The sequence below is a fragment of the Marinobacter alkalisoli genome, assembly GCF_045449855.1.
Taxonomy (GTDB): Bacteria; Pseudomonadota; Gammaproteobacteria; order Pseudomonadales; family Oleiphilaceae; genus Marinobacter.
Genome location: NZ_JBJJLC010000028.1, coordinates 1 through 105587, shown reverse-complemented (window position 1 = coordinate 105587; position 105587 = coordinate 1). Strand labels below are relative to the sequence as shown.

General features: G+C 58.1%; 104 protein-coding genes and 1 tRNA gene. 50 read left to right on the top strand and 55 right to left on the bottom strand.

Annotation, left to right across the window (positions count from 1 at the left end):
* Positions 1-92 precede the first annotated feature (92 nt).
* A complete protein-coding gene (gene glcF, locus ACJO5Y_RS12230; protein WP_406987519.1) occupies positions 93-1301 on the top strand; it encodes a glycolate oxidase subunit GlcF in 1209 nt (402 codons plus the stop codon).
* Between the two features lie 51 nt (positions 1302-1352).
* Positions 1353-1805 (top strand): DUF4124 domain-containing protein, encoded by a 453-nt coding sequence (locus ACJO5Y_RS12225; RefSeq protein WP_406987518.1) that lies wholly within the window; start codon positions 1353-1355, stop codon positions 1803-1805.
* 27 nt (positions 1806-1832) lie between these two features.
* Here the strand turns inward: ACJO5Y_RS12225 and ACJO5Y_RS12220 are convergent, their stop codons facing one another.
* Positions 1833-2804, bottom strand: a complete 972-nt coding sequence (locus tag ACJO5Y_RS12220) for a calcium/sodium antiporter (protein WP_406987516.1) — start codon at positions 2802-2804, stop codon at positions 1833-1835.
* A gap of 91 nt (positions 2805-2895) precedes the next feature.
* The gene (gene rhtB / locus ACJO5Y_RS12215; protein WP_406987514.1) at positions 2896-3516 is read right to left on the bottom strand and encodes a homoserine/homoserine lactone efflux protein; all 621 of its coding nucleotides are present in this window, start codon (positions 3514-3516) and stop codon (positions 2896-2898) included.
* An 87-nt stretch (positions 3517-3603) separates the two neighbouring features.
* Here rhtB and ACJO5Y_RS12210 point away from each other — a divergent pair, with 87 nt between their 5' ends.
* Positions 3604-3759, top strand: coding sequence for a hypothetical protein (locus ACJO5Y_RS12210; protein WP_012136823.1), 156 nt, complete (start codon positions 3604-3606; stop codon positions 3757-3759).
* Between the two features lie 55 nt (positions 3760-3814).
* Positions 3815-5008, top strand: a complete 1194-nt coding sequence (locus tag ACJO5Y_RS12205; protein ID WP_406987513.1) for a multidrug effflux MFS transporter — start codon at positions 3815-3817, stop codon at positions 5006-5008.
* Positions 5009-5066: 58 nt separating this feature from the next.
* On the opposite strand, the gene ACJO5Y_RS12200 is transcribed toward ACJO5Y_RS12205, so the two are convergent.
* A complete protein-coding gene (locus ACJO5Y_RS12200; protein ID WP_406987512.1) occupies positions 5067-5237 on the bottom strand; it encodes a DUF3012 domain-containing protein in 171 nt (56 codons plus the stop codon).
* Positions 5238-5358: 121 nt separating this feature from the next.
* Here ACJO5Y_RS12200 and ACJO5Y_RS12195 point away from each other — a divergent pair, with 121 nt between their 5' ends.
* Positions 5359-6111, top strand: coding sequence for an NYN domain-containing protein (locus tag ACJO5Y_RS12195; RefSeq protein WP_406987511.1), 753 nt, complete (start codon positions 5359-5361; stop codon positions 6109-6111).
* Positions 6112-6166: 55 nt separating this feature from the next.
* Here ACJO5Y_RS12195 and ACJO5Y_RS12190 read toward each other — a convergent pair.
* From ACJO5Y_RS12190 to ACJO5Y_RS12175, 4 genes are all read right to left on the bottom strand, one after another.
* Positions 6167-6242, bottom strand: a tRNA-Phe gene (locus tag ACJO5Y_RS12190).
* Positions 6243-6362: 120 nt separating this feature from the next.
* Complete coding sequence (locus tag ACJO5Y_RS12185) at positions 6363-6635, bottom strand: oxidative damage protection protein (protein WP_012136792.1); 273 nt, start codon at positions 6633-6635, stop codon at positions 6363-6365.
* A gap of 76 nt (positions 6636-6711) precedes the next feature.
* Positions 6712-7776, bottom strand: coding sequence for an A/G-specific adenine glycosylase (mutY, locus tag ACJO5Y_RS12180; RefSeq protein ID WP_406987509.1), 1065 nt, complete (start codon positions 7774-7776; stop codon positions 6712-6714).
* On the bottom strand, positions 7776-9992 hold the full coding sequence (locus ACJO5Y_RS12175; protein WP_406987508.1) for an AsmA family protein: 2217 nt from the start codon (positions 9990-9992) through the stop codon (positions 7776-7778). Before ACJO5Y_RS12175 ends, mutY begins: the two co-directional genes overlap by 1 nt.
* A 196-nt stretch (positions 9993-10188) precedes the next feature.
* On the opposite strand from ACJO5Y_RS12175, the gene ACJO5Y_RS12170 reads away from it, so the two are divergent.
* The 5 genes from ACJO5Y_RS12170 to hisF all read left to right on the top strand — a co-directional run bounded on the left by ACJO5Y_RS12170 (position 10189) and on the right by hisF (position 13556).
* Positions 10189-10650: an SRPBCC family protein gene (locus ACJO5Y_RS12170; RefSeq protein ID WP_406987506.1), complete on the top strand. Its 462-nt coding sequence runs from the start codon at positions 10189-10191 to the stop codon at positions 10648-10650.
* A gap of 113 nt (positions 10651-10763) precedes the next feature.
* Positions 10764-11357 (top strand): imidazoleglycerol-phosphate dehydratase HisB, encoded by a 594-nt coding sequence (gene hisB / locus ACJO5Y_RS12165; protein ID WP_406987504.1) that lies wholly within the window; start codon positions 10764-10766, stop codon positions 11355-11357.
* A gap of 42 nt (positions 11358-11399) precedes the next feature.
* Positions 11400-12041 (top strand): imidazole glycerol phosphate synthase subunit HisH, encoded by a 642-nt coding sequence (gene hisH, locus ACJO5Y_RS12160; RefSeq protein ID WP_406987502.1) that lies wholly within the window; start codon positions 11400-11402, stop codon positions 12039-12041.
* Entirely contained in the window at positions 12035-12772 is a 738-nt protein-coding gene (gene hisA, locus ACJO5Y_RS12155; protein WP_406987501.1) for a 1-(5-phosphoribosyl)-5-[(5-phosphoribosylamino)methylideneamino]imidazole-4-carboxamide isomerase, read from the top strand. Before hisH ends, hisA begins: the two co-directional genes overlap by 7 nt.
* Before the next feature lie 10 nt (positions 12773-12782).
* The gene (gene hisF, locus ACJO5Y_RS12150; RefSeq protein ID WP_406987499.1) at positions 12783-13556 is read left to right on the top strand and encodes an imidazole glycerol phosphate synthase subunit HisF; all 774 of its coding nucleotides are present in this window, start codon (positions 12783-12785) and stop codon (positions 13554-13556) included.
* A gap of 19 nt (positions 13557-13575) precedes the next feature.
* Here the strand turns inward: hisF and ACJO5Y_RS12145 are convergent, their stop codons facing one another.
* The 4 genes from ACJO5Y_RS12145 to gpmM all read right to left on the bottom strand — a co-directional run bounded on the left by ACJO5Y_RS12145 (position 13576) and on the right by gpmM (position 18601).
* On the bottom strand, positions 13576-14403 hold the full coding sequence (locus ACJO5Y_RS12145; protein ID WP_406987497.1) for a divergent polysaccharide deacetylase family protein: 828 nt from the start codon (positions 14401-14403) through the stop codon (positions 13576-13578).
* Entirely contained in the window at positions 14403-15800 is a 1398-nt protein-coding gene (locus ACJO5Y_RS12140; RefSeq protein ID WP_406987496.1) for a S41 family peptidase, read from the bottom strand. Before ACJO5Y_RS12140 ends, ACJO5Y_RS12145 begins: the two co-directional genes overlap by 1 nt.
* A gap of 111 nt (positions 15801-15911) precedes the next feature.
* On the bottom strand, positions 15912-17045 hold the full coding sequence (locus ACJO5Y_RS12135) for a murein hydrolase activator EnvC family protein (protein ID WP_406987495.1): 1134 nt from the start codon (positions 17043-17045) through the stop codon (positions 15912-15914).
* A gap of 8 nt (positions 17046-17053) precedes the next feature.
* The gene (gpmM, locus tag ACJO5Y_RS12130; protein WP_406987494.1) at positions 17054-18601 is read right to left on the bottom strand and encodes a 2,3-bisphosphoglycerate-independent phosphoglycerate mutase; all 1548 of its coding nucleotides are present in this window, start codon (positions 18599-18601) and stop codon (positions 17054-17056) included.
* 143 nt (positions 18602-18744) lie between these two features.
* Here gpmM and ACJO5Y_RS12125 point away from each other — a divergent pair, with 143 nt between their 5' ends.
* Together ACJO5Y_RS12125 and secB are read left to right on the top strand one after the other, a co-directional pair.
* Positions 18745-19161, top strand: coding sequence for a rhodanese-like domain-containing protein (locus ACJO5Y_RS12125; protein WP_406987492.1), 417 nt, complete (start codon positions 18745-18747; stop codon positions 19159-19161).
* A gap of 29 nt (positions 19162-19190) precedes the next feature.
* On the top strand, positions 19191-19691 hold the full coding sequence (gene secB / locus ACJO5Y_RS12120) for a protein-export chaperone SecB (protein WP_406987491.1): 501 nt from the start codon (positions 19191-19193) through the stop codon (positions 19689-19691).
* Between the two features lie 82 nt (positions 19692-19773).
* Here secB and trmL read toward each other — a convergent pair whose 3' ends face one another.
* From trmL to traF, 4 genes are all read right to left on the bottom strand, one after another.
* Positions 19774-20238 carry a tRNA (uridine(34)/cytosine(34)/5-carboxymethylaminomethyluridine(34)-2'-O)-methyltransferase TrmL gene (trmL, locus tag ACJO5Y_RS12115; RefSeq protein WP_406987490.1) on the bottom strand — a complete coding sequence of 155 codons (465 nt, stop codon included), beginning with the start codon at positions 20236-20238 and terminating at the stop codon, positions 19774-19776.
* Between the two features lie 4 nt (positions 20239-20242).
* Positions 20243-21421 (bottom strand): acetyl-CoA C-acetyltransferase, encoded by a 1179-nt coding sequence (locus ACJO5Y_RS12110; RefSeq protein ID WP_406987489.1) that lies wholly within the window; start codon positions 21419-21421, stop codon positions 20243-20245.
* A 123-nt stretch (positions 21422-21544) separates the two neighbouring features.
* Positions 21545-22666, bottom strand: coding sequence for a tRNA nucleotidyltransferase/poly(A) polymerase-related protein (locus tag ACJO5Y_RS12105; RefSeq protein WP_406987488.1), 1122 nt, complete (start codon positions 22664-22666; stop codon positions 21545-21547).
* An 83-nt stretch (positions 22667-22749) separates the two neighbouring features.
* A complete protein-coding gene (gene traF / locus ACJO5Y_RS12100; protein ID WP_406987486.1) occupies positions 22750-24015 on the bottom strand; it encodes a conjugal transfer protein TraF in 1266 nt (421 codons plus the stop codon).
* Positions 24016-24268: 253 nt separating this feature from the next.
* Here traF and ACJO5Y_RS12095 point away from each other — a divergent pair, with 253 nt between their 5' ends.
* Together ACJO5Y_RS12095 and ACJO5Y_RS12090 are read left to right on the top strand one after the other, a co-directional pair.
* Entirely contained in the window at positions 24269-24802 is a 534-nt protein-coding gene (locus ACJO5Y_RS12095; protein ID WP_406987485.1) for an LPP20 family lipoprotein, read from the top strand.
* Between the two features lie 48 nt (positions 24803-24850).
* Positions 24851-26044, top strand: coding sequence for a flagellar assembly protein T N-terminal domain-containing protein (locus ACJO5Y_RS12090; protein WP_406987483.1), 1194 nt, complete (start codon positions 24851-24853; stop codon positions 26042-26044).
* Here the strand turns inward: ACJO5Y_RS12090 and ACJO5Y_RS12085 are convergent, their stop codons facing one another.
* From ACJO5Y_RS12085 to sufB, 7 genes are all read right to left on the bottom strand, one after another.
* A complete protein-coding gene (locus tag ACJO5Y_RS12085) occupies positions 26045-26506 on the bottom strand; it encodes a SufE family protein (protein WP_406987481.1) in 462 nt (153 codons plus the stop codon).
* The gene (gene sufT / locus ACJO5Y_RS12080; RefSeq protein WP_297790940.1) at positions 26507-27049 is read right to left on the bottom strand and encodes a putative Fe-S cluster assembly protein SufT; all 543 of its coding nucleotides are present in this window, start codon (positions 27047-27049) and stop codon (positions 26507-26509) included. It lies immediately after the preceding gene.
* Positions 27050-27089: 40 nt separating this feature from the next.
* Positions 27090-27443 carry a HesB/IscA family protein gene (locus ACJO5Y_RS12075; RefSeq protein WP_406987479.1) on the bottom strand — a complete coding sequence of 118 codons (354 nt, stop codon included), beginning with the start codon at positions 27441-27443 and terminating at the stop codon, positions 27090-27092.
* Between the two features lie 13 nt (positions 27444-27456).
* On the bottom strand, positions 27457-28710 hold the full coding sequence (locus tag ACJO5Y_RS12070; RefSeq protein WP_406987478.1) for a cysteine desulfurase: 1254 nt from the start codon (positions 28708-28710) through the stop codon (positions 27457-27459).
* A 6-nt stretch (positions 28711-28716) separates the two neighbouring features.
* The gene (gene sufD, locus ACJO5Y_RS12065) at positions 28717-30015 is read right to left on the bottom strand and encodes a Fe-S cluster assembly protein SufD (protein ID WP_406987477.1); all 1299 of its coding nucleotides are present in this window, start codon (positions 30013-30015) and stop codon (positions 28717-28719) included.
* Between the two features lie 11 nt (positions 30016-30026).
* Complete coding sequence (gene sufC, locus ACJO5Y_RS12060; RefSeq protein ID WP_406987475.1) at positions 30027-30797, bottom strand: Fe-S cluster assembly ATPase SufC; 771 nt, start codon at positions 30795-30797, stop codon at positions 30027-30029.
* A 63-nt stretch (positions 30798-30860) separates the two neighbouring features.
* On the bottom strand, positions 30861-32309 hold the full coding sequence (gene sufB / locus ACJO5Y_RS12055) for a Fe-S cluster assembly protein SufB (RefSeq protein ID WP_406987474.1): 1449 nt from the start codon (positions 32307-32309) through the stop codon (positions 30861-30863).
* A gap of 458 nt (positions 32310-32767) precedes the next feature.
* Here sufB and ACJO5Y_RS12050 point away from each other — a divergent pair, with 458 nt between their 5' ends.
* Positions 32768-33124, top strand: a complete 357-nt coding sequence (locus ACJO5Y_RS12050) for a helix-turn-helix transcriptional regulator (RefSeq protein WP_406987473.1) — start codon at positions 32768-32770, stop codon at positions 33122-33124.
* On the opposite strand, the gene fabB is transcribed toward ACJO5Y_RS12050, so the two are convergent.
* The 3 genes from fabB to ACJO5Y_RS12035 form a co-directional block, all read right to left on the bottom strand.
* Positions 33111-34322, bottom strand: coding sequence for a beta-ketoacyl-ACP synthase I (fabB, locus tag ACJO5Y_RS12045; protein WP_406987472.1), 1212 nt, complete (start codon positions 34320-34322; stop codon positions 33111-33113). The genes ACJO5Y_RS12050 and fabB overlap by 14 nt on opposite strands.
* A gap of 11 nt (positions 34323-34333) precedes the next feature.
* Positions 34334-34843, bottom strand: coding sequence for a bifunctional 3-hydroxydecanoyl-ACP dehydratase/trans-2-decenoyl-ACP isomerase (fabA, locus tag ACJO5Y_RS12040; RefSeq protein ID WP_297790955.1), 510 nt, complete (start codon positions 34841-34843; stop codon positions 34334-34336).
* 112 nt (positions 34844-34955) lie between these two features.
* Positions 34956-36140, bottom strand: a complete 1185-nt coding sequence (locus ACJO5Y_RS12035; protein WP_406987470.1) for an NnrS family protein — start codon at positions 36138-36140, stop codon at positions 34956-34958.
* A gap of 129 nt (positions 36141-36269) precedes the next feature.
* Here ACJO5Y_RS12035 and ACJO5Y_RS12030 point away from each other — a divergent pair, with 129 nt between their 5' ends.
* The gene (locus ACJO5Y_RS12030; RefSeq protein WP_406987469.1) at positions 36270-36641 is read left to right on the top strand and encodes a SirB2 family protein; all 372 of its coding nucleotides are present in this window, start codon (positions 36270-36272) and stop codon (positions 36639-36641) included.
* 26 nt (positions 36642-36667) lie between these two features.
* Here ACJO5Y_RS12030 and ACJO5Y_RS12025 read toward each other — a convergent pair whose 3' ends face one another.
* The 3 genes from ACJO5Y_RS12025 to trhA form a co-directional block, all read right to left on the bottom strand.
* A complete protein-coding gene (locus ACJO5Y_RS12025; RefSeq protein WP_406987467.1) occupies positions 36668-37498 on the bottom strand; it encodes an ion transporter in 831 nt (276 codons plus the stop codon).
* A gap of 79 nt (positions 37499-37577) precedes the next feature.
* The gene (locus ACJO5Y_RS12020; protein WP_406987465.1) at positions 37578-38033 is read right to left on the bottom strand and encodes an EVE domain-containing protein; all 456 of its coding nucleotides are present in this window, start codon (positions 38031-38033) and stop codon (positions 37578-37580) included.
* A gap of 87 nt (positions 38034-38120) precedes the next feature.
* On the bottom strand, positions 38121-38807 hold the full coding sequence (trhA, locus tag ACJO5Y_RS12015) for a PAQR family membrane homeostasis protein TrhA (protein ID WP_406987463.1): 687 nt from the start codon (positions 38805-38807) through the stop codon (positions 38121-38123).
* A 172-nt stretch (positions 38808-38979) separates the two neighbouring features.
* Between trhA and wrbA the strand changes: the two genes are divergently transcribed.
* A complete protein-coding gene (gene wrbA, locus ACJO5Y_RS12010) occupies positions 38980-39579 on the top strand; it encodes an NAD(P)H:quinone oxidoreductase (protein WP_406987462.1) in 600 nt (199 codons plus the stop codon).
* An 87-nt stretch (positions 39580-39666) separates the two neighbouring features.
* Here wrbA and ACJO5Y_RS12005 read toward each other — a convergent pair whose 3' ends face one another.
* Positions 39667-40374, bottom strand: coding sequence for a Crp/Fnr family transcriptional regulator (locus ACJO5Y_RS12005; RefSeq protein WP_406987461.1), 708 nt, complete (start codon positions 40372-40374; stop codon positions 39667-39669).
* A gap of 174 nt (positions 40375-40548) precedes the next feature.
* Here ACJO5Y_RS12005 and ACJO5Y_RS12000 point away from each other — a divergent pair, with 174 nt between their 5' ends.
* Positions 40549-41469 (top strand): AEC family transporter, encoded by a 921-nt coding sequence (locus tag ACJO5Y_RS12000; protein WP_406987459.1) that lies wholly within the window; start codon positions 40549-40551, stop codon positions 41467-41469.
* Here the strand turns inward: ACJO5Y_RS12000 and ACJO5Y_RS11995 are convergent.
* The 6 genes from ACJO5Y_RS11995 to ACJO5Y_RS11970 form a co-directional block, all read right to left on the bottom strand.
* Positions 41435-42100, bottom strand: coding sequence for a cation diffusion facilitator family transporter (locus ACJO5Y_RS11995; protein WP_406987458.1), 666 nt, complete (start codon positions 42098-42100; stop codon positions 41435-41437). The two genes, ACJO5Y_RS12000 and ACJO5Y_RS11995, sit on opposite strands and share 35 nt — an antisense overlap.
* A 79-nt stretch (positions 42101-42179) precedes the next feature.
* Positions 42180-42644: a Cd(II)/Pb(II)-responsive transcriptional regulator gene (cadR, locus tag ACJO5Y_RS11990; protein ID WP_406987456.1), complete on the bottom strand. Its 465-nt coding sequence runs from the start codon at positions 42642-42644 to the stop codon at positions 42180-42182.
* A gap of 26 nt (positions 42645-42670) precedes the next feature.
* On the bottom strand, positions 42671-43729 hold the full coding sequence (locus ACJO5Y_RS11985; RefSeq protein ID WP_406987455.1) for a TPM domain-containing protein: 1059 nt from the start codon (positions 43727-43729) through the stop codon (positions 42671-42673).
* Positions 43729-44340, bottom strand: a complete 612-nt coding sequence (locus ACJO5Y_RS11980; protein WP_406987453.1) for a LemA family protein — start codon at positions 44338-44340, stop codon at positions 43729-43731. The genes ACJO5Y_RS11985 and ACJO5Y_RS11980 overlap by 1 nt, the downstream gene beginning before the upstream one ends.
* Before the next feature lie 95 nt (positions 44341-44435).
* Entirely contained in the window at positions 44436-45782 is a 1347-nt protein-coding gene (locus tag ACJO5Y_RS11975; protein ID WP_406987452.1) for an ATP-binding protein, read from the bottom strand.
* Positions 45769-46434 (bottom strand): response regulator transcription factor, encoded by a 666-nt coding sequence (locus tag ACJO5Y_RS11970; protein WP_406987450.1) that lies wholly within the window; start codon positions 46432-46434, stop codon positions 45769-45771. Before ACJO5Y_RS11970 ends, ACJO5Y_RS11975 begins: the two co-directional genes overlap by 14 nt.
* 153 nt (positions 46435-46587) lie before the next feature.
* Here ACJO5Y_RS11970 and ACJO5Y_RS11965 point away from each other — a divergent pair, with 153 nt between their 5' ends.
* From ACJO5Y_RS11965 to ACJO5Y_RS11935, 7 genes are all read left to right on the top strand, one after another.
* Positions 46588-47181, top strand: a complete 594-nt coding sequence (locus tag ACJO5Y_RS11965; protein WP_406987449.1) for a cupredoxin domain-containing protein — start codon at positions 46588-46590, stop codon at positions 47179-47181.
* Positions 47178-48917: a copper resistance system multicopper oxidase gene (locus tag ACJO5Y_RS11960; RefSeq protein WP_406987448.1), complete on the top strand. Its 1740-nt coding sequence runs from the start codon at positions 47178-47180 to the stop codon at positions 48915-48917. Before ACJO5Y_RS11965 ends, ACJO5Y_RS11960 begins: the two co-directional genes overlap by 4 nt.
* A complete protein-coding gene (locus ACJO5Y_RS11955; RefSeq protein ID WP_406987447.1) occupies positions 48914-49657 on the top strand; it encodes a copper resistance protein B in 744 nt (247 codons plus the stop codon). The genes ACJO5Y_RS11960 and ACJO5Y_RS11955 overlap by 4 nt, the downstream gene beginning before the upstream one ends.
* A gap of 167 nt (positions 49658-49824) precedes the next feature.
* A complete protein-coding gene (locus ACJO5Y_RS11950) occupies positions 49825-51180 on the top strand; it encodes an APC family permease (RefSeq protein ID WP_406987446.1) in 1356 nt (451 codons plus the stop codon).
* A gap of 27 nt (positions 51181-51207) precedes the next feature.
* A complete protein-coding gene (locus tag ACJO5Y_RS11945; protein ID WP_406987445.1) occupies positions 51208-51435 on the top strand; it encodes a DUF805 domain-containing protein in 228 nt (75 codons plus the stop codon).
* Complete coding sequence (locus ACJO5Y_RS11940) at positions 51428-53797, top strand: heavy metal translocating P-type ATPase (protein WP_406987444.1); 2370 nt, start codon at positions 51428-51430, stop codon at positions 53795-53797. The genes ACJO5Y_RS11945 and ACJO5Y_RS11940 overlap by 8 nt, the downstream gene beginning before the upstream one ends.
* A gap of 148 nt (positions 53798-53945) precedes the next feature.
* Positions 53946-55139, top strand: coding sequence for an MFS transporter (locus ACJO5Y_RS11935; protein WP_406987443.1), 1194 nt, complete (start codon positions 53946-53948; stop codon positions 55137-55139).
* Here ACJO5Y_RS11935 and ACJO5Y_RS11930 read toward each other — a convergent pair.
* Together ACJO5Y_RS11930 and ACJO5Y_RS11925 are read right to left on the bottom strand one after the other, a co-directional pair.
* Positions 55108-55590, bottom strand: coding sequence for a P-loop NTPase (locus tag ACJO5Y_RS11930; RefSeq protein ID WP_406987441.1), 483 nt, complete (start codon positions 55588-55590; stop codon positions 55108-55110). The two genes, ACJO5Y_RS11935 and ACJO5Y_RS11930, sit on opposite strands and share 32 nt — an antisense overlap.
* 13 nt (positions 55591-55603) lie before the next feature.
* Positions 55604-56380 (bottom strand): ferredoxin--NADP reductase, encoded by a 777-nt coding sequence (locus tag ACJO5Y_RS11925; protein WP_406987439.1) that lies wholly within the window; start codon positions 56378-56380, stop codon positions 55604-55606.
* A gap of 177 nt (positions 56381-56557) precedes the next feature.
* Here ACJO5Y_RS11925 and ACJO5Y_RS11920 point away from each other — a divergent pair, with 177 nt between their 5' ends.
* From ACJO5Y_RS11920 to ACJO5Y_RS11885, 8 genes are all read left to right on the top strand, one after another.
* Positions 56558-58246, top strand: coding sequence for an HAD family hydrolase (locus tag ACJO5Y_RS11920; protein ID WP_406987437.1), 1689 nt, complete (start codon positions 56558-56560; stop codon positions 58244-58246).
* Between the two features lie 72 nt (positions 58247-58318).
* Positions 58319-59035 carry a response regulator gene (locus ACJO5Y_RS11915; RefSeq protein WP_406987436.1) on the top strand — a complete coding sequence of 239 codons (717 nt, stop codon included), beginning with the start codon at positions 58319-58321 and terminating at the stop codon, positions 59033-59035.
* A complete protein-coding gene (locus ACJO5Y_RS11910; RefSeq protein WP_406987435.1) occupies positions 59022-60491 on the top strand; it encodes an ATP-binding protein in 1470 nt (489 codons plus the stop codon). Before ACJO5Y_RS11915 ends, ACJO5Y_RS11910 begins: the two co-directional genes overlap by 14 nt.
* Positions 60492-60601: 110 nt before the next feature.
* Entirely contained in the window at positions 60602-62038 is a 1437-nt protein-coding gene (locus ACJO5Y_RS11905; protein ID WP_406987434.1) for a carbohydrate porin, read from the top strand.
* Positions 62039-62078: 40 nt separating this feature from the next.
* On the top strand, positions 62079-63338 hold the full coding sequence (locus tag ACJO5Y_RS11900; protein ID WP_406987432.1) for an ABC transporter substrate-binding protein: 1260 nt from the start codon (positions 62079-62081) through the stop codon (positions 63336-63338).
* A gap of 54 nt (positions 63339-63392) precedes the next feature.
* Positions 63393-64319 carry a carbohydrate ABC transporter permease gene (locus tag ACJO5Y_RS11895; RefSeq protein WP_406987430.1) on the top strand — a complete coding sequence of 309 codons (927 nt, stop codon included), beginning with the start codon at positions 63393-63395 and terminating at the stop codon, positions 64317-64319.
* Complete coding sequence (locus ACJO5Y_RS11890; RefSeq protein WP_406987428.1) at positions 64312-65181, top strand: carbohydrate ABC transporter permease; 870 nt, start codon at positions 64312-64314, stop codon at positions 65179-65181. Before ACJO5Y_RS11895 ends, ACJO5Y_RS11890 begins: the two co-directional genes overlap by 8 nt.
* Before the next feature lie 7 nt (positions 65182-65188).
* A complete protein-coding gene (locus ACJO5Y_RS11885) occupies positions 65189-66304 on the top strand; it encodes an ABC transporter ATP-binding protein (protein ID WP_406987427.1) in 1116 nt (371 codons plus the stop codon).
* Between the two features lie 22 nt (positions 66305-66326).
* Here the strand turns inward: ACJO5Y_RS11885 and ACJO5Y_RS11880 are convergent, their stop codons facing one another.
* Positions 66327-67859, bottom strand: coding sequence for a cryptochrome/photolyase family protein (locus tag ACJO5Y_RS11880; protein WP_406987425.1), 1533 nt, complete (start codon positions 67857-67859; stop codon positions 66327-66329).
* A 343-nt stretch (positions 67860-68202) separates the two neighbouring features.
* Here ACJO5Y_RS11880 and hemN point away from each other — a divergent pair, with 343 nt between their 5' ends.
* From hemN to ACJO5Y_RS11865, 3 genes are all read left to right on the top strand, one after another.
* Positions 68203-69621: an oxygen-independent coproporphyrinogen III oxidase gene (gene hemN, locus ACJO5Y_RS11875; RefSeq protein WP_406987424.1), complete on the top strand. Its 1419-nt coding sequence runs from the start codon at positions 68203-68205 to the stop codon at positions 69619-69621.
* 108 nt (positions 69622-69729) lie between these two features.
* A complete protein-coding gene (locus ACJO5Y_RS11870; protein WP_406987423.1) occupies positions 69730-69936 on the top strand; it encodes a CsbD family protein in 207 nt (68 codons plus the stop codon).
* Positions 69937-70009: 73 nt separating this feature from the next.
* Positions 70010-70156, top strand: a complete 147-nt coding sequence (locus tag ACJO5Y_RS11865) for a lmo0937 family membrane protein (protein ID WP_406987422.1) — start codon at positions 70010-70012, stop codon at positions 70154-70156.
* A gap of 24 nt (positions 70157-70180) precedes the next feature.
* Here ACJO5Y_RS11865 and moaA read toward each other — a convergent pair whose 3' ends face one another.
* Complete coding sequence (gene moaA, locus ACJO5Y_RS11860) at positions 70181-71173, bottom strand: GTP 3',8-cyclase MoaA (RefSeq protein WP_406987420.1); 993 nt, start codon at positions 71171-71173, stop codon at positions 70181-70183.
* A gap of 221 nt (positions 71174-71394) precedes the next feature.
* Between moaA and ACJO5Y_RS11855 the strand changes: the two genes are divergently transcribed.
* A complete protein-coding gene (locus ACJO5Y_RS11855) occupies positions 71395-71763 on the top strand; it encodes a YbaN family protein (RefSeq protein ID WP_406987419.1) in 369 nt (122 codons plus the stop codon).
* A gap of 30 nt (positions 71764-71793) precedes the next feature.
* Positions 71794-72231 (top strand): RrF2 family transcriptional regulator, encoded by a 438-nt coding sequence (locus tag ACJO5Y_RS11850; protein WP_406987418.1) that lies wholly within the window; start codon positions 71794-71796, stop codon positions 72229-72231.
* 1 nt (position 72232) lies between these two features.
* Here ACJO5Y_RS11850 and ACJO5Y_RS11845 read toward each other — a convergent pair whose 3' ends face one another.
* Both ACJO5Y_RS11845 and ACJO5Y_RS11840 read right to left on the bottom strand, forming a co-directional pair.
* The gene (locus tag ACJO5Y_RS11845) at positions 72233-73318 is read right to left on the bottom strand and encodes a fatty acid desaturase family protein (RefSeq protein ID WP_406987417.1); all 1086 of its coding nucleotides are present in this window, start codon (positions 73316-73318) and stop codon (positions 72233-72235) included.
* A gap of 23 nt (positions 73319-73341) precedes the next feature.
* Positions 73342-74445, bottom strand: coding sequence for a ferredoxin reductase (locus ACJO5Y_RS11840; protein ID WP_406987416.1), 1104 nt, complete (start codon positions 74443-74445; stop codon positions 73342-73344).
* A 190-nt stretch (positions 74446-74635) separates the two neighbouring features.
* Here ACJO5Y_RS11840 and ACJO5Y_RS11835 point away from each other — a divergent pair, with 190 nt between their 5' ends.
* Entirely contained in the window at positions 74636-75265 is a 630-nt protein-coding gene (locus ACJO5Y_RS11835; protein ID WP_406987415.1) for a TetR family transcriptional regulator, read from the top strand.
* Positions 75266-75271: 6 nt separating this feature from the next.
* Here the strand turns inward: ACJO5Y_RS11835 and ACJO5Y_RS11830 are convergent, their stop codons facing one another.
* On the bottom strand, positions 75272-76708 hold the full coding sequence (locus ACJO5Y_RS11830) for a WS/DGAT/MGAT family O-acyltransferase (protein WP_406987414.1): 1437 nt from the start codon (positions 76706-76708) through the stop codon (positions 75272-75274).
* Positions 76709-76967: 259 nt separating this feature from the next.
* On the opposite strand from ACJO5Y_RS11830, the gene ACJO5Y_RS11825 reads away from it, so the two are divergent.
* From ACJO5Y_RS11825 to ACJO5Y_RS11795, 7 genes are all read left to right on the top strand, one after another.
* Positions 76968-77855 carry a bile acid:sodium symporter family protein gene (locus tag ACJO5Y_RS11825; RefSeq protein ID WP_406987413.1) on the top strand — a complete coding sequence of 296 codons (888 nt, stop codon included), beginning with the start codon at positions 76968-76970 and terminating at the stop codon, positions 77853-77855.
* A 209-nt stretch (positions 77856-78064) separates the two neighbouring features.
* Positions 78065-78643 carry a hypothetical protein gene (locus ACJO5Y_RS11820; protein ID WP_406987412.1) on the top strand — a complete coding sequence of 193 codons (579 nt, stop codon included), beginning with the start codon at positions 78065-78067 and terminating at the stop codon, positions 78641-78643.
* 201 nt (positions 78644-78844) lie between these two features.
* On the top strand, positions 78845-79969 hold the full coding sequence (locus tag ACJO5Y_RS11815) for a putative solute-binding protein (RefSeq protein ID WP_406987411.1): 1125 nt from the start codon (positions 78845-78847) through the stop codon (positions 79967-79969).
* Positions 79970-79972: 3 nt separating this feature from the next.
* On the top strand, positions 79973-82114 hold the full coding sequence (locus tag ACJO5Y_RS11810; protein ID WP_406987410.1) for a TRAP transporter large permease subunit: 2142 nt from the start codon (positions 79973-79975) through the stop codon (positions 82112-82114).
* A 48-nt stretch (positions 82115-82162) separates the two neighbouring features.
* A complete protein-coding gene (locus ACJO5Y_RS11805; RefSeq protein WP_406987408.1) occupies positions 82163-82543 on the top strand; it encodes a CidA/LrgA family protein in 381 nt (126 codons plus the stop codon).
* The gene (locus tag ACJO5Y_RS11800; protein ID WP_406987406.1) at positions 82536-83273 is read left to right on the top strand and encodes an LrgB family protein; all 738 of its coding nucleotides are present in this window, start codon (positions 82536-82538) and stop codon (positions 83271-83273) included. The genes ACJO5Y_RS11805 and ACJO5Y_RS11800 overlap by 8 nt, the downstream gene beginning before the upstream one ends.
* 1 nt (position 83274) lies before the next feature.
* Positions 83275-85356, top strand: a complete 2082-nt coding sequence (locus ACJO5Y_RS11795; protein ID WP_406987405.1) for a TonB-dependent receptor family protein — start codon at positions 83275-83277, stop codon at positions 85354-85356.
* Between the two features lie 2 nt (positions 85357-85358).
* On the opposite strand, the gene ACJO5Y_RS11790 is transcribed toward ACJO5Y_RS11795, so the two are convergent.
* From ACJO5Y_RS11790 to tmpT, 4 genes are all read right to left on the bottom strand, one after another.
* Complete coding sequence (locus tag ACJO5Y_RS11790) at positions 85359-86918, bottom strand: SpoVR family protein (protein WP_406987404.1); 1560 nt, start codon at positions 86916-86918, stop codon at positions 85359-85361.
* Positions 86915-88210 carry a YeaH/YhbH family protein gene (locus ACJO5Y_RS11785; RefSeq protein WP_406987402.1) on the bottom strand — a complete coding sequence of 432 codons (1296 nt, stop codon included), beginning with the start codon at positions 88208-88210 and terminating at the stop codon, positions 86915-86917. Before ACJO5Y_RS11785 ends, ACJO5Y_RS11790 begins: the two co-directional genes overlap by 4 nt.
* Before the next feature lie 33 nt (positions 88211-88243).
* Positions 88244-90166: a PrkA family serine protein kinase gene (locus ACJO5Y_RS11780; protein ID WP_406987401.1), complete on the bottom strand. Its 1923-nt coding sequence runs from the start codon at positions 90164-90166 to the stop codon at positions 88244-88246.
* Between the two features lie 559 nt (positions 90167-90725).
* Positions 90726-91379, bottom strand: a complete 654-nt coding sequence (gene tmpT, locus ACJO5Y_RS11775) for a thiopurine S-methyltransferase (RefSeq protein ID WP_406987399.1) — start codon at positions 91377-91379, stop codon at positions 90726-90728.
* A gap of 76 nt (positions 91380-91455) precedes the next feature.
* Between tmpT and ACJO5Y_RS11770 the strand changes: the two genes are divergently transcribed.
* The 3 genes from ACJO5Y_RS11770 (at position 91456) to ACJO5Y_RS11760 (ending at position 95189) form a co-directional block, all read left to right on the top strand.
* On the top strand, positions 91456-92388 hold the full coding sequence (locus tag ACJO5Y_RS11770; RefSeq protein ID WP_406987397.1) for a D-2-hydroxyacid dehydrogenase: 933 nt from the start codon (positions 91456-91458) through the stop codon (positions 92386-92388).
* A 150-nt stretch (positions 92389-92538) separates the two neighbouring features.
* Positions 92539-93756 carry a maltose/maltodextrin ABC transporter substrate-binding protein MalE gene (gene malE, locus ACJO5Y_RS11765; RefSeq protein ID WP_406987395.1) on the top strand — a complete coding sequence of 406 codons (1218 nt, stop codon included), beginning with the start codon at positions 92539-92541 and terminating at the stop codon, positions 93754-93756.
* 113 nt (positions 93757-93869) lie between these two features.
* A complete protein-coding gene (locus ACJO5Y_RS11760) occupies positions 93870-95189 on the top strand; it encodes a YihY/virulence factor BrkB family protein (protein ID WP_406987394.1) in 1320 nt (439 codons plus the stop codon).
* 21 nt (positions 95190-95210) lie between these two features.
* Here the strand turns inward: ACJO5Y_RS11760 and ACJO5Y_RS11755 are convergent, their stop codons facing one another.
* The 4 genes from ACJO5Y_RS11755 to ACJO5Y_RS11740 all read right to left on the bottom strand — a co-directional run bounded on the left by ACJO5Y_RS11755 (position 95211) and on the right by ACJO5Y_RS11740 (position 99930).
* Positions 95211-96248 (bottom strand): HDOD domain-containing protein, encoded by a 1038-nt coding sequence (locus ACJO5Y_RS11755; RefSeq protein WP_406987393.1) that lies wholly within the window; start codon positions 96246-96248, stop codon positions 95211-95213.
* A gap of 95 nt (positions 96249-96343) precedes the next feature.
* On the bottom strand, positions 96344-97573 hold the full coding sequence (locus ACJO5Y_RS11750; protein WP_406987391.1) for a DUF445 domain-containing protein: 1230 nt from the start codon (positions 97571-97573) through the stop codon (positions 96344-96346).
* Between the two features lie 270 nt (positions 97574-97843).
* On the bottom strand, positions 97844-98578 hold the full coding sequence (locus tag ACJO5Y_RS11745; protein ID WP_406987390.1) for a 16S rRNA (uracil(1498)-N(3))-methyltransferase: 735 nt from the start codon (positions 98576-98578) through the stop codon (positions 97844-97846).
* A 2-nt stretch (positions 98579-98580) separates the two neighbouring features.
* Positions 98581-99930: an adenosylmethionine--8-amino-7-oxononanoate transaminase gene (locus ACJO5Y_RS11740; RefSeq protein ID WP_406987389.1), complete on the bottom strand. Its 1350-nt coding sequence runs from the start codon at positions 99928-99930 to the stop codon at positions 98581-98583.
* Between the two features lie 248 nt (positions 99931-100178).
* Between ACJO5Y_RS11740 and ACJO5Y_RS11735 the strand changes: the two genes are divergently transcribed.
* Positions 100179-100667, top strand: coding sequence for a DUF2505 domain-containing protein (locus tag ACJO5Y_RS11735; protein ID WP_406987388.1), 489 nt, complete (start codon positions 100179-100181; stop codon positions 100665-100667).
* A gap of 8 nt (positions 100668-100675) precedes the next feature.
* Here ACJO5Y_RS11735 and ACJO5Y_RS11730 read toward each other — a convergent pair whose 3' ends face one another.
* From ACJO5Y_RS11730 to ahcY, 5 genes are all read right to left on the bottom strand, one after another.
* Positions 100676-101422: an amino acid ABC transporter ATP-binding protein gene (locus ACJO5Y_RS11730; protein WP_406987386.1), complete on the bottom strand. Its 747-nt coding sequence runs from the start codon at positions 101420-101422 to the stop codon at positions 100676-100678.
* Positions 101423-101435: 13 nt separating this feature from the next.
* Positions 101436-102107 carry an amino acid ABC transporter permease gene (locus ACJO5Y_RS11725; protein WP_406987385.1) on the bottom strand — a complete coding sequence of 224 codons (672 nt, stop codon included), beginning with the start codon at positions 102105-102107 and terminating at the stop codon, positions 101436-101438.
* Between the two features lie 71 nt (positions 102108-102178).
* The gene (locus tag ACJO5Y_RS11720; RefSeq protein ID WP_406987384.1) at positions 102179-102937 is read right to left on the bottom strand and encodes a transporter substrate-binding domain-containing protein; all 759 of its coding nucleotides are present in this window, start codon (positions 102935-102937) and stop codon (positions 102179-102181) included.
* Between the two features lie 282 nt (positions 102938-103219).
* On the bottom strand, positions 103220-104089 hold the full coding sequence (metF, locus tag ACJO5Y_RS11715) for a methylenetetrahydrofolate reductase [NAD(P)H] (RefSeq protein ID WP_406987382.1): 870 nt from the start codon (positions 104087-104089) through the stop codon (positions 103220-103222).
* A 12-nt stretch (positions 104090-104101) separates the two neighbouring features.
* The gene (gene ahcY / locus ACJO5Y_RS11710; RefSeq protein WP_406987381.1) at positions 104102-105496 is read right to left on the bottom strand and encodes an adenosylhomocysteinase; all 1395 of its coding nucleotides are present in this window, start codon (positions 105494-105496) and stop codon (positions 104102-104104) included.
* Positions 105497-105587 lie beyond the last annotated feature (91 nt).

The window sequence follows — 105587 nt, the reverse complement described above, 5'->3', positions numbered from 1 at the left end:
CGGAGCCCAAGCGCACATGGATGTGCTTGTAGCGTGTTTCAGAAAAGGGGCAGCCACTCACTTGTGCACCGAATTTTGAGAATAGGTAAACCATGCAAACCAATCTAGTACAACAATACGCCAACACCCCGGAAGGACAGGAGGCCGAATCCATCCTGCGGGCCTGTGTCCACTGCGGATTCTGCACGGCAACCTGTCCCACCTACCAGGAACTCAATGACGAGCGCGATGGCCCCCGCGGTCGTATCTACCTCATGAAAATGTTCCTAGAAGGCCAGGAAGTCACCGAAAAATCCCGCGAACACCTGGACCGTTGCCTCACCTGCCGCAGCTGCGAAACCACCTGTCCCTCCGGCGTCCAATACGGCCGCCTGATAGATATCAGCCGCGGCCTGATGGAAGAAGAAATGCCCCGCCCGCCAAAAGACAAGTGGGTACGCTGGGCGCTGGCGCGCGTCATCCCCAACCGCAGACTGTTCGGTTTATTGCTACGCCTTGGCCAATTGTTCCGCCCGGCGTTGCCGGAAAAACTGCGCACCAAAGTACCGCCCAGAAAAGAAGCCAGTCCCTGGCCCGCGGCGAGCCATAGCCGCATCGTGCTGGCACTGGCCGGTTGCGTGCAGCCGTCCGCCACCCCCAACACCAACGCGGCTGCCGCCCGTGTGCTCGACCGCCTCGGTATCACCATGGTGGAAGCGCCGGAAGCCGGCTGCTGTGGCGCGGTGAACTACCACCTTTCCGAGCACGAGAAGGGCCTGGAGCGGATGCGCCAGAATATCGATGCCTGGTGGCCCGCCATCGAAGCCGGCGCCGAAGCCATCATCATGACCGCCTCCGGCTGTGGCGCCATGGTGCAGGACTACGGCCACCTGCTGAAGAATGATCCGGTCTACGCCGCCAAGGCAAAGAAGGTGAGTGAACTGACCATCGACCTGGGCGCGTTCCTGCTTAAACAGGACTTGGATAAGCTCAAAGTGCACCAGAGCCCGGGCAAGGTGGCCTTCCATTGCCCCTGCACCCTGCAACACGCCATGCAACAGAACGGCGTGGTGGAACAGGTGCTGACCAAAGCGGGCGTGAACCTGGCTGCCACCAAAGACAAGCACCTGTGTTGCGGGTCAGCGGGTACCTACTCCGTGCTCCAGCCGGAACTCAGCCAGAAGCTGTTGGGCAACAAACTCAAGGCACTGACCGTCGATAACCCGGACCGCATCGTCACCGCCAATATCGGTTGCCAGATGCACCTGGAAACCAAAGCGGATGTGCCGGTTCAGCACTGGATCGAATTACTGGATCAGTAACGTCTGCTATAGTCCCTGGCTCATTTTTGAAACCACAGGGAGTGGAATCGTATGCCAGGGAGTTTGGCGGCTTTGTTTATTGCCTCGCTATTGACCTCAGTATTCGCGTCGTCCGCGTCAGCAGGCGTTTACACCTGGACTGACGCCGACGGTGTGGTTCACTTTACCGACAAACAACCACCGACCCGCAATCACGAAACCGTCACGCTCAGTGAACCTTCGGTGGTGCCCATGTCCGAGAACATCGAGCAGGGCAGGCGGGTAACGACCATCAACCAACAGGTCAGTCGCAGCCTGGAGCGATCAGACTCGGGCCGGCGTTCTGCCGGTGGCAGCAAGAAAACAGACGCGCGTCACCAGAAAACGTGTGAGGGGTACCGTAAGCGACTGGACCGGATTCAGCAGCATCTCAGGGCCGGTTACAGTAATGACCGGGGCAACCGCCTGCGGCGACAGCGCAGGGAGGTGAGCCAGGCACTGAGCCGCGAATGTCTGTTGCGGTAGGGCCCTTCACTATCGGGTTCGGGCAGGTTACTGCCCGAATGTGGTGGTCACCAGATAGGCGGTATAACCGATAAAGCAGGCCATGAGCAGGATGCCTTCCAATCTGTTGATCCGGCCCGGACCGCGGAAGCCATAGCCAAGCACAAACAGCGCAAAGGTAAGGCCCGCCATCACCGGAAGATCCCGCACCAGAACTTCATCCGCGACCGGCATGGGTGAAATCATGCCGGCTATGCCGACAACCGCGAGGGTGTTGAACAGGTTGGAACCCAGAATGTTGCCCAGAGCCAGATCGTGCTCACCCTTGCGGGCAGCAATAACAGACGATGCCAGTTCGGGTAATGAGGTTCCAACGGCCACAATGGTCAGGCCGATGATCAGATCGCTTACGCCAAAAGCCATGGCCAGATCCACCGCCCCCCATACCAGAATGCGGGAGCTGATGATCAGCAGGATCAGCCCGGCTACCAGCCAGAACACCGCCTTGCGAATGGGCATGGCATGCGCTTTCAGCTCCACGCTCACTTCATCTGCGAGAGGGTCATCCGGTTTCTTCATGCCCGACCAGATGCTCCAGGCAAGCAGCACGGCAAAGGTCAGCAGCAAGCCAACCGCATCCAGCCGGCTGAGGGAGCCATCCAGAATCTGCCACGCTGCCAGGAGCGTCACCAGGATCAGAATGGGCAGTTCCTTTCGCATGACCTGAGAATGCACGGCAATCGGAGAAATCACCGCGGTGATACCCAGAATCAACGCAATATTGGTGATGTTGGAGCCATAGGCGTTACCCAGTGCCAGCCCGGGATTGCCCTGAGAGGCGGCCAGAGCCGAAACCACCATTTCTGGTGCGGATGTACCAAAACCAACCACCACCATCCCGATCAGCAGTGGCGGCATGCCAAAATGGCCGGCGGTGATCGCAGCGCCTTCAACAAACCGGTCCGCGCTCCAGACCAGCAGCGCAAGACCGGCAAAAATGGCAAGTAAGGCAATGAGCACGATGGTGAATTCCTTAATGAGGGATGATGTATTTCACGGCAGGCGCGTGGCCAGTGCAATTACACAGATCTACCTACATCCGGCAGGTAATTCAGCTGCGCTTGAAACTGGCCAAAGCCACCGCTGCAGTCACAAACAGGCCGCCGAACACCCGGTTCATCTGCCGCTGGCGGTAAGGGGTGGTCATAAAACGGAAGAGCTGACTGGCCAGCAGGGCGTAGCCCAGCATTACCAGGCAATCCGCCAGGATAAGCGTCGCGCCCATGGTCACCAGTTGCGGGCCATGGGGCTGACCGGCGACCAGGAATTGAGGAAACAGAGCCACCAGGAAGATCGTAGCTTTCGGGTTGGTCAGGTTGACCAGTGCTGATTGCCAGAAGCGCTTCCTTCCACTCACGACGGGCTGATCCTCCGGCTCGTTCGATACCACCGGCTCCCGCCATTTCTGGATACCCAACCAGATCAGGTAAGCAACCCCCAGCCACTTGATGATCGCCAACGCCCACACCGATGAGGCGACCAACGCGCCGAGCCCGGCGCCAACCAGCACAATCTGGGCGCCATAACCCAGTTGCAGTCCGAGTATGGCCGGCATGGACCGCCTCACGCCATAACGTAGTCCGTTACTCATGGTATTGACCGCGCCGGCACCCGGCGAGACGCTGATCAGTACCGCTGCCACCAAAAAAGTCAGCCAGAGTGTGAGTGACATTCCTTATAGTCCCTTTGCTGAAGTGTTGACGGAAGGTGCTAAACTTGGCACCGCAAACCCATGATAGCGCCAACAGGAGAAATCGCCATGGCCAAGAAACGGGCAAAGCCCACACAACACAGCGCTGTGCAGCGCGAACTGAGAACCCCGAAGTATCACATGCGGGTGGTGGAAGACAAAAGCAAGTACAAGCGCAAGCGTGACAAGGCGGTGAGAATCGAGGATTTCCGCAAAGCTGCCTGACGGGTGGTTTTACGAAAATCCTTGATTCTCCTTCCTGTAGAGCTCTCACTTTTTTATGCCCCAGATTCAGCTGGCGATATTATTGGGAATGACGGTCGCACTGGGACCGTTGGCACTGGACGCCTACCTGCCAGCCTTCCCGGACATATCTGATGGCCTGGGCGCCTCCCACGGACAGATCGGGTTAACCCTCAGTGCCTACGTTGGCGCATTGGGGCTGGCGCAGCTTGTTGGCGGCCCTTTATCTGATCGTTATGGTCGCCAGCAGGTGTTGCTGGGCGGGCTGTCGATATTTGCTGCAGCGGCCTTGATGGTTGCCCATGCAGATACGATCAACCAGATGCTGTTCTGGCGGGTCATCCAGGGTATTGGCGGTGCCTTTTGCGCGGTATCGGTTCCGGCAATTGTCCGGGATCAAAGCCATGGTTCCGAGGCGGCCCGATTGTTCGGGCTTATCGGGTTAATCATGTTTGTGGCTCCCGCGCTCGCTCCTTCCATCGGTTCCGTGCTGCTGGTGATCAGTGATTGGCCGGCGATCTTCTTGATGCTGACGGTATACGCCGTGTTGCTGGCCATCGTCCTGCACTTTGCATTGTTCCGACGCCTGCCGAAGCGGGAGAGGGAGGCTACCCCTGTCTCCACTCTTGTGACCAACTATCTGCTGGTGCTGCGGCACCCGGTGACCATGAGGTTTATTGGTCTGCAGGCGCTTTGCTTCAGCGCCATGCTGGTGTTCATTACCCATGCGTCCTTCATCTACCAGGAGTGGTTCGGGTTATCCAAGGCCATGTTCTCCGGCCTGTTCGCCGCCAACATCGGGGCCATGGCTTGCGTTAATCTGTTGAACCGTCGGCTCCTGAACCGTTTCGAATCCGTCGACATTCTCAGGGTGTCGGTTTTCCTGCAGACCGTCGCAATCATCGCGTTGGTGCTGTCCGCCTGGGCCGCCGCTCCCTATTGGGTTGTCGCCGCATGCATCATCGTTGCTGTGGCCTTCATGGGGGCCATCGTGCCAAACAACATGGCCAACGCCCTGGAGTTCTTCCCGCACTTGGGCGGCACCGCAGCCGCCCTGCTGGGCGCGGCGCAATTCACCATCGCCGGCGCCATCAGCGCGATATCAGCCACGCTCAGCGGCGGTTCGTTACTGCCCATCGTGTTGACCATGGCCGTTTGTGTGGCAGGGGCTGCGGTTCTTGCAGCCGGGGCGCCGGGAGCGGTTCGGCGGGAGCTGGCGTTGTCCCGGTGAGATTCACTGTCGCCCGCAACTGGTTTAACGCCCGCCATCTGCCGGGCGATACAAGGCCTTAACGGAAAATGCAGTGCTTGGCGAAATCGCCAGCTTCGTTCGTCGTCCAGTCTCCCTTCGGCTTCTCCTCCATATCCACGCACCAGGCTTCGCTGCCGACCTCCGGACTACAAGCGGTCAGGATGAATAGAGCAGCGACTGCAGTGACTGCCTTCAAGGCTGTTGTCATGGGAACTCCCCCTGTTGAAAAGGCGGCATTATGGCAATTTCCGAGGTTGGATGGGAGAGGTCTCTCCACTCAAAACGTGTATGCTCAACGTCAGGAATACAGCAACAAAGGAGGGGGGCCGTTGAAAGACCTTGAGCAGCATAAAAAGATTGCCGTACTGATTGATGCAGACAACGCCCAGTTGTCAAAATTGCCGTTGATCATTGAGGAACTGTCCTCTCATGGGCATGTGGTGGTAAAGCGGGCTTATGGCGACTGGTCGGTGGACAGTCTCAAGAACTGGAAGACCGTTCTCAATGAACTGGCCATCCAGCCTATCCAACAGTTCGCCTACACGAAGGGGAAGAACGCCACCGATGCGTCCATGATCATTGATGCCATGGACCTGCTTTATTCCTCCAAGTTTGATGCTTTTGCCCTTGTCTCCAGCGACAGCGACTTCACCAAGCTGGCGTCCCGGCTGAGAGAGTCCGAGATCTATGTATTCGGGGTCGGCGAGAAGAAGACTCCGGTATCGTTCCGCAGTGCCTGTGATGACTTTCTTTTCACGGAAAACCTTGAGTACCCGGAAGAGGTGGTGCCGGATGAGCCGGCCAAAACCGAAAAAGAAACCCCGAAAAAGAAATCCGAAAAGCTCCCTGAGGAAGTGGCACTGCTCAAACGTGCCTGGGAACAAACCCAGGACGATCAGGGGTGGGCGACCTTCTCCGCAGCCGGCTCCTTCCTCAAGCGCACCCGCCCGGATTTCGATCCCAGGACCTATGGAGTCAAGAAGTTTTCTGATTTGTTGGTCGCGAGGTCCGAGTATTTTACGGTTAAAAAGGGGGCTGACGGACAGGGATATCGGGCGTATAAGCCGATAGGTCAGAAGTAAGCGGGTTCCGGAAACAACAAAGCCCGCACAAGGCGGGCTTCGTCAGAATTCTTAATGGTGCCCGGAGGCGGAATCGAACCACCGACACGGGGATTTTCAATCCCCTGCTCTACCGACTGAGCTATCCGGGCGTGTTGCGCTACTGCTGTGCAACGGGGCGCTATTAAACCGGTTTAGCTGTTTTGAGTCAAGGCTGAGGGCTAAAAATTTGCGGATCTTTTGCGGATTGCTCAGCCTTTGATCAATAAGGGTTATTTTTCCGGCGGTACGTAGCCTTCGGCCTTGTCGAAGGGCTCGTTGTTGAAGAAGCGCTCCATCTGGGCCTGCAGGTATTTGCGGGTGTTCGGGTCCATCAGGCTCAGGTGTTTTTCGTTGATCAGCATGGTTTGCTGGTTCTGCCATTCTTCCCAGGCTTTCTTCGAAACGGTTTCCCAGATTTCCTGGCCTTTCTTGCCGGGCATGGGCGGGAAATCCAGTCCTTCCAGTTCTTCCTGGTACTTGCGACAGAAAACGGTGCGGCTCATGTCTGCTCCTGTTGGAATTGGCCGTTTAGATAGCTGCGCAGATGATAACAGATCGGGGGCGGGTCAGTGTGCTAGCTCAGAGCAGGGCGGTCTGCTCCGGGTTGGTCAGCAGCGTGCGTATCGGGGCAGGCAGGCCCAGGGTGAGGGCCTGGTCCCGGTGCAGCCAGCGCTGGTTGTCGTTGTCGGCGATGGTGTTGCTGGCGGTCACGGAAAGCCTCGCAGGCTGGATGTGCAGGTGGTAGTGGCTGAAGGTGTGGCGGAAACCACCGATCAGTTCGGCGTCGCTGCAGTCAAAGCCATACGCCTGCTCACAGGCCTCAGGCAGTTCATCCGGACTGAATGCCGGGTCAAGCTCGGGAAGGCTCCATAATCCGCCCCATATGCCGCTGGGAGGGCGTCTTTCCAGCATGATCCGCCCCTCGTTGTCTTCGAGGATGACCATCCAGGTGGTTTTCTCCGGTTTGGCTTTTTTGGGTTTTGAGCCGGGGTACAGGCTGACTTCGTTATTCCGTTGGGCAAGGCAGCCGCTTTGCAGCGGGCATGACTCACACTTGGGGCGTGAGCGGGTACATACCATGGCGCCCAGATCCATGATGGCCTGGGTGTAGTCCCGTACCCGGGTGTCCGGGGTGTGTTGTTCTGCATGTTCCCATAAAGTGTTGAGCACTCTGGTCTGTCCCGGCCAGCCCGGTACGGCATGGTAGCGTGCGAGCACGCGTTTCACGTTGCCGTCGAGGATGGCTGCCCGTTTGCCAAAGGCCTGGGCCAGGATGGCGGCCGCTGTGGAGCGGCCAATGCCGGTGAGGGATTCCAGTTTCTCCTGGTCTTCCGGGAATTCACCGCCAAAATCGTTCACCACGGTTCTGGCGGCTTTTTGCAGGTTGCGGGCGCGGGCATAATAGCCAAGGCCGGACCAGTGGCTGAGTACATCATCCTCCGGCGACTCGGCAAGAGCCCGCACATCCGGGAACCTTTGCATGAAGGCCTGGAAGTAAGGGATCACGGTGGCGACCTGGGTTTGCTGCAGCATGATTTCCGACACCCAGACCCGATAAGGGGTGCGGTTGTGGTGCCACGGCAGGTCATGCCTGCCGTGTTGGTCGTACCATGCGAGGAGATCCCGGGCGAAACCGCTACTCATTAGTTAAACAGCCCCTTCACCGCGTCCTTGATTTTGTCGCCTTCTTCGCCCAGTTGTTCGTCGATTTTTTCCTGAGCTTTTTCTTTGGCTTTGTCTTTGGCTCTATCGGTTTCTTCCTTGACCTTTGCCCGTGCGGCGTTGGCGGCGATGTCCTTCAGGGTGTCGCGGAAGCGGGAACCGTCAAAGGAGCACAGGCCGGCGGAGTCTTCGGAGTAGTCGCCGCGGCACTCAACGGGGATAACAACGTTTTCAACGTATTCCGTTACACGGCAGGCCTCATCACGGTGGATTTCGCCGACAATCCGCAGACCCAGTTCGTAATCCAGGTCCGTTTGCTTCAGGTCAACTGTGCCGTCGCCTTCCAGGCGCATGCCTGCCAGGGCCGCGACCAGGTCGGTATTGTTGAGGGTGTTGCCATCGATCTTCAGCGTGCCCTTCATATCGTTAAAGGGCGTGGTAGCTCCCCAGTCACTGGTGCCCAGGCTTTCCTGGTTCGCCAGCGCGATTCCCTGGCACGCCATGCGCGTCAGGTTCATTTTACGGAATTCGCCTTCGGCCAGGTTGAATGCGATTTCGCCATTGGCGTTTTCACGCAGTGCCGAGATGCGGTTGCCAGTGGTTTTCACATCCACGGTCAGGTTGGCGCCACCGGAAAGCATGTCGATCTCCGCCAGGTCTGTCAGCAGCGGCAACGTCTGCACATTGTTGACCTTGGAGCCGATGGTCCATTTCGGGTTATCCGTGCGGGCGTCCAGGGTAACGTTGGCGCCGAAGCTGCCGTAGTATAGCTTGCCGCTGAACTCGTCCACTTTCAGTACGCCGTTTTTGGCGGTAATGGACGACTTGATCTCGTTGATGTTGAGGTTGCTGATGATCAGCTCGCCCAGGCCGAGGTCAATGTCCAGCAGCAGGGTGCGCAGGGTTTCCAGTGGCAGAAGATCGCTTTCCTCAGCCGATGCCTGCGCTGTACCTCCTGTCTCCTCGGGGGCATCGCTTTCGTCGGTGGCGGCTTCGCTGCCGTCGTCTTCCGGCGTGGGCGGCAGGTAGCGGTCAGCGTTGATTGCGTCCCCCTGCAGGTTCAGTGCAACGGCGCTGTTGCTCAGGGTGTAGCTGCCACCGCCCGTGAATGTGGTGTCATCCAGGCTGATGGACAGGTCGCTCAGTTCAACCGTGCCGGCCGGGCCGCCGATGCTGGTGGAGAAGGCGACGGCTTCGAGTACTTCGGGATCCTCGGTTTCAATAGCCGGCTGGCCGAGAGCTGCCATCAGGCTCTTGAGGGAGAATTCGTCAATGCTGAGGGTGCCGTTAAGCTGTGGCTTGTCGCCAAAGCCATTGACCGTCAGATCGGTGTTGAGCTTGAGGTCGGCGAGGCTGGCGGTAAAGCCGTTGATGCTGGCGGTTTCGTTTTCGAGGTTGGCCTCGATGGAACCGGCCAGCTCAGCTGTCACCGCTTTGCCACCGAACGGCTCGCCGTTCATGTCGAAAACGGCCTCAAGGTCGGAGATGCCAAACTCGTTGAGGGCTTCGTTCGCGGCGAGACGGGCGCTCAGGCTGCCATCCACCACAAGTTGGGGTTGGTTGGTTTCAACCCGGAAGCTGATGTCCAGGGGAAAGCTGCTGCCCAGTGTGATGTCACTGGCATTCACTGTGAAGTCTTCCAGGGTCACGGACTGGCCGGTGCTCGCATCATTGTAGTGAACCTGGGCGTTGCTGATTTTCACGTTCTCGACATTGAAGTTCAGCGGTTCGCCGCCACCGGCTTCGGTATCTTCCGGGGCTTGCTCGCTTTGCTGTTCTTCGGCCGGTTCCTGGCTTTCACTCGCTTCACCTTCCGGCATGACACGGGTCCAGTTGCCATTGCCGTCCTTATCCACGTTCAGGCGCGCATCCAGACCATCCAGCAGGAAGGTATTCACCCGCGGCGACATGGCAATCAGTGACCAGAAGTCCACCTGTGCCACCAGTTGCTCCATCCGCACGAAGCGTTCGCCCTCAAGGGTGGCTTCCACGCCATTGAGTTCCAGGCCGAGGGGAATGAAAGACCAGCCGATGTCACCCTCCAGGATGAGGTCGAGGTTGGTGTTGTCTTCGGCGGCTTTCTCGATCTGGGGTTTGTAGTCGTTGGGGTCGATCACCATAACAGCGATTGCAACAGCGGCAATGGCCAGAATGATCAGACCGACGATAGCGAAGGCGATATAGCGAACAGCTTTCATAATTCAGGCTTCCTTCCATGTTTATGCGTTCGGGCAGCGCAGGGCGAACAAGCTTAAGGATAACGCAGGGGTAACAAAATAAAAGCGCGGATGTATGACAATACGTTAGTGATAGGCCAAAATAGGCGTCCTGTTTTCTGACAACTTTCTGACAACAACGTTGTGACAACTTTACAAAGATAAAAAGGAGCTGGCTGTGGCTATCACTGTATCGATCGAGCTGAACCGGGAACTGGATCTGCCGGGCAGTTACGATGACGTGTTCGACCTCCTGGCCGACGTACCTCGCTCTGCCAGCCACTTTCCGAAAGTGGACAAGCTGGTGGACCTCGGCGATAACGCCTATCGCTGGGAGATGGAGAAAGTAGGTGTCGACAAGCACGCCATTCAGTCCGTCTATGCCTGTAAATATTCTGCGGACAAAAGCGGCGGCAAGATTACCTGGGAGCCGGTAAAAGGTGAGGGCAACGGCGTGGTTCGTGGTTCGTGGACGATCACCTCCAAAGGGGATGACGTTACCGCCGTCAAATTCCAGACCAACGCGGAACTCACCGTGCCGCTGCCCGGCATGTTGAAGCTGGCCATCAGCCCCGTCATCAAGCATGAGTTCAACAGCTTGGTGGATACTTACATGAATAACCTGAAGAAAGCCTTCTGAGATCCGGATATCAACGCCATTGAAGGTCATGGTAGGACTCGGGGATGCAGAAAAGGTATAATCTGCAAATAATCAGTTTCCGGCATTTTGCCTATTCATAACCTGGAGTCCCCATGGCCGAACGTAAGGCTCGGGTAGAGAGAAATACCCTTGAAACGCAGATCACCGTCGAGATCAACCTGGACGGTACCGGGCAATCTTCCTTTGATACCGGTGTGCCCTTCCTTGAGCACATGATGGATCAGATTGCCCGCCATGGTCTGGTGGATCTGAACATCGTCTCCCAGGGTGACCTGCACATCGATGATCACCACACCGTGGAAGACATCGGCATCACCCTGGGACAGGCCTTCAAACAGGCCGTTGGCGACAAGAAAGGTATTCGTCGTTACGGTCACGCCTATGTGCCGCTGGATGAAGCCCTCTCAAGGGTTGTGATCGACCTGTCTGGCCGTCCTGGCCTGGTGATGGACGTTCCCTACACCCGGGCTGCCGTGGGTGGCTTTGACGTGGACCTGTTCGAGGAGTTCTTCCATGGCTTCGTGAACCACTCCATGGTGAGCCTCCACATCGATAACCTGAAGGGCAAGAATACCCACCACCAGATCGAGACGGTATTCAAGGCCTTCGGTCGCGCCCTGCGCATGGCTATCGAAATGGACGAGCGTATGGCGGGTATTACTCCGTCCACCAAGGGCTCGTTGTAGAAAGGCTCACTGTAACCGGTCATCGAAGGACACCGCATTACCATGAAAACCGTTGCCATTATCGACTACGGCATGGGCAACCTACACTCTGCTAAAAAAGCGGTAGAGCACGTAGCCCCGGACACCACCGTACTGGTTACCGACAACGCCGATCAGATCCGCGAAGCCGACCGGGTGATTTTGCCCGGGGTCGGCGCCATTCGTGACTGCATGGCCGAAATCCGCCGTTTGGGCGTGGACACCCTGGTGCGCGAAGTGTCACAGGACCGCCCGTTCCTGGGCATTTGCGTTGGCATGCAGGCGCTGATGTCCCGCAGCGAGGAAAACGGTGGCGTTGACTGCATCGACCTGTTTCCGTCTGAGGTGCGCTACTTCGGCGACAATCTGACGGAAAACGGAGAGCGTTTGAAAGTGCCGCACATGGGCTGGAACGAGGTCTACCAGACCATCGAACACCCGCTCTGGCACAACATTCCGGATGGTGACCGTTTCTATTTTGTGCACAGCTACTACGCCAAAGCCGAAGGCAACGCCGACATCGCCGGCCGCGGCCATTATGGCGTTGATCTGGCGGCCGCGGTGGCGAAAGACAATATCTTTGCAGCGCAGTTCCACCCGGAGAAAAGCGCCCGGGCGGGGCTGCAGTTACTGAAGAATTTTACTGACTGGACTGGAAAATGCTGATTATCCCCGCCATTGATCTGAAAGACGGCAAATGCGTTCGCCTGCGTCAGGGGCGCATGGACGACTCCACGGTATTCGGTGACGATCCCGTCGACATGGCCACCCGCTGGGTGGAAGCCGGCGCCCGCCGCCTGCACCTGGTCGACCTGAACGGCGCCTTCGCGGGTGAGCCGGTCAACGGCGAAATCGTCCAGGCCATCGCCCGCAAGTACCCGGATCTGCCGATCCAGATTGGCGGCGGCATTCGCTCGGCAGAGACCATCGAGGCATACCTGAAAGCGGGCGTACAGTGGGTCATCATCGGCACCAAAGCCGTGAAAGAGCCGGACTTCGTCACTGAAATGTGCAAGAAATTCCCGGGTCATATCATTGTTGGTCTGGACGCCAAAGACGGCCGCGTCGCGACCGATGGCTGGGCGGAAGTCTCCGAAGTGATGGCTACGGATCTGGCGAAGCGCTTTGCCAACGACGGCGTCGACTCCATTGTCTACACCGACATCAGCCGTGACGGCATGATGCAGGGTGTGAACGTCGAAGCGACGGCGGCTCTGGCCGAAGCTGGCGGTATTCCTGTTATCGCCTCCGGTGGCGTCACCAACATGGATGATCTCAAGCGTCTGGCGACCGTGGCGGACAAGGGCATCCTCGGTGCCATCACCGGGCGCGCCATCTACGAAGGCACGCTGGATGTGGCAGAGGCCCAGGCCTACTGCGACAACCTGAAGGCATAAGGACACATTTATGGGACTGGCCAAACGCATCATTCCCTGCCTGGACGTGGACAAGGGCCGCGTCGTGAAAGGCGTGAACTTTGTTGATATCCGCGACGCGGGTGACCCCGTTGAGGTGGCTCGCAAGTACAACGAGCAGGGTGCGGACGAGATCACCTTCCTGGACATCACCGCCAGTCATGAAAGCCGTGACACCACCTATGAAACCGTGGAACGTATGGCGGCGGAAGTCTTTATCCCACTGACCGTGGGTGGTGGCGTGCGTACCGTCGAAGATATCCGCAAACTGCTGAACGCAGGGGCAGACAAGGTATCCATCAATACTGCCGCCGTGTTCAATCCGGAGTTCGTGCGGGAAGCTGCTGACCGCTTCGGTAGCCAGTGCATTGTGGTAGCGATTGATGCCAAGCGGGTATCGGCCGAGGGCGAAGCGCCGCGCTGGGAAATCTTCACCCACGGCGGCCGCAAACCGACCGGGCTGGATGCAGTGGAATGGGCCCGCAAAATGACCACGCTGGGCGCCGGGGAACTGCTACTGACCAGCATGGATCGGGATGGCACCAAGATTGGCTTTGATCTCGGCCTGACCCGTGCGGTTAGTGATGCGGTATCGGTTCCGGTGATTGCCTCCGGTGGTGTCGGCGAGTTGCAGCATCTGGCGGACGGGGTGACCGAGGGCGGCGCGGATGCAGTGTTGGCGGCCTCAATCTTCCATTTTGGCCAGCACACCATTCCTGAGGCCAAGGCGTTTATGAAGGCTCAGGGGATTGAAGTCAGGGAGTAGGTGGCGCGGCGCCAAACACCTATTCGCTCTTGGCGTACGCAGGCCGGATGGCCTGCTTCTCACCTTCCGCAAACATCGGCCGGTTGTTATTCCGTATGGCCCACAGGCCGCTCACCGTGGCGACTGCGATACCCTGTTCGTCCAGCTTGGGCAGGTTTTTCTCCAGATAGTCCACAGTCACCTTGTGCGGGTGGCCAATGCCGACGGCGCTGCCGTTTTTTCGTGCCCGTTCAATCAACAGCTTGAACTGCCGATCCACGTATTCCTCAGTCTGCTCATGGTCAAGAAAGACATCACGGGTGAGGGTAGGAATGCGATAGGCGTCTGCGACCTTGCCGGCAATCGAGGAGGCAATGGTGCGGCTGTCGACGAAATACACTGGATAGCGGTCCAGCTCCGACATAACCCAGTCCATGGGTTCCAGCTGCTGGGTCAGCAGGCTGCCCATGTGATTGTTGACACCCTTGACGTGAGGGATAGACCGGAGGGCGCGGCGAAGCGTGTTTTTCAGGCTTTGCCGATCCATCTCGGGTGTCAGCCCGCCAGGGCCTAGCCCGAAATTACGGGTATTCGCCATAGGCGCGTGGAGCATGATTTCCTTGTGCCTGAGGTGGGCCAGCTTTGCGAGGGCAACGGTGTGTCGTCGATAGGGCAGGAAGGCCAGTGTCACCGGCTGTTCCAGATTTGCCAGACGCTTGCCTTCGTGGAGGTTATGGCCCATGTCATCAATGATGATGGCAATCGTCGGCGGCACTTGCCCTTGCGGCGCTGGCCCGGGAGTCTCCGCCCGGGCGGTTGTTGCCAGAAGCGTCGCGGCAATCAGTGAAATCAGCAGTCTCAAGGGCATTAATCCGCTTCGTTGATGCTGGTCTTGTTGCCGCGCTTATCCAGAATCCGCAGGCCTTTGAGCAGGTTCAGCGCTGAACGCAACTGGTAATCCCGCTCGGCGGCGGAAGCGTTCTGAAGTTCTTCCTCAGCGCTGTCCTCGCCCTCATCCTGGCCTTCCAGATGGCCGCTCAGGTCTGCTTCGGTAAAGAATGGACGGCCATCGATCTCCTGCAGCTCAGCAGGTTGGACTTCGATGTCCGGCTTGATGCCCTTGGCCTGGATAGAGCGTCCGTCCGGGGTATAGTAGCGGGCCGTTGTCATCTTGATGGCGTGGGTCTCATCCAGGGGAATGACGGTCTGTACGCTGCCCTTACCAAAGGACTGGGTGCCCATCACTACCGCGCGCTCATGGTCCTGAAGTGCGCCGGCGAGGATTTCCGAAGCGGAGGCGGAGCCACCGTTAATCAGTACGACAATGGGGGTGCCCTCCGCCACATCACCGGCTTTGGCGTTAAAGCGCAGGCGCGAGCTCTGGATGCGGCCCTCGGTATAGACAATCAGACCTTCATCAAGCAGGGCATCAGCGGCCTCAACCGCGGACTGCAGAATGCCGCCCGGGTTGTTACGCACGTCGATCACCAGGCCGTCGAGGTCGTGGCCGTATTCTTCTTTCAGGCCGTTCAGGGCATCGATAAACTGGGTGCCAGTATCGGCCTGGAACTGGGTGATGCGGAGATAGCCATAGCCATTATCAATCAGGCGGGATTTGATGCTGGTCACCTTGATGATGTCCCGCTCAACATCAATCTCGATGGGGGCATTTTCCCCTTCACGCATGATGGTCAGCGTGAGGATCGTTCCGGGTTTACCCCGCATCAGCTTGACGGCTTCCTCCAGGGACATGCCTTTCACCGGCTGGTCGCCAAGCTTGATGATCAGGTCGCCTGCCTGTACCCCGGCCTTCTGGGCAGGGGTGTCGTCAATCGGTGCAATCACTTTTACAAAGCCGTCTTCCATGCCCACTTCGATGCCAAGGCCACCGAATTCGCCGGAAGTGCTCTCTTCAAGCTGCTCGTAATCCTTGGGGGCCAGGTAGGTGGAATGCGGGTCGAGGTCGGACAGCATGCCCTTGATGGCACTTTCCAGCAGTTGCCGGTCATCGACTTCCTCAACGTAGGCATCCTTGATGCGGCTGAACACTTCGGTGAACTTGCGAAGGTCATCAAGGGGGAGCTGCTCCTCAGGATCGGGGAGCTGGATCTGCACACGTTCGCCATTCTGCACACCTTCCAGGAGTTCTCCGGTACGGTCATCGGTTTCCTGGGCATGAACAAGGCCGGGAAAGGCAACAAAGCAGGTAATCAGAGTCAGTGCGCGGATCGTTGTGGCGTTATATGTGCTTCTGGCCCGTCTCATTCACTTATCCTGTGTATATTCCGATGGTTGAGCAGTCCCCTGCATACCGGGACAGTATGGCGTCACTGGTCGGGTTTGTCAGCCCTTGGCCTCTATAACCGGGAGCCGCGTCTACTTTGCCAGCCAGCTGCGGGGGTTCACGGGTTTGCCGTTGCGGCGAATTTCGAAATAGAGTGCCGGGTCATCGGTGCCGCCAGTGCGTCCGGCGGCGGCAATGGCCTCACCGGCTTCTACCCAGTCTCCCGGGCTGGTGTAGAGGCTGCTGCTATGGCCGTAGAGCGTCATGTAGCCATCGCCATGATCGACAATGGTCATCAGGCCGAACCCTCGCAGCCAGTTGGCGAACACCACCCGGCCATAGTGTATGGCCTTGATGTCTGCGTTTTCTTCGGTGTTCATCAGTAGCCCGTTACGGCGAAGTTTTCCGTCGGCATAACGGTCCCCGTACCCACTGAATACCTTGCCCCTGGCAGGCCACGGGAGTCTGTTTTGCAAGGAGCCGAAGGGTTCGGATTCGTTGGGGGAGGGGATGTTGGCAATGGCCTCTTCCACTTCACGCAACAGCTTTTCCAGGCGTTCGCGGTCAGAGACCAGTTCTTCGCGCTCGCCTTTTCTGTCAGTGATTTCGGCGTCCAGGGCTGCGAGGGTCTGTTCCCGTCTGGAGCGGGATTGTGTCAGCTTCTCCTGGCGCTCTTCCACGTCCTGTTCCAGTTTCCCCAGGCGAGCCCGTGCCGCTCTGGCTTCCTGCTGGGTTTCCCTCAGCTGGCGCAGGTTCTCGTTGAACACCTCAAGGCGCTGGACGGTGTCCCGGCTGAGATATTCGTAATAGGTCATGGTGCGGGCGATCTTGTCCGGATCAATCTCGTTGAGCAGGACTTTGACGGCGGGGGCATCCCCTTCCATCCAGGCGGCGCGAATCTGTTTTTTCAGGCTTTCACGCTGGCTTTCCAGAGTACGATTGAGGTCCTTTTCTTCTTTCTGCAGTTCCGTCAGCCGTTGTTGCTGCTCTTCCGCCTGGCGGCGCAGCTCCCGCCGCTCCCGGGTCAGGCGGCTGATATCCTGTTCGATACCGGTCAGCTGCCGTTCCAGGGATGAGCGATCTTCTTCAGCCTTCGCCAGCCATTGATCAATGTCGGCAATCTGTTCTTTCAGCTCTTCGATCTGGCCGGGAGTCACTTCCTGATCGGCCAGCGCTGGCAGCGCACTGAATATCAGTGCAGCTGCCAGTAATCGGGGGGAAAACAATCGATCTCTCAATCGATGGTTACCAGGCTGTGCCCGGTCATTTCCGCTGGCTGTTCCAGCCCCATCAGGGCCAGCAGGGAGGGCGCCACGTCGCTCAGGCTGCCGTCATCTTTCAGACTGACCTGGCGCGGGCCTGTGTAGATCAGCGGCACTGGGCCAAGGGTGTGGGCGGTATGAACCTGGCCGGAATTGGGGTCGGTCATTTGCTCGCAGTTGCCATGGTCCGCAGTGATCAGCGCATCGCCGCCCACTTCATCCAGGGCTTCGACAATGCGTTTGACACACTGGTCGATGCACTCCGCGGCCTTGATGGCAGCGTCGAGTTTGCCGGTATGGCCGACCATGTCACCGTTGGCATAGTTGCACACCACCAGGTCGTACTTGCCGCTCTTGATGGCTTCCACCAGCTTGTCCGTGACTTCCGGTGCGCTCATTTCCGGCTGCAGGTCGTAGGTGGCCACTTTCGGAGACGGCACCAGAATACGGTCTTCGCCTTCAAACGGTGTTTCAAGGCCGCCATTGAAGAAGAAGGTGACGTGGGCGTACTTTTCGGTTTCCGAAATGCGCAGCTGGGTCTTGCCCAGGTTGGAAACGTATTCACCCAGGCCGTTGACCAGCTGTTCGGGCGGGTAGGCGCAGGCCGTTTTGATATCGGCGGCGTACTCGGTGAGCATGACGAAATCCGCCAGTTCCGGGTGCTTGCGGCGTTCAAAGCCCTCGAAGTCTTTCTCCACGAAGGTGCGGGTCATTTCCCGGGCGCGGTCGGCACGGAAGTTCATGAACACGACAGTGTCACCGTCATTGATGGTGCCTTCCGGCTCGCCCGCTTCGTGGATGCGGGTCGGTTTGACGAACTCGTCGTTTTCGCCACGCTCGTAGGCCTGCTCCAGTGCGGAGACGGGGTCCACTGCCGTGAACTCGGAATCGCCCAGAGTCATCAGGTTGTAGGCGGCTTCCACCCGATCCCAGCGGTTGTCGCGGTCCATGGCGTAGTAGCGGCCAACAATCGAAGCCACCCGGCCAACACCGAGGCTTTTCAGTTTGGCGGCGGCTTTTTCGAGGGATGGTTTGGCGCTGCGCGGCGGCATGTCGCGGCCATCCAGGAAGGCGTGGATATAGACTTCTTTTGCGCCCCGGGCCTTCGCCAATTCCGCGGCTGCCAGGATGTGTTCCTCGTGACTGTGGACGCCGCCCGGTGACAGCAAACCCATCAGGTGCACCGCGCGGCCACTGCTGACGGCTTTGTCGATGGCGGCGCAAAGGGTCGGGTTCTCCGCGAAGGTGCCGTCTTCCAGGTCCTTGTCGATACGGGTCAGGCTCTGGTACACCACGCGACCGGCGCCCAGGTTCATGTGGCCAACTTCGGAGTTGCCCATCTGCCCTTGAGGAAGCCCCACAAACATACCGGAGGTGTTGATCAGGGTTTTGGGCTGTTGCTGCCAGAGCTTGTCCCAGAACGGGGTATTGGCGTTGCTGATGGCATTGTCTTCAGCTGGGTCACGGTGGCCCCAGCCGTCCAGAATAATCAGTGCAGTCGGCTTACGCGTTGCGGTCATCACTTCATCCGGTATGGTTTTGAAATTTGTAAACGGGAGTGCAGATTCTAACCGTTTTCACGTCATCAGGCCACGCAGGTCTGCCTTCTGTCACTGGTTCAGGGTGTGTATAATCCCGCCAAACTAATTAACTGGGTGTTTTCATGGACAGGTTTATTGAATTTGCCGTCAACCACTACATTCTGGTGTCGCTGTTTGTGGCGTTCCTCCTGGCCATTCTGGTGCTGGAGTCCCGTCGCGGCGGCCAGAAAATTTCAGCCCAGGGCGCAGTAGGGCTGATTAACCGCGATGAAGCCGTGGTAGTGGACATCCGTGACCGCAAGGACTTTACCGAAGGCCGGATCACCGGTTCCGTGAACATCCCGTTGAGCGCCATCAAGAGCCGCGCCGGCGAGCTGAAAAAGTTCAAGGACAAGCAGATTATTGTGGCTGACAAGATGGGTCAGCATTCTGCGATGGCGGTCAAGCAGCTGAAAGCTGAAGGATATGAGAACGTGGTCCGCCTAAATGGTGGCATTGCGGACTGGAAAGGCAGTAACCTTCCTTTGGTCAAGAAGTAAAACGTTGAATCATACGAAAAGGATTGAACATGGCTGAGAATCAGCAAGGCGCAGCAGGTAGCGAAAACCAGAACCAGCCGCAATTCGCGCTGCAGCGTATCTATGTGAAGGATCTGTCCTTCGAATCCCCCAACTCGCCGGTTGTTTTCCAGGAGCAGTGGAAGCCGCAGGTGAATCTGGATCTGAACACCTCTCACAACAAGGTGAGCGACAACCAGTACGAAGTGGTGTTGTCCCTGACGGTTACCGCAAAGATGGGTGAGAAGGTGGCGTACATCGTCGAGATCCAGCAGGCTGGTGTGTTCCTGCTGCAGGGCATTGAAGGCCCGCAGCTGGGCCAGATGCTCGGCGCGTACTGCCCGACCATCCTGTTCCCGTACGCACGTGAAGCTATCGACGGCGTTGTGAACAAGGGCAGCTTCCCGGCGCTGATGCTGGCGCCGGTGAACTTCGACGCCATCTATGCCCAGGCGCTCAAGCGCAAGCAGGAAGAAGCTGAAGGTGAAAGCAAAGAAGAGCAGACTCACTGAAGCGTGTTTTCAGGTATCCGCTCACATAAAAAAACCGGCATCTGCCGGTTTTTTTATGTCTGCCTGAAATAGGAGGCGCAGTTCAGACCGCACCTTCAAACCCTAATTGCCGCCAGGCTTCATAAACCACCAGTGCAGCTGTATTGGACAGGTTCAGGCTTCGGCTTTGTGGCCGCATGGGGACCCGCAGGCGGCGTTCCGGCGACAGACCGCTCCGGACATCCTCTGGCAGCCCGCGGGTTTCCGGGCCGAACATCAGGTAGTCGCCATCCTCAAAGCGGGCTTCATGATAGTGCTGGCTACCTTTGGTGGTTAGCCCGAACAGCCTTTCCGGCTGCTCGCTATCCAGAAAAGCCCGGTAATCCTTATGGACTTTAACCGTGGCGTATTCGCTGTAATCCAGGCCGGCCCGTCGCATCTGTTTGTCTTCCAGATTAAACCCCAGCGGTTCAATCAGATGCAGCTGGCAGCCTGTGTTGGCGCATAGCCGGATAATATTCCCGGTATTGGGGGGAATCTCCGGCTCATACAGCACCACATGCAGCATGCAATCAGCGCTCGACCGCGAGGGCGACGCCCATACCGCCACCAATGCACAGGGTGGCCAGGCCTTTCTTGGCATCCCGGCGAGTCATCTCATGCAGCAGGGTGACCAGAATGCGGCAGCCGGAGGCGCCAATCGGATGGCCGATGGCAATGGCGCCGCCATTCACGTTGACCTTGCTGGTGTCCCAGTTAAGCTCCCGGTTCACGGAAATGGCTTGGGCTGCAAACGCTTCGTTGGCCTCGATCAGGTCGAGATCGTCCACACTCCAGCCGGCCAGTTTCAGGCAGCGCCGGCTGGCGGGAATCGGGCCGGTGCCCATGATGGTGGGATCAACACCCGCATTGGCGTGAGCCTTGATGGTGGCCAGCGGGGTCAGGCCCAGCTCTTTTGCCTTGTCAGCACTGCAGACGATCACTGCGGCGGCACCATCGTTGAGGGACGACGCGTTGCCCGCAGTCACCGTGCCGTCTTTCTGGAAAGCCGGACGCAGCTTGCCGAGAGCATCGGCAGTGACGCCATCGCGGGGATTCTCGTCCTTGTCGACGACAATCGGGTCACCCTTGCGCTGGGGGATGCTGACTGGAACGATCTGGCTGTCAAAATAACCGGCATTGCGGGCGGCCACGGCCTTCTGTTGGGACGCGGCGGCAAATTCATCCTGCTCTTCGCGGCTGATGCCGTATTTACCGACAATGTTCTCGGCGGTGACACCCATGTGGTAGTCGTTGAAAGCATCCCACAGGCCATCCTTGATCATGGTATCGACCATGTTCCAGTCACCCATGCGCTGACCGTTGCGGCTGTTGGGCAGCACGTGGGGCGCCTGGCTCATGCTTTCCTGGCCGCCGGCGATCATCAGCTCGGCGTCACCGGTGCGAATAGCCTGGACCGCCATGTGAACGGCCTTGAGGCCGGAGCCGCAGACCTTGTTGATGGTCATGGCAGGCACGGATGCCGGGATGCCTGCATTGATCGAAGCCTGGCGAGCCGGGTTCTGGCCGCAGCCGGCCGTCAGGACCTGTCCCAGAACAACCTCGTTGATCTGCCCGGCTGGTACACCGGTTTCCTCAAGCAGTGCCTTGATAACGGCGGATCCCAGCTGGTCGGCACGCAGGCTGGAAAGGCCGCCGCCAAAGCTTCCGACGGCGGTGCGTTTGGCGGCTACGATGACAACATCACGCATGGATTCTCTCCGGTTCTGTAAGGCGCCAGGCAACCTGTTTGCCGGCGCAGGCAGGATGAAAACTGATTTCATTGTAACGGAAAGCCGTTAAGCACCAAAGCAGCTGGTGGCCAGCCGCTGCTTTCAGTGGGGGTGTTTCAGAATCCGTTCAGCAATGCGGCGCAAACGTTCCCGCCGGATCGCCTCTCCCAACGCTTTACCCTTGTGGCCTTGCGCCATCAGCTCTCTTGCATCGACATCGGCGGCAACACTTGCAGACTCCCGCAGCAGGGTGATGGCGACGCCGTACTGGTCGGGCAGGGTGCAGGTGAAGGTGGTCAGCAACCGCTGGAATCTTTCTGGCCGCCGCCAGGCGTCCGCCTCGTCGAGCAGGGTCAGGATGCCTTGTTCTGTAATCCCGGCATCCGACTGGTCGCGAAGCTGGGGTGCCAGCCGGCTGGTAAGGCGTGCCAGATCCTGGCAATCATTGGGCGCCTTGAGCGATTGTGCCCGTTGATTGGCCTGGTCTTCGGGCAGGTGGGACAGCAGCGCCGCGAAACGGGTCGGTGTATCGGCATCCCCGGCGGAAACGCAGTTCAGGGAAGCCAGGGCTGTTGCCAGCACGGTGGTTTCGGACAGTTCGGGGACCAGAACTGACAGGGCGTCACAGCCCTGGAGCACTTCGAAGAAGGTAGCGGGATCGTTTTCGTGAAGGGCGCGCTGAATTTCCTGCCAGACTCGCTCCGGTACCAGGTGATCCACTTCGCCGGAAGCGGTCATCTGTCGCATCAGTTCCATGGTGCTGTCTGCAACCCGGAACCCCATCGGGGCCAGGCGAGCGGCGAAGCGAGCGGTACGGAGTATTCTCAGGGGATCTTCCGCGAAGGCGTCTGAAACGTGGCGCAGAAGTCGCGCCTTGATATCGGCCTTGCCGTTGAAGGGGTCTGCCAGCTCCCCGGATGTGGACATCGCCATGGCGTTGATGGTGAGGTCGCGGCGCCTGAGGTCGTCCTCCAGGGTGACGTCCGGGGCGCTGTAGACGGTAAAGCCATGGTAGCCCCGGCCGGCCTTGCGCTCGGTACGGGCGAGGGCGTATTCTTCGCGGGTGTCGGGGTGCAGGAATACCGGGAAGTCGGCGCCGACCTGTTTGAAGCCCTGTTTCAGCATCTCCTCAGGTGTGGCGCCAACGACGACCCAGTCGCGGTCCTTGACCTCCAGGCCCAGTAGCTCATCCCGTACCGCGCCGCCAACCAGATAGGTTTCCATGGGTCCCGAAGTTCTCCAATGCCGGAAAATGATCCGGGGATTATCGGTGGTAGCGGCGGCCGAGGCAAACCGTTCTCCAGATGTTAGAAGGCCGCGCCCAGTTCGATGGCGGCACCCACTTCGGCATCGCTGAACAGCGCGCCGATATCCAGGCGAGCGCCAAATGGCGACAGGCCGATACCAGCGGTGAACTGGGTTTCTTCCTCAATGCCGTCGTTATCGTCGTTGCTCGCCAGGTTCTGGCGAACGCCAGCACGCAACTGGGCGTAGCGGAACGCATCGAACTCGGCGCCAAGGGCTAGCCACTGGGTATCGTCCTCGTAGCCAAAGGCTTCTTTCTCGGTCAGGTCCAGTTCGGCGGTCAGCACATGGAAGTCGCCTTTGTGGGCAATACTGGCGGTAACCATGGGATGGAGCTTGAGTTTTCTCTTTTCCTCGCCCAGTTCCGGGCGGCTGGCAGCTGACTCCAGATCCATCGGAATAACATTCTTTACGACGGCGCCGGCGCTCCATTCCTTGTTTTCGCCAAAGCCGTAGACCATGCCAAGATCGAAGTTCAGTCCGCTTTTCGTGGTTTCGAATTCATCGCTGTCGAAATCATCATCCTCGAAGCCGGATACCCTTTCCGTGTACTGGAAAGTGCGGAGCTGGACGTATTTGGGTGAAAAACCGATCTGGAGCGCGTTGCCATCTGACAGCTCGAATGCCCGGGCGAGCGAGACGCCAACTTCGATGACTGCCGATGCGAGGATACTGCCGCGAGACTGCAGGTCCCGGTCCAGATCGGCCGTTGCCAGCGTCAGTTCGTCCGCATTTTCCAGCTCTTGCAGAAATGCATCATCCTGCTCGTCGAGTTCGCCGCGGACGGTTGCCCGCAGGTTGCCGGTGGAGAAAAATCCGACCGAGTACTCTTCGGTCGGTATTGCCGCGGCAATAGCCAGCCCCGCGTCAACCCGAACGGTGTCCCTGTCAAAGTCATTGAGCTGGCGTCGTATATCGCCCGCAATGCGACGGGCCTCGTCGGGATTGGACGATCGGTTCAGTTCCTGAAAGCGATCAATGTTGTCCTTGATGTCATCAATCTGGTCCACGGTTTCCTCTTCGTCCGCGAAGCGCGCGTTGACCGAAGGCAGGATCAGGCCGAAATCATCTGACCACTCATGGTTGTCCGCGGCAAGCATGGCAGGGTTGGTTGCGCCGGCGGCTGCCGGGTGTGCTACCGCGATTCCGGTCCCGCCCATGGCAAAGGAGCGGGAAGACATGAACTGTTGAGGGCTGGCCATGGCCGTTGTGGTTGCAACGGACAGTCCGATAGCGATCGACAGTTTGGTCAGGTGATTGACAGTCATATGTTTTCCTGTTGTTTTTCGGTAAGTTGAGCGCCAGACATTACACGTGGGTCAGGCTAGGGCAGTTCCCTTTTTTTTACATTGGTGAAGCGGTAACGGTTTGTTCTACGGATGTAAATGCCGGTATTTTTTTGCCGCTCCGAGCCCGGAGCCTTGCCGTCAGGCAGGCCGAGTGATGGTTAATCAACGGGTTATAAAACATGGCGTGATTTTTTCATGGAAGGGTGCACATGAGAATTTTCGGAGAATGAACATGACCCTGCGCTGGATAACCGCACCCGTGCTGGCCCTGATGGTTGGTTGTGCCCCCGTGGGCAGCTACCAGAGTGGTGACGAGAGTGGGCGGGAGTTGGAGCCGATCACGGTTCGGGTAAGTGGTTTTGGCACCTACGAAGATGCTTCCAAAGATCGGCTGAACACCCGGGAGCGGCTACTGGCCCGCCGTGCGTCCAAGCTGGATGCCTACCGCAACCTGGCGGAGCGGGTCTACGGAACCGTCATCTACGGCAGTTCCACCGTAAACGACTTCGTGCTGCGCAACGACATGTTCCGCACCTATGTGGACAGCTACATTCGTGGCGCCAAAATGGTGGCCGTCAACGAGCACAGTGACGGCGTGATTGAAACGGTGATGGAGCTGAAGCTGGAGCCCCGGTTCCGTTCCTGTGTGGCGAAGGTGTCCGACTCACAGGTCCAGAACCTGTGCCCGATCCCCATGCCCCGGGGCAACGACAGCATTGGGGATGTGCAAAGCCGCAGCGTCGATTCCCTGTACTATCTTGACTGACCTGCTTGACTGACCTGACTGAAAGTCCGACTGGGTGACCATATCGCCATGAATACTGTTCGTATACTGCTTGTTTTGACCTTGCTGGTGACACCGGCGGCTCAGGCCGTGGTGCTGGAGGGGACTGGGCACGCAACCATCCATGGTGGTGACGTGGACGAGGCGCGGGAGAAAGCCCGTAAAGCTGCACTGCGGGACGTTGCGCTGCGATATGAAGCACAGATCAGCAGTCGCGACACAGTGGAGAATGGCGTGGTGACGGAATCCCGCCTGCAGGTGGCGTCTTCGGCCCGCGCCCGTGACGCGCGGATAGTCGATGAGTATCGCCGTGGAGACCTGTTGCGGGTGACCGTGAGGGCCGACATGTCAGCAGGTAGCAGTTGCGGTGTTGGCGAGGCGGCTGGTCTGAAGAAACGTGTGGCGGTGACCGGCTTTCCGATCCTGTATACGGATCAGGCGCGGGTTGGTCGTATCGATGACGCCGGCGAAATCTTGCCGCAACAATTGCAGGCGTCCCTGAGGGAAACTGGTCGCCTGCAGGTATACGGCGCCACCACGTCCAGGCTTTTCCAGGATTTGCTGAACGCGCCTACCCAGCAAAAATTTGATAACCGGCTGACCAACGTCATTCAGGTGGCCCGTGAGCTGGATGTTCAGTTTGTGGTAACGGGGGTGATCCGGGATCTGGGCGTTTCCGATCCTTCGGCCTGGGGCACGTCAGTTCTGGACCGGTTGCAGAGGGGCGTTGGCGTGGCCAACCAGAACCGGCGCTTTGTGGCGGATTTGATGGTGTTTGATGGCTTCAGTGGCGCGCCAGTCTATCAGCAGCGGTTTGCTACGGAGGCACAGTGGGATGCCGGTCCGGGCGCCTCTGCCGGTTTTAATTCTGCCGGCTTTCAGGAAACCGCCTATGGCCAGGCCGTCTCCGGGATCATGGCGGATATGAGTTCAGCGGTTCAGGAAGCTTTGGCCTGCCAGCCGTTTATTACCCGTATTACCCGCGTGGATGGTAACCGGGTTACCCTGGCGTCGGGAGCCACAGCCGGTCTGCGCCCGGGTGATGAGCTGCATCTGTATCGCAGTCAAAGCTTCTTCGATTCACTCGGGGGGACGCCGGAGCTGTCTGACAGCCAGACCCGGATGACCCTGAATAATGTTCACCCGGATTTCAGCAATGGCGAGATGCCGCTGTCCGGCGGCGAGATCAATATTCAGCGGGATGACGTGGCGATCGTCTGGTAATCAGGCGGCGGCCACCCGGGCAGCGGTATCGCGGATCTTGCCAACCATGGCACGCAGACCATTGCCCCGGGTCGGGGAGATGTGGCGGAACAGGTCCAACTGCTCGAACAGCTCATCGATGTCAGTGGCCAGCAGATCCCGTGGTGCCTTGCCGTTCAGGGCCACCAGGATGATGGCGGCCAGGCCGCGCACGATCATGGCGTCCGAGTCGATCAGCAGAAACAGCTTGCCGCTCTCCTCATCATAGTGATGAATCAGCCACACCTGGCTCTGGCAGCCGTGCACGTAGTTTTCCTCGGTGCGGGCTTCATCAGGGAATGATGGCAGCTGCTTGCCAAGGTCAATGATAAAGGCGTAACGCTCTTCCCAGTCGTCCAGAAACTCGAAGCCGTCGAGCACGTCTTCCAGGGTGGTGTCTTTTCCGAGCGGATTGTCCAGAAAGGTCTGTTCGCAGGCAGTCATTTACAGCATCCCCAGTTCAAGCTTGGCTTCGTCGGTGAGCATGTCGTTGTTCCAGGGCGGATCAAAGGTCAGGTCCACCGTCACCTTGTCGACATTGGGGACGTACTCGACCTTGCGCTGGACATCATCGGTGATCACCGGGCCCATGCCGCAGCCCGCGGCGGTCAGCGTCATTTTGATGTAGACGTGGTTGCCGTCTTCTGTGCCGTTCTCGATCTTGCACTCATAGATCAGGCCAAGGTCCACCACGTTGACCGGGATTTCCGGGTCGTAGCAGTTACGCATGGCTTCCCACACCTGGTTTTCATTAACGGTGCCGTCTTCCGGGGTGTCGAAGCTGCTTTCCAGTGGCTGTTTGCCTAGGGCATCGGCGTCGTGGCCCTCGATGCGGGCAAGGTTGCCATTGACCGCAACGGTAAAGGTGCCGCCCAGTGACTGTGTGATGGTCACAAAGGTATCCGACGGAATCATGATTTCGGTTCCGGCAGGAACAAGGCGGGCTTCCACCTCGCGTTTGGTCAGGACAACTTCCCGTTCTTGCATGCCTGTACTGGCCTCGCTGTTTTCTGTCTTTGGTGTCGGATTACGCTACGGTAAAGCTCTCGCCACATCCGCACTCGGCGGTCGCGTTCGGATTGCGGAACTGGAACATGGAGTTCACGCCCTCGGTGACGAAGTCGATTTCGATCCCGTTCACCAGCGGCAGGTGTTCCTCTTTCACGTACACGTCCACGCCGTCAATGTGAAACACCTTGTCGTCGGTGGCGGCTTCTTCCACCCAATGTGTCTCGTACTTGAAACCGGAGCAGCCACTTTTCTTGATGGCGAGCCGGATACCCATGGCTTCCGGCTTCTTGTCCAGTTGTTTGCGCACGTGCGTGACCGCGCTTGGCGTCATGGTGACGGCAACGGTCGGGGTGAAGACTTCGGCTGTCATAATTCCACCTCCATCAGGCAAACAGGCGCTGGATTTTTTGCAAGGCTGTGAACAATTGTTCCACCTCATCCAACGTATTGTAAAATGCAAAGGAAGCCCGGGCTGTACCGGGAACTCCGTAGAAATCCATCAGTGGCATGGCGCAATGGTGGCCGGTGCGGATAGCAATGCCCTGCTGGTCGAGCAATGTCCCTATGTCGCTGGGGTGTAACCCCTCGATTTTAAAGGACATGACCGGGGCCTTGTGCTTCGCGGTGCCGATGACCTCCATGCCGGGCACGGTTTCCACCAGCTGATTGGCGCGGTCCAGAAGAGCCTTCTCGGCTGCCTCCATGGCACGGCGGTCCAGGCGGCCCACATAGTCGATGGCGGCGCCCAGACCGACGGCTTCGGCCACCGCCGGTGTCCCGGCCTCAAACTTGTAAGGCAGGGTGTTCCAGGTGGTGCCTTCAAACGACACCCGCTCGATCATTTCACCGCCACCCTGGTACGGGGGCATTTCTTCCAGTAGCTGGGCCTTGCCGTAAAGTACGCCGATGCCGGTCGGTCCGAACAGCTTGTGGGCGGAGAACGCGTAAAAATCGCAGCCCAGTGCCTGAACATCCGGCTGATAATGGGGCACGGCCTGGGCGCCATCCACCAGGGTGATGATGCCGCGGGCCTTGGCCTGTTTGATCAACGCGGCCACCGGGTTAACGGTACCCAGAGCGTTGGACACATGGGTAATGGCAAAAATCCGGGTGCGTTCATTCAGCAGGCTGTTGAACGAATCAAGGTCCAGTTCGCCTTCCGGTGTGATCTGAACCGGCACTACTTTTGCGCCGGTTCTCTCGGCAACCATCTGCCAGGGTACGATATTGGCGTGGTGCTCCATCTGGCTCACCAGGATCTCATCGCCGGCTTTCAGGCGAGGGGCCAGGCCGTTGGCGACCACGTTAATGGCTTCGGTGGTGCCGCGGGTCCAGATAATTTCCCGGGTGCTCTCGGCATTGAGAAAGCCCCTGACGGTTTCCCGTGCGCCTTCAAACGCGACGGTCGCCCGGTCACCCAGGGTGTGGGCGCCACGATGAACGTTGGAGTGCATCTCCCGGTAATAACGGTCCATGGCGTCCAGCACGGCCATCGGCTTCTGGGCCGAGGCGCCATTGTCCAGATACACCAGCGGCTTCCCGTTCACCTGTTGCGACAGGATCGGGAAGTCACGGCGAATGGCATCAACGTCAAACGCTGTTTTCTTGGCTGTGTTGGCCACGGACAGATCTGTCATAACCGGTCACGCCCCCTCGAATGTCTGATCAAAGAACTGGTTCAGTCGAGTGTGGGCGGTATCCCGTACCTGCTCCACCGGAATCTGCCCGACCAGTTCATTTATAAATGCCATGGTCAGTAGAACGTTGGCTTCCCGCCGGCCGATGCCGCGAGATACCAGGTAGAACAACGACACTTCATCCAACCGGCCTATGGTTGCGCCGTGAGCGCACTTGACGTCGTCCGCGTAGATCTCAAGCTCAGGCTTGGTATCTATCTCTGCACCGTTAGACAGCAGCAGGTTCTTGTTGTTCATATTCGCATTGGACTTCTGGGCATCCTGATGGATATGAATGCGGCCATTGAACACGGCATGAGACTGGTCGGCGGCGATGTTGCGATAGGTTTCTTCGCTGTTACAGTGGGCCGCCACGTGTTCGATGGTGGTGTGGTTGTCGTAGTGCTGTTTGCCCTGGGTGACCACCACGCCATTGAGCTTGCATTCGGCGCCTTCGCCTTCCAGGCGAACCTGCAGGTCGTGCCGGCGCAGTGGGCCGCCAAAGCCTACGCAGTGGCTTTCAAAGCGTGAGCTACGCTGCTGGCGCACACCGGTTGCACCAATATGCTGAACATTCTCGCCTTCCGTGTTGAGGCGGATGCTGGTGACGTTGGCGCCATCCCCCAGCGTGAACTCGGTGACGGTATTGACCATGACGGGTTCACTGCCGCTGGAAATGTACTCCTCCACCACGGTGATCTGGCTGTGGCGGCCGGCATCCACGAATATGCGGGGATACGCGGAACCACTGGCGTCGGCGTTGACTTCATGGACGATGAACAGCGGCTGGTCCAGCACGGCGTCCGGCTTCAGGCGAATCAGCAGTCCATCCTCGAAACGGGCGGAGTTGAGTCGGGCCATCTGCACGGCGCCCTTGTTCGAAGAGCTGTCCAGCGTGCTGTCCATGCGATCCGCAAGGCTGGCGGCCTCGTCGTCATCCAGGTCGCCAAAGCGTTCAATGGTGATGCCATCCAGGTCCGGGTAGTCACTGGCTTCCGGCATCATCACGCCGTTCAGGAACGATACCTTGTAACCGGGCACTGCAAGGCTGCTGCCCGCCTTGTGTTCGGCCGGCAACGAAATGGCCATGTCGTCGGTCAGTTTCAGGTACTTGCTGGAGTACTTCCAGTTTTCGGTTTTGCGGGTCGGCAGTGGCATGTCCACCAAGGCCGTACCTCGTTGTTTGCGCAGCGCCAGCAGCGGCTCAGGCAATGATTGCCCGGCCGGATGAAGGAACGCGGCGGAAAGTGTTGGTGCTGGTTTCATTCCGCTCCCCCTCAGTTGGCTGCCGCTTCTTCGTCTTCGTCTTTGATGCCGAGCCAGCCGTAACCGCGTTCTTCCAGTTCCAGGGCCAGTTCGCGACCACCGGACTTGACGATCCTGCCGCCGGCCAGTACATGAACATGATCCGGCACGATGTGGTTCAGCAGGCGCTGGTAGTGGGTCACCATCAGGATGGCGCGATCTTCGGCACGCAGGGCGTTGACGCCGTTAGAGACGACCTGCAGGGCGTCGATGTCGAGGCCGGAATCGGTTTCGTCCAGGATGGCCAGCTTCGGCTGTAGCAGCAGGGCCTGCATGATCTCGTTTCGTTTTTTCTCGCCACCGGAGAAGCCCTCGTTAACACCACGCTTGAGGAAGGCCGGGTCCAGGTCGACCTGCTTGGATACTTCCTTCGCCAGCTTCATGAACTCCGCCGCGTTCATCTCGGCCTCGCCCTTATGATGGCGCTGGGCATTCACAGCAGTACGCAGGAACTGCAGGTTGCTGACGCCGGGAATCTCCACCGGGTACTGGAACGCCAGGAAAATGCCTTCGCGGGCACGTTCTTCGGTTTCCAGGTCCAGCAGGTTCTCGCCATTCAGGGTCACTTCGCCCTCGGTTACCTCAAATGCCTCGTTGCCTGCCAACACCTGGGACAGGGTGCTCTTACCAGAGCCGTTGGGGCCCATGATGGCGTGAACTTCCCCGGCCTTGATCTCCAGGTTGATGCCCTTGAGGATTTCTTTGCCCTCGACGGAGGCGTGCAGGTTCTTGATACTGAGCATTTGTCGGGTTCTCTCTTCTCTAAACTGTATGAATTCGTTTATATACCGGGGCGCGGGCCGCTGTTAACCAACGGAGCCTTCAAGGCTCACTTCCAGCAGCTTGCCGGCTTCTACCGCAAATTCCATCGGGAGCTCCTTGAACACCTCTTTACAGAAGCCGTTCACAATCATGGAAACCGCCTGCTCCGGGTCAATGCCGCGCTGGCGGCAGAGGAACATCTGCTCGTCGCTGACCTTGGAGGTGGTGGCTTCGTGCTCAACAATGGCGGACTTGTTCTTGCTTTCGATGTACGGGAACGTGTGGGCGCCGCAGCGGTCGCCGATCAGCAGTGAGTCACACTGGGTAAAGTTGCGGGCGCCTTCCGCGCCGGGGCCGAACTTCACCAGGCCGCGGTAGGCGTTGGAGCTTTTACCGGCGGAAATACCCTTGGAGATGATGGTGCTGGAGGTGTTTTTGCCCAGGTGAACCATCTTGGTACCGGTGTCTGCCTGCTGGTAGTTGTTGGTCAGTGCCACCGAGTAGAACTCGCCGACGCTGTTATCACCACGCAATACGCAACTCGGGTACTTCCAGGTCACGGCGGAGCCGGTTTCAACCTGGGTCCAGGAGATCTTGGAGTTTTTGCCGATGCAGGCGCCGCGCTTGGTGACAAAGTTGAAGATGCCACCTTTGCCGTTTTCATCGCCCGGGTACCAGTTCTGTACCGTGGAATACTTAATCTGGGCATCGTCGAGCGCAACCAGTTCAACCACCGCAGCGTGCAGCTGGTTTTCGTCACGCATCGGCGCGGTGCAACCTTCCAGGTAGCTGACGTAGCTGCTGTCTTCAGCAATGATCAGCGTGCGTTCGAACTGGCCGGTGTTGGCCGCGTTGATGCGGAAGTAGGTGGACAGCTCCATGGGGCAGCGTACGCCCTTGGGCACGTATACGAAGGTGCCGTCGGAGAACACCGCCGAGTTCAGGGCGGCGAAGAAGTTGTCGCCGTGGGGCACGACCGAGCCCAGATACTTCTGCACCAGTTCCGGATAATCCTGGATGGCCTCGGAAATGGAGCAGAAAATCACCCCGGCCTTGGCCAGCGGTTCCTTGAAGGTGGTGGCAACGGATACCGAGTCGAACACGGCATCAACGGCAACGCCGGCGAGTTTTTCACGCTCGTGCAGTGGAATACCCAGTTTTTCGTAGGTTTTCAGCAGTTCCGGATCCACTTCGTCCAGGCTCTGGGGCATGTCTTCCTTGCGCTTGGGCGCGGAATAATAGGAGATCGAGTTGTAGTCGATCTTCGGATAGCCCACGTGAGCCCAGTTCGGTTCGTCCATTTCCTGCCAGCGACGATAAGCTTTCAGGCGCCACGCCAGCATCCACTCCGGTTCTTTCTTGATCCCGGAAAGGCGGGCGATAACGTCTTCATTCAGTCCGGGCTCGAACGTATCGGATTCGATGTCTGTTACGAAACCGTGTTCGTATTCCCGTTTGATCAGCTCGTTCACCTCTTGGTCGGTGGTCGCCATGATCGTCGCTCCGTATTCTCTCATCGTGGGCTTGTGGCCCTTGGTGTCGCCGCCAGTCGCGTTGTCGGACCTGACAGGCGGATGTCATCAGTTTGGGTGTTGCAGTGGTCGCTCATCCGGTGAGTACGCCCTGCAATCGGTTTTTCGATGCCGGATTTCCTTAGCCCGCCTGCCGCCTCAGGGCTGCGTAAAACGGCGGATCCGTTACTTCTGGCGAGCGATTATACAATACCATAGTAAATTAGTCAGGTATTAAATTGAACGCGTCGTGATTATACCGTAATCACGGGGCCGGGCACCAAGGCGTGGGTTATCAGGGTGATAGGCCGGTTTTCTCATGTGATGTGGCGGGGAAGCTGTGGGACATCTTCGAAGGTCGTATTGATTATTTTCGGCGAACACGTGTACGCTCGCAGGGTTGGCTTTTCGGGCCACAACGTTGGAATGGAGGAATATGCATGGAATCCGAGCCTCTCGGGCCGTCGATGGCGCGGGCTACCCTGAGTGTCAGGGTGAGTTCGCTGATCAGTGCACAGCTTGCCCGTGGCAAGGTGGGCGTTGAGGTCGTAGCTTCACAGCTGCACATGAGTCGCTACACCCTGCATAAGAAACTGAAGCGGGAAGGCCTGACCTTTGCGCGCCTGCTTGAAGAGGTCCGCCGTCAGCAGGCCCTGTCCTACATGCAGGACAAAACCAAGCCGCTGGTGGAAATTGCCGAGCAGCTGGGCTTCTCGGAACTGAGTGCATTCAGCCGGGCGTTCAAGCGCTGGATGGGCACTTCCCCGGCCGAATACCGCTCAATCAGGCTTTCTTGAACACCAGTGTGCCGTTGGTGCCACCAAAGCCGAAGCTGTTGCTCATAACCAGATCGAGGTTCTGGTTATCCATGCGTTCCCGCACAATCGGATAGCCTTCCGCGCCCGGATCGAGGTTCTGGATATTGGCTGACGGAGCAATAAAGCCTTCACGCTGCATGATCAGGCTGTAAATGGCCTCATGTACGCCAGCGGCGCCCAGGGCATGCCCACACAGGGGTTTGGTGGAGCTCAGCGGTGGGATCTTGTCGCCGAAGGTTTCTCTCAATGCTTTCAGCTCGGTCACGTCACCGGCAGGTGTGCTGGTGCCATGGGTATTTACGTAGCTGATTTCGCCTTCCACGTTCTTCATGGCGTGCTGCATGCAGCGCACCGCACCTTCGCCGCTCGGGGCGACCATGTCGGCGCCATCAGAGGTGGCACCGAAGCCGACAATTTCGGCCAGGATGTTGGCACCGCGCGCTTCCGCGTGCTCAAGGGCTTCCAGGGCCAGAACTCCGCCACCCCCGGAGATGACAAAGCCGTCCCGGTCCGTATCGTAGGTGCGGGAAGCCAGTTCTGGGGTGTCGTTGTATTTGGTGGACAGTGCTCCCATGGCATCAAACAGCAGGCTCAGGGTCCAGTGGATATCCTCACCGCCACCGGCAAACATGACGTCCTGACGGCCCAGGGCAATCAGATCCGCTGCGTGGCCAATGGCATGCGCGCTGGTGGCACAGGCGGAGGTGATGCCATAGTTGATGCCGCGGATGCCAAAACCGGTCGCGATGGAGGCGTTGATGGCGCTGCCCATGGTGCGCGGCACCCGATAGGGGCCAACACGGCGGAGACCACGGTCACGATGGGTATCGATGGCATCCAGCAGTTCGACCGTAGAGGCGCCGCCCTGGCCAAAAATGATACCCGTGGAGTCGGCCCTGATTTGCTTGTCGGTCAGACCAGACTGTTCGATGGCCTCACGCATGGCCAGGTAGGTATAACCGGAGGCCGGGCACATGAAGCGCCAGAGTTTGCGGTCGATCAGTTCCGGCAGGTTCAGGTTGATCTGGCCGCAGACATGACTGCGCAGGCCGTTGTCCCTTGCTTCCTCGCTAAACCCGATGCCGGGGCGGGATTCCTTCAGGGATTGGGTCACTTCTTTCTGATTGGTACCTAGGCTGGAAACAATGCCCATGCCGGTAATTACAACGCGACGCATCTGTTTAGCTCCTAAAAATCATCGGTCGAGGTGAACATGCCAACCCGGAGGTCCTTGGCAGTGTAAATTTCACGGCCGTCCACTTCCATCCGGCCATCGGCAATCGCCATGGTCAGTTTGCGCCTGATCACGCGTTTGAGGTCCAGGCGGTAGGTTACCTTTTTGGCGCTGGGTAGCACCTGACCGGTAAATTTCACTTCACCAGCACCGAGAGCGCGTCCCTTGCCTTCACCTCCACCCCAGGCGAGGAAGAAACCGACCAACTGCCACATGGCATCCAGGCCCAGGCATCCGGGCATAACGGGATCGTCGACAAAGTGCACCTTAAAGAACCAGAGGTCCGGGTTGATGTCGAGTTCGGCTACCAGGCTACCCTTGCCATACAGGCCATCATCGTCTGCGATATGCGTGACGCGGTCGAACATCAGCATTTCATTAATGGGCAGCCGCATGGAGCCAGGGAAAAGTTTGCCGTGGCCGCATTTGATCAGCTCTTCTTTATCAAAATGATCCGGGGACATAGTGCCGTTATCTCTGTTACAGAATGGTTTACTAATACTTTAGCTGTTATTTGGCGAGTCGCTATTGACCTTTAGTGGATGATTGAAAAATTGTACCCGGCGATCCGGCCAATCACCCGGGGCGGCCATCCGGTCTTGGGCTGGCGAGTATCCGCGCGTACCGGACCAGGAATACGCCGTAGGCGAACAGCCAAAGCAGCGTGCTGATGCCGATCCCCGGGTGCCAGGGAATAACATCAAAAGCGGTCAGGACCCGGATCAGTGCGGCCAGGTGAGCGGCGATAAAAGCGGCCACCATACCTTTTGGCAGTACCAGGGATCTTCCGGTGTGGCCCAGGGAAACTCTGGCAATAACGCCGAGAATCAGGCAGCCAATGGCACCGGTGCCAGCGGCATGGGTCCACGCTGAGGTAGGCCAGCCAGCGAGAAGGGAGCCAGCGAGCAGTGCAAGGGCGACCGGAACCCAGAGCATGGAAAGGTGCAGAATCCAGAGCAACGGTTCTTTCCGGAACAGCCAGCCTTTCCAGCCTGCCAGACGAGCCAGCATCAGGGTGGCTGCAATCAGTGCGAGAACGGCTGTGGCCGTCTGCCAGCCGGTTACCAGCGCAGCCAGCAGCAGGAGCATGCTGAGCAGGGTTGCGATATCCAGGGCGGGGATAACGTTGACTGCAGTACTGTCCAGCCCCTGCTGACGAAGCCACCCGGAAGAGAAGGCGGGGGTTATACGGCCACCGATGATGCTGATCAGCGCGAGGGTCACCACCAGCGCACCATAAATGAATGCCGGATCGAGCCGGATCACAAAGCTGATTTGCATCAGCCACAGCAGTCCCAACACCGCCAGGATCATCAACTGGCGTTTCTGCCTGGCCCGCCATATACGCCAGCCGGCATCCGCCATGACCAGGGGCAGGAAACCCAGATTGACAGCCTGGACCAGCCACCCGGGGAGATCCGCGCCAAACGCCAGCATCAGGCGGCCAGTCAGCCAGACGCCCCACAGCAGGGCCAGGCGGATACCATGGGTGCGTTCGGTTTGCGTCCACACACAGACAGCGGTCAGCAGGAAGCCGGCGATGGCAGCGGAGAGAAAGCCGAACAGCATTTCATGCTGGTGCCAGAACGGCCCAGGCATGGCCAGCGGCAGCTGAAGGACACCGTTGAGCTGTAATACCCAGCCAGGGATGACTGTCAGCGCCAGTATCGCCATTGACAGGAAAAAGATGCGGAAAGGATAGTTAAAGAGCTGGGGGATCGAGGCGCCCCGAGCGACTTCGGGCGTTGGGATGACCTGCATGGCATAACTCCGCTGGTTGCTCACTAATAACATTCATTTTAAATAAATGTTAGTGGGAAAGAACATACCCAGTTGTCGGTAGCTTTGCGTACAATGCAGCTATCGCTTTGATTGATAATGGAATGATCTATGAGTGCCTACCTTGTTCTGAAGCACCTTCACATGACCGTGGCCTATCTTACCGTGGTCCTGCTTGCCCTGCGGCTGTTGCTGGATGCCGTCGGCAAGCCCGACTGGCGGCAGACCCCTCTGCGCTGGATTCCCCATGCCAACGACACGATTTTGCTGGTGGCTGCTATCGGCCTGCTGTTCGTGACGCCGTGGATGCCGTTTGTTCACGGCTGGCTGACCGCAAAGGTTTTCCTGCTGATTGGCTACATTGTGGCGGGGGTGTTCGCCTTGAAGCAGACCGTAAGCCTGCCGGTGCGGATTGCGGCTTCCGTTTTGGCGCTGGTTCAGGTCACGGCGATTTTCCATCTGGCTACGGCCAAGCCGTTCTGAAGTTCCGTTTATAGGGTAATCCGGGGCTAACGGCCCCCGGATTTTTCGGACACCTGCTCGGTCAACTCTTTCAGCTGTTCCTGCACTGCCCGTAACTGGCGGGCAATTTCATCCCGTTCGTCGTGGGCCTGCTGTGCCTGCTCGGCGTTCTGTTCCTCGCTCATGACTTCCAGAATGGCGCCGATCATCATGTTCAGGAAGACAAAGGCAGTCAGGAAGATAAACGTCAGGTAGTAAATCCAGCTGAGCGGGTACTGTTCCATGGTTGCGTACATGACATCGGTCCAGTCCTCAAACGTGGCCACGCGAAACAGGGTAAGCATGGCAATGGCCACATCGCCCCATAAGTTCTCATCGACCTTGGCAAAGAACATCGATCCCATGGCTGCATAGATGTAAAAGATGATGAACATCAGCAGGGCGATGTAGCCCATGCGGGGAATGGCCTTGAGCAGGGAGTTGATCAGGAAGCGCAACTCCGGCACCACCGATACCAGCCGCAATACCCGGAACACCCTCAGCAAGCGTCCCAGCAACACGGCCTCGGAGTTATCCAGCGGGATCAGGCTGCCAATGACGACCAGGGTGTCGAACAGATTCCAGCCGTCGAAGAGAAAGCGTTTCTTGTCGTTGCACACGCCAAAGCGAAAGAGGATTTCAATCAGGAAGAACAGGGTTATGGCGTTATCCAGAACGCTGAGACTCTGTTCGACCCAGGATGGCACGTCGTAGGTTTTTGCGCCGATGGTGAGCGCCGACAGGATGATGATGGCGATAACCACGCCCTGAAACACCTTGCTGGACTCAATGCGGCGCAGTTGCTCGAAACCGGATGTGGTGCTTAATTCTGACGACATGGGAAACAACGGCTCCAGTTAATTCGCAGGGGCCAGAATTCTAAAGGGCTGGGGAACGATTGGGTAGCTCGAATTTTATTCAAACGCTGCCGAGCAGGATCTGCCATTGGTCATCAGTGACCGGCATAACGGACAGCCGGTTGCCCCGCTTGATCAGCGGCAGGTCGTCCAGCCCCGCCAGGGTCTTGATTTCATCCAGTGGCAGCAGTCGTGGCAGCTTCTGCAGGTACGCCATGTCGACTGCCTGCCAGCGCGGCTTGTCTGGTGTGCTTTTCGGATCGTGGTAGGGCGAACCCGGGTCAAACTGCGTGGGGTCCGGGTAGGCTGACCGGACCACCTTGACGATACCTGCGATGCCGATGTGTTTGCAGCTGGAGTGGTAGATGAAAGCCTCGTCTCCCTCTGCCATATCCGCCAGAAAATTCCGGGCCTGATAATTGCGTACGCCATCCCAGGGAATGGTCTGGTTCTCTGCTTTTGCAAAGTCATCAATGCTGCATTCTGACGGTTCGGTTTTTACCAGCCATTTCGCCATTGCTCCGTCCCCCGTTTGGTTCAAAGCTGGAATTATAGAACAAGAAGCCTCTGGTTCGTTCGGAAGGGGCGTCAGGCTCTGGCCTGATCAGGCTGCGTGGGGAAGCACGCCGTAGTAAATGGCGCTGAAATGCAGTGCGCTGCCGCCGATCACAAACAGGTGCCACACGGCGTGCATGTAGGGAATGCGGTCGGCCAGGTAAAAAACGACGCCGGCGGTGTAAGCCACACCTCCCCCTATAGTCAGGTACAGGGCCGTTTCACTCAGGTTGGCCACCAAATCTGATGAGGCAACGGTGATCAGCCAGCCCATCGCAACGTAGATGCCCACCCTCGCCAGCTTGAAACGGTTCTTGAAAATAATCTTGAGCACGACGCCGGTGATAGCCAGGGACCAGATAATCGCGAACAGCGTCCAGCCCGTGGTACCGCGCATGTTAACCAGCAGAAACGGCGTGTAGGTGCCTGCGATCAGCAGAAAGATGGCGCAGTGATCCAGCGTTTTGAACACGGCCCTCAGTTTCGGTTGGCGAATACCGTGATACAGCGCTGAGGCCATGTACAACATGATCAGCGACGCCCCGAATATGCTGAAACTGACAATCTTCCAGACGTCTCCCAGTTGGCTGGCGGCGACGATCAATACCACGGTGCCGATAACGCTGAGAAGCGCGCCAAGTCCGTGGGTGGCGCTATTCAGCCACTCCTCGATCCGGTGATGGATGTTTTGCACGGTTTCCGGGGATGTCATTGCTTTGGGATCCAGGTCAGTCATGGCTGCTACGGTACTTCAGCGTACAAGTGTACGCAACGGGTAAAGTATGACCGTCGCGCGAAGTTATTCAAAAATACTGAGCAATACTTCGAAAATCTTCCGGTTTGTCCCCCAGCGCTTGCGGGTTAGTCTAGGTTCATCAATTAACTGCAGGTGCAGGGGAGCTTAAATCATGGCGAAAATTCTTGTTCTTTATTATTCAATGTACGGTCATATCGAAACCATGGCGAACACCGTGGCCGAAGGTGCCAGGGGTGTCGAGGGTGCGGAAGTCACTATCAAGCGGGTGTCCGAAACCATGGCCGACCAGGCATTTCGGAGTGCCGGCGGTAAAGCCGATCAGGGCGCCCCGGTGGCCGATCCCAGAGAGTTGGCGGAATACGATGCGGTGATTTTCGGTACGCCAACCCGTTTCGGCAACATGGCGGGCCAGATGCGCACCTTCCTGGACCAGACCGGTGGTCTGTGGGCCGAGGGCAGGCTTCACGGCAAAGTTGCGAGCGTGTTTACCTCGACCGGTACCGGCGGCGGCCAGGAACATACCATCAGTTCCTTCTGGACCACCCTGGCGCACCACGGCATGGTCATCGTGCCACTGGGTTACGGTATTCCGGAGTTCTTTGATATTTCGGAAGTAAACGGGGGCACGCCCTACGGTGCCTCGACCATCGCCGGTGGTGACGGTTCCCGCCAGCCCAGCGAAAAAGAGTTGGCCATTGCCCGTTACCAGGGCAAGCACGTCGCCGAGCTTGCGGTGAAATTGCACGGTTGATACGGCGCGGTTGATAGCGCCGTTGCTGAAGGGGCAGAGCCATTACGGCCTGCCCTTTTTGTTTTCAGCAGCCCGAAAGCGGCGCAATTACTCCGGTTGAGTCCTCAGCGCGCTCTTGATCCGTGAGAACGTGGCCGGTACGACCCCCAGCCATGATGCCAACTGGTTGTCTGGCACCCGCTTCACCAGTTCCGGATATTCCTCCTGAAGTAACACGAATCGCTCCCGGGCGGACATGGTCTGCTTGCGGAATTCACGCATACTGGTCAGCTCCGCCAGTTCCTCGGTCAGCACCAGGGCGAAACTACTCCATACCCCGTCACCCTGCTTTTGCAGGGTGGAGCGGAACGCCGCGAAGTCCGCCACCCACAGGGTCGCGGGAGTCACAGAGGTCAGACACAGGGTATTCCGGGCAGTCCGGGTGCGGCCGAACACCGGCCAGACCATATCCCCCTCGGTAAAGAAGTGATGCACTGCGGTCTTGCCGCTTGGCGCTTCCCGAAAGAGCCGTAGAATGCCGTATTGAACCAGGTACACGTGCTCCCAGGGGGCGTCGTGCCGCTCCAGCGGGTGTTCCGTGTCCACCTTGCGCTGATGAAACAGGCGGGACAGATCGTTCAGGAACAGGTGGTCCGGGGTTGTCGGATCGTTATTCAGATGAATGCCGAAAACCCGGCTGAGGCTGTTAACGAGCGCCTGCTGGGTTCCGGCCGTTGGCCGTTTGATGATGTCCGGATTCTGGTCTCCCAGATAGCAGGGCGCGGATGATAGGGGCGAGCCTGTTTGCACTGTCATTACCTGTGAACTCTTTTCCGGTCAGTAAGCCTGCAGTATTCCAGTAAGTAAAACACAGGTTAAATGACTTAAATCATTAAGGGTTATAGGGCGAATCAATAAAAGCGCGGTCGGAGCTGTAATGTTAGACTTCACGGCTTGAACCCACACCCAGTCATTCCTTCCGGAGCTTCCATGGCAGCGGCCCTGGCCCTTTTCTACAAATTGCTTCCACTATACGTAACGGTTGCACTCGGGTGGGTCGCGGGCCGGTATCTGGAAGCCAGCGGCAAACACATTGCCGGGATCATGCTCTACATTATTACGCCATCGGTGGTGTTTTCTGGCGTTATGGCCGCGCCACTGTCGGCGGAAGTCATTCTGCTGCCGTTCCTGACGTTTGGCTTGTGTTCGGCGATTGGCGTGGCGCACCTCTGGGTCGCCCGGCGCTTCATCACCGATGGCAGCGCCAGCCTCATGCCGCTGTCCGTGGGGACAGGGAACACCGGTTACTTTGGTATTCCGGTGGCATTGTTGCTGTTCGGGCAGGAAGGGTTGGCGCTTTATATTGTGTGCATGCTCGGCACCACGCTGTTCGAGAATTCAGTGGGTTTTTACCTTGCTGCACGGGGCCGGTACAGCCTGCAAGATGCTTTGATACGAGTGGCAAGGCTCCCGTCGGTGTACGCGTTCCTGCTGGCGGTTGTGCTGAACCTGTCCGGTATGTCCATTCCCGATGTGTTTACCCCGCTGTTTGATAACCTGCGTGGCGCCTACAGCATCCTGGGCATGATGATCATAGGCATGGGGATTCTCAGTTTCCGCGGACTGGCCGGAAATATCCGCTTTACCGGCCTGGCGTTCGTGGGCAAATTCGTGACCTGGCCGCTGGTGGCACTGTTGTTCTGGTGGCTGGACGCCAACCTGTTCGGCGTGTATGACCTGGCGGTCTACCAGGCCATCTTCCTCATTTCCATCACGCCGATTGCCGCCAATACCGTGGTGATTGCCACTCTGCTGGACACCGCGCCGAGACAGGCGGCGGGCACCGCGCTGCTCAGCACGCTGTTTGCGTTGGCGTTTATTCCTGTGATGGTGGCGTTGGTGTTGCCGTAAATGTCCGGGACGAGCGTGCGTTTTGTGCTCCCCGGATATCGTCGCGGGCATGACGCACCACGCTGATGCCCGAGGTAATGGCCAGACCACCCATCACCGCTGCCACCGCCAGATCCGGCCAGGCGGTACCGGTGCCGAAGACCCCCAGGGCCGCGACCATCACCGCCATATTGCCGATGGCATCGTTACGGCTGCACAGCCACACCGAGCGCATGTCGGAATCGCCTTCCCGGAACTTGAACAGCAGGATTGCAACGCCCACGTTGGCCGCCAACGCCAGTAAACCCACGGCGCCCATGGTCAGCGGTTCCGGCGTGATGCCGCTTTGCGCAACCCAGGTAGCCCGGCCCAGCACGGCGAAGCCGAACACGGTCATGGTGATGCCTTTCACCATGGCGGCCCGGCCACGCCAGAGCATACCCATGGAGAGCACGGACAGCGACAGCAGATAGTTGGCGCTGTCGCCGAAGAAGTCGATGGCATCGGCCATCAGGGACACGGAACCGGACTGCAGGCTGGCAACGCCTTCCACCAGGAACATGCCCAGGTTGACCCACAGTGCAACCCACAAGGCTTTGCGAAAGCCCGGAGCGGGGGATTTTGGTTCGGGAGCAGAGCAACTACACGCCATGAATACCTCCTTTGTCAGAATGTATTCATTTAAAACCCTGTAGCAGCTACAGAGTCAACGGATGCCTTGCGGAAAAGTTTCAGCGCGTTCCCGGGGTGTGGTGATGAGTGCCTGGAATGTGGTTGTGGTTTCCGGCTGGCGGTTCCCCGGCAGATTCTGCGGTCAGGCCACCAAGAATACCGCATTCACTGACCGTGCGGCCTTCGGAACAGGCTTTCTGGAGCCGTTCGAGGGTGTCTTCCAGGCTGGCCAGCTCCCGCAGGCGCTCGCGCACATGGCTGAGGTGGCGGTCCAGCAGGGCGTCCACTTCGCTGCAGTCGGCGTCTGGCTGGTCGGCCAGGCGGATCAGTTCGCGTATTTCATCCTGCGCCATGTCGAGATTGCGGCAACGCTTGATGAAAAGCAGGCGGTCGAGGTGGCTTTGCCGGTAGTGTCGATAACCGCTGGCTTGCCGCTCGGGCTCCGGCACCAGCCCGATCTTCTCGTAGTAGCGGATGGTTTCTACCGGAATGCCGGTTGCCTTGGAGATTTCACCGATTTTCATGGCGCGGATCCTGGCGGATGATGGAGCTATTGTGGATAGGGGTAGCCATTGCGGTCAAACCGCAGATCACCGAAGGCAAAACCATAGGGACCGGTGTACCCTGGTTCCAGACGCCATTCATTGTTTCGCCCGAAGCGGATGGCATCAATCATTACCGTGAAATCCAGGCGCCACTGCCCCCCCTCCCGCAGGAAAAAGTAAGGGGAGCAGGTGCGGTCCTTGATAGGGAAGCGAAGTACCGCGCGCTTATCCTGACGGAACAGTTTTTCCGGCTGGCAATTTCTCAGGCTTTTCGCCACGTTGTCCATTTGCGCCGATGTCATCACCCGCTGGCCCAGCATCTCGCGGGTCCGCTTCGAATAAATTGAGAGTTGTGGATTGTTGTTGCGGTCTCTCATTGCCTGCTCGTAGTGATCCAGAACGTCCTGGGGCGACGTGCCTTTGTCGGCGGTTACGTCGTCGTCCCTTCGGGAGGCAGCTCCCTCGCCGATTCTGGCATCCACCCGTGCACCGCCACCGCCGGAAGAGGCTGCCCAGCCCTCGGTGGCAGGATCCAGGCCGTTGGCGGCGTTGGTGGCCCGGGTGATGAGTATTTCCGTGGTGGCCAGGATGCCATCGGCAATCCGGTTGGCGGCGAAAAATTCCGTCATCTGACGGTGTTCAACATAGGCGACAAAAGCGTCTGTATAGGTGGATTCCAGGGCGTGGCTGACTTCCAGGCGAACCTGGTCAGCCTGGGCGTCAATCACCAATAGAAGACCGCGTCCGCTGTTACTGGCCGCCCCTACATTGCCGTCGCGAAAGTAATTCACGGCAAATTGATTGATGTCGTCAATGCCCCGTGCAATCAGTATCCGGTAGTCGATATCGTGATCGGCCAGCAGATAATCGTGGAAGCGCGCGATTCGGTCACGCTCGTCCGGGCTCAGCAGGTTGATGTGATCGGTTACCCGGGGAACGGTCGCCAGTCTCTCGTTAGCCTGGTAGGCAATCGCCAGCACCACGGCCGCTAAAAGTCCCAGCATCACCAATAGACGTATCCGTCCCGCTTGCCCGGCAAAGGCGGCGTTACCCTGCGCAGGCATCACTGAAACTCCATCGAAACCGGGCTCTGGGCCTTGGTACTGGCTTCGAAGTAAGGTCTGGGTTCAAGCCCGAGGGAATTGGCGACGTGACGCCCGATAAATCCCCGGATGGCACCGTTGTAATACCGCACGGCTTCGTTGTAGCGGATGCGGGTGACGTTAATCCGGTTCTCTGTGCCTTCGAGCTGGGATTGCAGCTGCAGAAACTGGTCGGTGGCCCGAAGCTCTGGCAAGGATCCGGCAACCACTAACAGTTGGCGCGAGCCGGCTGCCAGTTGCTGATCCATATCCGCCAGGGTATTCAGGTCTTCATCGCCTGCGGGGGGCGCCCCGGCATGGCGCGCGAGCAATTGCGCCTGTTGCTCGGCGAGGGACTCGAGTGTCTCACTTTCATACTCCATGGCCCGGCTGACGGTCTTCAGCAGGGCGGGAATCAGGTCTGCCCGGCGTTGAAGGGTGCTTTGCACGTTGGCCCAGGCGGAGTGTACGGATTCTTCCTTGTCCGTCAGGTCGTTATGGGTGTACCAGGGGATGATGATCAGGGCGGCGACCACGGCGATCGCGAGCATCACCCCTGTATTGACTTGGCCTGTTTGTAAACGTCGATCCATCGTCTCGTCCTTGTATATCGTTGTCGTTCGCGGGTCATTATGACCGAAAATATCGAGCAGTCGCCACCAACCGGTTCGCGAAAAACGGAGTCACATCACCCTCCGGATCGGGGCAGTTTCACGTGGGCAATCAGCCCCCGTGCGGGCGGAGAGGTAAACTGCAGGGTTCCGCCATAACCAGCCAGAATGTCCCTGACGATCGCCAGCCCCAAGCCGTGCCCCGGCGTCTGTTCGTCCAGTCGCAAGCCCCGGGTGCCGAGTGTATCGAGCTTTTCCGGCGCGACACCGGGGCCATCGTCACGGACTTCCAGAGTCAGCTGGGCGTCATCCCGGCCCAGGTGCAGGGATACCTGGTGTGCGGCCCACTTGCCTGCGTTATCCAGCAGGTTGCCCAGAATCTCATTCAGGTCGTGCTCTTCGACTGGCCAGCGGGTTTCCGGGCCCAGTTCGGTTTCCAGTTCGAAGTTCTTGTCGGGGTGGAGCCGGCCTAGCATCCACAGCAGATCCCGGGCCTGGCTGACGGGTTGCGCGGCCTTGCCCGCCTGGGGGCCGGCGAACCGGCTGCGACGCATCTCGCTCTCCAACTGGTGGTCGATGTCGGACAGCCGTTGGGCGAGCTGTTGTCGCATTTCCGGGTCCAGGGCCCGGGTGTCATCCTCCAGGACCTGGCGAATGGCGGATACGGGTGTTTTCACGCTGTGGGAGAGGTTGGCCAAGGCATCCCGGGAACGGGCCAGCCTCTGGTCCAGGGTGTCCAGAAGCTGGTTCAACTGGCTGATCAGAGGCTGGAACTCCGCCGGGGCGTCCACATCCAGCCGGTTGCTTGCGCCGGTTTGCAGGGAGGTCAGGCCATGCTGAAGCCGAGTGACGGAGCGCAGGGACAGCCGAATGGCCAGCCAGATGGCCAGTATCAACAGCGCCAGAAGTATGGCGGAGACTATACCGGTCCACAGGTGCAACTCCTGCTGGCTGTGCTGAAGGTTTGTCAGGTCCTCCGCCACCACGATCACGACCGGTTCCCCGTTCAGTGTCAGGGTCTTGCGGTAGGCCAGAAAATCGGCGATGGAGGCATCGGGTTCCGGATTGGTTTTGCGGACAAAACCGGTGTCTGTCTCGTTCAGCAAGGGTTCGAGAGCGCCTGACCATTGGGCCGGGGAGCTGTGAATCTGGCTGCCTGTGCGTAGGGCAAATGCGTGGTGGAAGACTTCTTCAAAATAGTCACCCTCGGCAATGTCACGGATTTCTTCCGGGCCGGACTGCCGCAACTGGTGTTCCAGGAAAGACACTTCGTCCTGCAGCCGGTCTTCAACGAATCCGCGGGCCATGCGCTCCAGTAACAGTCCATGAACGATCCAGGCTGCAACCATTAATGCAATGGCGGCGGGCAGCAACAGGGTGAGCAAGCTTTTACGGATGGAGCGCCGGGGGTCAATCCAATGCATTGAAGATGTACCCCTGGCCCCGACGGGTGGTGATGGCTTCCGCTCCGGTGATTTTCCGTAGCCGGCGCACATAGGCCTCAATGGTGTTGTCGCTGGGACTGTCGTTGAGGTTGTACAGTTGCTCCAGCAGCTGTTCCTTGGAGAACAGCTGGCCCGGTCGGCTCATCAGGCAACGCAGCAGGCGGAATTCGGTGCCGGTCAGGGAGTGCTCCTGGCCGTCCGGCGTTTGCAGGCACTGACGGTACTCATCCAATTCGAAACCACCGGCAGTCAGCTTCGCCTCCACCCGGCCCTCACTACGGCGAATCAGGGCGTTCAGCCGTGCCAGCAGTTCCTCGGTCTGAAAGGGTTTGGCCAGGTAATCGTCGGCCCCGGCCTTGAGGCCGTTCACCTTGTCCTGCCAGTCCCCCCTTGCGGTCAGGATCAGCACCGGCATGGTCAGTTTTTCAGCCCGCCAGCTTTTGAGCACATCCAGCCCGTTGCCGTCGGGCAGACCCAGGTCCAGCACCACTGCCCGGTAGTTTTCCTGTTTGCCGAGTTGTTCTGCCTGTCTTGAGGTGCCAGCTTCATCGACGGTAAAACCGGCGGCCGTCAGTTGCCTGTTCAGGCTATCGGCAATGAGGGTGTCGTCTTCCACCAGAAGCAATCGCATGGGCATTCCTGAGTTTCGGAGTCGATTGAAGTGTAGGGCCGTTTGCTGAATGTAACCTGAAAAAGTGCTCATCGGAAAATTCAGCAAGGATTCAGGTTGCTGGGGCAGAGTAGGGCTCAACGTTCAAAGATCAACTCATTCCGGGAGATACCGATGAATCCGATCCTCAAGAATACTCTGTTGCCCGCCATTGCTTTGGCGCTCTCTTCGGGCGTTTACGCTGCCGGTGACCATGGCGGGCATCATGGCGGTGACGCCGTAGGCGAGCCCGGCAAGGCCGAGAACGTGTCCCGCACCATTGATGTGACCATGCTGGACAACTACTACGAGCCCGAGTCCATCTCCGTGAAGCCCGGCGAGACCATTCGCTTCCGCGTGACAAACGACGGCGCCCTGGTGCATGAGTTCAACATCGGTACCGCAGACATGCACGAGGCCCACCAGGAAGAAATGCAGATGATGGTGGAGCATGGCGTCATCAACGGCGATCACATCGACCACGACATGATGGAAATGGACATGGGTGATGGCCATTCCATGAAACACGACGACCCCAACAGCGTGCTGATGGAGCCGGGTGAGACCCAAGAGATTATCTGGACGTTCGCTGAAGCTGCTGATCTTGAGTTTGCCTGCAACGTGCCCGGGCACTATCAGGCAGGCATGTACGGCGACATTGAGTTTGAGGCAACGGTTGCCGCTAAAGAGCGCGCCCGAGGAGAGTCTGAAAGCGAATCTGTGCAATGAACAAATGTATTCTGGCTGCTGTCCTTGCCGGCTTGATGCCGTTCCAGGTATTCGCCGGCGAGTACGATATTTCCGTTGATCGGGTCCAGATTGATACCGGCGATTTCGTCAAGGAAGGCATTGGTTACAACGGTGCTTCCCCGGGGCCGGTATTGCGGTTCAGGGAAGGGGAAGAGGTGACCATTAATGTCACCAATAACCTGGACGAGATGACCTCCATTCACTGGCATGGCCTGATCCTGCCCTTCGAGCAGGACGGCGTGCCGGGCATTAGTTTCCCTGGCATCAAGCCTGGAGAAACCTTCACTTATCAATTCCCGATTGTTCAGGCAGGCACCTACTGGTTCCACAGCCATTCCGGCTTTCAGGAACCCAACGGCGCCTATGGCGCTATTGTGATCGAGCCCGAGGGCCGTGAACCCTTTCGTTATGACCGGGAATACGTGGTGCAGCTCACCGACAAGCACCCTCATTCCGGCGATCGCATCATGCGCAACCTGAAAATGTCCGCGGATTACTACAACCGCCAGCAGCAGACGGTTGGCGATTTCATCTCAGAGTCCGGGGATAAGGGCTTTCTCGCCACCCTGAAAGACCGGATGATGTGGGGCGATATGCGCATGATGAAGGCGGATATCGAAGATGTGCAGGGTTTCACCGGCCTGATCAACGGTAAAGGTCCGGAACAGAACTGGACCGGCCTATTCGAGCCGGGTGAACGAATTCGCCTGCGCTTTATCAACTCTTCCGCCATGACCTATTTTGATGTGCGCATCCCCGGCCTTGAAATGACCGTGGTTCAGGCGGACGGCAACAACGTACAGCCAGTGAACGTGGATGAGTTCCGCATCGGCGTGGCGGAAACCTACGATGTGATCGTTCACATCAGGGACGAGAAGGCCTACAGCATTTTTGCGGAATCCATGGGCCGCTCCGGTTTTGCCCGCGGCACCCTGGCGCCTGAAGAAGGCATGACGGCGGAAGTGCCGGCCCTGCGTGACGCGCCGCTTCTGACCATGGCCGATATGTCCGGGCACATGGACCACGGCGGTATGGATCATGGTGATATGGCTGACATGGATCACGATGCCATGAACCAGGACGATATGGCGGGTATGGATCACGGTGATATCGGCAAGGATTCCAAAATGGATCACAGTGCCATGGGCCATGGCGATATGGATCACGGTGATAGAGACTCCATGCCAGAAGATCCGTTCTATGCCAAAGGCAGCGGCCTGATCCCCACCGCCAGTAACGGCGGCAGGTTCCTGTCCTACGCGGATCTGAAGGCTCAGAAGCCTTTGTATGAAGACCGCGAACCGACCCGGGAAATTGAACTCCGCCTTACCGGAAACATGGAGCGGTACGAGTGGAGTATCAATGGCATCAAATACGAGGATGCTGATCCCATCGTGCTGCAATACGGCGAGCGGGTTCGCTTCAAATTCGTCAACGAAACCATGATGACCCACCCGATGCACCTACACGGCATGTGGTCGATCCTCGACGTCGGTGAAGGTAAGTGGAACCCCCTGAAGCACGTCATCAGCGTTGCGCCCGCCACCACGGTGTACATGGAAACCGAAGTGGACGCGCCGGGTGAGTGGGCTTTTCACTGCCACCTGTCTTACCACGCGGCTTCCGGCATGTTCCGCAAGATCGTGGTGGTAGGCGGTCCGGATAGCACCGTGGCCGAAGGCAAGCAAAGCGGGCAACAGGGAGGTGAATCATGAATCGTTTGGCTGTATCCATGTGTGGCCTGTCCCTGGCGGTGGCTGCACTGGCGACCCCCGCGGTTGCTCAGGAAGATCTGGCTAAGAAAACCCAGACCGCCAAGACCTTCTGGGGCGTGTCTGCCGAAAAGTTCGAGTACCGCTATAGCGATTCAGACGAGGAGCTGGCGGTTGTAGAGGCTGATGCCTTCTATGGCACCGATGAGTTGAAATTCCGCTGGCTGTTCGAAGGTGAGTGGGAAGAAATCCACAACGCCTGGGAAACCCTGGAAAACCAGTTTGTTGCCCAGACTCCGGTTAGTGACTTCTGGGACGCCAAGGCGGGTATCCGCATAGACACCCCCGAAGGCCCTGACCGGGTTTACGGCGTGCTCGGACTCACCGGGTTGGCTCCCTACTGGTTCGAGGTGGACACCAATCTTTATGTCAGCGATGAAGGGGACGCTTCGGTGGATCTTGAGGCTGAGTACGAATTGCTGATCACCAACTATTGGATCGTGTCGGCTACGATTGAGGGTTTGCTGGCGTTTTCGGAGGACAGGGAGATTGGTGTAGGCAAGGGGCTGAACTCCACCGAAGTGGGCCTGCGTCTGAGCTATGATCTGGTAGGTCGGTCTTTCTCGCCATACATTGGTGTGGTTCACGAGCGCAAATACCGTGATACGGCGGATCTTGCCAGAGATTCCGGTGGCAGTACCGAAGACTGGTTTGCTGTCGCAGGCGCCAGACTCTCTTTCTGATCCTGCAGCTATAAAGGGCCGGGATACTCCATTCCGGCTCTGACGTCCTTTAGTTGATGCAAGTCCAAAGCCGGATAAATGTCGGCTTGTCCTCCCGTATTTTCAGCAGTAGTTCAGTTTCGCGTGTTGTGATGCAAGCAAGGCATCGGATAATGACCGGAGGTTGAATGAGCAGGGAGCAGGACAGAACCACTCGCTATCAGGAAGGCAGCCTCACCCTGCCTGGAACGGTTATGCTGGGCACCGGGGTCATGATTGGCGCCGGTATCTTTGCGCTGACAGGTCAGATGGCGCAGATGACCGGCGTTCTTTTCCCGCTGGCCTTTCTGGCCGCTGCCGTGATTGTCAGCTTCAGCGCGTACTCCTACATCAAGATCTCCAATGCGTACCCTTCGGCGGGCGGCATTGGCATGTACCTGCACAAGGCCTATGGAAACCGGTTGCCAACGGCGTTCAATGCCTTGTTGATGTACTTTTCCATGGTGATCGCCCAGAGTTTTCTCGCCCGCACCTTCGGCTCCTACACCATGCAGCTTTTCGGCGGTGACGAAAGCGGTCGGATGGTACCTATTCTCGGGGTTTCACTGATTCTGGCAGCCTTTCTCATCAATCTGCTCGGTAACCGAATGATTCAGGGCGTGGCTTCCTTCATCGGGATCCTGAAAATCGTGGGCATACTGAGTTTCGGGCTGGTGGGTGTCTGGATCGCAGACAGCCTTTCTGTCGACTTTTCGAAGCCGGGAGAGACCGGCACGATTGGTAATTTTTTGGGTGCAACCGCGCTCGGGATACTGGCCTTCAAGGGCTTCACCACCATTACCAACAGCGGCTCCGAGGTGAAAGACCCTCATCGGAACGTGGGGCGTGCCATCGTCATTTCCATTGCGGCCTGCGTGGTGATCTACACGTTGGTCGGGTTTGCGGTCGCCAGCAATCTTTCCCTGGCGGAAATCATCAAAACTCAGGATTACTCCCTTGCGGCCGCGGCTCGCCCGGCACTGGGCGATTACGGTGTCTGGTTCACGGTTGCCATTGCCATGATGGCCACTGCGGGTGGCATCCTGGCCAGCATTTTTGCGGTCTCACGCATGCTGGCCATGCTGACGGAAATGAATCTGGTTCCCCACAGTCATTTCGGCATGCCGGGCAGCATCCAGAAGCACACGCTGGTCTACACTGTAGTCTTGGGGCTGATCCTGACCGCATTCTTTGACCTCTCCCGCATCGCGGCTCTAGGCATCGTGTTTTACCTGATTATGGACATCGCCATCCACTGGGGCGTTCTTCGTTATTTACGCCAGGATGTGCAGGCCAAAGCGTGGGTGCCAGCTATGGCCATCCTGCTGGATTTGCTCGCACTCGGTGGCTTTGTCTGGGTCAAGCTGAATACAGACCCCTTTGTCATTGACGTGGCGGTTGTCTCGATGATCGTTATTGCAGTAGCGGAGCAGATATTTCTGAAAAAGTCCCGGAAAACCGGGCACCCGGGACATGAGGACTCTCATGCCCATCGTCACCATTGACCAGCGTTCGACGTGGAGGGCAGTCCCATGATGGGAGATAACATGTTTGGCAACACCATGTGGGCAGGGCACTGGCTGTGGATGCTGGTGATTGCCATCGTGGTGGTGATCCCTGCCTGGCGTATTTGCCAGCGCACGGGGTACCCCGGTTGGATGGGCATCCTGATACTGATTCCCATCGTCAATCTCGTATTACTTTATTTCATCGCGTTTGCGGATTGGCCAGCAGACAAAACGGGAGATCACAATGGCTGAGCACCAACACGACCATCACGACGATCATCTCGACCATGAGGATTCTGGCGAGCAAACCGTCAAGGATCCGGTCTGCGGCATGTCGGTGGACCCGCACTCCGCGGAGTATCGAAGCCAGCACGGTGGTAAAACCTGGTATTTTTGCTCGTCAGGCTGCCAGTCCCGGTTCGATGAAGCTCCGGAGCAATACCTCGGCGAAGAGCAGAAGCGGGAAGAGCCCGTAGCCCCAGGCACCATGTACACCTGCCCGATGCATCCGGAGATTCGCCAGCAAGGTCCCGGCGACTGTCCGATTTGCGGCATGGCCCTGGAACCAGAGCAGGTGAGTCTCGACGAGGGCCCCTCTGACGAACTGAAAGACATGACCCGCCGATTCTGGATCGGCCTGGTTCTGACCCTGCCGGTACTGGTGCTTGAAATGGGTGGGCACCTCACCGGGCTTGATCACATCGTGGCCCCGCAGATGTCCAACGTGATTCAGCTGTTACTGGCAACGCCGGTAGTGCTCTGGTGTGGCTGGCCCTTCTTTGTTCGGGGCTGGAAATCCGTGGTCAGCCGTAACCTCAACATGTTCACGCTGATTGCCATTGGTACCGGTGTCGCCCTGATCTACAGCCTGGTGGCAACACTGGCGCCCCAGATTTTCCCGGCTGCATTCCGGCAGGAGGACGGCTCGGTTGCTGTGTATTTCGAGGCAGCGGCCGTCATCGTGGTACTGGTGTTGCTAGGGCAGGTACTGGAATTACGAGCCCGGGAGAAAACTTCAGGAGCTATCAAGGCGTTGCTGGATCTGGCGCCCGCGACAGCCAGGAAGCTGGACGACGACGGCGGCGAGGCTGATGTGTCGCTGGATCAGGTCAAGGTTGGCGACCGCCTGCGGGTTCGTCCGGGCGACAAGGTGCCGCTGGACGGCGAGGTACTCGAAGGCAGTTCCAATGTGGATGAGTCCATGGTGACTGGTGAGCCCCTGGCGGTCAGCAAGAAAGCCGGCGACCAGGTGATTGGCGGCAGTATCAACCAGCAAGGCAGCTTTATCATGAGGGCCGACAGGGTTGGCCGGGATACCATGCTGTCCCAGATTGTGCAGATGGTGGCCAGCGCCCAGCGCAGCCGCGCACCAATCCAGGGCCTGGCAGACAAGGTGGCGAGCTGGTTTGTGCCAGCCGTGATCGTGATTGCCATTATCGCCTTTATCGCCTGGTCATTTCTCGGGCCAACACCACCCATGGCATTCGGCCTGATTGCTGCCGTCAGCGTGCTGATTATCGCTTGCCCCTGTGCGCTGGGTCTGGCAACCCCCATGTCCATTATGGTCGGTGTTGGGCGAGGTGCCCAAAGCGGTGTATTGATACGCGATGCGGAAGCCCTGGAGCGAATGGAAAAGGTCGACACCGTCGTGGTGGACAAAACCGGAACGCTGACCGAAGGCAAACCTCAGGTAACCAAACTCGTTCCGGCCGAGGGGGTCAGCGAGGAAGAGCTGATGCGGTTTGCCGGGGGTCTGGAGAAAGGCAGTGAGCACCCGCTGGCCCACGCCATTCTCGATAAAGCCAAAGCGATGGATTTGAAACTGCCGGATGCCGAGGGCTTCGACTCCCCGAACGGCAAAGGAGTGACCGGCAAGATTGAAGGGCAGCAGGTACTGATTGGCAATCGTCTGCTGATGGAGTCCGAAAGCGTCGATACGGCTGACTTTGAATATGAGGCCGACCAACTCCGCAAGGATGGGGCTACCGTGATTTTTGTGGCTGTGGACGGAAAAATCTGCGGCTTACTTGCCATTGCCGATCCGGTGAAGGAAACCACCGAAGCCGCCATTTCGGCCCTGCAGAAAGACGGCATCCGGGTAGTCATGCTGACCGGCGATAACCGTACCTCGGCCGAGGCGGTTGCCCGCAAGCTGCATATTGATGAAGTGGAAGCGGAAGTCCTGCCGGAAGACAAGGGCAAGATTGTTCAGCGCCTGAAGGACGAAGGCCGTGTTGTGGTGATGGCCGGCGACGGCGTGAATGATGCGCCTGCCCTGGCAACGGCCGACGTGGGCGTGGCCATGGGTACCGGAACCGATGTGGCCATCGAAAGTGCCGGTATCACCCTGTTGCGAGGCGATCTGATGGGTATTGTAGAGGCTCGCCGGCTGTCTTTGGCGACCATGCGCAATATCCGACAGAACCTGTTTTTTGCCTTCGTCTACAACTCTGCCGGTGTTCCCATAGCGGCAGGGGTCTTGTACCCGGTGGCGGGCATACTGCTATCACCGATCTTTGCGGCGGCCGCTATGTCCTTATCGTCAGTGAGTGTGATTGTGAACGCATTGCGATTGCGGATAGCAAAACTGTCCACCGGTACAGGAGAGCGCTGAGGACTGTCGACGGACGACAGAAGGGACACGAGATAACAACGGTAATTGATAATCATTCTTTATTGAGACAACATCGTAGCTTGCGAGCCAGTGGCCGCATTCCCTGGAGATACTCCCAACACCTGAAATCAACCAGTAAGGGACTACGTTGACCACCTCTGCCGTTTCCAAAACCCGGTTACCCGCTGGTATCTGGATACTGGGTTTTGTCAGCCTTTTGATGGATGTTTCTTCTGAAATTATTCACAGCCTGCTACCGATTTACCTGGTCTCGGTTCTGGGCGCCAGTGCACTTCTCGTCGGGTTGATTGAAGGAGCGGCAGAAGCCACCGCACAAATCGTCAAGGTCTTCTCCGGTGCCCTTAGTGACTACCTCGGTAAACGCAAAGGACTGGCCGTGTTGGGCTATGGTTTGGGGGCATTGACCAAGCCTGTTTTTGCCTTGGCGCCGGGCATTGGATGGATTCTTGCGGCCAGACTTACTGATCGGGTAGGCAAGGGCATCCGCGGAGCCCCTCGTGATGCCCTGGTCGCGGACCTTGTTCCTTCGACCCTTCGCGGAGCTGCCTATGGGCTGAGGCAATCCCTCGACACGGTTGGCGCCTTCCTGGGGCCGCTTCTGGCCATTGGCCTGATGCTACTCTGGGACAATGATTATAAGGCCGTATTCTGGGTGGCGGTGATACCTGCGTTCCTGGGCGTTGGCCTGTTAATGGTCGGAATTCGCGAGCCTGAAACCCCTGTTACCGAACGCCGAACCAACCCCATCAGCCGGGAAAGTCTGAGCCTGCTGGGGCGTGCGTACTGGATGGTCGTAGTGATCGGGGCACTGTTCACCCTGGCACGATTCAGCGAAGCGTTCTTGCTACTGCGCGCCGAAGATGGTGGTCTGGAAGTCGCCTGGTTACCACTGGTTCTTGTTGTCATGAATATCGCCTATGCGCTTTCCGCGTATCCCTTCGGGAAACTGTCCGATCAAATGAGCCACCGCCGGCTCCTGATCATGGGGTTGCTGGTCCTGATCGTGGCTGACCTGGTCTTGGCCATGGGTAACCACTGGGTCTGGACACTGGTGGGCGTCCTTATCTGGGGAGTCCATATGGGAATGACTCAGGGTCTGCTCGCCACGATGGTTGCTGACACGGCGCCCAAGGTGTTGAGAGGAACCGCGTTCGGCTTCTTCAATCTTGTCAGCGGCATCAGCCTGTTTCTGGCCAGCGCACTGGCTGGCCTGCTGTGGACCTGGGGAGGACCGGCACTGCCATTTTTTGTTGGAGCCATTATTTGCGCACTGACCATGGCGCTCCTGCTCATCCCTGCCCGAGGTGTCGTTCAGGGATGAGAGCGTTGCTTGGGGCTCCACCGTGTATTGGACGGTTGCAGACTGGGCAGATCTTTTCTGGAAGATGAGGGTTCTTGTGCATTTGTGACGCACGCGCTCTCACTCCAATCACGATGCTTGGCAATGCCTGTGCTGCGCCGTCGTTCTCAGCAGCATCTTCAAGTGATGAAATCTCCCGGGTGATGCGTGAGGCAATCTCGCGGTAGGCCTCGGCCAGAGTACCTCCGGAATCAGTAACCATCACCGGCTGGCCCGAATCAGAGCCGGTGCGGATGCGGATATCCAGTGGTAGCTCCCCCAGCAGTTCGGTGCCGGCTTCCTCCGCCATTTTCTTCGCGCCGCCTTTACCGGAGGCGACTGCAACCAGGTGCTTCACACCCGGAACTGCTTTTTGCTCCGGGGGCTGACGCTTTTGCTGATGAGCGGGCAGGTAGGAAACGGGACTGGGCATGTCATATCTCCGGTTATTGTTCCACGAACGCGCGTTCAATGACGTAGTCGCCAGGCTCACCTTGATGGGGCGAGGCTTTGAATCCAAGACCGTCGAGCATGGCGGACAGATCTTTCAGCATGGCCGGGCTGCCGCAGAGCATGACCCGGTCGGTGTCTGCATTCAGTTGCGGCAGGCCAGTATCTTTGGCCAACTGGCCGGACCCTACCAGGGTGGTGATGCGGCCCTCATTGCGGAACGGCTCCCGAGTCACGGTGGGGTAGTAGATCAGCTTGTTGCCGATGATCTCTGCCAGGAACTCGTGGCCGGGCAGTTCGCTGGTCAGGTAATCGTGATAGGCCAGTTCGCTGACTTCACGGACGCAATGTACCAGTACCACCTTGTCAAAACGGTCGTAGGTTTCCGGGTCGCGGATGATGCTCATGAACGGAGCCAGCCCGGTGCCGGTGCCGAACAGGTACAGGTGTTTGCCCGGGTTCAGGTCGTGCATCACCAGGGTACCCACCGGTTTGCGGCTGACAAACAGCGAATCGCCCTCCTGGAGATACTGAAGGCGGGAGGTCAGCGGGCCGTCCGGCACCTTGATGCTGAGAAACTCCAAGTACTCTTCATGGTTGGCGCTGACAATGCTGTAAGCCCGAAGTAGCGGCTTGCCGTTCACCGGCAGGCCGATCATCACGAAGTGGCCGTTCTCAAAGCGCAGGCTCTGATCGCGGGTGGTCCTGAAACTGAACAGGGTGTCGTTCCAGTGATGGACGCTGATGACGCTTTCGGTTCCAAGTGCAGCCATGGGGTATTCCTCCGTATAGGCTAATTGTAGTTGATGTCAGGGTGAGTAGGTGGCCATGGATACCATGGTTGTGATGACGGGCAGGGTGTTGAGCGACAGCTCTTTGTATACCGGATGGAAATGGTTTTTACTGAATGCAGGTTCTTTCTACATATGTAGTGCCACGAGGAATTGTTGATGGCCCGATTCAGTGACGATATCCAGCCTCCATCCATCTTGATCTTTGATTGGCATGGCACCTTGGTGGATACCCACGATGCCATGTTCAGCGCGATGGAGGAGATGCTGCCGCAACTGGAGGACCTGGGGCTGGTGGAGCGGCTGTTGCCAGAAGACAAATGCCGAACCGCTGATGACGCCCGCCTGGTACGCTACATCCGCATTTTTCGCCGGCTGCATCCCCGGATACTGGCGGAACGCCGGGTGTCGCGTACCGATATCTTCAATGCCATCTTCGGTGACGACAAGGACGCCAAGCTGATCGCCCACAAGGCTTACAATGCCTGTTACCGCAAGTTCTTCGGCCAGGTAAAACCGTTCCAGCCTGGAGCTTATGATTATCTCACCGCCCTGAAGGAAATAGGTATACGCCTGGCGGTGTCCACCAACCGCAACCGGGAATTCCTCGACAAAGAGTTGAAAATGGTGGACGAGGGCCGCTGGCAGGATTTGTTCGACGTGACGGTGTGTGCCGACGATGTCACCGAATACAAACCGGACCCGGAAGTCATTCTCAGAACCCTGGAAAAGGCCGGGTTACCTGTGGATCAGCGTGCCTGGTACGTCGGTGACAGTTACGTGGACATGCTCACCGCCCATAAGGCCGGTGTGGCCGGGGTGTTCTACAACGGCGCATGCTGGGAACCCGGTCGCATCGACAGCTGGTTCTCCCATCGCGATGCGCCCGTTGCGATCCTCGACAGTTTTGAGGATTTGGTGGATCTTTTAGCCTTGTTGGAACGGAGGTCTCCTGACGCGTTTCGGTTCTCGCCCGCTGAGGTCCGACCCCGGCCATTTCCTCCGCCAGAGCGACCGGCGCCGCGAATTGAACCGGACTGGCACCCGGCGGTGGTCCGGCTGATCCGCCCTTCGGTGGTCCTGTTCGACTGGCACGCCACCCTGGTGGATACGTTGGATGCCATGTACCACGCTGTGGATGACATGTTGCCGGATTTCCATAAGCTCGAGCTGATGGACCGGATGGTGGCTCCGGAGGACAGCAAGACACCAGAGGACGTCAAACTTGTCGCCTATGTTCGGGAATTTGCGAGGTTGCACCCAAAGGTGAAGGCCGACCGGAAGATTTCCCGCACCGATATCTTCGAGGTGCTGTTCGGCGAGGATCAGGAAGCCAAGCAGATTGCCCACAAGGCCTTTAACCATCATTATCGCAACCACTACGGCACGGTAAAGGCGTTTGAGCCGAAGGTTCGGGAAGTGCTGGAAGGGTTGCGGCGGCTGGATATCCAGGTGGGTGTGATTACCAACCGGGACCGGGAGTTTTTCGAGCACGAACTGGCGGCGGTGGAAGGCACCGGCTGGACGGAACTGTTCGATGTAGACGTTTGTGGTGATGACACGCCGTTGCGCAAGCCCCACCCCGACCAGTTATTGCTGGCGGTGCAGAAACTGGATTATCCTCCCGATCCCAGTGTCTGGTATGTCGGGGACAGCACCACGGATGTGATCGGTGCCAAGCGGGCAGGCATGACCTCCGTGTTCTTTAACGGGGCGCAGTGGGATCAGCCCTGGCTCAACAAGATTTTTCCCGGAACCCATAAACATCCCGACAAACCCGATGTGGTGGTGAATGATTTCTCCGAATTCTGGGCGCTCATGCTGGCGTGTGAAATAGGACCGCCGTGAGATCAATGGGGCTTTTGCCCCACAGTGTTTAGCCCTATGCTGGCACGCCTGAATAACAACAAAGGTCTTCCAATGTCTGATGTAAAAGCGTCGATTCTTGTCGTGGACGACGACCTGGCGATACGCGAGCTATTGCATGAACACCTGTCCCGGGTTGGCTACGATGTGATGACCGCCGCTGATGGCGATGGCATGCGCCAACGGCTGGCGCAGTCACGGGTGGATCTGATTGTGCTCGATGTCATGTTGCCTGGGGATGACGGCTTTACGCTTTGCCGTGAGATCCGTGAGCATTCGCAGGTTCCCATCATCATGCTAACGGCGAGCTCCGATGAAACCGACCGGGTCGTCGGCCTGGAAATTGGTGCCGATGATTACCTGGCCAAGCCGTTCAGTGCCCGTGAATTACAGGCCAGGGTCAAAGCCCTGTTGCGGCGTTCGAGTTTCACCCGAACGGACAATCCCAGGTTTGTCCGGTTTGATCGCTGGCGGCTGGATACTCAGGCCCACGAACTTATCTCGGAAGAGGGAAGCACCACTGCGCTGTCCGGCGCCGATTTTGCACTGTTACAGCTTTTCCTCGCTCACCCCAATGAAGTGCTGGACCGTGACACCATTTCCGGTGTGACCCGCGGCCGCGAGTCCATGCCGCTGGACCGGGTGGTGGACGTGGCGGTCAGCCGCCTGCGTCAGCGCCTGGGGGACCAGGGCCGCAATCCCAGGCTGATCAAGACCGTGCGTGGGGCGGGTTATCTGCTGGCGGCAACGGTGATCCATGCCGCAGAATAATAACGGCGCGATCGATACCGGCCGCAAGGCCTGGCGTCTTGTGCCCTCGTCGCTCCTCGGCCGTATCCTGCTGCTGACGCTGTTGGCCATGGGTGTTGCCCAGGTGGTCTCAAGCGTGATCTGGGTAGGCACCTTCCGGGCCCAGCAAGTGGAGGGACTGGTCAGTACCACCCGTAACCTCGCCTCTTCCGCCGCGGCAACCACACAATTCTTCAAGTCCCTGCCGCTGCAATATCGGCATATTGTGCTGGATCAGTTGAGGGATATGGGGGGCTCGCGCTTTTTTGTCTCCCTCAATGACAAGCGCATCAATATGCGTGCGCTGCCAGACAGTGAGCGCAAGCAACTGGTCACAGAGGAAGTTGAGGCTGTGCTCAGGAGCCGGCTGGGAAAATCGACCAACCTGCATGTTGAGTTTGTGCACCCCGATGACCTTCGCATCCTCAATACCGAGCTGCCACTGGATGCGTTACCCAGATCCTGGGCTCATTACGCACTGACCCTGGAGCCCATCAAACCTCCGGTTCTGGTGACCCAGGTGGAGGTGGCCACGGGTGAGTGGTTGTATCTGGCCTCGTTGTTGCCAGCGCCCTATGTGTCACTGGATGACGAAAGCATCCCCGGCCAGCAGATTGTCTTTATCCTGGTGATGATCGGCGTGCTGTTTCCGGTGCTGGCATGGCTGGTGCGTCGCCAGACCCGGCCGTTGCGTAAATTGGCCAGGGCGGCGCGGGATCTGCCACTGGACGAATATCAGCCACCATTGCTGGAGCAGGGCAGCGCTGAAATTGTCGCGGTTACCCGGGGCTTCAATGCCATGCGCAGGCGATTGCAAAGTTACATCAGCGACCGGGACCAATTATTTCGCGCAATCTCCCACGACCTTAAAACCCCGATAACGAGGCTGCGCCTGCGAGCCGATCTTATTGACGACGAGAACATTCGCGAGCGATTCGAAAGTGACCTGCAGGAGCTGGAATTACTGGTAAAAGGTGCCCTGCAGAGCATGAAGGACACCGACATTCATGAGAATGTTGAACTTGTCGATATTGATGGCATGTTGCGTCGAATGGCGGATGCCTACATCGGTGACAGCCCAGCGGTTGTGGTAGAGGGCACCTGCGCGCCGTACCGGGGCAAACCCCTGGCGCTGAAGCGCTGCCTGGGCAATCTGGTGGATAATGCGGTGAAGTACGGCGAGACGGCGACCATCAGCGTGGAGGACTCCCCTGAGCAGCTAACCATCCACGTCAGGGATCATGGGCCGGGGATTCCCGAGGCCGAGCTTGACCGGATTTTCGAGCCCTACTATCGCCTTGGTCAGGAGCACCGGAAGGGGCATGGTCTGGGCCTCGGAATTGCCCGCAACATTGCCCAAAGCCACGGCGGTGATCTTGAAATAGCCAATTGGCCGGACGGTGGCCTGGAGGTGACCCTCACGTTACCGCGACATTGAAATTGCCATGTAACAATCATGTTACATCGGTCTTTCTGTTTGATACGTTCCCCTTTCGGGTATTGCCATAGACTCTGATGTTGCTAATACAACAAAAACAAGGAGTCATAATGAGTACCTGTAAACCGTACCCTACTGCCTGGACCAACAATGTCATCACCGGTCGCCGACTGGTGGTCGCGGTGAGCGTAGCTTCACTGGGTCTGGTTGCCAGCCAGGCACTGGCTCAGGAAACCGTGGAAGACCGCCTGTCAGCTCTGGAGCAGAAGTTGGCAGAGGTCGAACCCCAAGCCCGGGGTGACGAGGGTTTCTCCTTCAACACATACGCCCGCTCAGGGCTGCTGCTTAACAGTGACGGCAAGAGTGCGCCCGGCGGCCCCTACCTGACGCCGGCCGGTTCAGTGGGTGGAGCCGTGGGCCGGCTGGGTAACGAACCGGATACCTACCTGGAAGCCATCCTCAACTACAAGACTGTCGCGGACAACGGCACCAAAGCCCACTACCGCCTGATGATTGCCGATTCCACCACCTCCAGCAACGACTGGACCGCTGACGACGGCGCCGTGAACGTGCGTCAGGCCTATGTGGAGTTCAGCAACCTTGCCAGCTTCACTGGCATTTTCGAGGATGCCTCGATCTGGGCCGGCAAACGCTTTGATCGGGACCTCGACTTTGATATCCACTGGCTCGATAGCGATATCGTCTTCCTGGGCGGCACCGGTGCCGGTATCTACGACGTGGCCTTCAGCGAGTCGGCGAAGTCCAACTTTTCCTTTTATGGACGCAGCTTCCAGGATTTTCCCTCCGACCCTGACACCACTGACGGCGAGTCCGACACCGACAACCTGATCCTCACCGCCAATAACTATTTCGGCAACGTACAGTGGCTGATCAATGGCATGTCCGCTGCGGATAACGACGAGCGTATCGTCGGGGGCGTTATGGAGGCTGCCGACACCGGTGTGCAAACCATGCTTGCCTACCACGGTGACAGCTTCTTCGGGATCTCCGATGGCAACTTCAAGGTGGCGCTGCTACACGGCCAGGGCCTGGGTGCGGAGGTCAAGAACCTCGGCGCCGATGGCAACCTGCATGAAGACGCGGCCAGTACACGTGTGGCTGCCTACGGTACCACCCGGTTGAGTGATAGCTGGCGTATCGCTCCGGCGATCCTGGCGGAAACCAGTAAGGACCGTTATGTGAAGGGGGATGAATACCAGTGGCTCACCTTCAACACCCGTCTGGCCAATGAACTGGGCGCCAACTTCGAGATGCAGTACGAAGCCTCCTGGCAGGTGATGGACCTGAATCCCGAAGGCTACGAAGGGCGCGAGGACGTGGATGGCGACTACGCCCGCTTCACCATTGCGCCAACCTTCAAACCTCAGGTTGGCGGTTTCTGGAACCGCCCGGAAATTCGCGTGTTTGCCAGCTATTCCACCTGGGACGACGAGCTCAATGGTTTTGATGGCGGTGACGCCCTCGGCCAGGAAGACTTTGCCAGCAGCCAGTGGACCTTTGGTACCCAGATGGAAGTCTGGTTCTGATTACTGACAAGCGTCTCCACTACAAAAACAAGGAGTCATTATGAAAACGTTCAAGCGTCATCTTACTGCCCTGGCGGTGTCTGCCGCCCTGATGCCAGCAGCGACCGTGCAGGCCGGTGAAGTCGAGGTTCTGCACTGGTGGACCGCCGGTGGTGAAGCGCGGGCCGCCGCGGCCCTGAAAGAAATGATGGAAGAGCAGGGTCACAGCTGGAAAGATTTTGCGGTGGCCGGCGGTGGTGGTGAAGCCGCCATGACCGTGCTGAAAACCCGTGCCGTCTCCGGTAACCCGCCTGCGGCAGCGCAGATCAAGGGTCTGGACATTCGTGAATGGGCGGAACTTGGCTTTCTGACCAGCCTGGACAGTGTTGCCGATGCCGAAAACTGGGACCAGCTTATTCCGCCTCGGATTTCCGATGTCATGAAGTACGAAGGTGAATACGTAGCGGTGCCGGTGAATGTGCATCGGGTGAACTGGTTATGGGTGAACCCGGAGGTGATGGAAGATGTTGGTGTGGAGATTCCCACCACACTGGACGAGTTCTTCGAAGTGGCCGACAAGCTCCAGGCCGAGGGGTACATTCCCCTGGCCCACGGTGGCCAGCCCTGGCAGGACGCGACCGTGTTCGATGCGGTGGCACTGGCGGAACTGGGCCCCGACGATTATCGCAAGGCGTTTGTCGACCATGACATGGATGTGATCAACAGCGACAAGATGGAAGAGGTCTTCGCACAGTTCGCCAAGGTGATGAGCTACGTGGATGACGATGCCGCCGGCCGCGACTGGAATACCGCCACCGGCATGGTGATTCGTGGTGAGGCAGCCATGCAGATCATGGGAGACTGGGCCAAGGGTGAATTCAGCGCTGCGGAACTGACGCCGGGCGAAGACTACCTGTGTGCGCCGACCCCGGGCACCAAAGGCCAGTTCACCTTTAACGTGGATTCCTTCGCGATGTTCAGCCTGACAGAAGATGAGGACATCCAGGCGCAGAAGGATCTGGCGCGCACCATCCTGGAACCTGAATTCCAGACCCTGTTCAACCAGAACAAGGGCTCCATCCCGGTTCGTACCGACATGGATATGAGCGACTTTGATACCTGTGCCCAGGCGTCGATGGAGACGTTCAAGTCCAGCGCCGACGATGGCGGCCTGGTACCAAGCTTCTCCCATGGCCTGGCAACCACCAGCTACATCCAGGGCCAGATCTTCGATGTGGTCACCAACTTCGTCAACTCCAGAAACCCGGACCCGACAAAAGCCACGGACCAGTTGGCAGCCGCCATCCAGTCCGCCATGTAATGCCGCACCGGGCCGCCGGCCGGGCGGCCTTCGGGTTTATCCGGAGGATTTCTTATGGAACATACTCAACGTCGCCCTGCCGTGGCGGCCAGGGCACCGTCTGGCCTTATGGATGGCCTGCAGCGCTGGCTACCCAAGCTGGTGGTGGCGCCAACGTTCATCCTGATCGGCATTGGTATCTACGGCTACATGCTGTGGACCGGTGTACTGTCGTTCACCAATTCCAGCTTTCTGCCCAGTTACGATTTTGTCGGCCTTGCACAGTACGCCAAGCTGATGGAAAGCGAGCGCTGGCTGGTCGCGTCCCGGAACCTCGCGATCTTTGGCGGGCTATTCATCGGCATTTGTTTGCTGATCGGTGTCGTACTGGCGATTTTCCTGGACCAGCGCATCCGCCAGGAAGGCGCCATCCGCACCATCTATCTCTACCCCATGGCGCTGTCCATGATTGTAACCGGCACGGTCTGGCGGTGGATTCTGAATCCACGCCTGGGCCTGGAAAAGCTGATGCACGATTGGGGCTGGACTTCCTTCAGCTTTGACTGGCTGGTGAATTCCGACTTTGCCATTTATACCATTGTGATGGCGGCAGTGTGGCAGGCCTCCGGCTTTGTCATGGCCCTGTTCCTGGCCGGCCTGCGAGGCGTTGACTCGTCCATCATTCGTGCCGCGCGTGTGGATGGTGCCAGTCTGCCGGTTATCTACTGGAAAATTATCCTGCCCTCCTTGCGACCGGTGTTCTTCAGCTCCGTGATGGTGCTGGCCCATATCGCCATCAAGAGTTTTGACCTGGTGATGGCCATGACTGCAGGTGGCCCGGGTTATTCCACTGACCTGCCGGCGGTATTCATGTACGCCCACACCTTTACCCGCGGCCAGATGGGCCTGGGCTCTGCCAGCGCCATGCTGATGCTGGGCGCCATTCTCGCTCTGCTGGTGCCTTACCTGTATTCCGAACTGAGGGAGAAGCGCCATGACTGATGTGGTTCGTACCGGCTTTCGCCCCAGCCGTATCGCCATCTACGGGGTGCTGCTGCTGGCATGCCTGGTGTACCTGATTCCGCTGATCATCATGCTGATCACCAGTTTCAAGACACCCATGGATATCCGTACCGGCAACCTGCTTGCCCTGCCGACCGACTGGACGGTCGTGGGTTGGACCAAAGCCTGGTCCGAGGCCTGCACCGGTGTGCAATGCAACGGGGTGAGCGGCTACTTCTGGAACTCGTTCAAGATGACGGTGCCGGCGGTGCTGATTTCCACGCTGTTGGGTGCCTTCAATGGCTACGTGTTGTCCAAGTGGAAGTTCAAGGGCTCCGACCTGATGTTCGGTATGCTGCTGTTTGGCTGTTTTGTACCATTCCAGGTCGTCCTGCTGCCAATGGCGGCAACCCTGGGCAAGCTGGGCCTGGCGAACACCACGGCCGGTCTGGTGCTGGTCCACGTGATCTACGGGGTGGCGTTTACCACGCTGTTTTTCCGTAACTATTACGTGGCCATACCCGATGCCCTGGTTAAGGCGGCACGGCTGGATGGTGCCGGATTTTTCACTATTTTCTTTCGCATCCTGCTGCCCATGTCCACGCCGATTTTCATGGTGTCGCTGATCTGGCAGTTCACCCAGATCTGGAACGACTTCCTGTTCGGCGTGGTCTTCGCCAGTGGCGACAGCCAGCCGATAACGGTCGCCCTGAACAATCTGGTGAACACCAGCACCGGGGTGAAGGAATACAACGTGGATATGGCCGCCGCCATGATCGCCGCGCTGCCAACGCTGGTGGTGTACATCGTGGCAGGCAAGTACTTTATACGCGGCCTGACGGCCGGCTCGGTTAAGGGGTAAAACAACAATGTCACAACTTGAACTGCGGGACATCCGCAAGACCTACACAGGGGCCCTGGACGAGACCCTCAAGGGCATCAACATTGACATCGCGTCCGGTGAATTCCTGACCCTGGTCGGGCCATCGGGCTGTGGAAAATCCACGCTGATGAACAGCATTGCCGGCCTGGAATCCATTACCGGTGGTTCGATTGTGGTGAATGGCAAGGACATATCGGGCATGGAGCCGAAGGATCGGGACATCGCTATGGTGTTCCAGTCCTATGCACTGTATCCCACCATGTCGGTGCGCGAGAACATTGCCTTCGGCCTGAAGATTCGCGGTATGCCGAAAGAGGAAATTCGTCAGGAAGTCGAGCGTGTTGCCGACCTGCTGCAGATCTCCGCATTGCTGGATAAAAAGCCTTCCCGGCTATCCGGTGGTCAGCAGCAGCGGGTGGCCATGGGGCGAGCATTGGCCAGACGGCCGAAGATCTACCTGTTCGACGAACCGCTTTCCAACCTGGATGCCAAACTGCGGGTGGAAATGCGTACCGAGATCAAGAAGCTGCACCAGCGGCTGAGAACCACCATTGTGTACGTCACCCATGACCAGATCGAGGCCATGACCCTGGCGGACCGGATTGCAGTGCTCAAGGATGGCGAGTTGCAGCAACTGGGTACGCCAAAGGAAGTCTACGACACCCCGGAGAACCTGTTTGTGGCGAGTTTTATGGGGTCGCCTTCCATGAGTTTTATTGACGTGGCGATCGAACGGGCGGGAACCGGCCTGTCAGTGACGGTTGAAGGCAGCGACGGTCGCAAGCTGGCCCTGCCAGTGCCGGCGTATCTGGAGGGCTGGGCCGGTAGGCGGGTGGTGCTTGGCATCCGCCCGGAGCATATAAGCCAGCCGGACGATCAGAAGGCAGATCATCCAATGGTGACCAGCGGTCGCTTTACGGTGGAAGTCACCGAACCGACCGGGCCGGACGTGCTCGCGGTTATCCGCCTCAATGATACCGATGTGCAGTGCCGGCTGGATGCGGAGCACCCGGTGAACTGGGGCGAGGAAGCCGATCTTATGTTCGATATGAGAAAAGTCGTGTTCTTCGACCCGGAAAGCGAGAAGCGCATTCGCCCGTAATAACGCCTACTGAGCTCTTTGCTCACAGTTGCTCCAGCCGTGCCAGCAAGTCGTCGGCACGCTGGAGCAGCGCCTCCCGCCGTTCCGGCTTCTGCCTGTCCCAGTTCCGGTACATCATGCCCATGCGAGGATTGTTGGCGAAATCATCCCGGTGCCGGTCGATGAAATGCCAGTACAGGGCGTTGAACGGACAGGCATCCTCTTCCGTGGATTTATTGACCTTGTAATGACAGTTGCTGCAATGGTCGGACATGCGCTGGATGTACTTGCCGCTGGCGGCGTAGGGTTTGGAGCCCAGGTAGCCGCCGTCGGCATGCATTACCATACCGAGTACGTTGGGTAGCTCGACCCAGTCGTAGGCATCGGCGTAAACTGCCAGATACCAGTTACAGATCTCTTCCGGTTTGACGCCCGCCAGCAGCGCCAAATTGCCAGTGATCATCAGCCGCTGAATGTGGTGGGCGTAGGCGTTGCGGCGAGTGGCATCAATCGCCTTGTGCATACAGCGCATCTTCGTTTCCCCGGTCCAGTAGAACCAGGGCAGGGCGCGGGTATTACCGAGCCGGTTTTCCCTGGCATACTCCGGCATATTCAGCCAGTAGATACCCCGCACAAACTCCCGCCAACCCAGAATCTGCCGGATAAATCCCTCCACCGCATTGATCGGCGCCCGCCCGGCATACCAGGCCCGGGCAGCGGCTTCGCACACGGCTAACGGGTCAAGCAGACCGCAGTTGATATAGGGAGACAGAATGGAGTGAAACAGCCAGTCCTCACTATCGGACATGGCGTCCTGAAAATCGCCGAAACAGGGCAGGGCGAAATCAATAAAGTAGTCCAGCGCCTGCTCGGCATCGTTCGGGGTCACGGCAAAGTGGAAGTCCTCCGTGGTGCCGAAATGATCGGCAAAGTGCTGCTCCACCAGATCAATCACTTCCCGCGTTACCTCATCGGGTTCCACGCGAAAAGGAGCGGGAGCCGGCGGCTTACCGGTCCATTTGCGCCGGTTATCCGCATCAAAGTTCCACTGCCTACCCTCGGGGTTGCCATCGGAAGTCATCAACAAGCCAGTTTTTTGCCGCATTTCCCGGTAAAAGAGCTCCATTCGCAGCTGTTTGCGATCTTTTGCCCATTCTGAGAATTCCTGCTTGCTGGCGATAAACCGGGTATCCGTACGGATCTCCACCGGCACCCCAAGCCGTTCATGCCACTGACCGATCTGCTCGTGCAGCCGCCACTCGCCGCATTCGGTGGTGATCACCCGATCCGCGCCGGTCTCCCCGAGCTGACCGGCGACAACAGCCTCCAGACTCCGGGCCTCGTTATCGGGGTGGTAGGTCTGGTAGTGAACATGCCAGCCCTCCGCCTCAAGCCGCTGAGCAAAGTGCCGCATGGCGCTGAACAGCAGGACCAGTTTTTTCTTGTGGTGGTTGGTATAGCTGGCCTCGTCGTGGACCTCTGCCATCACGATCCTGTCCCGTTTTCGGTCAGCGCCTTCCAGTGCGCTTATATCAGCGGTCAATTGGTCGCCGAGAATCAGAATCAGGTTTGGCATGTTTGGATCGTGCTCCAAGGTTTAGGCGTTGGTGCATAGTCAGGGGGGTGGAGAGGGCCCTGCCAAAATCGTGCGGAGCCATGGATGGCGGAGCCCGAGCGTACAAGGATGTATTCACAGCGTATTTTGGCAGGGCCCTCTCCACCCGCCGGGCGGCCGACACCATGTGATCCTCATAAAGAGGTAGGGTGAAATACGTCAACAGCACAAGGGTGGTTCAGGTGGGAGATTGATAAAATTCGAATATCGGTAAGCTGACCCACATCAAGTGGTCGTCGCCCAGGTTGCCATAAAATGGCGACTGGTCCCGGCTTGCCCCAAATCGACGTTCAGAGTTCCTGCTATGATTTCCACTCCCGCATTTGCATCCAATGAATCCACCCTCCCGGAATTTATCTGGGATGACGCGCTGATCCGGCGTTATGACTTGAGTGGCCCGCGCTATACGTCCTATCCGACGGCCGTGGAATTCAACCAGAACTACCCGATAGAAGACATGGTGAAGGCAGCTGCTCGCAGCAAGGCCAGCGACTGGCCTTTGTCTCTCTACACCCATCTGCCGTTCTGTGCCCACCTTTGCTACTACTGCGCTTGCAACAAGGTGATCACCAAACAGCGCCACAAGGCCATTCCGTACGTGGAAAGATTGCTGAATGAAGCCGCGATACAGTCCCGGCTTTTCGGGGCGGACAGGCCTGTTAAGCAGTTGCACTGGGGCGGCGGCACGCCTACCTTCCTGCCGAACGATGTCATGGCGCATTTGATGGCGGGTTATGGTGAACTGTTCAACCTGCAGACCAATGAAGATCGTGACTACAGCGTGGAGATCGATCCGCGCGAAGTGGACCAGGACACCCTTTCCACCTTGTGGCAGTTGGGCTTCAACCGCATCAGCCTTGGAGTGCAGGATGTGAATCCCCAGGTGCAAAAAGCGGTGAACCGAATCCAGCCCCGTGACATGACCGAGGCCGTGCTGAACGAGGCCCGCCGACTCGGTTTCCGCTCCATCAACCTGGACCTGATCTACGGCCTGCCCTACCAGACACCGGAAAGCTTTGCCGAAACTCTGGAGGCGGTGATCGAAATGTCGCCGGACCGGCTCTCGGTGTTCAGCTACGCCCACCTGCCGGACAGGTTCTACCCGCAAACCCGGATTCTGGCGGATACCCTGCCTACGCCCCAGCAAAAGCTAACCATCCTCCACAACACCATCAACCGGTTGCTGGAAGCAGGCTATGAGTACATCGGCATGGACCATTTCGCCAAGCCCAATGACAGCCTGGCAGTGGCCCAGCGCGAGGGGCGACTGCACCGGAACTTCCAGGGTTATACCACTCATTCCGATTGTGATCTGGTGTCTCTGGGCGTGTCCGCCATCGGCCAGACTGACGATGCCTATTTCCAGAACAACCATGATCTGCCTTCCTGGGAAGCTTCCATTGATGCTGGCCAGCTTGCCATCACCAAAGGCGTAAACCTGACCCGTGATGACCGTATTCGCCGCTGGGTCATCGGCCAACTGATCTGCCAGTTCCAGTTGGATCGGCAACAGTTTTCCAGTGAATGGGGAGAGGACCTTGACCGTTATTTTAGCGATGAGCTCAACCGACTGAAGCCAATGATTCAGAATGAACTGATTGCGGATGACGGTAATGCACTCCGGGTTCAGCCCGCTGGCCGGCTGCTGATTCGGGCCATCTGTCAGATTTTTGATCTGTATCGGAAGGCGGGGTCGAGTCAGAGTTTTTCGCGCATTATCTGAATCGATGACAGGCAGCAGAGTCGCTCGCCCTAGGTGTGCCAGCGAACAGACCGGGATATGGCAACACAATAATCTCATCTTAAAGTCATAACCAAAGGAGGGGAGATCATGAGCTTGTTCAGTGTTGAAGAAACGAAGGATAAGTGGAAGCAACAGGTCGGCAAAGCAAAGCTGGTCTGGGGTAAGCTGACAGAAGATGAACTGCTTGCGACGGAAGGCCGCCAGGAAAAGCTTGCGGGCCTGGTTCAGGAACGGTACGCAGTAACCCGCGACGAGGCTGAAAAGCAGGTCAAGGAATTCTTCAGCAAGAACTAGGATGGGTCAGTCCACCCGAACCACGTTTTCAGGCGTTCGTGGTTCGACGGCGGATCAATAGGGGTATACAGCCATGCTGGAAACAATTGTTGTCATTCTATTGGTGCTTTGGGTCTTGGGCCTGGTGACTTCCTACTCCATGGGCGGCTTAATTCATATTCTGCTGGTGGTTGCGATTGTGGTGATTCTGCTGCGGGTATTCCGGGGGCGCGGGATTTGATCTACGCGCTGTAAATCGGGCTGGTTAGCCCCCCGTCATATTCATGAAGCGCAGAATCTGTACATCGCCATTGCTGGAGAAGTGATGGCGCTCAGGCTTGAGGTCCATGGCGTTGATGATGGTTTCCCGAAGCTTGTCGTCAGTCACCGGATGGCCGCGCAGAACACGACGCAGGTCGACGGAATGCTCATTGCCAAGACAAAGCAGCAGGCGGCCTTCTACCGTTACCCGAACGCGGTTACAGGTAGAGCAGAAGTTGTGGGAATGGGGTGAAATAAAACCGACCCGGATATCGCTGTCCGGCATGCGGTAATAGCGGGCAGGGCCACCGGAGTCTTCCGGTGTGGGGGCCAGCTCATGGCGTTGGCCGATAATCTCACGAACTTCATCGCTGGTGCAAAGCACCTGCCCGCGGTCATGATCGGAGATTTCCCCCAGTGGCATTTCCTCGATAAAGGTAATGTCCACGTTCTTCTTGCGGGCAAACTCCACCAACTCTGGTACTTCCTGGTCGTTGCCTCCTTTCATAACCACGGTATTGAGCTTGATGCCTTCAAAACCGGCTTCTTTGGCAGCGTCAATCCCATCGAGCACCTGGGCAAGCTTGCCGGTGCGGGTGATGCGGCTGAACTTATCGGCATCCAGGGAATCCAGGCTGATATTCAGCCGCTTGAGTCCGGCTTTGCGCAGTGGCTCTGCCATGGTTGGCAGCTGGCTGCCGTTAGTGGTCATGGCAAAATCCCGCAGGCCGTAGCTGCCAATTTCCTTGACCAGTTCCAGAATATCCCGCCTTACCAAAGGCTCGCCCCCGGTCAGCCGGATTTTCTCGGTGCCCAGAGACACAAACGTTCTCGCCACGCGGGCAATCTCTTCCAGTGTCAGCACCTGTTGGCGAGGCAGGAACGTCATTTCCTCGGCCATGCAGTACACACAGCGGAAATCGCAGCGGTCAGTAACGGACAGGCGCACGTAGTTAACGGTGCGGCCGAAACGGTCTGTCAGCTTGGATTGTGGCATGGCAGGTTTCCCTGTCTGGACATATGGTCAATGATAGATCAAGTATCGCAGAAAGACGCAAAGAATCCGATACCCCTGCGAGGTAAGCCTTGCTGATACTCCACGGCCCTCGTACCACCGGAATACTATGCTGCTGGGTGTGTTGCAGCAACTTGTGAGGCCAGTGCGCTGATTGCTGGTAGAATTATAGAGTATATCAACTGGCGGTAGAGGCCTTGCAGATGAGTGGTGCTCCCGGAAAAACCGTATTCAAGTTTCTAGCGTATATGTTCGCTGGCATCGGCCTGCTGGGTGTCGTTCTTCCGTTACTGCCGACCACCCCGTTCATACTGCTGGCCGCGTTTTTCGCCAGTAAAGGGTCGCCGGAATTTGCCTCATGGCTGGAAAATCATCGTACGTTCGGGCCGGCCATTGAGAACTGGAGAGCGCGCAGGGCAGTACCCAGACGTGGCAAGGTTCTCGCCTGCGTGATGCTGGTGATCAGCTGGTCGATTCTCTTCCTGTCAGGCGCGTCGGCAGCCTTGTTGGCTGGGCTTGGCCTGTTTTTTATCGGGCTGGCGGCCTTCCTGATTACCAGGCCGTCGTATTGAGCTTCTCATTCGCATCCTTGGAGTAAACGAATGCACATCACCCGCTACACAGACTATTCGATGCGTGTGCTGATATATCTGGCAGTGCAGGGTGACCGCCTGGCGACCATCCAGGAAATTGCCGACAGCTACGATATCTCCAAGAACCACTTGATGAAAGTGGTTCATCAGCTCAACAAGAAGGGATACATCGAAACGGTCCGGGGTAAGAAAGGGGGCATGCGCCTGCACATGGCGCCGGAAGACATCAATATTGGTGTACTGGTGAGGGAAACGGAGCAGGATATGAGTATTGTCGAATGTTTTTCCTCGGGCGCTGCCTGCCGGATCACGCCGGTATGCGGGCTGAAGTCGATGTTTGGGGAGGCTCTGAAGGCGTTTCTGGAAACCCTCGACAAATACACGCTGGCCGATGTGGTTCAGAACCAGCACCGGCCGCAATTACTCAGATTGTTACAGATTGCATGAATCAGGCTGATTGAGGCAGAGCCGTCCACTTTTCCCGCAGACGGTCAGGCAGTGAGTAGCTGAGGATCCGCTTGAGCACGGTGCCATACTGTCCGGCGAAGCTACCGGTATTGTAGTGGATGCCATGCTTCTTGCAGACCGCCTGGACCTTCTCTGAGATTTCCGGATAGCGGTGTGCCGGCAGATCCGGGAACACGTGGTGCTCCATCTGATAGCTCAAGTGGCCACTCAGCAGGTGAACAAACCGGTTACCCGAGAAGTTGGATGACCCGGTCAGCTGGCGCAGGTACCAGTGCCCCTTGCTTTCACCTTCACACTCTTCCTCGGTAAAGGTCTCTGCATCCTGAGTGAAGTGACCGCAGAAAATCACTGTGGATGACCACAGGTTACGCATCAGGTTGGCGCTGATATTGCCGGCCAGCACGATCGGTGCAACCGGGAAGGTGATCAGCGGGAAGAACACGTAATCCTTGAACGCCTGACGGCCACCCTTGCGGAAGAACCCTTTCAGGAACGGCAGTTTCTCTTTCAGGCTGACTTCGCCGCGGCGAATACGCTCGAATTCCAACTCATGCAGCCCCACGCCCCACTGGAAAAATACGCTCAGCAGAATGTAGTTGATGAACTGCAGGCTGTGGGCCGGGCGCCATTTCTCGTCATCGCTCAGACGGAGCAGGGCATAGCCATAGTCCCGGTCCTTACCGATGATGTTGGTGTAGGTGTGGTGCTCGTAGTTGTGGGTCAGGCGCCAGGAGTCGCCGGTGCACACGGTGTCCCACTCGTAGGTCTGTGAGTGCAGGGACGGATCGTTCATCCAGTCGTACTGGCCGTGCATGACGTTGTGACCGATTTCCATGTTCTCAATGATCTTGGAAATGCCCAGCGCCGCGGTCGCCGCCACAAAAACCGGGGGAATAAAGCCGAAGGGCATCATCACCCGGCCGCCGACTTCCAGCGCCCGGTGCAGGCGTACGACGCGACGGATGTAGTTGGCGTCACGCTCACCCAGGTCGGCGAGTACCTCGTCACGGATGGCGTTCAGGTCTTGTTCAAGCTCGTTCAGTTGTGCTTCGTTCATCTGTTTCATGATGGTACTCCTGTCTTTTTCAGTTAAAGCTCAACGGTAACTGGGCCCTGAGGAACGGATATGCACAATTGAATGTTCTCCTCTCCGGGCCCGGAGCTTTTTCCGGTTAAACGATTAACGACGGTGCCGCTGGTTTTCTTGCAGCTGCACTGGTGACAAATCCCCATGCGGCAGCCGTAACGGGGTGACAGCTTTGCGGCCTCGGCAATGTCCAGCAGCGGAGCGTCGCCTTCTGACGACACGCTGATATCACTGTTGCTGAAACGGACCTCGCCACCGAGGCTATCGGAATCCAGGGCGGCCTGGGGCGCGGCGAAGAACGTGCTGTGCATTCTGTCTTCGCCAATGCCGCGTTGAGTCAGCAGGTCAGTGGCCAGATCCATCAGGCCCTTCGGACCGCACAGGTAGCAGCGGCGAGCGTCAATGCCAGATACTTCATCAAGATCGGCTTCTTTCAGAAAGCGCGGCGTCTCACTCTCATTGGTTGCAATGATGTTGAGGGTGAGCGCGGTCCAGTTCTGGCGAAGCTCGTACAGTTTCTGCGCGGCAATGATGTCTGCCTGGGTGCGTACAAAATACAGCAGGGTCACCGGAGCCTGGTACCCGGAAGCCGCCAGGGTTTCCAGTTGACTCAGTACCGGCGTGATGCCACTACCACCAGCGATATAGAGCAGCGGTTCGCCGGCTTCGGGAGTCAGGAAGTCGCCAAATGCTTCACCCAGACCAAGGGTGGCGCCCGGCTTCAGGTTGTCGTGCATCCAGTTGGTGACCAGGCCGCCCGGCAGGCGTTTGATGGTCAGCGTAACGGTTCCGTTGTCGTGCCACTGCGCAGGCGCACTGGACAGACTGAAGGTTCGGTTCCGGCGTACGCCATCAATATCAATACAGATGTTCACATGCTGACCGGCCTCGAAACCCGCCCAACGTTTCGCCGGTTTCAGAACGAAAGTTTTGGTGTCAGCGGTTTCGTCTTCAATGCGTTCAACCCGCGCTGGTGTGTACTGTTGTACCCACATCGGGTTGATGCGCTCCAGCAGAGGGTCAAAAAAAGCAGCCGGATCTTCCCGGTTAAAAAGCTGCTTGCCCAGCCACTGTAAGGCGGAAGTTTTTTCGATTCTGGATAACATAATGGCTCTCTCTATCTGCACCGTTGTGTACAGTTGTTCACTTATGTGTACGACTGTACACAGGGAGTTGTTGGTGGGCAATTGGTATTTTTGCTGTTGGCGCAAAATGACAAGCTTCAGGTACTTTATCTTTCCGAAATGTGTACACTTGTGTACCTGATATAACTGAAACCTGCAGTACGGTGAGGGCATGGCAGAAAAGCAGCGGCGCAAGCCGGGAGAGACCCGGGAAAAACTGATGAGTGCGGCATTAACCCTCGTTGGCAAGGGCCGGCATTTTGCCAGTCTGGGCATACGCGAAGTGACCCGTCAGGCAGGTGTGGTACCCACGTCCTTCTATCGGCACTTCCGCAACATGGACGATCTGGGGTTGCAGCTTGTTGACGAGCTGGGGCTTGTGCTGCGACGTATGATGCGGGAAGCGCGCAACAACGTATTGCAGGCAGACAAGTTGATGGAAGAGTCGGTCGGCATTTTTATCAACCACGTGCAAGCAAACCGGAGCTTCTTCTTCTTTATGGCCCAGGGCCTGGCGGGGGAGAGTCGCGCTGTGCAGGAAGGGATTCGCAGTGAGATGCGTTTTTTTGCCAGCGAACTGGCTAACGACCTGAGGCGTTTACGGCTGGCGGAACACCTGAGTGATGCCGACCTGGATATGACCTGTGACCTGGTGGTGCGAACGGTGGCTTTCTGTCTCACCGACCTGTTGGGCGTGTCGCCGGATGACGATTACCAGGTTGACCAGATCCGGAAGCGGACCACCCGCTTCCTTCAACTGATCTTTGTCGGTGCCGCTCACTGGCAGAGTGGCAAGGCCTGACGGGATTCAGGCCTTTTGACGGGGCGCTTGCTTTTTCGTTTCGGGCTTTGGCGGCAGAATCAGGCTTTCCAGTTCGTCCAGCGCTTCACCGGTATACACCGCGAGCTTCTGCATGCTTGGCAACGTATCCCGGCATCCCGTGAAGCCGAAGTTCAATGCTCCTGCATAACTCAGACAGGTAATGTTGAGTGCACCGCCATGGGCAATCAGGGACACCGGGTACATGGCTTCCAGTTTTGCCCCTTCGTAATAAAGGGTGCGCTGAGGCCCCGGAACGTTGGAGATGGTGACGTTGAACACCGGGCGCATCCTTCCCCCCATGCCGGACATCAATTGCAGGATGTAGGGCGACATCAACAACATGGTGTACTGGGTCAAGGCGCTTTTGGGCAGCTTTTGCAGATGCTCCTTGGCGCGACGGGTAGACGACTTGATGTCCTTCAGCCGGGCCAGGGGATCGGCAGTATCCGTTGCCAGCGAGGCGATCATGAAGCTGATCTGGGTGCCGGTGCCCTGGTCATCCGCGGGGCGGATATTGACCGGAATTCCGGCCGTAAGGGGCGTGTCCGGCAGGTTATCCTGTTCCAGCAGAAACCGGCGCAGGGCGGTACCACAGAGATACAGCACAATGTCATTGAGTGATCCGCCAGACACCCGGGCCAGCTCCTTGAGCCGGTCCAGTTGGTGATGCTGGGTGGCAAATCGGCGCTGGCCGGTGACCCGGTGGTTGAGGGTGGATAGCGGGCCGGTAAAAGGCGCCGTCAGCCCATCCTCCGGATGCCGGGCTGAATGAATCAGCCGGTTCATGGCCTGCCACAGCCGGGGCGCCATATCCGCCTGCAGTTTCAGGGCATCCATGGCCTGGGATACCGCTGCGGGAATGGTGGCTTCCTTGTCGGTCTTGCTGCCCCGGCGGCGCTCCGGTTTGACGGACCACGGCGGCAGCATCTCGGTTTTGTGCGGGTCGGTAGTAAGCACCCTTTGCATCAGGCGGACGCCGCTGATGCCATCAATCATGGAGTGATGCATCTTGGTGTAGAGGGCAAAACGGTTGTTCTCCAGGCCCTCAATGACGTGGCATTCCCAGAGCGGACGGGAAAAGTCCAGCGGGTTGGAATGCAGGCGCGATACCAGGATGCCGAGCTCACGCTCTCCGCCGGGCTTTGGCAGGGCAGAGTGGCGTACGTGATAGTCCAGGTCGATGTCCTTGTCGACTTTCCAGGCGGGGGCAACCAGTCGCCCCAACAATCCTGAAAAGGCCAGCTTCGAGCACCAGGGCGGCGCCACATCACCGGTTTCCTTCATCCGGTTGATCATATCCCGGAGGAAGGTCTCCGGGGCTCCTTCGGGTAAAGAAAAAATCTGCAGCGTACCCACGTGCATCGGAGTGTCTTCAGATTCTACTGCCAGCCAGGAGGCATCCAGGGTTCCCAGGCGTTTCATTCGTGTCTCGTCCTTATGTCCTTGTTGTGCTTCGGCTGCTTGTCGTCAGCCCGCACGGATTATTAGTTATTTTGCGAAAGTATACGCAACATTACGGATCAATCACACGAATTACCGGGGTAATGGTTCCCTACCGTCAGTGGCTGTGACGGGCAGCGTTCGTTACATGTTGTTGCGAAATGTCTGTCACCGGGAGTGACCGGCTTGTGCTACCTTCCGTAGCCGACTAACTTCATAAAAACAACAATCTGGAGGCAGCGTGGAATCCAGTCCAATGATTTCAGCGGGGTTACCGATCGCCCTGTTTATTATCATGATCGGTATCGGAATGACCCTGACGGTTCGCGATTTCCGTCAGGTTGCGGTGTATCCAAAGGGCATGATCGTCGGAACCGTGGCTCAGATTCTGGTGATGCCACTGGTGGCTTTTGCTCTGGCCAGTCTGCTGGCTGTTCCACCCGCGATTGCCGTGGGCCTGGTGATTATTGCTGCCTGCCCGGGTGGAACCACGTCCAATCTGTTTGTCCTGCTGGCCCGTGGAAACATCGCGCTGTCCATCGTCCTGACCGTGAGTGCCAGCCTGATCACCATCCTCACCCTGCCGCTGTTCACCAATCTGGCACTGGACTTCTACATGGGCACCCAGGAAACCGTGGTGCTGCCGGTATGGAAGACTGTGGGGATGCTTATTGGCATTGTGTTGTTCCCGGTCGCCATTGGCATGGTGGTCCGGACCCGAAACCCGTTGATGGCAAAGAAGGCTGAGGGGGTGGTCAGCATCTTCGGGGGTATCGTGCTGGCGGTGTTGATTGTCGGCCTGATTTACGGCGTTCGTGACCAGATCTGGGATCTTCTGAAACAAGCGGGCCCGGCTACCATCCTGCTGAATATTGCCGGCATTGCCCTGGGCTTACTGGTCGGGCGGGGCGCAGGACTGACACAAAGGGAGTCCCTGGCGGTAGCCGTCGAGCTTGGTGTCAAAAATGGCACCATCGCGCTGATGGTGACCCTGACGTTGCTTGAATCCAGTGCCATGTCCATTCCGGCAGCGGTATACGGGGTGTTGATGTTCCCGATAGGCTTTGTGCTGGCCATGTATGGTCGAAGTATCATTCCGCAATCCTCCATCAAGGCGCCTGCCTCCTGAGGATGTTATTGGCGCTTCCCTTCCCCCATCGGGGCATGGCCATTTTCCGGCTCAAACTCGTGTGCATGCGTGCAAGTAACAGATTTACAACAAGAAGTGCCTTAACCAGATCGCTCATAAGGGTATCATGGTACCCCGTTTTTCTGGGAATAACGGTTTCAATGTCGACTAACAATCAGATCAAAATAAGGTGTGAGATGAAAAAAAGAATGGCCGGACTTGTTGCCGCTGCAGCCTTGCTGCCAACCGCTGTTGCCGCCGAGAGCCTTAGCTACAATTACGTGGAAGGCGGCCTGGCGCTCTACCCAAGCTACGAGTCACAAACGTTTCTAGGTGTTGACGGGCGCGGCTCTATTGCTATCAACGAGAACATATTTGCCTTTGGTGGGCTCAAGTACCTGACAGATGATGTGGACCTGACCGCGCTGCACGTTGGCGGTGGTTACCGTCATGGCCTGGACGCCAAGACGGACGTTTGGGGTGGCCTGACGGTCGAATACCAGGATATCGACGGTGGCAGACAATGCTTCGATACCGGTTTTAGCGTTGAATGCGTGTCCGCTTCGGTTGATGACACTGCCCTTGGCCTGCGTGGCGGCCTGAGACACCAATTGGATGACAAGCTGGAAATCGGCGGCAGCGCCCGCTTCATCACCGGCGACCTCGACTATGTTGGCCTGACCGGTACCGCGCGTTTTGCCGTTCGCGAAAACCTCAAGCTGCTGGGTGAGGTTGACCTGTACGATGGCGAACTGGGACTGATCGGAGGTGTTACCCTGGAGTTCTGATTTCCGGGCTATCCTGAGCCCCGGCATGCCTATGCCGGGGCTCTGTACGCCCATCTCTTCCCTCTCAGCATCATTCCGCAATCCCCCTCCCCGAGAGTGTTATTGACACTTTTGCCATGGCACCCTTGCCGCCAGAGACAGAGGGGCCGTTGCCTTTCACTGGTACTCTGAGCTTTTGCTCTGGAGCTCAGGACAATAACAATGACGTTCTACCTTATCCATAATTCCGCGATAGTCATGCGGGCGATGGCCGCCTGCCTGTTGCTTATGCTCTCCACCGCTGCCTGGTCTGATGACGACCAATTGCGATCCACGATTTATGACCAGTCTCTTCCGCTTGAGGAACGCGTGGCAGCGTTTCAGGAACTGACCGGGCTGGAGCCGGATCCGGATCGTGTTTACCGGGTGTGTATCTGGGACATTTTCGGCCGTTCCGGACCCGTCTTCGGGGCAGCACAGGAGCAGCGCAAGAAGATTCTTGAATTCGGCGTTAATGTCGAAATGGTGCCGTACACCAGTGAGTCGGTGATGGTGGAGGAGCTGAAATCCGGGACCTGTGATGCTGCCTTGATGAGTGGGCTGAGGGCACGGCTGTTCAACCGTTACACCGGCACCCTGGATTCCATTGGCGGATTTCCGGAAAGGGAGCAGATGCGCCTGGGGTTGAAGCTGATGGCGGATTCCCGCAGTGCCGAACGCATGGTCAGCAATGGCTACGTGGTGATGGGCATTGCACCGGCTGGCGCCGCGCATGTGTTCGTTGATGATCGAAAAATCAACACCCTGGCCAAGGCCGCGGGTAAACGGGTGGCGGTGCTGGACTACGATCCGGTCCAGGCGGAAATGATCTCCGGCATTGGCGCAACCCCGGTGGTGGCGGATATCGTCAACGCCCCGAACATGTTCAATACCGGTGTCGTGGATGTGCTGGCGGCGCCACTGGCCGCCTATGAAGTCATGGAGCTCTACAAGGGCCTGGAGCCTGATGGCGGTATCGTCGATCTGCCCCTGACCCATATCACTGCGCAGTTGATTGGCCGGTCGGAGGTGGTGCCCAACGAGCTGGCGCAGTTCGTCCGGGAAGCGTTCTATCAGGGGTTTGACGAAATCATCAGCCGGGTGCGCATGGAAGAAGAGAAAGTGCCGGATAAGTGGTGGATTGAGATTCCCGCCGAAGACCGCCGGGAATACGATCGAATGATGCAGCAGGCGCGGGTGGAGTTACGTGATAAGGGCTACTACAGCGCGGATATGCTGACCCTGCAACGCAAGATCCGGTGCCGGGCGAATGGCGCCCGGGAGGAATGCACCGATCCGGTGGAGTAACGGATGACCACCGACGTCCGACACCTGCCGGCCAGTCGTGGCCGTACCCTGTCCATCACACTGACCAGCCTGCCGATGCTGGTTATCCTGGTGCTCACCCTGCTGGCCTCGGTGGGGGAGACGCTGCATTCCCGTCTGCTGGAGATTGGCGGGGAAACCTGGCCGGATTACTTCAACCTGCGGATGATTGAGCAGATCTCCGCGCCGGATTGCCAGGTGGTGGCGGATCCTGAAGCCGCCGTGGCACTGGCGGTGGCGGCGAAGAAGGCAGAGATGGCCGCGGATCCGTTTGCTGATGTCTTTGGCGGCAATCTGGACAGGGAAGAAATCCGTTCATCGGTCCTGTCGACTTCGGCGGCGTGCAAGAAGCGGCGTGCCGAGTGGAATCGTCTGCAATCCCTGAATGGCCCTGGTGTGCAGGCCTTTGCATTGATGGAGACCGGCCTGTCCCGGGTGGTTGTCCTGATCACCGGCAACCGTCGTGTTCTGCTGGGCTTCATGTTGCTGTTCTGCGCCGCCGCGGCGACCCTCGGGCGGCAGCACATTGCGTTGCGTCCGGTCGAATCCCGGCGGGATGACCGGGTGGCGACCCTTGCCCAGTTGATTGCGAACAGCCTGCTGACGGCCTCGGCCTGGCTCTATCGTCAGCAGGAACTGGCCCAGGCGGACGCAGGCATACCCCTGGCCCATCTCTTCATGCACGACATCTGGGTGGCAGGGTTCGGCGCGCTGACCCTGATCTCCCTCTGGCAACTTCGGCAGCCAAGACCGGATCTGGCCCCTGGCGGCAGCTGGCCCCGTTCGCTGCTGAGTGTGCCGCTCTACAGTTACATGTGCATCAGCGCCACCATGCAGTTTGCCTTTCACGGCTTCTACCATGGCATCGCCGTTTACCTGAACATGATGGCGGAACTGTCGGCGCTGTTCCTCAACCTGGGCCTTTATGTCTGGGTCGGCATGCTATTGGCGAGAACCCATTTGCCCCGCAAGGTCTTCGATGTTATCCGTCCCTGGCAGTTGCCACCGAAATGGCTGGGCGTGGTGGTGTTGTTGCTGACGGCACTGCCCACCGCCTACAGCGGCGCTTCCGGTATCTTTATTCTCGCCGCCGGCCTGACCCTCTACCGGGAACTGCGGCGGGCCGGCACCTCCGAGCAACTGGCGCTGGCAACGACCGCCATCTCCGGCTCCATGGGGACCATGCTCCGGCCCTGCCTGCTGGTGGTGATCGTTGCCACTCTCAACAACAGTGTCACCACCGATGAACTGTTCAGCGCCGGTGCCCGCGTACTGTTGCTGACTGCCACGGTCTATGCGGTATACGTATTCCTGTTGGGAGGTGCATCCGCAGGCCGCATCGCGCCGTTACGGGAAGCGGTGCCGGGCACCCTCCGTGCGCTGGTTCCTTTACTGCCGTACATCGCGATTTTTGCGGGAGTGGTGTTTCTGTGGAACGTCCTGCTGGACCGTGGGCTGGATGAGTTCTCGGCGCCCGCTATCCTGCCGCTGATCCTGTTACTGGTCCTAGGCTACGAGCGACTGATACTGAAGGCCCGTGATCCGGATGCTGATGACTCTGATCTCAAGGGGGATCTTCCGCCCCCCAGTGGATTCTCACAATCGGTCATGCGGGCCACGCGGGATTCCAGTGCGCTGATTGGCGCCCTGTTGATGCTGATGGCACTGTCGGTGAGTGTTGGTGGGCTGATCGAGCGGTCGGGCCTGCTGGAACTGTTTCCGGAACAACTGGGCTCGGTCTGGCTGACCCTGACTCTGCTGATGGGCCTGTTGGTGTTTATCGGCATGATTATGGATCCCTACGGGGCGGTGCTGCTGGTCAATGCCACCCTGGCGCCGATCGCTCTGAAGAACGGTATTGATCCCCTGCATTTCTGGGTAATGACGGTGCTGGCCTTCGAAATGGGCTACCTGACGCCGCCGGTCGCCCTCAACCACTTGCTGACCCGTCAGGTGGTCGGCCTGCCAACGGCGTGGGAAAGCCTTCACGGCACCTTCTGGCAAAGGAACTTCCGCTTCATTCTGCCGATACTGGTGATGGGGACCGCGTTGCTCGTCGTGACCTATATGCCGGCCTGGTGGGACACCGGCTTCCGACTGTTGCTGGGTATTCAGCCGTCACCGTAATGGTTATGCTCTGGCTTCAGGCATGGACACAAAGCCGGAGTCACAGGCATGAATTTTCTCAATGGCATTACGCTGTTACTGGTGTATCAACTGGTGGGGGAGGTCACGGTCCGCTTGCTTGGCGTGCCGATTCCGGGCCCGGTTCTGGGGATGGTGATGCTGTTCGTGACCCTGCTGATCCGGGGGCAGGTGTCGGCGTCGGTCGACCAGGCTTCCTCGGCGCTGCTGAGCCATCTGTCGCTGCTGTTCGTACCTGCCGGTGTGGGCATGATGGTGCATTTTGACCGTATTGCCGAAGAGTGGGTTCCGATTACCCTGGCGTTGTTACTCAGCACCATTATCACCATGGTGGCCACCGCTCTGATCATGCAGGTCACGAGTCGCTGGCTGGTCGGGCCCCGGCAGGGACAGGAGCAGGGCGATGACTGATCCCGGTCTCAGGGACATCTGGGTTTATCTTTCGGCATCGCCACTGCTAGGGCTGACCATGACGCTGGTGGCCTATGGTCTTGCTTATCGGCTGTATCTGCGGACACAGTCAAACCCGCTGGCCAATCCAGTCGTCACTTCGGTCGCCATGCTGATCGGACTGCTGGTGGTGACGGGAACGTCCTATAACGACTACTTTGAGGGAGGGCAGTTCGTGCACTTCCTGCTTGGACCTGCCACCGTCGCCCTTGCCGTGCCGCTGTACCAGCAATTTTCCAGGTTGCGGCAGTTATGGTTACCGGTCACCATTTCGCTGGTGTGCGGGGTGTTGATTGCCGCTGGCAGTTCCATTGGCCTGGCCAGGCTTCTCGGCGGGACCACCGAGATACAGATGTCCCTTGCTCCGAAATCGGCGACGGCTCCGGTGGCCATGGGCATCTCCGAAAAGATCGGGGGCTTGCCTTCCCTGACCGCGGTGCTAGTGGTGATCACCGGCATCACCGGTGCGGTTCTCGGAACCAAACTGTTTGAGTGGATTCGGGTGAAGGACGACACTGCCAGGGGAATCGCCATGGGCGTTGCCGCCCACGGTATCGGAACGGCGCGAGCTTTTCAGGTCAGCCCGCAGATGGGGGCGTTTTCGGGCCTGGCGATGGCGCTGTCAGCGTTTGCCACTGCACTGTTCGTGCCCTGGCTGGTGGATTTCATGCAATTTCTTACAGGTGATTGAAGTGAACAGAAAGGGGCCGGGTAGTCAGGTATCGCTGGCGGTTGTATTGGTCTCCATGACCCATGGCGCACCGATACTGGCACAGCAGACAACCGGTACGGATGACGAACTGGTACTGGAGGTGACCTCCCCGCGCCTGGTTCGTGATCTGTATGAAACGCCCGCGGCGGTGTCGGTGGTCAATGCGCCGGCTATTCGGCAGGGCCAGCAACGGTTGCAGCTGGACGAATCCCTGGACACGGTACCCGGCCTGTTTTTCCAGAACCGTTATAACTTCGCCCAGAACCTGAGGCTGTCTACCCGTGGGTTTGGCGCCAGGGCTCCTTTTGGTATTCGCGGTATCCGCCTTCAGGTGGATGGCATTCCCTATACCCTGCCGGATGGCCAGTCCCAGATCGACGCCGTGGACCTGGACTCCGCCCAGCGCATCGAAGTGATCCGCGGCCCGTCATCGGTGCAGTATGGCAATGCCGCCGGTGGCGTACTCGATATCACCACCGCACGCGGGGATGAGCTGCCAGCCGGCGGACGGCTTCGACTTGATGGCGGCAGCCATGATTACCGCAAGGCGGCGGTTCAGGGTAATGGCACATCCGGGTCTACCAGTGCCATCGCCACTATGTCCTGGCTCAACGTCAACGGCCACCGGGAGCAGAGCGAGGCCGAAAAGGGCCTGTTTAACGGCCGTGTCTCCCATGAATTGGCGCCGGGCCGGCGGCTGAACGCGACCCTGAATGCCTTGCACAACCCGCAGTCGGAAGACCCCGGAGGGCTAACCCGCAGCCAGGCCGAAGAGGATCCACAACAGGCCACCTTCCTGGCCAAACGGCTGGATGCCGGCCAAAGTGTGAATCAGCAGACCCTGGGGCTTCAGTATGAAGAAGCGGCCGCCCTGAAGGGCCAGCTTACCCTCAATACCTTTTTCAGCCGACGGGATTTCGCCCAGCAGTTACCGTTCCCGGGTGCCAGCCGGGTTGCTTACGATCGCCGGTTCTATGGCATCAGCTCCGATTATCAGCAGGAATCCGAGCTGGCGGGCCTGCCGTTGACCTGGGTCGCGGGGGTGGATGTACATCGCCAGTCGGATCAGCGCCGTCGCTATCAGGTGTCATTTGATGGCGAGGTGACGGGCCAGACCCAGGATGAAACCCAGAACGCCACCAATGCGGCAGTGTTTGCCCAGGGCGACCTGGCGCTGACGGACCAGTTGAACCTCTCTCTGGGTGCGCGCCTTGACCGCCTGAGACTGTCCATCAGTGACCATCGCCGGGAAGACGGTGACGATTCCGGCAGCCGGACGTTCCGGGAGCTCAGTGGTGTCGCGGGGCTCAGCTACCGCCTGGCGCCCCAGCATCAGATCTACGGCACCATCGGCACGGCGTTTGAATCCCCGACCTTTACCGAGTTCGCCAATCCCGATGGCAGTGGCGGGTTTAATCCGGACATCGACCCCCAGGAGGCATTGAACCGGGAAGTGGGGGTGCGTGGGGTCATCGGTGAAGGTCTCAGTTACGATATCGCGGTGTTTTCCATTCGGGTGGATGACGAGATCCTGCCCTTTGAACAGGGTGGTCGGACTTTTTATGAGAATGCCGGCCGCACCGATCGGGATGGCATCGAACTGGGCGTGGCCTGGGAGTTGTCCTACGCCTGGCGCGTCACCAGTGCGCTGACACTGGCGGATTACAAGCTGCGTGAATTCACCGATGAGCAAGGTAACGATGCCAGTGGAAACCGGCTGCCGGGCCTGCCCCGTGAACAATGGGTCAGCGAGCTGGAGTGGCGGGGGCAGGGCAACCGGTTTGCCGCGCTGGAATGGCAATACACGGGTGATCTGTATGCAGAAAACAGCAACCAGACCAGGGTCAGTGATTATTGGTTGTTGGGGTTGCGGGCAGGCGACAGCCTGAGAGTGTCGGATCAGATCCTCAGCCTGTACGCGGGAGTACGCAACCTGCTGGATGAAGACTATTTTGCCAATGTACGCATCAACGCCAACGCAGATCGACCCGTTGAAGAGCGTGGCTACTTCGAGCCGGGGCCGGGGCGAACATTCTACGCCGGCCTGGAATGGGCATTCTGACGCTAATCGTCGTCGAGTTCCCTCGGCGGGCAGTGATAGTCTTCCACCACCGTGCCCTCCTCGACGCTTTCCAGGTGAACGTCAAAACCCCACAAGCGATGGGCGTGCCGCAGTACCTCATCGGTTTCCTTGCCCAGCGGAACCCGATCGACCGGGATATGTCGCAGTGTCAGTGAACGGTCACCCCTGACGTCCACGTTCCACACCTGGATGTTCGGTTCCCGGTAACTGAGGTTGTACTGGCGTGCCAGTTTTTCCCGCAGGGCACGGTAACCGTCCTCGTCGTGAATGGCGGTGATGCGGTACACGTCTTCCTGGTCGTCGTTCTGGATCGAGAACAGTTTGAGATCCCGCATGACCTTGGGGGACAGGAACTGCTGGATGAAGCTTTCGTCCTTGAAGTTCTTCATGGCGAAATGCAGGGTTTCCACCCAGTCCGTGCCGGCGATGTCCGGGAACCACTGACGGTCTTCATCAGTGGGGTTTTCACAGATCCGCCTCAGATCCGTGTAGATGGAAAAGCCCAGGGTGTAAGGGTTAATGCCGGAATACCACGGGCTGTCAAAGGGCGGCTGGTAGACCACCGCCGTATGGCTTTGCAGGAATTCCAGCATGAAGCCGTCATTGACCAGGCCTTTCTCATACAGGCTGTGCAGCAGGGTGTAATGCCAGAAAGAAGCCCAGCCTTCGTTCATCACCTGGGTCTGGCGCTGGGGATAGAAATACTGGGCCAGCTTGCGCACGATGCGGATGATTTCCCGTTGCCAGGTTTCCAGCAAGGGCGCGTTTTTTTCGATGAAATAAAGAATGTTTTCCTGCGGGTCCTCCGGGAAGCGTTTTTTGCGCCCTACCGGATCGTCGTCATCGTCCATTTTGGGAATGGTGCGCCAAAGGTCGTTGATGCGACGTTGCTGGTATTCCTCCCGTTCCTTCTGGCGCCTTGATTCTTCTGCCGCTGAAATCGGCGCTGGCCGTTTGTAGCGGTCGACGCCATAGTTCATCAGTGCGTGGCAGGAGTCGAGAACTTCCTCCACGGCATCCAGCCCGTAGCGCTCCTCGCACTCGGCGACGTAATGCCGGGCAAAGACCAGGTAATCGATGATCGCACTGGCGTCGGTCCAGGTGCGGAACAGGTAGTTGCCCTTGAAGAAGGAGTTGTGTCCATAGGAGGCGTGGGCAACCACCAGCGCCTGCATGGGCAGGGTGTTTTCCTCCATCAGGTAGGCGATGCAGGGGTTGGAGTTGATGACGATCTCGTAGGCCAGGCCCATCTGGCCGCGCTGGTAACCCTTGGACGTGCTCAGGAACTGTTTGCCAAAGGACCAGTGATGATAGCCCACCGGCATACCCACGGAGCTGTAGGCGTCCATCATCTGCTCGGCGCTGATGACTTCAATCTGGTTCGGGTATGTATCCAGGCCGAATTCTTCGGCGCACTTGGCGATTTCCTCATCGTATTGCCGGACCAGATCGAAGGTCCATTCCGAACTGGTGGATATCGGCTCCGTGGCTTTCGGTTGATCTTGGTCCGGAATGTTCGGGCGGTCGATGATGTCGCTCATGCGGCTCTCCTCTCGAACAACTGTCGGAACACCGGGTATATCTCACCGGGGTCGGCGATCTGTTGCAGGGCAAAGCTCTGGGGGAACTGCTCCTGGATTTTCTCGTACTCGTACCAGAGCATCTGGTGATCCTGCGGGGTGATCTCCACATAGGCAAAGTATTGCACCAGGGGCAGGAGATTTTCCGACAGAATCTTGCTGCACACAGGCGAGTCGTCGTTCCAGTTATCCCCGTCCGACGCCTGGGCGGCGTAGATGTTCCACTCACTGGGAGAATAGCGGGATTCGATAATCTTGTGCATCAGCTTAAGCGCACTGGACACAATCGTGCCGCCGGTTTCCCGGGAATAGAAAAACTCCTCCTCGTCCACTTCCTTGGCACTGGTGTGGTGGCGAATGAAGACCACTTCAATCTTCTTGTAGTTCTTCCTGAGAAACAGGTACAAAAGAATGAAGAAGCGTTTGGCGATGTCCTTGTGCATCTGCGTCATCGAACCGGACACATCCATCAGGCAGAACATCACCGCGCTGGTGGCCGGCTGGGGTTGCTTGACGTGCTGCCGGTAGCGCAGGTCGATTTCATCAATGAAGGGAATGCGTTTTACATTGGCCTTGAGTCGCGCAATCTCCTCCTCAAGCGCCTGGACCTGATCATCATGGCTGAACGCCGCGTCCAGATCATCCGGGGCGGATTTCAGCGCCGCGAGTTGTTCTTCCAGATCACGAACCTTCTTCTTGCGGGCACCCCCCAGGCCAAGGCGTCGGGCATGAGCGCCCCGGAGGGAACGAACCACATCCAGCTTGGCGGGTATACCCTGGGTGGTGAACCCCGAGCGGACATACTTGAACGCTTCGGTATCCTTGAGTTTCTTGCGGGCGAGGTTGGGCAGTTCCAGGTCATCGAACAGGAAGTCGAGAAATTCCTCCTGGGTAATCTGGAAGGCAAACTCATCCATGCCTTCCCCGTCCGGACTTGCCTGACCCTGTCCTTGCCCCTGGCCGCCACCGCCCTGGGGTTTGGGCAGGGTATCGCCGGCAACGAATTCCTTGTTCCCGGGGTGAACAACCTCACGGTTGCCACCCTGGCCGTGATGAAAAATGGGTTCTTCAATGTCCCGAGAGGGGATGCTGACTTTCTCACCCCGCTCAATATCCGTAATGGAGCGGCGCTGCACTGCGTCAGCCACCGCTTTTTTGATGTGATGCCGGTAGCGGCGCAGGAACCGCTCCCGGTTCACTGCGCTCTTGTTTTTGCCGTTCAGGCGACGGTCGACTATGTGGGTCATACCCATAGTTTTACTCCAGTTCAGTGAACACTCACTGACTTAGTGAGACTTGCGGACGCGCAGGTACCATTCGGCCAGCAGCCGTACCTGTTTCTCCGTGTAGCCTCGATCGACCATACGCTCGACGAACTGCTTGTGCTTCTTCTGATCTTCCTGGCTGGCTTTCGGGTTGAAAGAGATAACCGGCAGCAGATCCTCGGTGTTGGAGAACATTTTCTTCTCAATCACGCTGCGCAGCTTCTCATAGCTGAGCCAGGAGGGGTTGCGCCCCTGGTTGTTCGCCCGCGCCCGCAACACGAAGTTGACCACCTCGTTGCGGAAGTCCTTCGGGTTGCTGATGCCGGCCGGTTTCTCGATTTTCTCCAGTTCGTCGTTGATGGCAGAACGGTCGAGAATTTCGCCGGTTTCCGGATCCCGGTATTCCTGGTCCTGAATCCAGAAGTCGGCATAGGTCACATAGCGATCGAACAGGTTCTGACCGTATTCGCTGTAACTCTCCAGATACGCGGTCTGGATTTCCTTGCCGATGAACTGGACGTAGTGTGGCGCCAGGAATTCCTTGATGAAGCGCAGGTAGCGCTCCTGATTTTCTGGCTGGAACTGCTCCTGCTCAATCTGTTTCTCCAGGACATACAGCAAGTGGACCGGGTTGGCCGCCACTTCCGAGGTGTCGAAGTTAAACACCTTGGAGAGAATCTTGAAGGCAAACCGGGTCGACAGACCGTCCATGCCCTCGTTGACCCCGGCCGCGTCGCGGTACTCCTGCATCGATTTCGCTTTCGGGTCGGTATCTTTTATGTTCTGGCCATCGTAAACCCGCATCTTGGAGAAGATGCTGGAATTCTCCGGCTCCTTGATCCGCGACAGAACCGAGAACTGGGCCAGCATGTCCAGAGTATCCGGTGCGCAGGGCGCGCCGGCGAGGGAGCTGTTCTTGAGCAACTTTTTGTAGATCTCGATCTCTTCCGATACCCGCACGCAATAGGGCACCTTGACGATGTACACCCGGTCAAGGAACGCCTCGTTGTGCTTGTTGTTACGGAAAGTCTGCCACTCGGATTCGTTGGAGTGGGCCAGGATAATGCCGTCAAACGGCACCGATCCCATGCCCTCGGTGGTGTTGTAGTTGCCTTCCTGGGTTGCTGTCAGCAGCGGATGAAGCACCTTGATCGGCGCCTTGAACATCTCCACAAATTCCAGCAGCCCCTGGTTGGCGCGGCACAGACCACCACTGAAGCTGTAGGCGTCCGGATCATCCTGGGAGAAATCCTCCAACATGCGGATATTCACCTTGCCCACCAGGGCGGAAATATCCTGGTTGTTGTCGTCGCCGGGTTCGGTCTTTGAGACACCTACCTGGTCGAGTACCGAGGGATATTTCTTCACCACCTTGAACTTGCTGATGTCTCCGCCGTATTCGTGCAGGCGCTTCACCGCCCAGGGCGACATGATGTTCTGAAAATACCGCAGGGGAATATTGTACTCTTCCTCCAGAATCGGGCCATCCTCGTCCGGATCAAACAGCCCCAGGGGGGACTCATTCATCGGTGAGCCCTTGATGGCATAGAAGGGGACCTTCTGCATCAGGAACTTGAGCTTTTCCGCCAGTGAGGATTTGCCGCCGCCGACCGGCCCCAGCAGGTAAAGAATCTGTTTCTTCTCTTCCAGGCCCTGAGCGGCGTGGCGGAAGAACGACACAATATTTTCCACGGCTTCTTCCATGCCGTAGAAGTCGGAGAATTCAGGGTAACGTTTGATAACCTTGTTGGAAAAAATGCGTGACTGTCGGGAGTCACGGGAAGTGTCGACTAACTCTGGCTCGCCAATGGCTAGTAACATCCTCTCCGCGGCAGTGGCGTATGCCGTTGGGTCCTTTTTGCAGATCTCCAGGTATTCCTCAAGGGTGTATTCTTCCTCTTGAGTTGATTCATACCGGTCTTTGAAGTGCTGCACAATGCTCATAGATGGCCCCTCGCTCGCTGTTCTTCAGCATTCAGTTCACGCAATATCCCCGTTGCAGTCGGCGCCGCCAACCTGGGCGGTGTGTCTGGTTATTAGTGGAAGAAATGGATACTTCAAACCGATTTACGGTGCGCGGCCGATTTCGGTTTGGTTACTTTGAGCTTAGTTCACGCTCGGAAACTTGGACAGTTGGATTTTGCTTTAGGTTCATTAAATTGTGTTGTGTTTGTGTTCTTGTTTGTGGGGGGAGGGAGCACGGGGGGAGGTCTTTCTAAAAAACTCCGCTTTAACTCGCTTTGCTCAGACAGGCGGTGTTTTTTAGAAAGACCTCCCCCCATACTCCCGTAAACCAAGGGGGTAAACTGGACAAAAGATAACGCGAAATGGCGGGCACAATGGCTTGGAGTACGAAGAATGGCGAGTATACGTAACAGGTCAGACGAGGCGGATATGGGGGGTACCTTTTTTAAAATGACCGCCTGTCTGAGCGAAGCGAGTTCAAGCGGCCATTTTCAAAAAGGGTACCCCCTGTAGCCGCCGATCCCCCACCATTAACAGGCTACTTTTTAACGAGCCGAAACACACTCTCAGTAGCCCCGGCCAGCCCCTTGCGCTTGGTAAACGGATGATCCTTGGCCAGGGTGTTGGTCAGGATATGTTCGATGTCGTAGTCGTCGGAATAGAGCTCCCGGACCTCCTCATCGCTGACGTTGAATGGCGGCCCCTTGATCTCGGTATCGTAGTCCAGAGTGATCAGCAGGATGCGGGTACCGTCGGGGATAACCGCCGTCAGGTGCTCCACATACTCCTTGCGCATTTTCGGGGGCATGGCGATCAGCGCGGCGCGGTCGTAGACCAGACGGATGTGTTTCAGGTCATCGGGCACCAGCTGGAAAAAGTCGCCGCACCAGAGTTCCAGATCATCGTTCTTGAAGCGGGTAAACGGCTCGCCCGGTCGAACCAGGGCCTTCTCGCCGGCTTCCTCAAAGAAATCCTTACAGGCAATATCGCTCAGCTCCACGCCAATGATGGGATGGCCGCGATCGTGCAGCCACCACATATCGTGCGCCTTGCCACACAGCGGAACGAACACCGCCGGTGTGCCTTCTCCCGCCAGTTCCGGCCAGTGGTCGTGAAGATAGTTATTGATCGTCCCCTCGTGGAAGCCGATTTCCTTCTTTGCCCAGCGTTCGTGCCAGAATTCGTGTTCCATCGTCTACCCATCCTTACAATTGGAGGTTTTTCTCAGTCTATCCTAATCTGTGGCTTTCTTGGTTAAGGAGAAACGAATGAAAGCGGTTTTCCTCGATGCGAGTACCCTTGGAAACGACGTCGACCTGACGCCTGTCGAAACCGTTGCCGGCGGCCTTGTAAAGCATGAACGGACGGCGCCTGAGCAGGTGCTTGAACGGATTCAGGGCTTCGATACCGTTGTAGTCAACAAGGTCGTCCTCACGCGTGAACATTTTGAGGCCTGCCCGGAAATTGAAACCGTAGCCGTAGTAGCGACCGGACTCAATAATATTGACCAGAGCGCAGCCAAAGAACACGGTATCCGGGTGATGAATGTCACCAACTACGGCCGTTCCACCGTGGCGCAGCACACCATGGCGCTGATGCTGGCACTGGCGACGCGAATGCTGGACTACGACCGGGATGTACGGGCCGGGCGTTGGGGGCAAAGTGCGATGTTCTGCCTGATGGATCATCCGATTATGGAGCTTGAAGGTCGCACCCTGGGTATCGTTGGTTACGGAGATCTGGGCCAGGGTGTCGCGGAGCGGGCCAGGGCTTTTGGTATGAAGATCCTGCTGGGCGCACGCCCGGGGCAGGAGCGGAGCGAGGTGGACGGATACCCCCGGGTACCGCTGGACGAGTTGCTGCCGCAGGTAGATGTGCTGTCGCTGCATTGTCTGCTGACTGATGAAACCCGCAACCTGATCGGCGCCGAAGAACTGAAGAAAATGAAGCGTGATGCGCTGCTGATCAACACCTCCCGGGGCGGGCTGGTGGATGAACAGGCGCTGGCGGACGCACTGAGAGCCGGAACCATCGCCGGTGCAGGCTTTGATGTGCTGACTGAGGAGCCGCCCCGCCATGGCAATCCGTTGCTGGCGGATGACATTCCCAACCTGATTGTGACGCCGCATTCTGCCTGGGCGAGCCGGGAGGCAAGGCAGAGGATCGTTGAGATTACGGCACGCAATCTGTCCTCTGTCTGATATATCGGGTACTCCCCCCTTACTCACCCCCGAAAAAACGACAGCCGTATGACGCGGCTGCCGTTCCCTGTTGCTTAAACTGCCAGTGAAATGCCCCAGATGAGGGCATGTATGTCACTAACGCTCAACAATAACAACAGGGCGACACCTATGATCAGACCCATCCTGGCGCTTGCGCTTTCTTCCGCTCTCTTTTCCGTGCCGGCTCTGGCCTTTGAGCGCGACGAGCTGCTTATCTGGATCAACTCCGACAAGGGGTATCAGGGCCTGGCCGATGTAGGCCGGCGCTTCGAGGCGGAAACCGGCATTCCGGTCACCGTGGAAACCCCGGACGATCTCACGTCCGAGTACGATCACTACGGCTATTCATCAAGGGCGCCGGATATTGTCATCTGGCCCCATGATCGCTTTGGTAGCTGGATCAACGAGGGGCATCTGCGGCCCATCGAACCTTCGGAGCAGGTTCGTGAAACCATCGCCCCCTTCGCCTGGCAGGCGGTTTCTGTGGGGGAGCGGGTGTATGGCTATCCAATTGCCCTGGAGGTGGTCAGCCTGCTCTATAACAAGGACCTCGTGGCAAACCCGCCCGCCACTCTGGAGGAGGTAAAAGCCGAGCATTATCGGTTGAGTGGCCAGGGCATTGAGGCCATCTCCTGGGATTACAAAAACGTGTACTTTTCCTGGCCGGTATTTGCCGGTTCAGGCGGTTACAGCTTTGGCCTGGCGAACCAGGTTTATGACCTTTCCAATGTGGGGGTGGGCACCGATGGCGCCATCACCGCGGTGGCGGGCATCAAGGATCTGCTGGATTCCGGCGTGCTGGCGAAGGATGCGGATTATGGCTCGATGATGGATGGCTTCAAGGCGGGCGAGACAGCCATGATCATCAATGGCCCCTGGGCCTGGAGTGAGATACGGGATGCCGGCATCAATGTGGGCATTGCCGATGTGCCCACGACCACGGGTGACCCCGGCAAGCCGTTTGTGGGTGTGCTGGCGGCTGGCATCAGTGCCGTCTCAACCAATCAGCAGTTGGCCAGGCAGTTCCTGGAGGACTACCTGCTGACAGAAGACGGCCTGCACGCGGTGAATGACGACAAGCCGCTGGGTGCCGTGGCCCACCTGTATGTGGTGGAAACCCTCAGTGAGGACCCGTTCATCGATCACACATTCCGTTCCGCCAGCCGCGGCGAGATCATGCCCAACATCCCTGAGATGAAACGCTTCTGGGACCTGATGACCATCCGCTTTGCCGGCATGCTGGATGGCGAGTACCCCATAACCTCCACACTGAATGAGGCCGCCGACCGCCTCAGGCGGCTGGATGAAATGCGGGGCTGGACGCGCCGGCACTATGTGACAAACTGAGCATCCGTAACTGACACGAAACCGCTAGTAAAAGCCACGCAATCGGCCATACTTTGTTGTGATTTGGTATCTGACTGATAATCTGTACAAAACATTGGCAAACAGGATGTTGTGTGGCTTCTTTTCAACTGAAAGACCGGCTTCAGGCCGCAGAAAAGTGGATTCTCGCCAATCCCAACCCACCCCAGCACTGGCCGTGGACCTGGCTCTATAAAACCGGGCGTAGTCTGTACGCGCTGATCCGGGATGTGGTCAGTGGCAACCTGACGCTGCACTCCATGAGCCTGGTGTACACCACGTTGCTCAGTATTGTGCCGCTGCTGGCCCTGAGCTTCTCGGTGCTCAAGGCTATGGGGGTCCACCAGAAAATGGAGCCCTTTCTGTTCCAGTTCTTTGAGCCCATGGGCCCCCAGGGGCTGGAGATTGCCGAGCAGATCCTGAGTTTTGTCGACAACATGAAAGTCGGGGTGCTGGGGTCCGTGGGGCTGGCGTTGCTGGTGTATACGGTGATTTCGCTGGTCCAGAAAATCGAGCGCTCCTTCAACATGATTTGGCGTGTGCCGGACATGCGCTCCATGGCGCAACGGTTCAGCAATTACCTGAGTGTGATCATGGTTGGCCCCCTGTTGATGGTGTCCGCCATCGGCGCGACCGCCACCATTTTCTCTTCAGACTTCGTGCAGACACTGGTCAGGATTGAACCGTTTGGTTCGTTGATCCTTGTTGTCAGTCGATTTACACCTTTCTTCCTGGTGGTGGGAGCATTCACCTTCGTTTATGTGTTTATTCCCAACACCCGGGTCAAACTGCGTTATGCCTTTATCGGTGGCCTGGTGGCAGGGGTGTCCTGGCAAGCCGCGGGGATGCTGTTCGCATCCTTTGTGGCAGGCTCCGCCAAGTATGAGGCGATCTATTCCAGTTTCGCCATCGGTATCATTCTGCTGATCTGGATTTATCTCAACTGGATGATTCTGCTACTTGGCGCCAGTTTATCGTTCTACCTGCAGAATCCCGGTTCGGTGGCAAAGCGCCATCAGGTGCAGCTGTCTCCCGAGCTGCAGGAAAAAGTGGCCCTGGCGTTGATGTGGATGGTCGCCAAACCGTTCAGTGAAGGTAAGCCGGCGCCTCAGCAGGAGTGGCTGGAGCACCAGTTGAGGGTGCCCGGGGAGGTAACCCGGGGAGTGAGCGACAAACTGATCCGTGCCGGATTCCTGACCCTGGCGGGCAGCCAGGGCGATAAGTTAACCCCGGGGCGGGCATTGAATCTGATCACCATCGGCAATGTGCTGGACGCTGTCCGTCACGATGAGGACCGGGTGGTGGATCGTCTGCCGGCGGTGTTGCCGTCACAGTTGCGGAACCGTGCCGCGGCGGATGGGTCAGAGACCTTTGCCGAACTGCTGGATGATAAGTCCTCCGGCGATACCCCCTGAGTCTCTTGTGAGGGGGCGTTGTCAGCCGTGGGGCTGATTGCCCCCGTCGAGCATCCGGATCAGAGCTTTGCGGACCCGGGCAAACTGTTCCTCGTCCAGGCGAACCAGGCTGAGTAGCTTTTCTTCCGCCATATTGCGCTGGTGGGCGTGACGGAGTGCTTCACGGGTGCCGATGATCATGCCGTCATTCAAAGGGGTATGGACCTGCCCGGGAGCGGGACGTTCCGCCGCCAGCAGGTACGCGTGGTATTTGGGTGGAAGGTTCCATTCATTGGCCAGTAGCTGGGAGGTTGTCCACTGATAGCGTGCCAGAGCGTGCCTTATGACAGCCGGTTCCGGCTCGATTCCGTACCGGTTGGCGCGGCAGATACGGTGGATCTCCCGCCGCAGGGTGATGTAGGACAGTGCCGGCAGGAGTCCAACGATGAAATGTGCGCTGGTGTCCTGGCCCTGAATTCTTGCAATCAGTTCCGCCGAGCGCGCGCACGCCAACCCCCATCGCCAGACCCGCTGGGCAAACAGGGCCTCGCGGCTGTTACGGGCGACCATCATCGGCCGCATCACTGCGGCTGAGATGACATTCCGGATACCATCAATACCAAGCACAAATACCGCCTGGTCTACCGACTCGATGGACTGATCTCCGGGCCGAAAGTAGGGGCTGTTGGCGATCTGAAGCAATTGGTCGGTCAGGGCCGGATCACTGAGGATAATATCGGCCAGACGGTGACGATCGGAGGATTCATCGGACAGGGCCCGCATCAGCATGGGGAGTGTCAGCGGCTGGCGGGGCAGTTCTTCCAGAGTCTGGTTGTGGAGGCGGTTCTCAAGCTGGCTCAGGATAGTGTTGAGGGCTGGTGCGCCAGCCTTGAGTGCAGAAGGCGGTGAGTCAAGCAGCCAGCAGAACAGGTGACTCTCCAGATTCTGAATCAGGAGAGTGTCTTGTTCCGTGGTTGGCGTATCGTCTGTGACCGGGTTGAACAATCGTGGTTCGGCACCCTGAGGCTTTGGTCCGGCAGAAGAGAACAACTCTGATATCCAGGAGATAAAGCCTGGCATCCAATGCCTCCAGGTAGATCGGTCGTCAAAGGGTACGTACCCGCTACCTGCCAGTATAGAGGCCTCACTGCTTTATGCACAGGAAAACGCCCCGGTCAGCCCAGGGCGCCACCGAATACAAAGACCAGTTGGCCGATACCGGCGACCATGCCAAGGAATGCACCCACCAGGATGAGTTTGATTTCGTCTTCCTGGAAACAGGGCCGAAGCAGGTCCTGGAATTCTTCCGACGACAGCGCAATCATCCGCTCTACCATGATGGATTCCACTGCCCGGGCCCGGTCTTTTTCGAACATCGGGTTGTTGAACGAGGACTGGGAAATCTCGATGGCTTTCAGTCCCACTTTGTTCTTCAGGGTGGCAAACCCGGTGGGACCAAATGCCATCTGAGTGAGAGCCTTGCCCATGCCAGCGGTTTCATCCACCAGCGGTTTGATGTGTTTTTTCACCATGTTGCGGGCGCGACCACCTTTGGGGCCTTCAATGATGGCGTTGATGATGTTGCCGACCGTCAGGATCTCGTGGGTGACGATGTGGCAGAAGGACTCTGCCACTTCCTGCTGGCGTTTGAGGAACAGTCCCTGGAATCGTATCGGTCCGATTTTCTTTTCGTGCAAGGGTCGGAAAATCACGTTCAGTGCGATCCAGTTGGTGGCGTAACCGACCAGCAACCCGAAGAACGGTAATACCCACCAGCTCTGGTAGAAGTACCACACTGCCATTTGCACCAGACCGAACAGGAAGCCGAAGTAGAGGCCGGAATTGACGATAAAGCGAAACTCTACCTCGCCGCATTCCAGGAATATCCGGTTCAGCAGCTGCTTGTCCTTGGCCAGGCGGTCGATGACCATGCCCTTGATGTCCAGCAGGTCTTCGATGTTGTCGGAGATATCATCGACCAGATTATCGACCAGTTGGGGCGTGGCCTTGCGAACCCGGTCGTAGACCATGTTGCGGGCAGAGGAGGGCAGGTTTTCCCAGAATGTGGGGTATTCCCGCAGCATCATTTCGTCGACGTATTCTTCAATACGGGGGTCCGCGGAATGCACGATATGCGCGGCCAGTACCTTGGGGTCGATCTGTTGGAAGATTTCGTCGACGGTGCCGATTTTGGAGATGGTTGCATCCACGCTGATGGCGGCCATTTTCCGGGCCTTGGAGGGGATGATGCCCTGCCAGCCGAGTAATGGGGGTTTGCCGATGAACTCCAGGGGATAAAAGGTCATCTTGATGGCAAGCCAGTTGGTGGTCCAGCCGATCAGTGCGGCAATGACCGGGATGCTTAGGTATTGCCAGAATTCGGGATTGGTAAACAGACTTGTCATCCGGTACTCGCGTTTGTCGTTGTTGGTGTTTTGGTGCCTGCTGCCTGACGGGTCGGGTTCTCCAAAACACGCTCAAGTACGTCCATGTAGCGCTTGGGCTCCGCCATCCATGGCTCCGCACAGTTTTGGAGAACCCGACCCGTCACGCAGCCCAAACTACGGAGCGGCCCTCAACGGCTGTCATCCTCGAAGTGGATAATGTTGTCGGGTCGTTTCTCTGTCAATGACTTGCGCGCCATTGTTCGACGGCGGCACGGTCGTGTAAACCGATCACTTGCCAATATCACCCCATAGCCACTGGCACAGGGTAATAGCCGCGACCGGTGCGGTTTCGGTTCTCAGTACCCGGGGGCCGATGGCGACGGGCAGGAAGCCGCTGTTTTCGGCGGCGGTTATTTCTTCCGGGCTCAGGCCGCCTTCCGGGCCGATCATCAGGGCGACGCGGGCTGGTTTGTTCATGGAGTCCAGGGACTGTTCCGTGCGGTGGTGCAGGACCAGCCTCAGATTGCAGTCCGCGGTGTGTTCAAACCATTCCGCCAGGGTCATGACCGGGAGTATCTCCGGCACGCGGGCGCGGCCGCATTGTTCGGCGGCGCTGATGGCGACGGATTGCCAGTGGCGCAGGCGTTTTTCCTCACGGTCACCTTTGAGTTTTACATCGCAGCGCTCAGTCGTGAGTGGGACGATGCGGCTCACTCCCATCTCCACGGCTTTCTGCACAGCGTAGTCCATGCGGTCACCTTTGGAGAGGGTCTGACCGAGGACGATGTCCAGGGAGGATTCGGTGGCGTTGGCAGCCGGGGCTCCCACCTGGACTTCGACCTGTTTCTTGCTGGCGCTGGTGATGGTGGCAGGGTAGTCGTTGCCGTCACCGTTGAACAGCAGCAGTTCCTGGCCGGGCTGCATGCGCAGTACCCGGCCTACGTGTTGGGCCGCATTTTCGTCCAGCGCGGTTGTGCCGCCCTCGCTCAGCGAGGAGCGGGTGTAGATTCTCGGAACGCGCATGCTCAGTCCCTGACGGCGATCTCGATGCCTTCGGTCGCCACCTGACCAAGGTGGCGGATCTGCTCCTCGGTGATGATGTACGGCGGCATGAAATACACCACGTTACCGAGCGGACGAAGCAGGGCCTGGCGGGTGAGGGCGTGCTGGTAGACCTTGATGCCGCGCCTTTCCTGCCATGGGAAGGGGGTTTTGTCGGCCTTGTTCTTGACCATTTCCACGGCCAGTGTCATGCCGTGCTGGCGGATGCCGCCCACGTTCGGGTGATCTGCCAGGTGGGCTACCGAGTCCGCCATGCAGGCGGACAGGCGCTTGTTGTTTTCGATGACGTTGTCATCCCGGAAGATGTCCAGGGTGGCCAGGGCGACCGCGCAGCCGATGGGGTTGCCGGTGTAGCTGTGGGAGTGGAGAAACGCCCGCAGCGTCTCGTAGTCGTCGTAGAAGGCCTGGTACACGTCATCGGTGGTCAGCACCACGGATAGCGGCAGGTAGCCCGCCGTCAGTCCTTTCGACAGGCACATGAAATCCGGAGTGATGTCTGCCTGTTCGCAGGCAAACATGGTGCCGGTGCGGCCGAAGCCAACGGCAATCTCGTCGGCGATCAGGTGGACGCCGTAACGAGTGCAGGCTTCCCGCAATTTGGTGTGATACACCGGATGGTGCATGCGCATGCCGCCGGCGCACTGAATGAGCGGCTCCACCACGACGGCACAGATTTCCTCGTGCTTCTCGGCCAGCAGTTTTTCCATGGCCTCGAACTGGCGCAGGGCGTATTCCTCGTCGGTTTCGCCGGCTTCCTTGTTCCAGGCATCCGGAGAAGGCGCGGTCAGTACTTCCATCAGCAGCGGCTGATAGGTGTCCTTGTACAGTGCGACATCGCCAAGCGCCAGGGCGCCCAGGGTTTCGCCATGGTAGCTATTGCCAAGGTTAACAAAGTTCTTCTTGCCGGGTTGGCCCTGGTTCTTCCAGTAGTGATAGCTCATCTTCAGCGCGGCTTCGATGGCGGATGAACCGTTATCGGCATAGAAACATTTATTGAGGCCCGGAGGGGTGACCTCAATCAGGCGTTCCGAAAGGTTGACCACGGGCTCGTGGCTGAAGCCGGCCAGGATCACGTGCTCGAGTTTTCCGATCTGGTCCTGGATGGCTGCGTTGATGCGCGGGTTGGCGTGGCCGAACAGGTTGACCCACCAGGAGCTGACGGCATCGATATAGCGGTTGTTCTCGAAATCTTCCAGCCAGACTCCTTCACCCCGTTTCACCGGAATCAGTGGCAGGGTTTCGTGGTCTTTCATCTGGGTGCAGGGATGCCAGACGGATTTGAGGTCCCGTGCGACGAGATCGGCGTTGCGCATCTGTGAGTCTCCTATCGGCCCGGTAAGGGGTTCGGTAGTTGATGAATCAAAAGGTTCACCATGATACTTGGCAGAGGTGAGGCCTGCTAGTGCCCCGTCCGGTCCATTCGTCAACCCACTGGGCCAGACGGGACGCTAGAGTGAGAGCTGAATCACTCTGGCTACGCAGCCATCAGGGCCTGACCTGACGGCCAATGTTTGCAGGCACCTCCGCCGTAACAATCTCCTTATACTTTACGGAGGCCGTTATGGAACTGGAGCTGAAACACCCTTACGAGGCAGGCCTTGAGCAAGTGCTGGGCGCCTTCTTCGACGAGAGCCGCATCATTGAGAAAAACCGGAAGCTGGGTTCCCGAAATGTGCGTGTTGTGGAACTGAAGCGCGATGACATGTCAGCGAAGCTTGTGATAGAGCGCGAAATGATGACGTCCGCAGAAGTGCCGGGCATCCTGGCCAGCTTTCACCGTGAGTGGAACCGGGTGCGCCAGGAAGAACACTGGTTCCGCAAGGACGATTCCGAGTGGCACTGTGAATTCCGGGTGCGCATTGAAAATGTGCCCGCGAAGATTCACGGCATCATGAAGCTGAAAGGGTCGGCGGAACGTTGCACCAACCACGTCAGCCTGAACGTGCGGTGTGATGTGCCGTTGCTGGGCAAGAAGGTAGCCAGGTTCCTGGCGGAGGACTCCCGCGTCAAAATCGAGCAGGAATACGACGCCCTCCGCCAGTTGTTGTAGCCCCGGTCCTAATGCGCCAGCACCCGGGACAGGAACGCCTGGGTCCGTTCGTTTTGCGGGTTGTCGAAGACATCGCCAGGCTTGCCTTCCTCGACAATCTGGCCCTCGTGGATGTAGATAACCCGATCCGCCACTTCCCGGGCGAAGCCCATTTCGTGGGTTACCACCATCATGGTCATGCCTTCTTTGGCCAGCTCCCGCATAACGTCCAGCACCTCACCGATCATTTCCGGGTCGAGTGCTGACGTTGGCTCATCGAACAGCATCAACCGCGGTTCCATGGCCAGTGCCCGGGCGATGGCCACGCGCTGTTGCTGGCCGCCGGAGAGATGGCTGGGGTACTTGTCCGCCTGGCTGCCGATGCCCACGCGGTTGAGCAGGCGCTCGGCGGTGGCGTTGGCGATCACCTGGGAGGCGTTTTTCACCTTGATTGGCGCCAGCATGATGTTCCTTTTCACTGTCAGGTGCGGGAACAGGTTGAACTGCTGGAACACCATGCCCACTTCCTTGCGGATTTCGGCCAGAGATCTCGGATTGCCGCTCTTCGGTGCGAGCGGGTGTCCGTCCACTTCGAGCTTCCCGGATTCGAATTCCTCAAGGCCATTTACGCAGCGGATCAGGGTGGATTTGCCGGAGCCACTGGCGCCGATGATAACGACAACCTCGCCGGCTTCCACAGTAAGGTTGATGTCCTTCAGAACATGAAGTTTACCGAAGTACTTGTTCATGTTCTTCATTTGCACAATGTGTGTCATGGGTACCTTTCCTTCAGACAGAAGCCAGCCCGCGACGCTCAATGAGTCGTAGCAGTAGTGAGAGGGAGAGGGTGATCATCAGGTAGAGGCAGGCCACCACAAAGTAGACCTCAAAGGCTGTAAAGGTATTGGCAATGTAAACCTGACCCTGGCGGACCAGTTCACCGACACCGATGACTGAGAACAGGGAGGTATCCTTGATACTGACAATCCCCTGGTTGCCAAGCGGTGGAATCATGCGCCGGAAAGCCTGGGGCCAGATGATGGACCAGAAAGTCTGGGACCGGGAGAGGCCCAGTGACAGACCCGCTTCGGTCTGGCCCTTGTCGATTGACTGGACGCCGCCCCGCACGACTTCCGATATGTAGGCGCCGGAGTTGAGGGCAATGGCCGCGATGCCTGCGACCAGCGGATCGATCGGATTGCCAATCAGGTCGGGCAGACCGTAGAAGATAAACAGCACCTGGACGAGGATGGGGGTGCCGCGGAATATTTCGATATAGGCGGTTGCCGGCCAGCGCAAGAACCATTTCTTGTTAATGCTCAGCAGGCCGAAAATAATACCCAGCACAAAGCCGATGGCGAGACCGCCAAACGATATCAGCAGAGTGTAGGGAACCCCTTTTAGCAGGTAGGGAATGGAGTTTATGGCCGCTTGCCAGTCAAACTGAAACTGGAATTCCACAGTGGTTGTCTCCGTTGGATGGGGAGTTACCTGTCGGGGCGCCAGGCGCCCCGACTATGGTACCGGGACTGTTACATGTCTTCCGGCATTGGGCCGAACCACTTCTCGTAAATGGTTTTGTAGGTGCCGTCTTCCTTGATGGAGGCGAGCGCTTCGTTGACTTCATCGAGCCATTCACTGCCTTTCTTCAGTGCGATGCCATATTGCTGGCCTTCGTACAGCGGACCAACGGTTTTGACCTTGCCTTCACCCTTGGTGCTGGCGAAATACCCAACGTTGGGTGCGTCATAGAAAACCGCGTCCACAGCACGGGACATCAGTGCCATGTACATGTCGGAGCTGCCCGGGTAAGGGGTAACCCCGTCGTTCTCATCCAGGGTCTTGGTCAGGTAGTCATAGCTGGTGCTGCCGATCTTGGTGCCGATTTTCTGGCCGTTCAGGTCGTCCATGGTTTCCACGGAGTCGTTGTCTTCGCGGACCAGAATACGCAAACCGGAATCGTAATACGGATCGGAGAAATCAACGATTTGCTGGCGCTCTTCTGTAATGGTGATACCGGCGATGGCGATATCCACGTTACCCGTCTGCAGAGCCGGGATGATGCCATTGAAGTCCATGGTGTTGAGGTCAATCTCGAACCCGGCACGGTCAGCCACCTCACGGATGATTTCCATATCGAAACCGATCATCTCGCCGGTTTCCTGATCCATCATCTCGAAGGGTACGAAGCTGGGGTCGGTCACGACTCTCAGGGTTTCAGCGCTCACGGTTCCCGCGGCCACGGTCATCGCCAGTGTGGTCCCGAGGGTTTTCAGCCATTTCGTGCTCATGCTTTCTCCTTGTCTTCTTATGGAGCTCCGATTGCCCGGTAAGGCAAGCCAAAAGGCACGGTTGGTGACAGTGCCTTTCGGGGAGCGTTAGTGGAACTGCATCAAGTTCACTTTAGACCATTAACGGGAGAAATGCAGGAAATCAAATGCTTGGGGCGGAGGTGCTGCGAAGGAAGGGTTGTTGGATTACGGTCCTGCGGACCTAATCCAACCTACGGTCGAGGAGGAATCCCGTAGGTCGGATTAGGCCCAACGGGCCGTAATCCGACATTGGAAGGGCAATCAGAAAGCAATCTTCTCCCGCTCACCGATCCCCAGATTCTCCCAGATGCGAATGCTGGGCTGGGCCAGGTTCAGGGTATAGAAGTGCAGCCCGGGCGCGCCGGCCCTGAGCAGTTTTTCACACATCTCGGTCACCACTTCCTCGCCGAACTTGCGTATCGAATCGCTGTCGTCGCCGTAGGCTTCCAGCTGCTTGCGGATCCAGCGCGGAATTTCCGCGCCGCACATGTCGGAGAAACGCACCAGGTTGGAGAAATTGACGATGGGCATGATGCCCGGCACCACCGGAATGGTGATACCCATCTTCTCCAGGCGGTCGATGAAGTAGAAGTAGCTGTCCGCGTTGAAGAAGTACTGGGTGATGGCGCTGTTGGCGCCGGCTTCCACCTTGCGGGCAAAATTCTTCAGGTCTTCCTCGGCACTGCGGGCCTGGGGGTGATACTCCGGGTAGGCTGCCACTTCCAGGTTGAAGTGGTCGCCGCTGTGCTCACGGATAAACTCCACCAGTTCGTTGGCGTAACGAAGTTCACCGGCGGCTCCCATACCGGAAGGCATGTCGCCCCGGAGGGCGACAAGCCGGTCGATACCGTTCTCTTTATACAAATCCAGCAACTCGCCAATGTCCTTGCGGGTACCACCCACGCAGGACAGGTGCGGGGCCGTGGAGATGCCCTGCTTGTGCAGGCTCAGTACGGTTTCAATGGTGCGGTCCCGGGTGGAACCGCCGGCACCAAAGGTGACCGAGAAGAAATCCGGGTTCTCTCCGGCGAGCTGGTTTCGCACGTTCTGCAGCTTTTCCTTGCCCTGGTCGGTCTTGGGCGGGAAAAATTCAAAGCTGAAACGGCGCTTGAACTGTTTCTGGGATTCCATCTTGATATCCGATCAGTACTTGTAGCTTTCCGGCTTGTACGGGCCTTCGACCGGTACACCGATGTATTGGGCCTGCTCCGGGGTCATCTTGGTGATCACGCCACCAAAGCCTTCCACCATGGCGCGGGCGACTTCCTCGTCCAGCTGCTTTGGCAGAACCTGAACGTAAACACCCTTGGCGCGCGCGTCTTCCGGCAGATCAGCGAACTTGCGCTCGAACAGGTACATCTGGGCCAGCACCTGGTTGGCGAAGGAGCCGTCCATGATCCGTGACGGGTGACCGGTGGCGTTGCCCAGGTTTACCAGGCGGCCTTCGGACAGCAGGATCAGGTGGTCGTTGACGGACTTGTCGCGATACACCACGTGCACCTGCGGTTTGACCTCGTCCCACTCCCAGTTCTTGCGCATGTAGGCGGTATCGATTTCGTTGTCGAAGTGGCCGATGTTACACACTACGGCACCGCTCTTGAGGCCCTTGAGCATGTGGGCATCGCACACGTTCATGTTGCCGGTGGTGGTAACCAGCAGGTCGGTGTTCTGCAGCAGGTCCCGGTCGACGCTGGCTTCGGTGCCGGTATTGACGCCATTAACGTATGGGGACACTACTTCGAAGCCGTCCATGCACGCTTGCATGGCGCAGATCGGGTCGGCTTCGGTGACTTTCACGATCATGCCTTCCTGACGCAGCGAGGCAGCGGAGCCTTTGCCCACGTCACCGTAGCCGATGACCAGGGCTTTCTTGCCGGCCAGCAGGTGGTCGGTGGCGCGTTTGATGGCGTCGTTCAGGCTGTGGCGACAACCGTATTTGTTGTCGTTCTTGGATTTGGTGACGGCGTCGTTGACGTTGATGGCCGGCACTTTCAAAGTCCCTTCGCGCAGCATTTCCTGCAGGCGGTGCACACCGGTGGTGGTTTCTTCGGTGACACCGTGGCAGTTGGCCAGGATTTCCGGGTACTTTTCATGGAGCAGGGCGGTGAGGTCCCCGCCGTCGTCCAGGATCATGTTGGGTTCCCAACCGTCTACATCAGCACCGACGGTGCGCTCGAGGCACCAGTCGTATTCTTCGTCGGTTTCGCCTTTCCAGGCGAACACGGGAATGCCCTGGGCGGCGATGGCAGCTGCGGCCTGGTCCTGGGTAGAGAAGATGTTGCACGATGACCAGCGCACGTTGGCACCCAGTTCGATCAGTGTTTCGATCAGCACGGCGGTCTGGATGGTCATGTGAATACAGCCCATGATGTTGGCGCCTTTCAGCGGCTGCTCGGCTTTATACTTCTCGCGGAGCTTCATCAGGGCAGGCATTTCGCCTTCAGCGATTTTGATCTCTTTACGGCCCCAGTCGGCCAGGGTGATATCGCGGACTTTGTAGTCGTTGAAGCTGTTCAGTTTTTCTGCTGGAGTGCTCATGGTGTTCTCCTGTCAGTTCTGTTTTGGCCTCGGAGTTCGGGTTCCTCTGGCCTCTTGATTCGGGTGCCGCGGGAGTGGGGTTTTGCTTTCG

Bases quoted from the DNA above. Each gene is read 5' to 3' on its own strand.
- ACJO5Y_RS12070 (WP_406987478.1), bottom strand. From the start codon at position 28,710: ATGACAGATCTGTCCGTGGCCAACACAGCCAAGAAAACAGCGTTTGAC.
- ACJO5Y_RS11750 (WP_406987391.1), bottom strand. From the start codon at position 97,573: ATGACAAGTCTGTTTACCAATCCCGAATTCTGGCAATACCTAAGCATC.
- ACJO5Y_RS11900 (WP_406987432.1), top strand. From the start codon at position 62,079: ATGAAAACGTTCAAGCGTCATCTTACTGCCCTGGCGGTGTCTGCCGCC.
- ACJO5Y_RS12205 (WP_406987513.1), top strand. From the start codon at position 3,815: ATGCCCCAGATTCAGCTGGCGATATTATTGGGAATGACGGTCGCACTG.
- ACJO5Y_RS11820 (WP_406987412.1), top strand. From the start codon at position 78,065: ATGGCCGGACTTGTTGCCGCTGCAGCCTTGCTGCCAACCGCTGTTGCC.
- sufD (WP_406987477.1), bottom strand. From the start codon at position 30,015: ATGAAACCAGCACCAACACTTTCCGCCGCGTTCCTTCATCCGGCCGGG.
- ACJO5Y_RS12035 (WP_406987470.1), bottom strand. From the start codon at position 36,140: ATGCAGGTCATCCCAACGCCCGAAGTCGCTCGGGGCGCCTCGATCCCC.
- ACJO5Y_RS11845 (WP_406987417.1), bottom strand. From the start codon at position 73,318: ATGAAACAGATGAACGAAGCACAACTGAACGAGCTTGAACAAGACCTG.
- ACJO5Y_RS11745 (WP_406987390.1), bottom strand. From the start codon at position 98,578: ATGCGCGTTCCGAGAATCTACACCCGCTCCTCGCTGAGCGAGGGCGGC.
- ACJO5Y_RS11835 (WP_406987415.1), top strand. From the start codon at position 74,636: ATGGCAGAAAAGCAGCGGCGCAAGCCGGGAGAGACCCGGGAAAAACTG.
- ACJO5Y_RS11910 (WP_406987435.1), top strand. From the start codon at position 59,022: ATGCCGCAGAATAATAACGGCGCGATCGATACCGGCCGCAAGGCCTGG.
- ACJO5Y_RS12145 (WP_406987497.1), bottom strand. From the start codon at position 14,403: ATGCCCTTGAGACTGCTGATTTCACTGATTGCCGCGACGCTTCTGGCA.
- ACJO5Y_RS11830 (WP_406987414.1), bottom strand. From the start codon at position 76,708: ATGAAACGCCTGGGAACCCTGGATGCCTCCTGGCTGGCAGTAGAATCT.
- ACJO5Y_RS12095 (WP_406987485.1), top strand. From the start codon at position 24,269: ATGACCCTGCGCTGGATAACCGCACCCGTGCTGGCCCTGATGGTTGGT.
- glcF (WP_406987519.1), top strand. From the start codon at position 93: ATGCAAACCAATCTAGTACAACAATACGCCAACACCCCGGAAGGACAG.
- ACJO5Y_RS11975 (WP_406987452.1), bottom strand. From the start codon at position 45,782: ATGCATTGGATTGACCCCCGGCGCTCCATCCGTAAAAGCTTGCTCACC.
- ACJO5Y_RS11810 (WP_406987410.1), top strand. From the start codon at position 79,973: ATGACCACCGACGTCCGACACCTGCCGGCCAGTCGTGGCCGTACCCTG.
- ACJO5Y_RS12110 (WP_406987489.1), bottom strand. From the start codon at position 21,421: ATGCGTGATGTTGTCATCGTAGCCGCCAAACGCACCGCCGTCGGAAGC.
- ACJO5Y_RS11755 (WP_406987393.1), bottom strand. From the start codon at position 96,248: ATGCCAGGCTTTATCTCCTGGATATCAGAGTTGTTCTCTTCTGCCGGA.
- tmpT (WP_406987399.1), bottom strand. From the start codon at position 91,379: ATGGAACACGAATTCTGGCACGAACGCTGGGCAAAGAAGGAAATCGGC.
- rhtB (WP_406987514.1), bottom strand. From the start codon at position 3,516: ATGTCACTCACACTCTGGCTGACTTTTTTGGTGGCAGCGGTACTGATC.
- ACJO5Y_RS11985 (WP_406987455.1), bottom strand. From the start codon at position 43,729: ATGCCTGCGCAGGGTAACGCCGCCTTTGCCGGGCAAGCGGGACGGATA.
- ACJO5Y_RS11850 (WP_406987418.1), top strand. From the start codon at position 71,794: ATGCACATCACCCGCTACACAGACTATTCGATGCGTGTGCTGATATAT.
- traF (WP_406987486.1), bottom strand. From the start codon at position 24,015: ATGACTGTCAATCACCTGACCAAACTGTCGATCGCTATCGGACTGTCC.
- hisA (WP_406987501.1), top strand. From the start codon at position 12,035: ATGCTGATTATCCCCGCCATTGATCTGAAAGACGGCAAATGCGTTCGC.
- ACJO5Y_RS11805 (WP_406987408.1), top strand. From the start codon at position 82,163: ATGAATTTTCTCAATGGCATTACGCTGTTACTGGTGTATCAACTGGTG.
- ACJO5Y_RS11885 (WP_406987427.1), top strand. From the start codon at position 65,189: ATGTCACAACTTGAACTGCGGGACATCCGCAAGACCTACACAGGGGCC.
- ACJO5Y_RS12175 (WP_406987508.1), bottom strand. From the start codon at position 9,992: ATGAAAGCTGTTCGCTATATCGCCTTCGCTATCGTCGGTCTGATCATT.
- ACJO5Y_RS11945 (WP_406987445.1), top strand. From the start codon at position 51,208: ATGATGGGAGATAACATGTTTGGCAACACCATGTGGGCAGGGCACTGG.
- sufB (WP_406987474.1), bottom strand. From the start codon at position 32,309: ATGGCGACCACCGACCAAGAGGTGAACGAGCTGATCAAACGGGAATAC.
- ACJO5Y_RS11735 (WP_406987388.1), top strand. From the start codon at position 100,179: ATGGAACTGGAGCTGAAACACCCTTACGAGGCAGGCCTTGAGCAAGTG.
- ACJO5Y_RS12030 (WP_406987469.1), top strand. From the start codon at position 36,270: ATGAGTGCCTACCTTGTTCTGAAGCACCTTCACATGACCGTGGCCTAT.
- ACJO5Y_RS11865 (WP_406987422.1), top strand. From the start codon at position 70,010: ATGCTGGAAACAATTGTTGTCATTCTATTGGTGCTTTGGGTCTTGGGC.
- trmL (WP_406987490.1), bottom strand. From the start codon at position 20,238: ATGCTGCATGTGGTGCTGTATGAGCCGGAGATTCCCCCCAATACCGGG.
- ACJO5Y_RS11995 (WP_406987458.1), bottom strand. From the start codon at position 42,100: ATGGCGTGTAGTTGCTCTGCTCCCGAACCAAAATCCCCCGCTCCGGGC.
- ACJO5Y_RS11940 (WP_406987444.1), top strand. From the start codon at position 51,428: ATGGCTGAGCACCAACACGACCATCACGACGATCATCTCGACCATGAG.
- ACJO5Y_RS11895 (WP_406987430.1), top strand. From the start codon at position 63,393: ATGGAACATACTCAACGTCGCCCTGCCGTGGCGGCCAGGGCACCGTCT.
- ACJO5Y_RS11740 (WP_406987389.1), bottom strand. From the start codon at position 99,930: ATGCGCAACGCCGATCTCGTCGCACGGGACCTCAAATCCGTCTGGCAT.
- hemN (WP_406987424.1), top strand. From the start codon at position 68,203: ATGATTTCCACTCCCGCATTTGCATCCAATGAATCCACCCTCCCGGAA.
- ACJO5Y_RS11880 (WP_406987425.1), bottom strand. From the start codon at position 67,859: ATGCCAAACCTGATTCTGATTCTCGGCGACCAATTGACCGCTGATATA.
- ACJO5Y_RS12140 (WP_406987496.1), bottom strand. From the start codon at position 15,800: ATGAGACGGGCCAGAAGCACATATAACGCCACAACGATCCGCGCACTG.
- ACJO5Y_RS12075 (WP_406987479.1), bottom strand. From the start codon at position 27,443: ATGACAGCCGAAGTCTTCACCCCGACCGTTGCCGTCACCATGACGCCA.
- ACJO5Y_RS11800 (WP_406987406.1), top strand. From the start codon at position 82,536: ATGACTGATCCCGGTCTCAGGGACATCTGGGTTTATCTTTCGGCATCG.
- ACJO5Y_RS11720 (WP_406987384.1), bottom strand. From the start codon at position 102,937: ATGAGCACGAAATGGCTGAAAACCCTCGGGACCACACTGGCGATGACC.
- ACJO5Y_RS11890 (WP_406987428.1), top strand. From the start codon at position 64,312: ATGACTGATGTGGTTCGTACCGGCTTTCGCCCCAGCCGTATCGCCATC.
- metF (WP_406987382.1), bottom strand. From the start codon at position 104,089: ATGGAATCCCAGAAACAGTTCAAGCGCCGTTTCAGCTTTGAATTTTTC.
- ACJO5Y_RS12210 (WP_012136823.1), top strand. From the start codon at position 3,604: ATGGCCAAGAAACGGGCAAAGCCCACACAACACAGCGCTGTGCAGCGC.
- ACJO5Y_RS12050 (WP_406987473.1), top strand. From the start codon at position 32,768: ATGGAATCCGAGCCTCTCGGGCCGTCGATGGCGCGGGCTACCCTGAGT.
- sufT (WP_297790940.1), bottom strand. From the start codon at position 27,049: ATGCAAGAACGGGAAGTTGTCCTGACCAAACGCGAGGTGGAAGCCCGC.
- ACJO5Y_RS11855 (WP_406987419.1), top strand. From the start codon at position 71,395: ATGAGTGGTGCTCCCGGAAAAACCGTATTCAAGTTTCTAGCGTATATG.
- ACJO5Y_RS11980 (WP_406987453.1), bottom strand. From the start codon at position 44,340: ATGGATCGACGTTTACAAACAGGCCAAGTCAATACAGGGGTGATGCTC.
- ACJO5Y_RS11955 (WP_406987447.1), top strand. From the start codon at position 48,914: ATGAATCGTTTGGCTGTATCCATGTGTGGCCTGTCCCTGGCGGTGGCT.
- ACJO5Y_RS11785 (WP_406987402.1), bottom strand. From the start codon at position 88,210: ATGGGTATGACCCACATAGTCGACCGTCGCCTGAACGGCAAAAACAAG.
- hisF (WP_406987499.1), top strand. From the start codon at position 12,783: ATGGGACTGGCCAAACGCATCATTCCCTGCCTGGACGTGGACAAGGGC.
- wrbA (WP_406987462.1), top strand. From the start codon at position 38,980: ATGGCGAAAATTCTTGTTCTTTATTATTCAATGTACGGTCATATCGAA.
- ACJO5Y_RS11960 (WP_406987448.1), top strand. From the start codon at position 47,178: ATGAACAAATGTATTCTGGCTGCTGTCCTTGCCGGCTTGATGCCGTTC.
- hisH (WP_406987502.1), top strand. From the start codon at position 11,400: ATGAAAACCGTTGCCATTATCGACTACGGCATGGGCAACCTACACTCT.
- ACJO5Y_RS11770 (WP_406987397.1), top strand. From the start codon at position 91,456: ATGAAAGCGGTTTTCCTCGATGCGAGTACCCTTGGAAACGACGTCGAC.
- fabB (WP_406987472.1), bottom strand. From the start codon at position 34,322: ATGCGTCGCGTTGTAATTACCGGCATGGGCATTGTTTCCAGCCTAGGT.
- ACJO5Y_RS11790 (WP_406987404.1), bottom strand. From the start codon at position 86,918: ATGAGCGACATCATCGACCGCCCGAACATTCCGGACCAAGATCAACCG.
- ACJO5Y_RS11870 (WP_406987423.1), top strand. From the start codon at position 69,730: ATGAGCTTGTTCAGTGTTGAAGAAACGAAGGATAAGTGGAAGCAACAG.
- ACJO5Y_RS11780 (WP_406987401.1), bottom strand. From the start codon at position 90,166: ATGAGCATTGTGCAGCACTTCAAAGACCGGTATGAATCAACTCAAGAG.
- cadR (WP_406987456.1), bottom strand. From the start codon at position 42,644: ATGAAAATCGGTGAAATCTCCAAGGCAACCGGCATTCCGGTAGAAACC.
- ACJO5Y_RS11925 (WP_406987439.1), bottom strand. From the start codon at position 56,380: ATGGCTGCACTTGGAACCGAAAGCGTCATCAGCGTCCATCACTGGAAC.
- ACJO5Y_RS11905 (WP_406987434.1), top strand. From the start codon at position 60,602: ATGAGTACCTGTAAACCGTACCCTACTGCCTGGACCAACAATGTCATC.
- ACJO5Y_RS12105 (WP_406987488.1), bottom strand. From the start codon at position 22,666: ATGGAAACCTATCTGGTTGGCGGCGCGGTACGGGATGAGCTACTGGGC.
- moaA (WP_406987420.1), bottom strand. From the start codon at position 71,173: ATGCCACAATCCAAGCTGACAGACCGTTTCGGCCGCACCGTTAACTAC.
- ACJO5Y_RS11730 (WP_406987386.1), bottom strand. From the start codon at position 101,422: ATGACACACATTGTGCAAATGAAGAACATGAACAAGTACTTCGGTAAA.
- ACJO5Y_RS11950 (WP_406987446.1), top strand. From the start codon at position 49,825: ATGAGCAGGGAGCAGGACAGAACCACTCGCTATCAGGAAGGCAGCCTC.
- trhA (WP_406987463.1), bottom strand. From the start codon at position 38,807: ATGACTGACCTGGATCCCAAAGCAATGACATCCCCGGAAACCGTGCAA.
- ACJO5Y_RS12185 (WP_012136792.1), bottom strand. From the start codon at position 6,635: ATGAGCCGCACCGTTTTCTGTCGCAAGTACCAGGAAGAACTGGAAGGA.
- mutY (WP_406987509.1), bottom strand. From the start codon at position 7,776: ATGAGTAGCGGTTTCGCCCGGGATCTCCTCGCATGGTACGACCAACAC.
- ACJO5Y_RS11965 (WP_406987449.1), top strand. From the start codon at position 46,588: ATGAATCCGATCCTCAAGAATACTCTGTTGCCCGCCATTGCTTTGGCG.
- ACJO5Y_RS11970 (WP_406987450.1), bottom strand. From the start codon at position 46,434: ATGCGATTGCTTCTGGTGGAAGACGACACCCTCATTGCCGATAGCCTG.
- malE (WP_406987395.1), top strand. From the start codon at position 92,539: ATGATCAGACCCATCCTGGCGCTTGCGCTTTCTTCCGCTCTCTTTTCC.
- ACJO5Y_RS11930 (WP_406987441.1), bottom strand. From the start codon at position 55,590: ATGCCCAGTCCCGTTTCCTACCTGCCCGCTCATCAGCAAAAGCGTCAG.
- fabA (WP_297790955.1), bottom strand. From the start codon at position 34,843: ATGTCCCCGGATCATTTTGATAAAGAAGAGCTGATCAAATGCGGCCAC.
- ACJO5Y_RS11915 (WP_406987436.1), top strand. From the start codon at position 58,319: ATGTCTGATGTAAAAGCGTCGATTCTTGTCGTGGACGACGACCTGGCG.
- ACJO5Y_RS11920 (WP_406987437.1), top strand. From the start codon at position 56,558: ATGGCCCGATTCAGTGACGATATCCAGCCTCCATCCATCTTGATCTTT.
- ACJO5Y_RS12225 (WP_406987518.1), top strand. From the start codon at position 1,353: ATGCCAGGGAGTTTGGCGGCTTTGTTTATTGCCTCGCTATTGACCTCA.
- gpmM (WP_406987494.1), bottom strand. From the start codon at position 18,601: ATGACCGCAACGCGTAAGCCGACTGCACTGATTATTCTGGACGGCTGG.
- ACJO5Y_RS12085 (WP_406987481.1), bottom strand. From the start codon at position 26,506: ATGACTGCCTGCGAACAGACCTTTCTGGACAATCCGCTCGGAAAAGAC.
- ahcY (WP_406987381.1), bottom strand. From the start codon at position 105,496: ATGAGCACTCCAGCAGAAAAACTGAACAGCTTCAACGACTACAAAGTC.
- ACJO5Y_RS12005 (WP_406987461.1), bottom strand. From the start codon at position 40,374: ATGACAGTGCAAACAGGCTCGCCCCTATCATCCGCGCCCTGCTATCTG.
- ACJO5Y_RS12000 (WP_406987459.1), top strand. From the start codon at position 40,549: ATGGCAGCGGCCCTGGCCCTTTTCTACAAATTGCTTCCACTATACGTA.
- hisB (WP_406987504.1), top strand. From the start codon at position 10,764: ATGGCCGAACGTAAGGCTCGGGTAGAGAGAAATACCCTTGAAACGCAG.
- ACJO5Y_RS11815 (WP_406987411.1), top strand. From the start codon at position 78,845: ATGACGTTCTACCTTATCCATAATTCCGCGATAGTCATGCGGGCGATG.
- ACJO5Y_RS12090 (WP_406987483.1), top strand. From the start codon at position 24,851: ATGAATACTGTTCGTATACTGCTTGTTTTGACCTTGCTGGTGACACCG.
- secB (WP_406987491.1), top strand. From the start codon at position 19,191: ATGGCTGAGAATCAGCAAGGCGCAGCAGGTAGCGAAAACCAGAACCAG.
- ACJO5Y_RS12200 (WP_406987512.1), bottom strand. From the start codon at position 5,237: ATGACAACAGCCTTGAAGGCAGTCACTGCAGTCGCTGCTCTATTCATC.
- ACJO5Y_RS12020 (WP_406987465.1), bottom strand. From the start codon at position 38,033: ATGGCGAAATGGCTGGTAAAAACCGAACCGTCAGAATGCAGCATTGAT.
- ACJO5Y_RS12125 (WP_406987492.1), top strand. From the start codon at position 18,745: ATGGACAGGTTTATTGAATTTGCCGTCAACCACTACATTCTGGTGTCG.
- ACJO5Y_RS11840 (WP_406987416.1), bottom strand. From the start codon at position 74,445: ATGTTATCCAGAATCGAAAAAACTTCCGCCTTACAGTGGCTGGGCAAG.
- ACJO5Y_RS12025 (WP_406987467.1), bottom strand. From the start codon at position 37,498: ATGTCGTCAGAATTAAGCACCACATCCGGTTTCGAGCAACTGCGCCGC.
- sufC (WP_406987475.1), bottom strand. From the start codon at position 30,797: ATGCTCAGTATCAAGAACCTGCACGCCTCCGTCGAGGGCAAAGAAATC.